Here is a 115343-nt window from a genome sequence, read left to right on the forward strand (position 1 = left end):
ACCGTAAATGGTATTGTCCATTATGTCGTGTATTTTTTCGATATTCATTGGATTTTTCCCGATTAGAACAGGAGCTAGCGTATGTTTTAAAGTATGGAAAGTACTTTCCCATGATTCACCTGTGACGTGATCATCAGCAACGCCTTCACCGTAACCGATAATGTCTTCGTCTGTTTCCATTTTGACGATAATAGAAGGCATATCAGAATAAGAACCATAACTAATAACAAACGGATTGCGAAGTGGTAAACGAATTGCGTAAAGATGAATAGCTGTAATTTTCATTGAATAGAAACCCCTTCCTGTTTACAATAGTTTTATACATTTGATATAGTTGACGTTAAATAGTCGTTAATTAATAATAAGGAGTTAGAGAAAATGATAATAAAAATTGCAGTTGTCGGTTCAAAGGAGTTTATGGAGAATCTTTTCCCTATTGCTCATAAATTAGAAGAAATAGAAATTGATCCATATGTTTACCTTCATCCGGCAGAATCTTCTGAACTATTGAAGCGTTTAAAGCCTTGTGATGTTATCTTTTTCTCAGGTGCCTTACCTTATTATATGGCAAAAGAAATAAGAGAACAATTACGAATTCCAAGTACGTACTTACAGCAAGATGAGACAACGGTTGCATCTTCACTTCTTTCTGTCATGTATCATCAAGGTATTCAACCGCATAAAATTTCAATCGATTTAGTAGACCGTTCGTTTATTACAAATGTATGCCGCGATATCGGTATAAAAGAAAAGCCACAAGTGTTGGATTATGAAAATATGTTGTGGAGTAAAGAGGAAATAAATAGAGTCATTGATTTTCATGTAGCTAAATATCAATCCGGAGAGGCTCATTTAGCTTTAACTAGTATTCACGCTGTTTACGATGAGCTTCAAAAAATAGGTGTTCCTTCAGAGCGTATGATTGATCCAACACAGTCCATTATACATGGGCTAAAAGATGCAAAAATAAAAGCTGAGTTAGCAAAAAGCTATTCAGCTACTGTTGGTGCTTGTATTATTTCTTCCTTAGAATTACGAACGAGTGTGCTTGAAAAACTAGATGTCATTTCAAAAGAACTACGTGGTTCATTTAAACAAGTGGATGAAATGACATGTATTTTGTATACAACTCGTGGTGATATCGAATCGATTATTAAAACAAATGCGATACATAACTTGTTTGCGAGCGTAGAAGGAACGATAGCTATTGGATTTGGTTATGGAAAAACCGTGAAAGAGGCGGAGCAAAATGCAAAAATTTCTCAAAGTTTTGCAAAGAATAATCCAATAGATCGTTGTTTTTATATACTAACAAGTGATAAAGATTTATTTGGTCCGTTCCCGAAAGAACAGAGAGTACAAAGTTTGAAAAATGATAATCCGGAACTAATGAAAATAGCGAAGGAAACGAAGCTTAGTCCGGCCAACTTGTCAAAAATCATTCAATTTAGTCAATCGCATCCGTCATTGAAGTTTACAGCAGCTGACCTTTCTGAGTACTTACAAGTGACCCGGCGATCGACAGAAAGATTGTTAAAAAAATTAGTTGATTACGGGTATGCTCATATTTGCGGCGAGGAAATGCCCTATCAACAAGGGCGACCTCGCGCACTATATGAACTGAATTTACCGCTATTTTTAAGCTTCTAGTTGCGCTTTTTGTTTCTTTAGTAGTTCTGCTTTTTCAATGTCTGATAGTTTTACAATTGTGAAGCCTGTTATACCATAAATGATTGAGATAATAGGTACGATGAAATTCAAAATAGCATAAGGGGCATATTCAAATGCACCTACGCCAAGTGTAGCGAGAATAAATACACCGCACGTATTCCAGGGAACGAAGACAGAAGTTAATGTTCCGCCATCTTCTAATGCTCTGGATAAATTTTTTGAATGTAGTCCTTTTTCTGTGTATGCATTTGCGTACATTCTTGAAGGAACAACAATTGAAATATATTGTTCAGAGCAAGTAAGGTTTGTTGCAAAACAAGATGCGATAGTAGAAGCGATAAGCCCTTTTGCTGATTTTGCTAACTTTAAAATTTGATTTACAATTGAGCGAAGAATACCTGTATGTTCTAATACTCCTCCGAAAGTCATAGCGACAATTGTCATAGAGACTGTATTCATCATCGAATCTAAGCCACCGCGGTTAAATAGTTCGTCTACTAGCTTGTTTCCAGTGTCTATAACAAATCCAGCTTGGAGTGCACCGACAGATGCTGAGACAGAACCACCTTGAATAAAGACTTGTGATAAGAATCCTAAAATAATACCGACGAGAATGGCTGGTATGGCAGGAACCTTTTTAGCGACCAATACCATAACGGCTACGGGTATGATTAATAGGAAAGGTGAAATAACAAAGTTTTGTTGTAAGACTTGTAATGTTTGATCGATGCTTTGCGCATCAATATTGTTATCACCGAAGCTTCTTCCTAAGAAAGCATAGACGATAAGAGTAATAATTAAACCTGGAATTGTAGTAAATAACATATGACGAATATGTGCGAATAAATCTGTATTTGTTAATCCTGCGGCTAAGTTTGTTGTGTCTGAAAGCGGTGACATTTTATCGCCAAAATAAGAGCCTGAAATAATGGCACCAGCAACCATTGGAGCTGGAATACCCATACTTAGACCAATGCCCATTCCGGCAACACCAATTGTTCCCATTGTAGACCAAGAGCTACCAATCGCTAATGCAACGATAGAACAGATAATGGTAATGGATACTAAAAATAGTGATGGAGTTAAAAGTTTTAAACCGTAATAAATCATTGTTGCGACGATTCCACCGCCAATCCAAGCACCGATTGTTAAGCCAACAAGAATAATAATGACGATAGCGGGTAATGCAAGACGAATCCCTTTATACATTGCTTCTTCAAGATCATTCCATTTGTAACCGTAACGCCAAGCGACGATAGAAGCAACGGTCGTACCGATAATAAGTGGAACGTGAGGGCTTTGTTTTAATACAACAATTGTAACCATCATAACTGCAACGGTAATGATAATAGGGATAATCGCTATTCCAAAAGGTATTTCTTTTTTCATAAATTTCCTCCTTGTTACGTATGTTTGTTTGTATTTTTTAGAATTGTCGTAAAATAGACGGTTATTAGGTTATGATAACTAAAAATATATGTAAGCGTCAACAAAAAAACAGAAAATAAGGAATATTCTAGTTGTTTATTCAGTTTGTAATATAGATACAGAGTAAGCTTTTAAAAAGTTTAAAAATAAACAATTGACTTTTTTCTTAAAATTCAATATGTTCATAAAAACATCTGTTTTTCATAAGTATAATTAACCTGAATGGTTTGTAATTTGGGAAGGAGAATGGAGCTTTGAAAACATTAGAACTACAAGAGCGTTTAACGGAAATTTTTCAGCATTTACATGAAAACCCTGAAGTAAGTTGGAAAGAGTATGAAACGACAGCTTATATTACTAACTTTTTAAAAGAAGAAGGAATTTCATATAAAACATTTGATGATTGCCCAGGCGTAATCGCTGAGATTGGAAATGGGAACCCGGTTATTGCGATTCGTGCTGATATGGATGCACTTTGGCAAGAAGTAGATGGAGAATTTAAAGCGAACCATTCGTGTGGTCATGATGCTCATATGACGATTGTAATGGGGCTTATTTTACAATTGAAAAATATGAGATGGGATAGTGGAACGGTTAGATTTATTTTTCAACCGGCAGAAGAGAAGGGAAATGGTGCTTTAAAGATGGTAGAGAAAGGTGCTGTAGATGATGCTGATTTCTTATTCGGTGTCCATTTACGACCAATCGAAGAATTATCTTTGAAACAAGCAGCCCCATCTATTCGTCACGGAGCAGCAAGATTTCTAGAGGGTATGATTCATGGGGAGGATGCACATGGGGCAAGACCACACCAAGGTGTGAATGCAATTGATGTCATTTCCATGATTAATATCGGTTTGAAAAATATATGGTTGCCGCCACAAAGTTCATATTCAGTGAAGATGACGCGGTGCCAAGCTGGTGGAGATAATTTAAATATCATTCCAGGTAACGGCCATTTTAGCTTAGATGTAAGAGCGGAGAATAATACATTATTAGAAGAATTAAAGAAAAAGATAGAGCATGTAATAGAATCAGCCGCATCAATGGGATCGAAAACTTCATACGAATGGATTGATCTTGCTCCAGGAGCAGAGGTGTCAGAAGAAGCGGAGCGTTACATGCGTAAAGGCATTCTCGAAGTGTATGGAGAAGAGCAATGCACAGGGCCGCTTTATACGACAGGAAGCGATGACTTCCATTACTACACAGTGAAGAGACCACATTTAAAAGCTGTCATGCTTGGACTAGGAGCAGATCTACAACCTGGATTACACCATCCGCATATGAGGTTTGATCATAGTTGTATTATGGATGGGGTAGAAATATTGAAGCAAACTGTATTGAAAGTGTTAGAAGACAGGGGCTAGAGAGCTCCTGTTTTTTTATCGTGAATTGACGGTAAATCGATATATTTGAAAAACCGTTGATATATTTTGAGTTATGATAGATATATTGAGAAAATCGTTGATATATTTGAAGTTACGATAGATATATTAAGAAAATCGTTGGTATAATTTCACGTACCTATTAATTTGATGAAAAATGAGCCTCCAGTACATGGTGTATAATAATAAGTACCATTTTTTAATAGGAGAAAACGAATGAACGAACAATATTACGATGCAGTTTTACATATAAAAACAGTCGGTGAGCAAAAAGGGTTTAACAAGTCTATGCATTATCACCGCTATGAACCGACGCCGTATAGCGGGTTAGATGAGTTATTGAATCAATATGAAATACGAAGTAGCGACCGAATTGTAGACTTTGGGTGCGGAAAAGGGCGATTAAACTTTTATATGCATCATAAATGTGGTGCTTCAGCAGTTGGAATTGAAATGAATGAAGAGTTTTATAAAGAAGCGATGGATAATAGAGATCGTTATGCACGAAAGGCACGAAACAGTAAGGGGAAAATTCAATTCCAATGTTGTTTAGCGCAGGAATATGAGATTGATCCACATGATAATAGGTTTTATTTCTTTAATCCGTTCTCTGTGCAAGTGTTTATGAATGTAGTCAATAACATTTTGCTTTCGGTAGAAGAAACGGGGAGAGAAGTGGATATTATTTTATATTATCCTTCTGAGGACTATATTTTCTTCTTAGAAAATCAGACTGCGTTTGAGCTGAAGAAAGAAGTTAGATTGCCAGGTGCTTATGAGAAGAATGGGAATGAGAGGTTTTTAGTGTATACGTTAGGATAATAAAAAAGCAGATGCTAAGGCACCTGCTTTTTTATTAGTTACGGATTAAGTAATCAAATGCGCCTAAAGCAGCGTTTGCACCTGAACCCATAGAGATGATGATTTGTTTGTACGGATTATTTGTACAGTCACCTGCAGCAAACACTCCTGGTACGTTTGTAGCGCCGTGCTTGTCTGTTACGATTTCACCGCGAGCGCGTTCAACTGTTTCGCCTAACCAGTCTGTGTTTGGCACAAGACCGATTTGAACGAATACACCTTGTAATTCAACGTGATGAACTTCTTCAGTTTCACGATCGATGTAAGAAATACCGTTTACTTTGTCAGTACCAGTGATTTCTTTCGTTTGAACGTTTTTCAGAACAGTTACGTTTGGTAAGCTGTTGAGACGCTCTTGTAATACAGCATCGGCTTTTAATTCTGGCATGAATTCAAGAACAGTTACGTGCTTAACAATACCTGCTAAGTCGATAGCTGCTTCAATACCAGAGTTACCTCCGCCAATAACTGCTACATCTTTTCCGATGAATAATGGGCCGTCACAGTGTGGGCAGTATGCTACACCTTTATTTTTGAACTCAGCTTCACCTGGTACGCCAACATTACGCCAGCGAGCACCTGTAGAAACGATTACGCTCTTACTTTTCAGAATAGCGCCGTTTTCAAGTTCCACTTCAATAAGTTCTTTTTTCTCTAAACGTTTCGCACGTTGTAGATTCATTACATCGATGTCGTATTCTTTTACGTGCTCTTCAAGGCTTGCTACTAGCTTAGGACCTTCAGTGCGTTTTACGCTGATGAAGTTCTCAATACCCATAGTATCCATTACTTGACCACCGAAGCGCTCAGCAACGATACCAGTGCGGATGCCTTTACGTGCTGCATAAATTGCTGCACTTGCACCAGCTGGGCCGCCACCAACAACAAGAACATCGTATGGATCTTTATCAGAAAGCTCTGATGCATCTGGACCGTTACCCATTTTAGCTAAAATTTCTTCAAGTGTCATACGACCGCTTCCGAAAGATTCGCCATTTAGGAAAACTGTTGGTACTGCCATGATGTCTTTGCTTTCTACTTCCTCTTTGAATGCAGCGCCATCAATCATAGTATGTGTAATACCAGAGTTAAGAACGCTCATTACGTTAAGAGCTTGTACAACATCAGGACAGTTATGACAACTTAGGCTGATATAAGATTCAAAATGATATTCGCCTTGAATGTTTTTAATTTGATCGATTAATTTTTTTTCAACTTTTGGAGCACGTCCACTAACTTGTAGTAAAGCTAACACTAATGAAGTAAATTCGTGTCCTAATGGAATACCAGCGAATACTACACCAGTGTCTTCATCAGGGCGATTTACACTAAAGCTTGGTGTTCTCTCTAGTTCAACTTTTTCTACTGTAATCTTTGATGACATAGTAGCTAATTCATCTACTAGAGATAACATATCTTTAGATACATTATCGTCTCCTGAGCTAACTTTAAGTAAAATATCGTTCTCCATTAACTGAAGGTATTGGGATAGTTGTGTTTTTATATCTGCATCTAGTATCATTTTGATCGAACTCCTTAGATTTTGCCTACAAGGTCAAGGCTTGGTTTAAGTGTTGCAGAACCCTCTTGCCATTTAGCTGGGCAAACTTCACCTGGGTTGTTACGTACGTATTGAGCTGCTTTAATTTTGTTAACAAGAATGCTTGCATCACGGCCGATACCGTCAGCGTTGATTTCCATAGATTGGATAACGCCGTCTGGATCGATGATGAATGTACCACGAGCAGCAAGACCTTCTTCTTCCATTAAAACGTTGAAGTTTGTAGTGATTGTGCGAGTTGGGTCACCAATCATAATGTATTCGATTTTACCGATAGTTTCTGAGCTATCATGCCATGCTTTGTGAGTGAAGTGAGTGTCTGTAGATACAGAGTATACTTCAACGCCTAAGTCTTTTAGAGTTGCATATTGGTTTTGTAAGTCTTCAAGTTCAGTTGGGCAAACGAATGTGAAGTCAGCTGGGTAGAAACAAACTACACTCCATTTTCCTTTTAAACTTTCGTCAGTAACTTGGATAAATTCTCCATTATGGTAAGCATTAGCTTTAAACGGTTTTACTTCTGTGCCGATTAATAACATATTAAATTTCCTCCTAAATGTTGGTTTTGAGCATCAAAAAATAGTTTGCTCATAAAATATATTTTTTAATTAACTATAATAATTCTAATTCGATATTAATTATCATATAGAAGTGGTTATTTTGTCAAGAGAATAAACCAACTTTATACCAATTTAATTAATATTTATTCTCAATTAAGGTTGTTAGGGAATGAAAAGGTAATTTTCATGTCATAAATTTTCAATGAGTGTTTGAAAGAGTAGTGTGTATGTTAGAGACATGGTGTAAGTATAAATTCTTAGGAAGGAGATATTTCTTAGAAGTTGTAGATTTGAAAAGGAACTGCTTATTTCTATTTTACAAAGAATTGTGCGATAAATAAAATAAAATGAATCGGAATCTTTTTGAACAATTTTTGTCCGCTCAAATATATAATTAGGAAGTATATTGCAATGATAATTAGAAACATTGACTCAAAGTGCTAACAAGATATAATAAAATCTAGATATATCTTTCAAAAAGAAGAATATATAATATAGGATGAAAAACATTCAACCTATTATTTTTTTATAGCCTTTAGAAAACGCTTACAATTAGTGTGGGAGGGGAAACCATGTCTAAGTTCACGAAGTATTTTTTAATGGAAGATAAAGATGTGATTGCATATGTGAAAGAGAAATTATCTAAGTTTGAACATGCAAAGGGGTTACAGTGTAAAGAAATAGGTGATGGTAATTTAAATTATGTGTTCCGCGTTTGGGATGAAAAAGAGACTATGTCTGTCATCGTAAAGCAGGCCGGGAATACAGCACGTATTTCAGATGAGTTTAAGTTGTCGACGAATCGTATTCGTATAGAATCAGATGTTTTGCAGTTAGAGGAGGAGTTAGCACCTGGGCTTGTTCCAAAAGTATATTTGTTTGATAGTGTGATGAATTGTTGCGTGATGGAAGACTTATCAGATCACACAATATTACGTACAGCACTTATAAATCATCAAATATTTCCGAGGCTTGCTGAAGATTTAACTACTTTTATGGTAAATACTCTTCTATTAACATCAGATGTTGTAATGAATCATAAAGAGAAGAAGGAACTTGTGAAGAATTATATAAATCCAGAGTTATGTGAGATTACAGAGGACCTCGTATACTCTGAACCATTTACAAATCATAATAAACGTAATGAGTTATTTCAATTAAATGAAGGATGGATTAGAGAGCATATTTATAGTGATAAAGAGCTTCGTATGGAAGTAGCGAAACTTAAGTTTTCTTTTATGACGAATGCGCAGGCGTTGCTTCACGGTGATTTACATACTGGTTCTGTTTTCGTAAAAAGTGATTCTACAAAAGTTATTGATCCTGAGTTTGCTTTTTATGGACCTATGGGATATGACATTGGGAATGTAATGGCGAATTTAATATTTGCTTGGGTGAATGCAGATGCAACGATGCTACCTGGAACTGAGAAAGATACGTATATGGATTGGCTAAAAACGACGATGGTAGAGGTAATTGATTTATTTAAGAAGAAGTTTTTAGTTGCTTGGGATATTCATGTGACAGAAATCATGGCGAAGGAAGAAGGCTTTAATGGCGTATATTTACAATCTGTGTTAGAGGATACAGCTGCAGTGACGGGTCTTGAGTTAATTCGTCGTATTGTTGGATTAGCAAAAGTAAAGGATATTACTTGTATTGAGAATGATGAAGCACGTGCTAGAGCGGAGCGAATTTGTCTTCAAGTAGCGAAGAAGTTTATTTTACGAGCGAATCAATATAAAACAGGTACGAGTTTTGTAGAAATGTTAAAAAAACAGTCCATTCATAGCGCGAAGTAAGGAGAGAAAATGATGAAAGAGCAATTAATACCAATTCAATGGAAAGATGATGCTTTAGTTTTATTAGATCAAACGTTATTACCGAACGAAGTTGTCTATGAATCTTTCAAAACAGCTGAAAGTGTGTGGGATGCAATTCAAGTCATGAAAGTGCGAGGTGCACCGGCGATTGGGGTTTCAGCAGCGTATGGTGTGTATTTAGGGGTAAAGGAATTTGCTGAAAGTACGGTAGAAGGATGTATTGAAGAAGTAAAAAGGGTATGTGCATATTTAGCAACATCAAGACCGACGGCAGTAAATTTATTTTGGGCGCTGGAAAGAATGGAAAGTGTAGCGATAGATAATGTTCACTTATCGATTGCACGGTTGAAAGATAGATTGTTAGAAGAGGCAAAAGAGATTCATAGAGAAGATGAAGAAATTAACCGTCAAATTGGAGAACATGCATTAACATTATTCCATGATGGCATGGGATTATTAACTCATTGTAATGCAGGTGCGTTAGCGACGACTAAGTATGGTACTGCGACAGCTCCAATGTATTTAGCGAAAGAAAAAGGATGGGACCTTAAAATCTACTCTGATGAAACACGACCTAGATTACAAGGTTCAACGTTAACAGCATTAGAACTACAGCGAGCGGGAATTGATGTAACAGTCATTACCGATAATATGGCAGCTATGGTCATGTCACAAGGGAAGATTGATGCGGTAATCGTCGGCTGTGACCGAGTAGCAGCAAATGGTGATGTAGCAAATAAAATTGGAACATTAGGCGTATCTATTTTAGCTAAATACTATAACATTCCGTTTTATGTAGCAGCACCAACACCGACAATTGATTTAAACACACCGACAGGAAACGAAATTCCGATCGAAGAAAGAGATGCTTCTGAAGTAATCAATCGTTTCGGACAATATTCAGCTCCGAAAGGAAGTAAAGTATACAATCCAGCATTTGATGTTACGCCACATGCAAATATAACAGCAATTATTACGGAAAAAGGGATTGTAAAGGCACCGTTTACGGAGAATTTAAAAAATCTATTTTAGTAAATAGGTATATAGTCAGTCATCATAAGCTTCATACTTAGGGGGATGTATATGTTATTACAAAAAGAAAGAGAAGAAATTGTAGCGTACGGAAGGAAAATGATTTCTAGCGGTTTAACAAAGGGGACCGGCGGAAATATTAGTATTTTCAATCGTGAACAAGGCCTAGTTGCAATTAGCCCAAGTGGTTTAGATTATTATGAAACAACGCCCGTGGATGTAGTTATATTAAACTTAGATGGTGAAGTAGTAGAAGGTGAGAGAAAACCGTCAAGTGAACTAGATATGCATCTTATTTATTATAGGAATCGTGAAGATATAAATGCGCTCGTGCATACACATTCACCTTATGCGAAGACGATTGCATCATTAGGGTGGGAGCTTCCTGCTGTTTCATATTTAATTGCTTTCGCAGGCCCGAATGTACGCTGTGCACCGTATGAAACATTTGGTACGAAGCAATTAGCAGAGGCTGCTTTTGAAGGCATGATTAATCGCCGTGCAGTATTACTTGCGAACCACGGTTTAATTGCAGGTGCAAATAATATAAAAATGGCATTTACTGTTGCGGAAGAAATTGAGTTTTGTGCGCAAATTTATTATCAAACGAAAAGCGTCGGAGAACCGAAGTTATTGCCAGAAGATGAGATGGAGAATTTAGCGAAGAAGTTTGAAGGATATGGGCAGCAGTAGAATGAAACGAAAACACCCTCAAGATTGCACTCTTGAGGGTGTTTTTTATGCTTTCTTAAGCAATAAATACATAAAGTAAGGAGCACCAATTAAAGCAACGACAATACCTGCCGGAATACCGTTAGGCTCAACGATGTTTCGTCCGATTGTGTCTGCTAATAGTAATAGCCATCCGCCGATTAAAAGGGCGATAGGCATGAAGATTTGATGTCTTGGGCCTACTAAAGATTTTGCGATATGAGGAGCCATCAGCCCGATAAAGCTAATTCCTCCTGTTACGGAAACTGCTGCAGCTGCAAGTGCAACGGCTGCAATTAATAAGTATCTGCGTTCTTTTTCAATTTCAATTCCAACGCCGATTGCGACTGGTTCGTTTAATGCTAAAATGTTTAATCGATTTGCTTTATAGAAAACAAATGGAATTAATACGATTAACCATGGGAGCATTGCGAAAATGAAGATCCAATCATCTCCCCAAATGTTTCCGGCAATCCATTTGGCGATAAAGTCGACTTTCATACGATCAGCAGATGAAATAAGGACAATCATTGCTCCAGATAGTGCAAATGAAAAACCGATACCGGTTAATGTTAATCGTATTGGCTGAAGCCCTGTTGATTGACTATATGAAAATACGTAAATTAAAACAGCTGTAAGAAAAGCCCCGATAAATCCAACGACTGGTAGTAAATAAAGAAATGAACCTACATCTATTGGAAAGTATAAAAAGAAAATAGAAACAGCAACACCAGCACCAGAGTTAATCCCGAGAATACCAGGTTCAGCTAAATCGTTACGTGTAATGCCTTGAAGGATAGCACCTGATAAAGCGAGTGCCATACCAGCTAATACTGTAATGATAATTCTAGGTAGTCTTAAAGAATATAAAACGAATTCTTCTTTAAATGAACCTTGTCCCATTAGCGTTGGGAGTAGTCGATCATAAGATAAAGATGCTGAACCGAGTCCCATTCCAATTACAATGGTTGTAATAGTTAGTATAAGTAATGCGAGTATAATAAGACGTTGTTTTCTTAAAATAGATGGCATCATGAGAATGTTTTTCCTCCTTTGCGAACAATGAATAGGAAGAATGGTAATCCTACAATTGCGACGATAGCAGCAACGGGTGTTTCATACGGAGCATTAATTGTACGTCCGATTGTGTCTGCAAGTAACATAAAGGAAGCACCAGCAATTGCTGACATCGGAATAATAAATCGGTAATCTGGACCAACAATAGGACGCACCATATGAGGTATCATTAAACCGATAAATGCCATATTTCCGACAAGCGCCACAGAAGCACCAGCAAGTAAGATAATAATGATAAACAAAATTGTTTTAATAACAATGATTTTTTGACCGAGTCCAACAGCAACTTCTTCACTGAAACTAAGGACTGTCAATTTTCTTGCAAATAAGATAGCGATAAAGATACTTATTGAAATGACTGGAATAATAATTTTCAATTGACTCCAAGTAGTTCCAATCACCCCTCCAGCAGTCCAAAGTGATACATCTTGTGAAATTTTGAAGTAAATGCCGACTCCTTCTGAAATTGCGAGTAGAAATGCTGAAACTGCAGCACCTGCTAATACAATTCGAAGAGGAGAAAGTCCGCCTTTTTTCACCATACCAATTCCAAATACCATAATTGCCCCAACCGCAGCCCCGATAAAGCAAGCTAATGTTAAGTACAGATAGCTTATGGAAGGGTTGAAAGCAAGTGTTAGTGCAAGTGCAGCATTTGCGCCACCCGTTAGCCCAAGTAAGCCAGGGTCTGCAAGGGGGTTTCGTGTTAAACCTTGCATAATTGCCCCAGAAACGGCTAGTCCAGCCCCTACAAAAATAGCAGCAACTTCACGTGGTAAACGTATTTCACGAATAATAGATATTTTGTCTCCTTGAGCCGAGGAAGTGAGTGCTAACCATACGTCTTTTATAGAAGTATCTGCAGCCCCTAATACCATTGCAACCATAAAAATTAGAAAGAATGCAATTATGCTCAAAATTAGTTTGTATGTAAAAGCTATAGAACGTGGATTGTCATGATCTTTTGTCATTCGTTTCACATCTTTTCTGTTCATAGAATAAAGGAAGAGGAATTCTTAAATTAAGAATTCCTCATTTTTGTATTATTTACCAAGAAAGCTTTTCTTGAAGAAGTCTAGTTGGAAATCTAATGTAAGTGGATCATTGAAATAGAATTCCATCATGTTTGCTTCGTATACGCGATTATTTTTTACTGCTGGAATGTTTTTGTATGATTCTGTCTCTTGGAAGGAGTTATCAGTATCTTTGTTTTTACTTACGATTAAGTAATCACCAGCAAACTCAGGTAATACCTCAGTAGATAATGCGTAGTAACCTTCTTTTAAAGCTTTTTCTTTTACTTTTTCAGGCATTTTTAATTTCATTTCTTGGTACAGAATTTCTGTTCCGCGGCCCCAGTTCTCCCCGTATACATAAAGCTGTTTATTGAAGTTTTCAACAACAGATACTGTTGCATCTTCACCAATTTTTGCTTTAATTTCTTTACCAGCTTCTTGTGCACGTTTCTTGAAATCATCAATCCAAGTTTTTGCTTCTTTTTCTTTGTTTAATAACTTACCGATTTCTAAATGTTGTGTTAAGTAATCAACTTTTCCGTAAGTGTATGTTACAGTAGGAGCAATTTTCTTTAACTTATCGACATTTTTAATATTTGATAAACCAATGATTAAATCAGGGTTTAGTTCAGCGATTTTTTCAACATTTTCATCTGATACTTCAGCAGCATCTTTAAGTTTACTATCAAAACGTGGGTTTTGTTTCGACCATGAATCTACCCCAACAACATTTACTCCTAATGACATTACGTTACCAGCGAATGCTGATAAAACAACAACGCGTTTTGGATTTGCAGGAACTTCTACTTTACCATTTTCAGATTGGTATGTAATTGTTTCTGATTTACTACCTTTTGCATCGTTCTTTTTGTCTGTAGAGCCGTTGCTACAAGCACTCATAACAAGAACGAAAAGAACTGTTAGTGAAATAAATAACTTTTTCATCGTCTTTCTCCTTTAACGTAGATGTATGTGTATACAATAATTTGTTTAACTGCAATCTTTTTGAAAGAGTAGTGGTAATGCAAAATAATTTATTAAAAATCTTGAATGTGAGATTTCACAATATAGTATTAACCATATTAATGAAAGAAGATGTAATCTCAATTTGCTAATTATTAACAAATTGATAATGATTATCACTATTGATTCTTTAAATAATATAATTTTATATAGGTGTATTGTCAATAGTAATTTTGATTGTAAATTTTGCGGAAACAGGTTATATTTTATTGAGAATGATAATCAATGATTGATAGCTGAGGAGTGAGCACGAATGAATCGAGAAGAATTGTTTGATGTAACTGTAATAGGCGGAGGACCTGCAGGGCTTTATTCAGCTTTTTATAGTGGACTTAGAGAGATGAAAACGAAAATAATAGAATTTCAACCACAGTTAGGTGGAAAAATACATGTTTATCCGGAGAAGATGATTTGGGATGTAGGAGGGCTATTGCCAGTTACAGGTGATAAATTAATTGAACAACTTGTACAGCAAGGGCTAACATTTAAGCCGGAAGTTGTATTAAATACAAAAGTAGAATCAATTATTCGTAATGAAGATGGAACTTTTACGTTAAAAACAAGTACTGGCGAAGAACATTTTTCAAAAACAATTATCGTCGCAACTGGAAGCGGTATATTGAAACCGCAAAAGTTATCGATTGAAGGTGCGGAGCGATTTGAAGTATCGAATTTAAATTATACAGTTAAATCTTTAATGCGTTTCAAAGATAAAACGATCATTATTTCTGGTGGAGGAAATTCTGCCGTTGATTGGGCGAACGAATTAGAACCAATCGCGAAAAAAGTGTATGTAACATATAGAAAAGAAGAATTATCTGGTCATGAAGCACAAGTAAAACAGCTAATGAACAGCTCAGCGAAGTGTTTTCTGAATACATCGATTACAAAATTAATTGCTGGTGATAATCATGAAGCGATTGAATATGTAGAATTAACGAATCATGAGACAGGTGAAGTTTCTCATTTACCTATTGATGAAGTTATTATTAATCATGGATATGAACGTGACATTACATTATTAGAAAATAGTGAGTTGGACGTTGCGATTATAGATAATTTTTATATTGCAGGTAATGCAAATAGTGAGTCTTCTGTAGATGGATTATATGCTGCGGGAGATATTTTGAAACATGATGGGAAATTGCATTTAATTGCGGGAGCATTCCAAGATGCTGGAAATGCTGTGAATAAAGCGAAACAATTTATTCAGCCAGATGCAAGTGAGTACGGAATGGTTTCTTCGCATAATGAAGTATTTAAAAAACGAAATCGAGAATTGATAAAGCAAATGATGAAATAATAAAGTGAAACTTTAATCAGTGGGGGCTATCCTGCACTGATTATTAACCTTCACCAATCGGGCTTTTACTACCCACAAATAGCCGGATAAAGGTACAAGTATACCCCCATTTACTTCTCTATTCAAATAGACGAGAGATGTAAATGGGGGTTTTCCTGTTTACTATATTTTCAATCATTATTATGACACCGGTTTCATCAGTTCATATGACATGAACATTTTATTTGTAAATCAGTCTAGAAAACAATGAATCTATGTTTTGTTTACGCTGTTCCTTTTGCTCGTTCATTAGGAAATGGCATATTTAGTATAGAAGCAATGTATTGTTTTCCATGTTTTCGAGCCAATGATTCTAATATTTGACGAACGCGTTTTGTAAGATGGCCTTGTTTTTTTATCGCTTCACAATATGCGTCGTAGAAAGCATATTTAGCCCATAGAAAATCATCTTGTTGGAATAAGAAATGATTTTTGTACCATTCACCAATTGTATGATAACAATTGTTTTCGTGTATTGCTACGCCTTGAGAAAGAATACGATCAGATAAAGATGTAGTTAAATGAGAAGTTGTATTTTCTGTTTCAACTTGTAATGTTTTTTCTAACATTGTAATGATGTGACGAGTAGCCATATGTTAACTCTCCTTTGTGTAAATGGGTGATACCATTCTATATTTAAAAAAATACTTACTATATTATTATACAATATATGGAATGGTTCTACCTGCTTTTTAAACTGCATTTACAAAATCTTTTTTATTTGTTTACAAAAATAAAGTAAGATACAGTATATATGAAAAAACAATAAAGGAATGAACGCATTGTATATAACAATAGAAGAAGCTGCGGAGTATTTGAATTTACCAAAATCGTATATTGAAGAGCTAATTCAGCAAAAGAAAGTTCGTGCGCTATTCGATGGAGAGCAATATTTATTAAATAAAGAACAATTCAACACGCATTTAGAACAAATGGAGAAATATAAACAATTAGTGGAAGAAATATTAAACGAACCAATTCCAGAAGATATGGACGTTAAAGACGAAGACTAAACTTTAGGAAATCCCGTATGAAGATATGCAGAAATGTATCTTCATACGGGATTTTTTTATCTAAAGACATCAAAATCCTAAGGAGCCCTCAGGATTTCTTAGAATTTTGATAGGTAGTAGTCTACCATGTTAAAAGCATATTTTTTTCGAGCTAGGACAAACATAGAGAACGTAACCTGTACAGATACATATACTATCAGTGCAAAAGCTTATAAATTAATGGAAGGGGTTTTCTCGTGAGTTTATTTCATTGGGATTTTTTGAAAGACTTAATTGGATCTTATGTAAGAGTGAACAGAGGTGGACCAGAATCTCAAAAAGGAACAATAGTATCATTAGGTGCGGACTACTTCGGATTAGAGAATGAAAAAGGAGAGAGCCATTACTACCAGCTTCGCCATCTGAAAAGCATTACCCAAAATACGAAAGATGGTGGAGTAGGTGATTTAGAATGGGTGGAAGAAGACATTGCAGAAGACTTTGAAACGCTACTTCAAAGCTTCAAATACCGCTGGGTGAAAATTAACCGTGGTGGACCAGAGAAAATTGAAGGTATTTTACAAGATGTTTCTGGCGGTTATGTAACATTGATTATTAAAGAAGAAGTTGTATTAATTGCACTATCTCATATTAAGAGTGTTAATTATAATGCACCAGTAAGTGGAGAGAGTAGTGATGAGAGTAGCGATGAGAAAAGTAATGAAAACAGCAATAATTCAGGTCGCGCTCGTGCACAAAGACAATCAAGTAGAGGAAGATAATAAGAAAGGAGGGTACAAAATTGGAGAGTGTATTATGCTGTGATCAAATCAAAGGTTTAGTTGGTGAGAATGTAAAAGTAAATCTTCGTGGACCGGAAAGTCGAGTAGGTGTACTGTCATTGTTAGGAAAAGATTACCTTACACTACAATTACCTCATGGAGAATTAGTGTATTATCAACTGAAACATGTGAAGAGTCTAGTCAGAAAAGTGAAAGAGGCACAAGGAGAATATGGTTCATGTTTTTATGCGGAAGAAGATACTTTTTTAGATGCATTAAATGACTTGAAGTATAAATGGATAAAGATTAATCGTGGTGGACCAGAGTGTGTGGAAGGTTTATTAAGTGATATACATGATGGAAATATTACACTAGTTAATGGTGATGAGGTCATTTATGTGATTAATTCCCATATTAAGAGTGTGAGTCAAATAGTTAAAAACAAAAAGAGTGAAGAAGAATAATGTTTAATAAATAAAAGGGGCATTATGATTGAAAATGAAGAATGATTTCATATTTCTCTGTAATTATTTTTGGATATATGAAAAAGGGTTTCTTACTATTAAAAAACAGAACATTGCCCCTGATTATTTTTAGAATAAAAGAAAGGGAAATTGTAATTTCATAGGAAGGAGGATATAGATGAATGAGTTACACAAAAGTATTGGAGAAAATATATATGTTAAATTAATTGGTGAAAAGAGATTTAAAGGCGTATTAATCGATGTAGGAAATGATATTGTTGTTCTTTACAATGGACAAGACTACGTATATATATCTTTATATCATATCCAATATTATAAGTTTTTAAGACCATATGATGAAGAAATATTAAAACCTGATGTAGATTCTGTAATTAAAAGGGAATCTCCTTCAATTTCTTTGAGGAAAGTATTAAGCACATCTAAAGGGATTTTCACAGAAATTTATGTAGCAGGTAATGCTCCAATACATGGATATGTTACAAGTGTAATGAACGATTATATTGTTTTTTATAGTCCAGTCTATAAAACTGTATATATATCTTTAAAGCACTTAAAATGGTTAATTCCGTATAAAGAAAACCAAGTGCCTTATTCCCTCAATAAAAATGAACTCCCCGTAAATCCATTAAATATTACGTTAGCTCGAACGTTTGAGGAGCAACTTATTAAAATGTATGGAAAGATTATGGTGTTCGATTTAGGTGAGGAATCCAATAAAATTGGAAAAATGGCGAAGATCGATGAAGGACATATTGAAATACTAAAAGCGCGTGATGCAAAAATGTATGTGAATATTCAACATGTAAAATCTGTCCATTGTCCGTAGGCTAGTTGAAAGGGCTGGCTTTTTCTTTTATATGCAGAAGGAAAGGTCGGGCCTGTTTGTTTAGTTCGATTTGGATATGAGGGGAAAAATGAATTGAATATAAATTATGTTAGTATGATTTTTGAAGAGGCAATCTTGTGCTAAATTATAAAAAATATGTACGAGCCACCTTTTGATGTATTCAATTTATTTTTTGAGGAAGAACTGCTCAACTAATTTACTAAAGGGGTTTTATTTGTGGAGCCGTTTCCAAATTCGTTATCGATTACATTACTTGGTAGTGCTGGTGGAGCAGCGAAGGCAGTTTTAGCAATTTTAAATCAAGCGATAGCAAATGAAAAAGATCCAATTTATGAAGTGATAAAGAATGTTACATTTCATTTGGTTGATATAAAACAAAAAGATAGGGCTTATTATGATGAGTTGTTTCCAAATTTGAAAGGTCATTTGTCATTATATGAAATAGACCTTCAAGATGTAGTGAAATTTAAACAGCATTTAACAGAAAAAAGTACGAGTGTTGTTATTGATGTTTCGGGTGCAGATACGATCAGGGTACTGAGCTGTTGTAATGAACTTGGAATCTTTTATATTAATTCAGCTTTGGAAAATGAGGCAGTAGATCAGGACGATAGTTTACTTGGATTTCAGCTTACGGAACGATATACGAGGTTTGAGAAAGAGAAAGAAAAATTTACAAATACAAAAGCGATTATAGGTTCAGGTATGAATCCAGGTGTTGTTCAATGGATGGTTGTTGAACTTATGAAAGAACGGCCGAATGAACAGCCACAAGCATGCTATATTGTAGAACATGATACGTCGTTTTTGAATGATACGGCACTTATAAAGCCGTATACACTTTATACGTCATGGGCAGTAGAGCGATTTCTAGACGAAGCGATATGGAGTTATCCGATGTATATGAGTCATCATCGTCCTCTTTATTTTTATGAGGATGTATATGCTTCAGAGTATAAAGTGAAGTTAGGAAAAAGAGAGTTTTATGGTTGCTTAATGCCACATGAGGAAGTTTTAATTTTAGGGAAAAATTTCAACATGGAAGTTGGTTTTCTTTACCGAATTAATGAGTATACAACAAATGTAATTAGACAGAACTTAGATAAGGTAGAAGATTTATGGAACTGGAATCGTAAAGTATTCAATCCAGCGGAAGAAGAGGTTGCAGGAGAGGATCTAGTAGGTGTATTACTCGTTTATGAAAATGGCGAGACGTATATGTATAACGTAATGAATAGTAGCCAAGTTTTTCATAAATATAAAACGAATGCAACTTACTTCCAAGTAGGGTGCGGAATTTATGCAGGTTTGTGTAGTTTACTTTTAGATCACTTTGGACAAGGTGCTTATTATGTCGAGGAATTATTATTAAATACAGAAAGTAAGTACGGTGAATATTTAAATTTATATATGAAGGATTTTGTAATAGGGCATAATGATTTTACGGATGGACTGCTACATGATAGGGTCAGATGGATATAAGTTGTGACTAGAAAGGAAGGAGAAGTCTCCTTCCTTTTTAGTATTATAAGGTTACGTATTGCCCTGAAAGCAATTTCATACTTATAATTTAAGGAGATAACGGTGGGGATTTTTTTTCGTATCGATCAAGGGGAGTTTTTATATGAACAAATACAAGAGCTTGATTTATGAAGAAAGAAAAGCTTTAAAGGTATTTATATTATTATTCTATATTATATTTTTTTCATATGACGCTATATATTATTTTGTATATCCTGCTATGAATATTAATGGAACAACGGTAGGATGGCCAGAAGGAAGCCTTGGGATAGGCGTATATATATTTGTAATAGCATTATTCCCTATTTCAATGTATCTTCAAAAAAGAGGTTATGTATATTCTATAAAATATTTATTTTTATTTGGCTACATGTTTATCAATCTTATAAATAATTTAATGATTTATTTGCGAACGGATAGAGCTTTTGAACATGGTAGTATGGTAGAAATGTTATTAATTTTATTTGCACCGGTTTTCGTGAACAGAAAATATTTTTATTTAGTTTCCTTTAGTGTAATTGGAAAGTACGTACTTTTTACATTGATACTACAAGATCTAAAAGTTGTGATTCCGCTTGTCTTATGTGTATTCTATTTCATTATTTCACATTCTTTGTTGAAACGATTTCAATCTTATGTAAGAACGGTTGTTGAAATGATGAACAATATGAAAGAGACGGAAAATTTAGCTGTAATTGGGACTATGTCTACAACAATTGCGCATGAGATCCGAAATCCATTAACGGCTTTGAAGGGGTTTACGCAAATGCAAAAAGAAAGAAACCCTGAAGATATGATGAGCTATGAAATAATGTTACAAGAAATTGAGAGAATTAACGGATTTGTTAGCGAATTGATGTTATTAGGAAAACCGAAACCAACAAATTATGAATGGTGTAACATACGGGAAATCCTTTTATATGTTGTGCAGTTAATGGAAAGTTATGCGAGTCAATATAAAGTGAAAGTTTATTTGCAAATAGATGGAAACTTACCCGTTATAAACGGTGATGATAAACAATTAAAACAAGTGTTGTTAAATATTATTAAAAACGGAATAGAATCAATGCCAGAAGGTGGGGATATTCATATTCGGGCATATGAAAAAACTAAGGGGTATTTGTGTATTGCTGTCGAGGATCAAGGATTTGGTATAGAGGCAGGAAAATTAGAGAAGATTGGAAAGGCTTTTTACACAACGAAGGAGAATGGTACAGGGCTTGGTTTAATGATTACATATAAAATTATTAAAGAACATCAAGGGAGTATCACGATTCAAAGTAGTATGGGTGTGGGAACGAAAGTGGAAATTTATTTACCGACGATGTAGCGAAGTAGAAGAAAATATTTTTCAGAAAAGTGTTCTTCTTGTGTAAATATAAACATTTAATAAAATGTTTCAAGAAGGGTTTTTTTTATAAAATACTTCGTTTATAATGGAGGAAAATATCGACATGAGATTGGTTACTCATGTAACGGTTCGGTAGTGTTATGAAAAGAAAAGAAGGGGTGCCCGCGCATCCTTTTTTCTATGCAGATATGATGAAAGAGGTGGTATTGATGGAATTAACATTAAATTCGACTGTATGCTTACACACGATTCAATTTCGAAAAGAGCAAAAGAATTATATTGTAAAAGATACAATTACAGGAGAAAAATATGAAATGCCGCCACTTTGGATTGATGCATTGGCAATGATGCGTGACGGTTTTTTATTGGGAGAAATTGAGGAGAAATTAAAAGAAGAGTATCCAGCAGAAGAAGTAAATATACTAGCATTCACGAGGCAACTGTTAGAGCTAGAACTTGTTGGAATGGTAGATGGGGAAGAGATAGCTTGTACAAAGAAGAAAGAGAAAGATTATTTAGCTTGGGTACGTCCCCGGTTGGAACAATTTTTCCTTAATGTAAATAAAAAATATAGAAGCAAAGGTCAGTGATGATCTTTGCTTTTTTGTAGTCCATATTTTAAAAAATAACAGCGAATGCCCTTGCGAAAGCACCGTCACTATTTTTAATTTTTAAAGGTGCTGCTGAGAAAAAGAAACGTTTCGCTTTAATAGCATCTAGATTTGTTAAGTTTTCAATTAAGAAAATATTATTGCCTAACAGTATGTGATGAATGGGTGATGTTTCTGTCGTTACCTCATCGGGAGAAATAAAATCTAAACCGACTGATTTTACTTTTAATTCAACTAGTTCTTCAGCTAATTCTTCGGAAAGATAAAATGCTTCTTTCTCATAAGCTTCTGTATTCCATTTATTAGATAGATTAGAATGGAAAATGACAATATCGTCTTTTTTTATGCCGGCATTATGCAATACTTCTTTAGGGAGTTTTCTCTCTTGAACATGAGTGACATCGATGAGAACTGCTTCACCTACAAACTGATCAAGGGGCAATTGATCAATCGTTGTTGCACCAGAAATAAAATGCGCAGGAGCGTCGCAATGTGTACCGACATGAACGACCGAATGGAAATCTGTAACTTGATATCCTGTTTCTTCAACGCTTGTAATGGCTTCTAGTTGGATTGTTGGTGTTCCGGGAAATTGAGACATATTATTTTCAAACGTTTGTGATAGATCAATTACTTTCATTTTAAATACCTCCAATATATGTTTTTCAAATAATAAAAAGCCCATCTTTCATGATCAAGAAAGATGGGCTTTACATACTAGTTGCGTTTTATCTTCCAAAATGCAATGCATTTTGCAGGAATTAGCACCTATTCAGTTCTTATAAACTGAGGTTGCTGGGCTTCAAAGGGCCGGTCCCTCTGCCTCTCTTGATAAAGGTTTATTCAGTTTCGGAATTCGAAATATTCATGATATTTAAATTGTAATTCATTTCCTTTTTTCATGCAATACAAATTAGGTGTTCACCCAAATAAAGTTGCTCGCATATTGTAGCTTATGTAAGTAGACTGTTGCGAAGGAGTGAGTGCAGTGACAGGGAATGTGTTAAATTATTATGCTGGTGGTAATACAGCTAGAGGATTTCATAATTTATACGAAGAGAATTTAAAAGGGCTAGATAGGTTGTTTATTTTAAAGGGTGGTCCAGGAACGGGAAAATCTTCTTTAATTAAGGCAATAGGTCGTGAATGGGTTGAAAAAGGATATGATATTGAGCTTTTGCATTGTTCTTCTGATAATAAGTCGGTTGATGGGGTGATTATTCCAAAATTAAAAGTAGGAATTGTTGATGGAACATCACCGCATGTTATTGAGCCGAAAATGCCAGGAGTTATTGAAGAGTATATAAATTTAGGAGTTGCTTGGGACTCAGGTAAATTAAGAAAGCAGAAGGTAGAAATTGAACGGTTTGTATCAGAAGCGAGCAAGGCTTTCAAATCTGCTTACGGATGTTTTAAAGAGGCATTAGTTATACATGATGAGTGGGAGAAAATATATATTAATAACATTGATTTTAATAAAGCAAATGAACTAACAGATCAGCTAATTCAGAAATTATTTGCAGATAAAAAGGGGCAACAATCGATTGTGAAACATCGTTTTTTAGGAGCTGCTACACCGAAAGGAGCAGTTGATTTTGTTCCTAATTTAACAGAAGGATTGCCACATCGTTATTTTATAAAAGGACGCCCGGGCTCTGGAAAATCAACAATGCTCAAAAAGTTATCGAAGGCAGCAGAAGAAAAAGGTTTTGACGTTGAAGTATATCATTGCGGATTTGACCCGAATAGTCTTGATATGGTTATTGTAAGAGAATTAGGATTTGCAATTTTTGATAGTACCGCACCACATGAATATTTTCCAAGTCGCGTGGGTGATGAGATTATAGATATGTATGCTCTTATTGTTAAACCGGGGACGGATGAGAAGTATGCTACAGAAATTCGTGACGTTTCCATTCAATATAAAGCAAAAATGAATGAGGCGATGTCTTTCTTAGCAAAAGCAAAATCAGTTCGTGATAAATTAGAACGAATTTATATTGCTGCCATGGATTTTTCAAAAGTGGATGCATATAAAGAGGAAATTCAAAAAGAGTTTGAACGAATTACCGCTACTGTAATTGAAAAGAAAAAATAGTCTTTGTTAAACTGTCAGAAAAATTCTGGCAGTTATTTTAGTGTGTAGTAAAATTAATAGTATATTTGTCGAATTTCCAAGGAAATAATCAAAAAATGGGGATGGTATGAAATGAGAGAAAAAATTGAATTAGAGTTAGAAAGAATTGAAGAAGAGAATGATGTGAAAATTTTATTTGCAGTGGAATCGGGGAGTCGTGCTTGGGGATTTCCATCGAAAGATAGCGATTATGATGTTAGGTTTGTTTATATACATCCGGTAGAATGGTATTTATCAATTCATGATAAACGTGATGTAATTGAATATCCAATTAGTGATGACTTAGATATAAGTGGCTGGGATATTAAAAAGGCATTACAACTGTTTGCGAAGTCAAATCCAGCTTTACTTGAGTGGATTCGATCACCAATTTTTTATTCGAAAAACTCTAACTTTCCAGAGCAGCTTCAGCAAATGAGTGAAAAGAATTTTGATCCAAAAGCAACGATATATCATTACTTACATATGGCTTCAAAAAATTATCGTGAATTTTTGCAAGGCGAGAATGTAAAGTTGAAAAAGTACTTTTATGTATTACGTCCTATTTTAGCTTGTCAGTGGCTAGAAGAGAAAGGGACATTACCTCCAGTAGAATTTAATCGTTTGATTACAGAACTATCTATAGAACGTAGTGTATTGAATGAGATTGAGAAGTTGTTAATAAAGAAAAAAGCGGGTACGGAATTAGATGTTGGATTGAAAATTCAAGTGTTAAATCAATTTTTAGAAGAACAAATTGATTATTATCAGCAATACGTGAAAGGGATTGAAAAGGGATTAGGGATTGATATTGAGAGTTTGAATACACTATTTAGAAATATGTTGTTTGAAGTAAATAAAAAAGAGCACAAGTAAATTTGTGCTCTTTTTTTATCCCGCTATTTGTGGGAGCCTTACTGCCCGTAAACGCCTGATTGGTGTGGACTAATAATCAGCTGGGGATGCACCTCAACACTGATTAAAGTTTCACTTTATTTTGTAGGAATAAAGAAAACAGATATAGCTGCGATAAGACCTGCAAAAGAGAATAAGTAAAAATTCCATGCTAAGTCATATTGCATTGTCATAATAATACCGACAAGAATAGGTCCAGCAATTGCACCAACTCGGCCAAGTCCAAGTCCCCAGCCTAAGGAGGTAGCTCGTATATGTGATGGGAAGTATTGTGTTACATAAGCATTTAATATTTGAGTAATACCGACTGATCCAATTCCAGCAAGACCAATTAAAAGATAAATGATTGTAACAGATGGTTTAATTGTTAGTAGTCCAATACATATGGCTGCCATAAGATAGGAGATGCTAATAACAATTTTTGCTCCTATACGATCGGCAATCGCCCCAGCAAATAATGCGCCGATAGCTGCAGTAATATTTAGCATAAGTAGAAATGATAAACTAGATCCAAGAGGATATCCTGCCTGACGCATCATCTGTGGTAACCAAGTATTTAAACCGTATATTAAAAACATTCCCATTATATAAGTGATCCAAAAAAGTAGCGTTGCTTTTATGTATTCTTTTGAGAATAACGTAAGAAATCCATTTTTCTTTTGTATATTAGATGGTGCTTCAGAAATTTCATCTTTTACATGGAATTCAATTTGAAAGCGATTAAGAATTTTGTTCACTTCTTCTTGTCGATTCCGCGATAATAAAAATTGAATGGACTCAGGTAAATAAAGAATAATGAAAGGAATGAGGAGTAGCGGAATCATTCCGATGCCAAACATAATTCTCCATCCGAAATCTTCTAACATAAACATGGATAAAATAGCACCTAACACGATACCTAAAGGATAGCCGGTAAACATAAGAGCATAAATAAAAGATTGCCGTTTTTTTGATGAATATTCAACAGTAAGTGCGGAAGCCGTTGGGATAACACCGCCTAATCCGATTCCTCCGATAAATCGAGATAGCCCAAATACTTCAGGAGAAGGAGCAATTGCAGCTAAGCCCATTGTGATAGAAAAAAGAGCTAAACAGCATATAAGTGTCCACTTTCGTCCAATTAAATCTGTAATGGTTCCGATTAGAATAGCGCCAATAAACATCCCAAATAGAGCATAGCTGGCAATTGTTCCAGCTTGAGCTGGTGATAGTGCCCAGCTGTTGTCTTCTAAAAGCTTTGGCAGAACGGCACCGTAAATACCTAAATCATATCCGTCAGCTAGAATGGCGAGCCAACAAATAAAAACAACAAGTTTTGTAATAGAGCTTGAAAAGATAGTTTCTGTAGATTCTAGATGAGGTGGAGCAGAAGGTTGCATAGTATTCACCCCTTTTATTTGTAGATGAATATATTATTTTATTTACTGTTAATATTCCCCTTCTTATGTCGAAATTTATATGAAAAGGTGTCATGAAAAACAAAGAAGTTCAACAGGATTCTTGTTGAACTTCTTTGTTTTTTTATTCGTTATCAACTCGTTTTAATGGTTGATCTGCTGGCCCTTCCATAACATCGCCATCAATTGAAAAACGAGAACCGTGGCAAGGACAATCCCAAGTACAATCACCGTTATTCCATTCAACTTCACAGCCGAGGTGTGTACAAGTCGTATCGACGATATGTAGTTTTCCTTCTTTATCTTTATAAGCACCTGCTCGTTTACCGTTGACATGTACAACGGATCCTTCGCCAACTTCAAGATCCTCTGGTTTACGTAATGCAGTTTCAAGTTTCCCTTCAATTAAATGTTTAGCAACATCAATGTTTTGAGAAAGGAATGTTTTTATATCTGGATTTGCATGAAAGCGTGATGGTGCAAACAGCTCTTTATATGGGCTGTGGACTTTTAGAATGGAATCCTTCAGTAAATGAGCTGCAGCAGTTCCTGTTGTCATTCCCCATTTGCGATATCCAGTTGCAACAAATATATTTGGATTGCTTTCGTTAATATGTCCGATATAAGGGAGCTTGTCTAGCGTAATCAAATCTTGCGCTGACCATCTATAGGGAACTTCATCTACTCCAAAAGTTGCTTCAGCAAAAGAATAGAGTGCTTCATAATGAAGCATCGTATTTATTCCCTGTCCCGTTTTATGGCTCTCTCCGCCAATCAAAATCAACTTTTCTCCATTGTTTGTTATATAGCGTAAGGAGCGTTTTGGATCATCAATACTTAAATACATGCCACCTGGATAATCTGTTTTTGCTTTTATTGCAAGAGCATAGGAGCGTTCTGCGTACATTCGCGTAAAGAAAAAGCTATTCGCATCATAAAAAGGAAAGTGAGAACAAGAGACGACATATTCACAAGTGATGCGATGCCCCTCTTTTGTAATTACTTGTGGATAATCTCCTTTTTCCACATCCATAGCTGTTGTTTGTTCATAGACCTTTCCTCCCATCTCCACAAACTTTTCTAAAAGTGTTTTCAAATAAAGGAGGGGGTGGAATTGCGCTTGATTTTTCATTACAAGTGCAGATTGTACTGGAATAGGAATCGATAGAGATTGAACATAGTCACAAGGTATATTTAATTTTTGATAAGCTTCATATTCTTTCGATAAATTTCTTAAACCGTTATCAGTAGTTGTATACAAGTATGAATCTTCATTTGAAAAATTACAGTCGATTTTATATGTTTGCACAGTGTCATTTATGAATTGTAGAGCATGATTATTTGATTCATAGTAAAGCCTGGCTTTTTCCACACCGAAATGATTTATTAATTCATCGTAAATAAGATCATGTTGTGCTGTTACTTTTGCTGTTGTATGCCCAGTCGTTCCGTTTAAAATACGACCAGAATCAATTAAAACAACATCGATGCCTTCTTTTGCAAGTAAATAGGCAGTAGTAATACCTGTAATACCAGCACCGATAATAGCAACTTTTGTCTTTATATTTTCGGATAAACGAGGGAAAGTAGGAAACTGAGTAGATTCAATCCAATAAGATAGCGGCAGTTGTGGAAATGTATCACTTGTCATTGCGGAAACCTCCTGATTTTAGAACAATTTTCCTTTTAATATTTCCATAATATATGAAATTCATGTGTGTTGTTTTAGAAGTAGTCTATTTTTATTAAAAGAGGTTATAAATTATTTTAATATAATTAATTAGATGGGGCATTATGAAGTGGTAGGATTTATATAAAACTAAATTCAAGTGATTCTGTTTGTTGATTACATAGGGAGTTATTGAATGAGATAGAGTCTATGGCGTTTAAGAAAATGTCTATATATAGTGGGTAAATCCTTATGGAATCTATACATTTTCTTTAGTGAAATAAAGTATGATTATAAAAATATAACCACCTTTTATTACTAGGTCATAAAAGGTGTTGACAATATAGAAATTCTATTGTTATGATTCATCATGTGGAAAGGTTGATAGAGAGTAAAAAGAGAAATGTTTTTCATTGATAATAAAAGCGAAAAATAAGTGACGATAGAGTGAGTATATTTTCCTTATAATAGATGCTTTTTGGATCATCTAGTAAAATCAATCTGGAAGCAAGAATTGATATATGTAAGTTGCGCAAGGCGCGGCATAAGAAAGGAGCAAAAGGATGAAGGAGCTTCATACGTTTGGGTGGTATGCAGCACGTGTATCACCACATTTGCCGAAAAAAGCATTTAAACCAGTGCCTACTCGTTTATTTGGTGGACTGGCTTATTTGCTTGTGGCATTGGCGGGGTTAATATCGATTGGTGTATTTGAATTGAATGTGTGGGCGAATCTAGGAATTGCGATTGTTCTTGGATTATGTTTTGCTTCACTTGGATTTTTAGGGCATGAAATTTTACATGGAACTGTTGTAAGAAAGGCATGGCTTCGTGATTTCTTAGGCGCGATTGCATTTATGCCATTATCAACAGGACCAAAACTTTGGAGAAAGTGGCATAATGCAACTCATCATGTTCATACACAGCATGAAGAGAATGATCCAGATGCATGGCCGACACTTGAGAAGCTTAAAAAAAGTAAGTTTTTAAGTTGGGTATATCGTATGCCTCTTCATGTACGTTCATTCTTTAGTTTCCTGTCACTAACAATTCAATTTACATTGCATTCAACTCGAATGTTCTTTCATTTTATAAAAGAATTTAAGTCATCGAATCAAAAATCTGTATGGCTTCAACTTCTTTTGCCTTGGACAGTTTGGATTAGTTTATTATTTATTATGGGACCTGGAAAATGGTTATTTGCATATGTGATTCCGTTGTTAATTGCTAACTTTATTGTAATGGCATATATCGCAACAAATCACCGCTTAAATCCAATTGTTCCAGTAAATGATCCGTTAGCAAACTGTTTATCAGTAACAGTGCCGCGCTGGGTAGACGTTTTACATTTCAATTTCTCGTATCATACAGAACATCATCTGTTCCCTGCTATGAGCTCTAAATACTATCCGTTAGTAAAAGAGAAGATTAAAGAAATGTGGCCGGAACGCTATCACGAAATGCCGATGACAAAAGCATTGGCAGCACTTTGGAATACACCACGTGTGTATTATCACGGAAGTGAATTAGTTGATCCGCATAGAGAACATTTCTACGGTTCTTTAGGAAATGGATTAGACCCTCATAATATTTCATATCGTGAGGAACATATAGAAGAAAAAGAGAGTATTAAAAAAGTAAATCAGTAAAATTTGATATATTTTGCAGTGAAAAAGCAAGCCATCTCAGGCTTGCTTTTTTTTATAAAGAAACTTCTTTTTTATTCTTTGTATGGACTTGGATAGAGTTTGTCTCTTTGCGCTGTAATCGTTTTTCTAAAAGGTTAACAAAATAAGTAAATAGGAGAACGAGTACGAGATAATATAAACCAACGATTACATATGTATCTAATTGTTGGAAGTTACTTGCGGCAATTGATAAACCCGATCCCCATAATTCGGACAGTCCTACGTAAGCAACAAGTGAGGAATCTTTCAATCCAATAATAAATTGATTACCTAGAGGAGGAAGAGATAGACGAAATGCTTGTGGTAATATAATTCGGCGCATCGCCAAAGGGTAAGGCATGCCTAAAGAGCGAGCAGCTTCTAATTGTCCACGGTCAACGGATTGAATGGATCCACGGAAAATTTCGGTAATATATGCACCGTTATGAATTGCTAAAGCAATTGCTCCTGCCCAAAAAGGGGTGAACACAACAACAGATGTAATACCAAAATAGAGAATTGCGATTTGAACAATTAAAGGTGTACCACGAATAATGGCGATGTAGACATGAGCGATACTATTTAGAACTTTATTGTTAGAGATTCGAAAGAAAGCGAATAGTAATCCAATTAATGAGCCGAGTACTAGGGAAGTTAATGTTAATTGTAATGTGACAATAGTAGCTTTTAAGAGTGTGGGGTAGGTAGAGATAAAAATTTCAAACATGCGTTTCACCTCATAGTGTATAGATTTTAGTAGGGAATGAAATACCCCACATAAAAAGTGGGGCATGATTTATGGAATCTTTGAATAGTTAACTTACTTCGTTTTTGCCTCTTCTCCAAGAATATTACGACCAAACCATTTTTTACTAATCTTTTCGTACGTACCATCTTTAATGATTTCATCTAAAGCTTTATTTACTTTTTTAACCATTTCTTTATCATCTTTGCGAATAGCAATTCCCATTTCATCAAGATTTAATGGTTTTCCAGCTTCTTTTATATTTGATTTACCTTCTTTAATCATTCGAAGACCAACCATTTGATCAGTGATTACTGCGTCCACACGCCCAGGCTCTAAGTCCATAAGAGCGGTAATATCACTATCGTATTCTGTAATTTGATCTGTATGTTTTGAAACAAGAGTTTTAAAGGTACTAGCTTTTACAACACCAATTTTCTTTCCTTTCAAATCTTCTGGAGAAGAGATAGACGTATTCTTTTTAGCTACGAAAATCTGGGCACCAGAGCGATAATATGGGTTTGAGAAACTAACAGCTTTTAATCGTTCTTCTGTAATGGCCATACTTCCTAATATCGCATCATATTTTTTTGATTGTAGACCTTGAATTAGCGTTTCCCACGGATTTGTAATAGGAGCGGGTTTCATTCCCATCTTTTTCGCGAGCGCCTCACCTATTTCTACATCAAATCCGGCAAGTTTTCCGTCATTTTCTTTATAGTTAAAAGGTTTGTATAATCCACTCATCGCATAACGAAATTCCTTTTCACCATTTGATGAAGTAGTCGAGCTTTCCTTACTACAGGCTCCCAGTATGAATGATGTACATAGTGTAATACTCGCAACAATGGTTAATAGTTTTCTTTTCATAAGACCCCTCCTATATATTGATCATACGGATGGTTTTAAGTATGTTATCGAGATATTTTATTTGGACAATTAGTTGTGCACCGTATGAATGTATTTCTTTACGTTTGAAATAGAAGTTACATTATAAAACGTTACGTAAAAACTGTTTTGCTCGTTCATGTGATGGAGCTGAAAAGAATTGCGCTGGCGGAGCATCCTCTACAATTTTTCCGTCATCCATAAAGATGACGCGATCAGCTACATCTCTTGCGAAATTCATTTCATGAGTAACAATCACCATTGTCATTCCTTCTTCAGCAAGTTCTTTCATAACTTGCAATACTTCTCCAACGAGTTCAGGGTCTAAGGCTGAGGTAGGTTCATCAAATAGCATAATTTTAGGATTCATAGCAAGAGCTCGTGCAATCGCAACGCGTTGTTTTTGACCACCTGAAAGTAGGTGAGGAGTTACATCCGCCTTATCTTGTAGGCCGACTTTTTGTAGGAGTTGATTCCCAACGTCCTTCGCGTCTGCTGTTTCCAATTTTTTTACGTGAATAGGTGCTTCTATGATGTTTTCTAGTGAGGTCATATGAGGAAAGAGGTTAAAGTGTTGAAAAACCATACCGACATTTTCACGGACTTTGTTTAAATTTGAATGCTTTGGATCAATTCGTTCACCTTGTAAGTGAATTTCACCTTCATCGTACATTTCTAAAAAGTTAAGACAACGAAGTAATGTACTTTTGCCGGAACCACTGGCACCGATTAAAACAACAACTTCTTTTTCTTTTACTTCTAAATCAATTCCTTTTAAAACATCAAGTGAGCCAAATGATTTTACTAGATTTCGAACTTGAATCATACAAAACCCCCAGTCAAAAATATATTTTACAAATGTTGCCCCTTATTTCTGTTATTAGTCATAAATTGTCAGAATCCTTTATTTTTTTCAGGGGATTTAATATTCAAAGAAATAATGATTTTTAAAATCACTATATCTTTCTATAACGAAAATATGGATAATAATATATAGGTAGTACTTATATTGCTTATAAGAAGGGGGAAAGAAGAGATGGGAAAAGAAAGAAAAACATTTTCCTTTGGCTTGCGTATACAGCTTATGTTATTTACTACAATTCTAGCTTTCATTACATATTCAACAAGTTTAATTTTCATTTACGTTATATATGATTATTTTCAAAGTTATGTAAGTCAAACTGTTTATAATATTATCGTTATGTTATTAGGTGTAGTATGGTCTGGAATTTTAGCGTATGGGGCAGCAATATTTTTAATTAAACCACTTCGAAAGTTGGAAGAAGCAGCAAGGAAAGCGGCTGAAGGTGATATTCGTGAAGATGTCCCATTGCCAAAGACCGATGATGAGATAAAATCTTTAAGTGTTGCATTTAATATGATGCTAGGGAACTTAAGGGGCATGGTAAAAAATATCGATACTACATTTTCGTATACAAATAATCAAGTTCAGCAAATTAGAAAACAAACAGGTGAAGCGACAAAGCAAGCACAAGGTGTGTCTGAAACCCTTGCGGAGATTTCTTCCGGTGCCGAGCAATCAGCAGCATCGATTCAAGCGATCGTTTCTACTGTTGATACAACGACTTCTATTGCAAATGAAGTAGAAGGAAAAGCAAAACAGTCTGACGAGTTGTCTTCAGAAATGGTTCAAGCTTTAGGACAAAGTACACGTGTCTTTACTTCTTTAATTCAAGGTATTCAAACATTGGCGAGAGAAAATGAAGATTCGATGGAAAATGTACAGAAATTAGAAGAGCGAATGAAACAAGTTGAACACATTGTTTCTGTTGTGAGTGAGATTGCTAGCCAAACAAATTTATTAGCACTCAACGCTTCTATTGAGGCAGCTCGTGCAGGAGAGCATGGAAGGGGCTTTGCGGTTGTAGCAGAAGAAGTACGTAAACTTGCTGATGAAAGTGATCATTCCGCAAGAAACATATCGCAGTTATTACGGAATATGCAAGATGAAGTACAGCAAGTCGCATTGAAAATGACAGAGCAGGTGAAGACAGCTAAAGAAGAGGCAAAACGCGGAGAAGCTACAGAATTAATTTTAAAAGAAATGTCATCAAGTGTTATGGAAGTAGCCGATGCAACTAAGCAAATTAGTAATTATATGAATGAACAAGTGAATCACATTTATCAAACAGGAGCACAAACAAAGGCTGTAGCAGCAATTGCGGAAGAAACGTCAGCTGGTTCACAAGAAGTGGCACGTGTGACGTTGCAACAGTCTAAAAATATGATAGCAATCGATCAATTATTAAAAGACTTAGAGAAGCAATCAGCGGATTTAAAACAAACAATTGAACGGTTTTCAATGTAAAAGGAAGAACAGAATGCTGTTCTTCTCTTTTTTATTTAGTTTGATTTAATATTTACAGTTAAACTATGAACGTTTCCGCAACATTCTTTTCTGTCCCTTTCGGATGAAAATTATAGCGAGCTATAATATTAAAAGGGGTGTCTTTTATGAAAAAAGAAAAAAGACAACGATTAATTAAACAATTTGTAAAGGAGTATGAAATAGAGAAGCAAGAAAGATTAGTAGAATTGTTAGCAAAAAAAGATGTATTAGTAACACAAGCTACAGTTTCTCGAGATATTCGTGAGTTAAATTTAACGAAGGTACCTTCTCAAGAAGGATTAATGATATATAAATTTTTCTCAGAAGAGCATTTACAAACTGATATAAAGTTAAAGAAAAAATTACGAGAGGTTGTTGTAAAAATTGATTGTGTAGATCAATTAATGGTTATTAAAACATTACCCGGTAATGCACATGTTATTGGTGTTTTGTTTGATGAGCTAGATTGGAAAGAAAAAATAGGATGTGTATGTGGAAATGATACATGCCTTATCATTTCTCAGTCAAAATCAGATAGGGAGATTTTAGAAGAAAGGTTAAATTTAATTATTTAGATGCAAAATCCTGTTTTTAATAAAAATTAAAAACAGGATTTTTGTTTAAATACGGAAGTTAAATATTCAACATATATGCGTAATATATGTGTTTTTTTATTGAAAAATCGGGATGAAGTGTTATAAAAATACAAATTCATATGATTTTAAAAAAATAACTTGTTTAATATTTCACAATGATAATGTGGATGCTTTCACAAAGATGAAGGCGCGTAGCATTTATTATGTACTTGTAAGACATCAAACATATTTAAAAGGAGGTACAACAAATGAAGCATCCGATACATGTTACTTCAGAGATTGGGGAATTACAAACAGTTTTATTAAAACGACCTGGTAAAGAAGTGGAAAACTTAACGCCAGATTATTTGCAACAATTATTATTTGACGATATTCCATACTTACCAATTATTCAAAAAGAGCATGATTATTTTGCACAAACATTACGCAATCGGGGTGTTGAAGTTCTTTATTTAGAAAAACTAGCTGCTGAGGCATTAGTAGATAAAAAACTTCGAGAAGAATTTGTTGATCGTATTTTAGAAGAAGGACAGGCTGACGTAAATGTTGCACATCAAACTTTAAAAGAATATTTACTTTCCTTTTCAAATGAAGAATTAATTCAAAAAATTATGGGTGGTGTACGGAAAAACGAGATTGAAACAAGTAAGAAGACACATTTATATGAATTAATGGAAGATCATTATCCGTTTTACTTAGACCCAATGCCTAATTTATATTTTACTCGTGATCCAGCAGCTAGCGTGGGCGATGGCTTAACGATAAATAAGATGAGAGAACCGGCGCGTAGACGTGAATCATTATTCATGGAGTACATCATTAAATATCATCCAAGATTTGCAAATCACAATGTACCAATTTGGCTAGATCGTGATTATAAGTTTCCAATTGAAGGTGGCGATGAGCTAATTTTAAATGAAGAAACAATTGCAATTGGAGTATCTGCCCGTACGTCAGCTAAAGCAATTGAACGTTTAGCTAAAAATCTTTTTAGTCGACAAAATAAAATTAAGAAAGTGTTAGCAATAGAAATTCCAAAATGCCGAGCATTTATGCATTTAGATACAGTGTTTACAATGGTTGATTATGACAAGTTTACAATTCACCCAGCCATTCAAGGGCCAAAAGGAAATATGAATATTTATATTTTAGAAAAAGGTCCAGATGTGGAAACTCTTAAAATTACACATCGCACTTCTTTAATGGAAGCATTAAAAGAGGTATTAGGTTTAAGTGAATTAGTTCTTATTCCTTGTGGAGGAGGAGATGCAATTGCTTCCGCTCGTGAACAATGGAATGATGGTTCTAATACATTAGCAATTGCGCCAGGTGTAGTTGTTACATATGATCGCAACTATGTATCCAATACGTTATTGCGGGAACATGGTATAGAAGTCATTGAGGTGCTAAGTTCGGAATTATCTCGTGGGCGTGGGGGTCCACGTTGCATGAGTATGCCAATTGTTCGTAAAGATATTTAGTATAAATAACGGAGAAAGTAGGGATGAAGTATGTTAATGACTAGACCAAATTTAAAAGGAAGAAGTTTTCTAGCTGAAAAAGATTTTACACAAGAAGAATTGCTATATTTTCTAGATTTAGCAGCAGAATTAAAAGAGAAAAAGAAAAACGGTGTCCCACATCATTATTTAGAAGGTAAAAATGTAGCGCTATTATTTGAAAAAACCTCTACTCGTACGCGATGTGCATTTACAGTAGCATGTACAGATTTAGGTGCGAACCCTGAATATTTAGGGAAAGGTGATATTCAGCTTGGAAAAAAAGAATCCGTTGAGGATACAGCAAAAGTGTTAGGACGTATGTTTGACGGAATTGAGTTTCGTGGATTTAATCATGAAACTGTAGAATCTTTAGCACAAAATTCTGGTGTACCGGTTTGGAATGGATTAACAGATATGTGGCATCCAACACAAACACTTGCAGATTTATTAACAATTAGAGAACATGTAGGGAAATTAAAAAATGTGAAGCTTGTTTACGTTGGAGATGGACGAAATAATGTTGCTAATAGTTTACTAGTTGGTGGAGCGATTGTTGGAATGGATGTACGTATTTGTACACCGGAATCTTTATGGCCAGAGCAAGAAGTAATTGATTTAGCAAAAAAATATAATGAACAGGTAATGATAACAAGTAATGTGGAAGAAGCTGTTGCAAATGCAGATGTAATTTATACAGATGTATGGGTGTCTATGGGAGAAGAAGAAAAATTTGCTGAACGTGTCGAGTTATTGAAACCTTATCAAGTAAATATGAAAATGATTAAAGAAACAGGGAATGAAAACGTGATTTTCTTACATTGTTTACCCGCATTCCATGATGTTGAAACGATGTATGGTGAGGAAGTTTATGAGAAATATGGGCTGAGAGAAATGGAGGTAACTGACGAAGTATTCCGCAGTAAACATTCAAAAGTATTTGATCAGGCTGAAAATAGAATGCATACAATTAAAGCGGTTATGGCAGCTACTTTAGGAAACATGGAGTAAAGAAGAAAGGGAGTCTTCCTTTCTTCTTTCTCCTCCTTTAGACACTATCATTCACTATTGCTTTCGTATTGTTATTGCAATTAAAGAGAGGTGAGTGGAATGGGTGAAGATAAGAAATTAGGGTTGTTTACATTAACGGCGCTTGTAGTGGGGTCTATGATTGGCGGTGGAGCATTTAATTTAGCAAGTGATATGGCAAAAGGTGCTGGTGCTGGAGCCATTATTATTGGTTGGGTTATAACAGGAATTGGGATGATTGCGCTTGGATTATCTTTTCAAAATCTAACTGTAAAACGGCCAGATTTAGATGGTGGTATTTTTAGTTATGCAAAAGCAGGATTTGGGAATTTTATGGGATTTAATAGTGCGTGGGGATATTGGCTATCTGCCTGGCTTGGTAATGTAGCTTACGGCACATTATTGTTTTCTTCATTAGGGTATTTCTTCCCAATCTTTGAGGGCGGTCAAAATGTAGCATCCATTATTGGTGCAAGCGTATTATTATGGTGTGTTCACATGTTAATTTTACGTGGAGTTCAATCAGCAGCACTTGTGAATTTAGTAACTACAATCGCAAAATTAGTACCTGTATTTGTATTTATTGTTATAGGAATCTTCGCGTTTCATATTGATACGTTCCTAGATGGATTTTGGGGACAAACTGGTTCTTTTTCATGGGGAGCAGTTGGCAGCCAAGTTAAAAGTACAATGCTTGTAACTTTATGGGTGTTCATTGGGGTAGAAGGGGCTGTTGTTTTATCAAGTCGAGCAAAAAATAGAAGTGATGTAGGGAAAGCAACGGTTATTGGCTTAATTGGTACACTCATCATTTACATTTTAATTACATTACTGTCTCTTGGACTTATGCAGCAAGCAGATATTGCTAATTTAAAAAATCCGTCTATGGCTTATTTATTTGAAAGTGTTGTTGGAAAATGGGGTGCTATCTTTATTAATTTAGGTTTAGTTATCTCTGTATTAGGTGCTTGGTTAGGTTGGACTTTACTCGCATCTGAAATTCCGTATTTGGCGGCTAAAGATGGAGTATTTCCAAAATGGTTTGCAAAAGAAAATAAAAATAAAGCTCCAATAAATTCATTATGGATAACAAATGGCTTAATTCAAATGTTCTTATTAACATTCGTCGTTTCCGATCAGGCGTATAACTTTGCATTCTCATTAGCATCTTCAGCTATTTTAATCCCATATGCTTTTTCAGCATTTTATCAACTGAAGCATAGCTTAAAGTCTGAAGAAGCGGATCGAAATAAAAATATAATAATTGGTTTGATAGCAAGTATGTACGGTGTGTGGTTAGTTTATGCAGCTGGTTTAGAGTATTTATTATTAACAATGACTTTATATGCGCCAGGTATTTTTATTTTTTACAATGTTCAAAGGCAAAAGAGTTCGAAGCAAATATTTACTCGAGTGGAATTAGCATCATCGGTAGCAATTGGTGCTTTAGCATTCTTTGCGATTTATGGATTAATTACAGGCAGTATTACTTTATAAAGCGTTGTGAAATCGAAATCAACTGGAGGGCTGAAATATGGCACGAAGAAAAATTGTAGTTGCACTAGGGGGAAATGCGATACAGTCTGGAAAAGCTACTGCGGGAGCACAGCAAGAAGCGTTAGAAAAAACAGCGGAACAACTTGTGAAAATAATGGAAAATGATGTAGATATAGTAATTGCGCATGGAAATGGTCCACAAGTGGGAAATATTTTATTACAGCAAAAAGCTGCAGAAACGGAAAAGACACCTGCAATGCCATTAGATACTTGTGGTGCAATGAGCCAAGGGATGATTGGATATTGGATGGAAAATGCGATTGAAAAGGCATTGAAAAAAAGGAATATAAAAAAAGACGTAGCAACGGTTATAACACGCGTTGTCGTGGATGAAAAAGATGAGGCATTTAAAAATCCAACTAAACCAATTGGTCCTTTTTATACAGAAGAAGAGGCCAGAAGATTAATGGAAGAAACAAAAGCAGTGTTTAAAGAAGATGCTGGCAGAGGGTGGAGACGTGTTGTTCCATCACCGAAGCCTGTAAGTATTCATGAACATAAAGTAATTAATTCTTTAGTTGAGGATGGAAATATAGTGATAGCTGTTGGTGGTGGTGGAATTCCAGTAATTGATTCTGAAGAAGGGTTAAAAGGAACTGAAGCGGTTATCGATAAAGATTTCGCTGCGCAGAAATTAGCTGAATTAGTAGAAGCCGATACGCTCGTAATTTTAACTGCAGTTGATCATGTGTATGTAAATTATAATCAACTGAATCAAAAGAAATTAGAGCATGTCACAGTGAATCAATTAGAAGAATACATGGAAGAACAACAATTTGCTGCGGGAAGTATGCTTCCAAAAATTGAAGCTGCTATTAATTTTGTTAATACAAATCCAAAAAGAAAAACAATTATTACGTCTTTAGAAAAAGTATATGAAGCACTAGAAGAAAAAGCTGGTACTATTATTTCTAAACAGAATGTATGCATGTATGTTTAAATAATTATGTACGCTATTTATTAGTAAAAAAGAATGGAGTTAGTAACTTCATTCTTTTTATGTATTAATATTTTTTGTACTCATTGTTCATAAAGTTTTCATGATGAAATCTGAATATATAAGTTAATTATGATAAAATTAAATCTGAATACGCTTTCTTGATTTTTCGCTCCAACATACAGCAAGAGAGAGGGAATCTTATGAATAGACGGAACGTAGTTAAAGATTTAAAGCAATTTGAATTATTTGCTCATTTAACAGAAAAGAAATTGAAAGGTTTGACGGAGTTTGTCTATTGGCGAACTTATAAAAAGGGTCAATTTTTATTTTTAGAAGGGGATTCAAGAGAAAGAATTTACTTCATGTTAGATGGTTTTGTAAAGTTAGAGCGGGTAAATCAAAGTGGAAATTTATTATATGATGACTATGTAAAGCGGTATTCTATTTTTCCTTATGGTGGTATGTTTACAGACAGAGGATATAACTATACGGCAGAAGCGATGACAGATGTAGAGGTATATTATATTCCGACAGTAATTTTTGAAGATATGGTGAAATCTAGTAGGACGCAATTAATGTACGTTGTTCAGCAATTATCATCAATATTAAAACTAAACGAAAATCGAGTGCAAAACATTACAATTCCTAATGCACAAGATCGAGTCATTCAAACATTAAATTATTTAATGCAAGATTTAGGAGAACAGAGTGGCGAAACGATTGTAATTTCATGCCCACTTACAACAATTGAAATATCGAAAATATCTGGTACGTCTCGAGAGACGGTTAGCGGCGTATTAAAACAATTAAAAAACGATAGTATTGTTACAATTCTGGATAAAAAAATTACAATACATAATCCAACATATTTTGAGGAAATCTCTATGTGAAAATTGCATATGGATTTTCTAATTCATACTGTATATTAATAAAGTTCTTTATATATTTATAAGGAGCTTTTTTACGTTATCCTCTATAAAAAGATTGTATAGCATGGTAATAATAGCTAAAATCGATAATAAAAAAGTAAGGGGAAGGAGAGAAAGAATGGTCCGAATTGAGTATGATCGATTAGTAGCTATTTGTTACAGTATAGGGGTTTTGTTATTATTAAAAATTCCAAACGATAATGAATTAATTGGGGAAAAACTATTCAATTTCTTTAATGTTCCGGTATATACATATACTTATATGGATTATAAAGTCTCAAATATAGTAATCGTTTCTTTCATACTACATGTAATCGCATTTATATTATTTGTAAAATGGTTAGTAAAAAAGAAAGCTAGTACATTTAGAACAATGAATAAGATAAAAGTAGTAGGCATTAGTATTTTGATTTTAATGATGCCTTTTATGCTAAATAACATCCTCCAGACATTGAATAAAACATGGTACTACGCAGGAAAAACAGGGGTAGAGGCGATAGAATATAAAAAAGAAGATAGTCAATGTAGAATGGAGAAAAATGGGGGGGATATTGAACAAAAGTGCATTGTTACTTTAAAAAATTATCGTAATCATTCACAAGCATTAAAAATTGTTTTATATGATAATGCAACAGAGACTTCCAAAAGTTATCCAGTACCGAAACCAGTCTATTTACAAAAACATGAGACAAAGCAATTCGAATTTCAAATTCCTGTTGCTTATAATACCGGTATTGAGAAAGATAAAGTACCAAATATAAAATTACATTCATTGCATAAAAATGATGAGAAATACAATTAATCCGTAATTGAAAGGTTATGAGTAGGAGCAATAATTTGAAACGATATAGAAAATCAACTTGAATCATCCAACATGCTGCGAGGTAACGGCATATTGGATGATTTTTTATTTTATCCCCTTTTTTACGTATGAAAGGGTGGGATACTTTGTTGAAAACGAAAAACATTGCAAGGATCATATATGGTTTTCACTTTACGTAATCTTTGAAAGTTAGAGCCATAATAACTAGTTTGCCAATTTTTAATGTCGATATCGGGCCAATTGACATAATCACCTAGCGTATAAGGATTTAAGTTTTCTCTTAAATCTTTAACCCAGTGTATATTTCGATTTTCTTCATCATCGCATTTCCAAGAAGTAATGTATTCTTGCGCAATAATTGCTTTGCGATGGAAATAAGCTGTTTCAGTAGGCGAAATATTTTCCACAGCACCTACGAGCGATTGGTGCCAAATACTCGCATCTTTATTTGGTGCATGAGAAAGAAAATATTGCATAATCTGAATGCCTTTAAGAGGGATAGGTTTATATACGTAGGAACCGGACCGTTTGAAGTTTTCAGGGATGTTGCCACTGTTAAAAAATTCAACAGCCTTTATATAAGGAACTTCATCTATAAAGAGAGAGGGGGTACCAGTTTCAAGAAGCGGTGATAATAAGGAATGGAGTTCAGAGGGAGAGCCAACAAACTCACCTTGTGCCTCAATTTTATTTTGTTGCTTTGCGAATAATTCAATTGATGAAGTGAGACGTTCGTCTATATAAGGCGCCCAGTTTTGCCAAGCTTGAAATGCAGCGATAAAATCTTCCCATTCCCATGTGATGGAGAAGATTGATACATTTTTTATAGGATGTACTCGAAAAGTTAAAGAAGTAACAATTCCGAAGTTTCCACCACCACCGCCGCGGCACGCCCAAAACAAGTTAGGGTTTTCTTGTTCGTTTGCACGAATGATTTTTGCGCTCAATTTACCGCATGCTTGTACCATTTCAACTTCTACTAATTGATCACATGTTAATCCAAATAAGCGTGAAAGCATACCGATACCACCACCAAGTGTTAATCCAACAATTCCAACACTTGCACTTGTACCAGCCGGTATTGTAACACCATAATTCCAAAGCTCTTTATAAACCGTGCCAAGATTTGCACCAGCTTCAATTGTTACTGTTAATTTATTTGTATTAACAGTAATGCGATGCATTTCACTCACATCAATAATAAGTCCTCTATTTAAAAGAGAAAAATTTTCATAGCTATGACGTCCGCTTCTTAAGCGAAATGGTATATGACGTTCACGTGCCCATTTTAAGGCATTACACACATCATTTTTATTTTGGCAAAAAACAATAATACAAGGGAGTTTTGGAATACTTAAATTTAAATTCATTCGGGCTACGTCATAGTCAGGATCTGAGGGAACAACGATACGACCTGTTAATTTTGTTTGTTTCAATTTATCACTCCTTTCTAAAATAAGCAGTGCTTTTTATTAATATATGAAAAGCGTATGTAACGTGCGTGGACAAGAGCAGGTAAGAATGAGATTTACCTTTGTGAGAAATAAATAAAGTGAAGGCTAATAATCAGTGGGAGTTTTGTTCCTCCCCCACTGATTATTAGCCTTCACCAATCGGACTTTAACGGGCAGCCCGATCCCCACCGAACTTCTTTGCTTTCGCTGAATTTTGAGGTGGGGTTCTTACTGCCCGGCCAATAGCGGGATAAAGCATAAGAATAAGGAATCTACATAGAGTTCAATGAAAACAGTTGCAAACTATTCATATTTTGTTATGATAGTGTTACGAAAACGTTTGCATAAAATTTCCGATGGGATGCAAAAGGAGAGAATGACTATGAATAAGACATGGTGGAAAGAAGCAGTTGCTTATCAAATTTATCCACGAAGCTTTATGGATTCAAATGGTGATGGTATTGGAGATTTACAAGGTATTATTGCAAAGCTGGATTATTTAAAAGATTTAGGTATAGATGTAATTTGGATTTGTCCAATGTATAAGTCTCCCAATGATGATAATGGTTATGATATTAGTGATTATCAAGATATTATGGATGAGTTTGGTACAATGGCGGATTTTGATGCTTTATTAGATGAAGTTCATAAGCGTGACATGAAGCTTATTATTGATTTAGTTATTAATCATACGAGTGATGAACATCCATGGTTTATTGAATCTCGTTCATCTAAAGACAATCCGAAGCGTGATTGGTACATTTGGCATGATGGTAAAGATGGTGCGGAACCAAACAACTGGGAAAGTATTTTTAATGGTTCGGCATGGGAATATGATGAAGTAACAGAACAATATTATTTACATTTATTCTCACGTAAACAACCAGATTTAAACTGGGAGAATAAAGAAGTTCGTGAAGTGTTATACAATACAGTTAATTGGTGGCTTGATAAGGGAATTGATGGTTTCCGTGTTGATGCAATTAGCCATATTAAAAAAGAAGATGGCTTCAACGATATGCCAAATCCAAAAGAATTAAAGTATGTACCATCTTTTGATAAACATATGAATGTGGATGGTATTCAACCTTTATTAGAAGAGTTAAAAGAAAATACATTTTCTAAGTACGATATTATGACTGTTGGTGAAGCGAATGGCGTTAAGATTGAAGATGCTGAGCTTTGGGTTGGAGAAGAGCAAGGTAAATTCAATATGGTATTCCAGTTTGAACATTTAAGCTTATGGGATGCAGAAAAGAAGAAAGATCTTGATGTTGTAGGATTGAAAAAGGTATTAACGAAATGGCAAAAAGGATTAGAGAATAAAGGATGGAATGCTTTATATATCGAGAATCACGATAAGCCACGTATCGTTTCAACGTGGGGAGATGATAAACAATATTGGCGTGAAAGTGCAACAGCGCTAGGAGCGATGTATTTCTTTATGCACGGTACACCGTTTATTTATCAAGGACAAGAAATTGGTATGACAAATGTTCAGTTACCAAATATTGAAGATTACGATGATGTAGCAATTAAAAATTTATATCGAGAGAAAATTGCAGAAGGCGTATCACATCAAGATATGATGGAAATTATATGGGCTTCTTGCCGTGATAATTCACGTACACCTATGCAGTGGAACGATGAGATGAATGCTGGTTTCACAACAAATGCACCTTGGTTTGGCATGAATCCAAATTACGAAGAAATTAATGTTGAAAAGCAAAAAAATGACGAAAAGTCTATTTTCAATTTCTATAAGACAATGATTGCCTTGAAAAAAGAGCACGATGTATTGAATTATGGTACGTACGATTTACTTTTAGAGGACGATCCACAAATTTATGCATATACACGTACGTTACAGGATGAAAAAGTCATTGTAATTAGTAATATCTCAAAAGAGGAAGCTGTGTATAATGAGCCTTTATTCGCACTAGAACGCAAACGTTTGCTTTTAAATAACTATGAAGTTGCGGAACATGAACAATTAACTACAATCACGTTAAAACCTTATGAAACAAGGGTTTATCGCATTTCATAATAAAAAAGGATGCTCCTTGAGCATCTTTTTTTATGAAAAAAAATAAATTTCTATTGCAATGTGAAAACGCTTTTATTAAAATAGATTTATGAAAACGGTTGCGTAACAAAAAAAGATAAAGCAATATGAGGAATCGTTTTCATAAGAGAAACAGAAATTATAATTTAAATCATTATGTTGTTATAAATAAAGGGGAGGAAGAACAGATGAAAATTACGTCTTTTGATTTTTGGCAAAAGTTCGGGAAAGCATTATTAGTTGTTGTAGCTGTAATGCCAGCAGCTGGTTTAATGATTTCCATCGGTAAGCTAATTGGAATGTCTGCTGGGGATATTAACGCAGTTCATACTATTGCTCGTGTAATGGAAGACATCGGTTGGGCAATTATTACAAATTTACACATTTTATTTGCAGTAGCAATTGGGGGATCTTGGGCGAAGGATCGCGCAGGTGGTGCATTTGCAGCACTATTAGCATTCGTCTTAACAAATCGAATTACAGGAGCAATATTTGGCGTAAACGCTCAAATGTTAGCGGATTCAAAAGCGACAGTTTCTTCAGTATTAGCAGGAGATTTAGTTGTAAAAGATTACTTTACTTCTGTACTTGGTGCACCAGCATTAAACATGGGAGTTTTCGTAGGGATTATCACAGGTTTCTTAGGAGCTACTTTATATAACAAATACTATAACTATAATAAACTGCCACAGGCATTAGCATTCTTTAATGGAAAACGATTCGTACCATTCGTTGTAATTGTTTGGTCTACAGTCACTGCGATTGTATTATCACTTTTATGGCCATTTATCCAAAGTGGATTAAATGAATTTGGTCGCTGGATTGCAGCATCTAAAGATAGTGCGCCAGTTGTTGCGCCATTTGTATATGGAACGTTAGAACGTTTATTATTACCATTCGGATTACATCATATGTTAACGATTCCGATGAATTACACAGAGCTAGGCGGAACATATACGATGTTAACTGGCTCAAAAGTTGGACAAATTGTAGCAGGACAAGATCCATTATGGCTTGCATGGATTACAGACTTAAATAATTTATTAGCAAGTGGAGATACGAAAGCATATAACGATTTATTAAATAACGTTGTACCAGCTCGTTTCAAAGCTGGACAAGTTATCGGCTCAACAGCAGCGTTAATGGGGATTGCTTTTGCGATGTTCCGTAATGTTGATAAAGAAAAACGTGCAAAATATAAACCAATGTTCTTATCAGCAGCATTAGCAGTATTTTTAACAGGTGTAACAGAACCAATTGAATTCATGTTCATGTTTATTGCACCAGTACTATATGTTGTATATGCTATTACAACAGGACTTGCATTTGCATTAGCAGATTTAATCAACTTACGTGTTCACGCATTTGGATTTATTGAGTTAATTACTCGTACACCGATGATGGTTAATGCAGGACTAACAAGAGATTTAATCAATTTCGTTATCGTTTCATTAGTATTCTTCGGTCTTAACTTTACATTATTCAATTTCTTAATTAAAAAGTTCAATTTACCAACACCAGGACGTGCAGGTAACTATATTGATAATGAAGATGAGTCATCAGAAGGAACAGGAAATGTACAAGATGGTTCATTAGCAACAAAAGTTATTGATTTATTAGGTGGAAAAGAAAATATTGCTGACGTAGATGCTTGTATGACGCGTTTACGTGTAACAGTAAAAGATTTAGATGTTGTTGCACCAGAAGCGCAGTGGAAACAAAATGGTGCTTTAGGACTAATCGTAAAAGATAAAGGTGTACAAGCAGTATATGGTCCGAAAGCTGACGTATTAAAGTCAGACATTCAAGATATGTTAGGTGCGTAATAATATGAAATTGCTAACTTTAAACTGTCACTCTTGGCAAGAAGAGAATCAAATGGAAAAGATAAAATATCTTGCTAAAGTCATTCAAGAAGAAGAATACGATGTCATCGCATTGCAAGAAGTCAGTCAGTCGATACAAGCTGAAAATGTATGCGGTAACAAGAAAAAAGATAATTTTGGACTTTTACTATTAGAAGAGTTAAAAGCGTTACATGTAAAAGATTACAATATTACTTGGGATTTCTCTCATATTGGTTATGATGTGTACGAAGAAGGATTAGCGATTATAACAAAGCATACTATTATAAAAGAAGATACGTTCTTTATATCAGAAAATAAAGATACAACGTATTGGAAAACACGTAAAATTGTAAGTGCAACAATTGCTTATAATGGTAAGGATATAACGTTTTATTCTTGCCATCTAGGTTGGTGGAATGATGAAGAAGAATCATTCCAAGGTCAAGTCGATCGTTTGATGGAGCGTGTAGATAGCAATGAGCTTTCCTTCTTAATGGGGGATTTTAATAATAATGCTCGTTTGCAGGGTGAAGGTTATGAATATTTGATGCAAAAAGGTTTGTACGACACATACGAACTAGCGATAGAGAAGGATGAAGGAACAACTGTCCAAGGCGAGATTGCTGGTTGGGATGAAAATAAACATAATTTGCGAATCGATTTAATAGTGTGTAACCAAAGTAAAAGAGTTCGTTCTTCAAAAGTTATTTTTAATGGTACAAACCGAAATGTAATTTCAGATCATTTCGGTGTAGAGGTTCAATTAGATATATAATAGAAGAAATCCTCACAGGTAATAAAAGCTGTGAGGATTTTTTTTAGGAATACAAGTATTTCCAAGAGAAAATACTTGTATTTTTTATGACATTTCCTATATATTTGTTATTATTGAATGTAAAACTAATTTGGTCATTTTGTATGCATACTTTTTTTACTTCGTTATATAATGAAGTAAGTGAAATATTTAATGGAAAAAATAGTGTGTTTTCGTTTAATCCACGATGTAGAAAGTGATATAATTGCAAAATGTATGTATCATTTTCTAAAGAAGGAAAAATATATAATTAGGTGATAACTTCTATGAAACAAATTTGGCGTATTTATAAGACAGATTTACGGAATGTAGCTAAACATTGGGCTGCAATTGTTATTGTTTTAGGGTTAATGATTTTACCATCGTTATATGCATGGTTTAACATTAAAGCTTCTTGGGATCCATATGGAAATACAAAAGAAGTTCCCATTGCAGTTTCTAACCAAGATGCAGGCTCTAATTTAAGAGGGAAAGATATCAATATCGGGGACGAGATTGTAGATTCTCTTAAGAAAAACAAAAATCTTGGCTGGAAATTTGTAGATGAAAAACAAGCAATTTACGGAGTTGAGCGTGGGGATTATTATGCGAGCATTACGATTCCGAAAGACTTCTCTGAAAAAATTGCAACTGTTCTGGATGAAAATCCAAAGAAACCAGAACTGGATTACTATGTGAATGAAAAAGTAAATGCGATTGCACCGAAAATTACAGCAAAAGGTGCATCAGGTATTACAGAAGAAATTAGTAAAAACTTTGTTAAAACAGCAAACGGTGAGATTTTTAAAATTTTCAATGACCTTGGAATCGATTTAGAAACAAACTTACCAAGCATCGAGAAAGTAAAAGATCTTGTATTTAAGTTAGAAGCGCAGTTCCCAGAAATGAATACACTTATGGATAAGGCGTTAGATGATGCGACTCGAGCAGAAGATGTTGTGAAAGTAGCACAAAAAGAGTTACCGGTTGTAGAAAGTGTTATTAATGATGGGCAAGAAGCGTTAGGGAATTTAGATAAGTTCTTTGCAAACAACGATCAAACATTGCAAAATGCTCCTGGGACGATACGAAATCATTTAACAACGGCTAAAGATGTAATGGACAAAGCAAATACGTTTACGAACTTTTTAATGAATCCAGGGATAGACCTTTCTGGTATGAAGGGATTACCTGAGTTTCCAGCGCGTCCGGACCTTTCAAAGTTGAATGATGAAGGTTATAAAAATATTGCAAGAAATATTAATCAAACAGTGAATAATGTTTTGAACTCGGCACGTGCAGGAACAACATACGGGAAAAGTGTTGTAAACGGATTGCAAAATGGTCAGTTTGATCCAGAAAAGGCAAAGCAAGATCTTAATGCGGTTTCTGAAAATCTTCAAGGTCGTACAGATAGTGTTGCATACCTTATTAATGTATTTACTGAACTTCAAAAATCGGCTACGACTGATTTTGGTCAAAGCTTTTTCCAAGGGCGAGTGGATCGCTTAACTAAGCTGAAAAGCGGTATGGAAAATGCAAACAACGGTATTAAAGATATTGTAAATGTTATTGGTACAGGACAAGAAGTAAAGAAAGATGTAACAGATGCAGCAAATCAAAAATTAGATGCAGCAAATGGATTAATTGATCAAGCGGAAAAAGATTATAATGAAACATTTGTAGCAGATTATAAAAAAGCAGTTAGCACAGTTGATCAAGCGAAAGCTGATGCAAATGGAGCATACGATACTGTGAAAAATGAATATGATAAGGCAAAAAATACTTTTGAAGGTATTATAGCAGACGTAAATAATAGAGGTGTTAATGGATTAGATAGCACAAAAGTATATTTAAACGATTTAAATGGTCAATTACAAGCTACTAAGAATCTAATTGGTGATGCGATTCCGGTTCTAGAAAGCACAAATAAGGTATTAGCAGATGTAAATAGTGACAAAAACCTTAATAATGGAATTGCAAAATTGAATAAAGCACAAAATGCTGTTCAAAAAGGTATAGATGCAACAAATAAGGCAACTACATTAATTAACAATGGACAGAAGCCTACAAAAGAGGTTGTAGAAAGTATTAATGAAGCAACTAAAAATGCCTCAGCTCAATTAGGAGATTTCTTAGCAACATATGATTCAGAAATCGTTCCAAACTTTAATACAGCAATTGAACGTACGAAACGTATGTCTAAAAACACAACTCAAATTTTAAGCGAAGCAGACAAAAAGCTTCCAGATGTTAAAAAATTACTAGAAGATTCATCAAAAGGCTTAGTAGACGGTAGAAAGAAATTAGCAGACATTAAAGCCGAAATGCCGGAGACTGAGAAAAAGATTAAAGAATTAGCAGATAAAATTCGTGATTTTGAATCTGAAGAAGATTTAAAAGACATCATACGCCTATTGAAAAATGATGTTGAAAAGCAAAGTGATTACTTTGCAAATCCAGTAAATTTAAAAGAGAATAAATTATTTGCGATGCCGAACTACGGTTCAGCGATGTCACCATTCTATACAGTGCTTGCATTATGGGTAGGCGCATTATTAATGGTTTCATTATTAACAGTAGAAGTACATGAAGAGGGCGCAAATTATAAGAGCCATGAAGTTTACTTCGGACGTTTATTAACATTCTTAACGATAGGTCTTTCACAAGCGTTTATCGTATCAATGGGAGATATATTCTTACTCGGTACGTACGTAGTCGATAAATTCTGGTTTGTGTTATTTAGTTTATTTATTGGTGGAGTCTTCGTTTGTATCGTATACTCACTCGTTTCTATTTTCGGAAACGTTGGGAAATCGATGGCGATCATTTTACTTGTACTGCAAGTAGCAGGGTCGGGCGGAACATTCCCAATTCAAATGACACCGGCGTTCTTCCAAGCACTTTATCCGTTCTTACCATTCACGTATGCAATTAGTGCAATTCGTGAAACAGTGGGTGGAATGCTTTGGGATATCGTAACGAGAGATTTACTTGTACTAAGTGCTTTCGTAGTAGTTATGATTGTTGCTGCATTATTACTGAAAACACCAATTAATAAATCAAGTGAAAAATTCGTTGAGAATGCAAAAGGAAGTAAAATCATTCACTAAAAAAAGGTTCCTACCTCCGGTAGGAACCTTTTTGTTTAATCAAATTTTAATTTCTTTAATGCTTCTGCGAACGGGTTATTTAATGGTTCTTCTTCTTTGTTCTGTTGTTTCATATATTTTTGAACGTCACGCTTATCAGCTTTGTTTCCAGATTCTTTTTTACGTCGCTCCTGGAATGTCGATAATTTTTCGCGATAGCCACATTTACATGCAAAGATTTGACCTTCACCCTCACCACGTAGTTCTAGTTTCTTCTTACATTGTGGACAACGAGCGTTTGTTGTACGAGATACATTTTTACGATGACCACATTCACGGTCTTGGCAAACGAGCATTTTTCCTTTTTTGCCGTTTACTTCTAGCATTGGTTTACCACAGTCTGGACAAGACTTCGTTGAAATGTTGTCATGTTTATATTTTTTATCACTTGATTTAATTTCAGAAACAATTTCTTTCGTATAGTTCTTCATTTCAGAAATGAAGACTTCTTTTTTCAGTTTACCCTTTGCGATAGCCTCAAGTTTTTGTTCCCATTCACCAGTTAGTGTAGGAGATTTTAACTCTTCTGGTACTAAATCAAGTAACTGACGGCCTTTTGATGTAATGTGAATATCTTTACCACGCTTTTCAAGTAAAAATGAATTGAAGAGTTTGTCGATAATATCTGCACGTGTCGCTACAGTGCCTAATCCACCAGTCGATTTTAACGTATCAGCAAGTTGTTTATTTTGCGTATCCATATATTTTGTAGGATTCTCCATTGCTGAAAGTAAAGTCGCTTCATTAAATCGTGCAGGAGGCTTTGTTTGACCTGATGTTTGCATAATTAACTTTACAGCTAATGTATCACCTTTTTCAATGTGAGGTAGAAGCTGCTCTTTTACGTCATCAGTTACATCATCGTCTTCAAAGCGATTTTCGTATACTTCTTTCCAACCAGCGTGTAAAACCGTTTTTCCGCGTGCAATGAATGTTTCATTACCAACTTTTGTGCGTAACGTTAGTTGCTCGTATTCGAATGCAGGGAATAAAACAGCTAAGAAACGTTTCACAACTAAATCATAAATTTTACGCTCTTTATCTGTAAAGGATGAGAAGTTAACGTATCCTTCTGTTGGAATAATTGCGTGATGATCGCTTACTTTACTATCATCAACAAATGATTTATTAGGCTTAATTGGCTTTTGTAGTACTTTATGTGCTAACGGACGATATTCCCCGACACCGCACGCTTTTAGACGTTCTGGAAGTGTTCCAACGATATCAGATGAAATGTAGCGTGAATCTGTACGAGGATACGTTAACACTTTATGTTGTTCATATAATTTCTGCATAATGTTTAATGTTTCTTTAGCAGAGTAACCAAACTTTTTATTTGCATCACGTTGTAATTCAGTTAAATCGTAAAGACCAGGAGAGAATGACTTCTTCTGTTTTTTATCAATTTCCACAACAGTGGTATTTTGTTTATCTAGATTTTTTACAATACCATCAATTTTTTCTTTATTAAAACTACGGCTATTACCGTTTGCATCTTGCCAAGTTAGTTTTAACTTATCAGTTGTTTGAGCTTCGATACCGTAGTAAGTTTGAGCTTTGAAGTTTTTTATTTCATCTTCACGACTAGCGATCATAGCAACAGTAGGCGTTTGTACACGACCGCAATTTAGTTGAGCGTTAAAGCGAGTTGTTAAAGCTCGAGTCGCGTTAAGGCCGATATACCAGTCAGCTTCTGAACGTGCAACTGCTGAAGCGTATAAATTGTCATATGCCTTACCTGGTTTTAAATTTGCAAAACCATCTTTAATTGCTTTATCGGTTACAGAAGAAATCCATAAACGTTTAATTGGTTTATTCAACTTAACTTTATCGATAATCCAGCGTGCGACTAATTCGCCTTCACGACCTGCGTCTGTAGCGACAATAATTTCATTTACATCTTTTCTAAGTAGCTGGCTTTTCACAGCATTAAACTGTTTACCAGTTTGTTTAATAACCGTTAATTTCAAACGCTCCGGTAGCATCGGTAAGTCTTCTAAATTCCACTTTTTATATTTCACATCATAGCTTTCTGGATCTGCTAATGTAACGAGATGACCTAAAGCCCAAGTTACAATATATTTACTACCTTCAAGATAACCGTTTCCTTTTTTATCACACTTCAGTACACGAGCAATATCTCGCGCAACGGAAGGTTTTTCAGCGATTACAACGCTTTTTGACATATTAAAAACATCCTTTCAAATTTCCATAAGTTAAATATAGCATACATTTTCTTGAGATTCAGTTTCGCTCGAGGTTTGAGCTGTTTTAGTGGAATGAACAAAACTCCCACTGATTAAAGTTTCACTTTATACGGAAAAGTAAAGAACTTGTTATTTTACTAGAATAAGAGTAGACTTTGAAGTAGATGAATAAGAAACACATGGGAGTTTGTGGATGCAAACTGAGAGTATGACTAATCCGTCATTGACCATTTGAACCTGTTGGATAATGCCAGCGTAGGGAGAGTGTAAAAGCACATGTTCAGGCACTTTGCATACGCGCAAAGTGCCTTTTTGTGTATCTCCCATCATTATAGTTAGGAGATGAAAAGGATGAATATGAAAGAAATTAGTAAAGTAGTGGATTTAGTGAGGGAATCTAATCCGCTCGTTCATAATATTACAAATGTTGTTGTAACAAACTTTACAGCGAACGGTTTGTTAGCACTAGGGGCATCGCCTGTAATGGCGTATGCAAAAGAAGAAGTAGCAGAAATGGCTAGCATTGCGGGAGCGTTAGTATTAAATATGGGAACACTTCGTCCCGAGGAAGTAGAAGCGATGTTACTTGCTGGTAAGTCGGCTAATACGAATGATGTACCAGTATTGTTTGATCCTGTTGGCGCAGGAGCAACATCGTATCGAACAGAAGTTGCGAGACATATTCCAGCTGAAATAGATCTAGCGATAATTCGTGGGAATGCAGCTGAAGTAGCTAACGTTATTAATGAGAGATGGGAAATTAAAGGGGTAGATGCTGGTACTGGAAATGGCAATGTTGTAAATATTGCAAAACAGACAGCAGAGGAATTGAATACAGTTGCGGTCATTACTGGAAAAGAAGATGTCGTTACAGATGGAGAGCGAACGATTCTTATTCGAAACGGTCACTCTATTTTAACAAAGGTTACTGGAACGGGTTGTTTACTAACTTCTGTAATAGGAGCATTTATTGCGGTAGAAAAAGATTATGTAAAGGCAGCAGTAGCAGCAGTAACATTTTATGGTGTAGCTGCGGAACTAGCAGCTGCTAAGACGGTAGAAAAAGGGCCTGGTAGTTTCCAAATTGAATTTTTAAATCAATTAGCGAATACAACTTCCGGTGATATTGAGAAGTATGGGAAGATTGAGGAGTTAGAGTAAGGGGATGAAACACATGATGCGCATTGAAACCAAGAAAATGTCTAACCTATTACAAGTGTATTTTATTATGGGAAGCAATAATTGCATGAAGGATCCGTTAGCTATATTGAAAGAAGCGTTAGACGGTGGAGTGACACTTTTTCAATTTCGTGAAAAGGGAGAAGGGACTTTAACTGGAGAGGATAGAGTGCGTTTTGCAAAGAAATTGCAGGCGCTTTGCAAGGAATATGGTGTTCCTTTCATTGTAAATGATGATGTAGAATTGGCTGTTGAATTAGATGCAGATGGTGTTCATGTAGGACAAGATGATGAAGGGATTACATCTGTTCGTGAAAAGATGGGAGATAAAATTATCGGTGTATCTACACATACAATTGAAGAAGCAAAATGGGCGATTGAAAACGGAGCTGATTATTTAGGAGTTGGCCCTATTTTCCCAACGAGTACGAAAAAAGATACGAAAGCTGTTCAAGGAACGAAAGGTTTAGCTCATTTTAGAGAACAAGGAATTACAGTGCCGATTGTTGGTATCGGTGGGATTACAATTGAAAATACTGCTGCCGTTATAGAAGCGGGTGCGGATGGTGTTTCAGTTATTTCTGCAATTAGTCTAGCGGATTCTGCGTATGAAAGTACGAAGCGATTAGCTGGGGAAGTAAATAAGTGTTTGTAGATAAAAGACCATGTAGTATGAAAATACTACGTGGTCTTTTGTCGTATAAAACAAAATATGCCGCCTAAACTAGTATGTATAAATATATATTGTTTCGGAGGCGAAGGCATGATTGTATTTCAGGATATTATAGCTGCTTATGAGAAAATGAAGGGCATTGTACATATGACCCCATTAGATTATTCAAGTACATTTAGTGAGTTGTCACAGAATGAAGTGTATTTAAAGCTGGAGAATTTACAAAAGACAGGCTCTTTTAAAGTACGTGGTTCTTATAATAAAATGGTTTCTCTTGAGAAAGGTGATTTAGAAAATGGTGTTGTTGCAGCATCTGCTGGAAATCATGCGCAAGGAGTCGCTTATTCTAGTAATATGCTTAGTATTCCTTGTACGATTGTGATGCCAAAAGGTGCTCCGTTAAGTAAGGTGCTTGCGACAAAAAAGTACGGTGCACATGTAGAATTACAAGGTGATGTATTTGATGATGCATTAGCTTATGCACTAGATTTAAAAAAGAAGACAGGAGCGAAATTTGTACATCCATTTGATGATGAAGCAGTAATTGCTGGTCAAGGTACAGTCGGTCTGGAAATATTACAACAGCTGGAAGATGTAGAGGCTGTTATTTGTCCTATTGGAGGTGGAGGATTAATTGCAGGAGTTGCGATGGCAATTAAAGAACAAAAGCCATCAGTGAAAATATACGGGGTGCAGACACTTGCTTGTCCGGGAATGAAACAGTCACTTGAGGAAAAGAAGGTAATAACAGTAGAGTCGACGCCAACTATGGCGGATGGAATCGCGGTTAAAAGGCCAGGTGATTTGACTTTTGAACTTGTACAACGTTATGTGGATGATGTGTTTTGTGTAGATGAAATGGAAATTGCACAAACGATGTTAATGCTTCTTGAACGGAACAAATTGTTGGTTGAAGGGTCTGGTGCGAGCTCATTAGCTTCTTTGCTTTATCGCAAAATCCCAATAAAAGAAAAAAAGGTCGTATCCGTACTAAGTGGTGGAAATGTCGATGTAAACTTTATTTCGCGTATTATTGAGCATGGAATGGTTGAAGCAGGACGCTTCATTCACATCGCGACAATGATTAAAGATAAGCCAGGCTATTTGCATCATTTGCTCCAGATTGTAACAAATTTTGAAGCGAATGTATTAAATATACATTTAGAACGGATTGGTACAAAGGTATTTCCAGGATATGCGCAATTGCACTTGTCATTAGAAACGAAAGATAGAAATCATATTGAAGAAATATTGAGTGGTTTAAAAAAGAAAGGGTATGTTGTAGAAGTTATTGATTGAAAAAATTAAACAAACGTTTAATTAAAAAAGCACAAACCCTTTTAAATTATAGGTTTGTGCTTTTTATTTAAAACATAATTGAAATTAAGAGCATTCCAATTCCGATAGAAGTAAAGGTTGCGATTAAGCCGGGAATCATGAAGCTATGATTTAAAACGTATTTACCGATACCTGTTGTACCAGTGCGGTCGAAGTTAATGGCAGCAACGATTGTTCCATAGTTTGGAATGAAGAAGTATCCGTTTACTGCAGGGAACATAGCAATCAGTAATGCTGGCGGAATACCAAGAGACAGTCCAAGTGGCATTAAGGCACGAACTGTTGCTGCTTGGCTGTACAGTAAAATAGATAGAATGAATAATGCAATAGCAAATAGCCATGGTGCACTTGTAACTAAGTGCTGAATTGATCCTTGAATCATATTTAAGTTTCCGTTAAAGAAAGTATCTCCCATCCAAGCGATACCGAAAATAGCAACAACCGCTGTTGCTCCAGCTTTAAAGACGTTACCAGACACAATGCTTTCTACATTTGGTTTACAGAAAATAATAATAAGAGCTGCGATGGTTAACATAACCATTTCAATTGTGTTTGGCATGGAAAGACGAACTAGCTTCCCGTCAACCATCCATCCTGGACGAAGTGCTTCAAATGAACCAAGAAGTACGACAAGGAAAGTTCCTACTAGGAAAAGAATAACTGATAATTTAGCGCCTTTTACACCTACAAATTCTTTTTTCTCTTCAAGCTTAGGAATCATACCTTCTTTTAATCGTTTTAAGTATTCAGGGTCTTCATTTAGTTCTTTCCCCATTTTACTAGCAACGAATGCAGCTACCATACAAGCGATGAAAGTAGAAGGGATACTTACTTTTAAAATATCTAATAAAGTAATTTTATAGTCAGCTAACATTGCTAAAAGGGCAACTGTAGCAGCTGAAATGGGACTAGCTGTAATTGCTTGTTGAGAAGCAATTACGGCAATTGACATTGGTCGTTCTGGTCTAATTCCTGATTCACGAGAGACTTCTGCGATAACAGGAAGTACAGAATAGGCAACGTGACCAGTGCCAGCACATAGTGTGAATAAATAAGTAACAATTGGAGCGAAAAATGTAATGCGCTTTGGATTTTTTCGTAAAGCTTTCTCAGCTAGATGCACAAGATAGTCCATTCCTCCAGCGGCTTGTAAAGCACCAGCAGCAGTAATTACTGCTAAAATCATAAGCATTACATCGATAGGAGGAGCGGTTGGTTGCAAGTGGAAGACAAAAACGAGTATTGCCATACCAACTCCGCCCATTACTCCTAAGCCAACTCCGCCCATTACTCCTAAGCCAACTCCGCCTAGGCGTGCACCAATAAAAATGCAGAGTAATAAGGTAAGAAATTGTAGCCAAAACATGATAAATTACCTCCGAAATTCATAAGTTAAGATATATTCGAATAATTTAATTTAAATGAAAATTAGTGAAATATCCGAAGGGATCTTTGATTTATATACGTTTTTTATTATATAACATAAAAAAAGTAACATTCACGTATTTTGTTAAATTATTTCGAAAAAATAATACATTAGAATTTTATATTTATATCTCTAAATAAGTAGACATTTTAATTTAAATGTTGTAACCTTGGAAAGAGAATAATTTAATTCTCATAGAACTCCCATATCGTTCAACTCGTTCAGCGAGAAAGGCAAACTGATGGAAACATGAGGGCGCAAAACTATAGGGGCTAAGGTCGAGAGGCTATGCTAGCCAGTTACCGGACGGATAGGGTTGGTCTTGACCAATGCTTTTTACATTGGTCTTTTTTTATTCTCGAACATATTGAGAATCATTTCAAACAAAATATTCATATATTTTGTTTTTTTGTTTTAAGTAATTAAGGAAGGTGAATATTGATGAAAAAGTATTGGCATAAGTTATCGTTTCTTCAAAAGAACGTCTTATTAACTGTATTAGTTATTTTGACGCTTGTTGGAAGTATGGGCGCGTTAAGTTTCAATTTGTTTCAAAATAGTATGATGTCTTTATTTGAAAGGCAGTCTATTGAAACAGGAGAGATAGTAGTACATGACTTGGATACAGAATTAGTTAAAGATATGGCGAAAGATCCTACAACTGAAAGAGTAAAAAAAGAAAAGTTAACAGAGCAATTAGATGAAGTGACAAAAGGTTTAAAAAGTGTGGGACAAACGTATGTTACAGGGGCAAAGCCGAATGAAAAACGAGAATTACAAATCGTTGGTTTGACTACAGAGTTAGCAAATGCGGTGCCTGTAAAGTCGGGAGATTATTATGAACAACCGACTCATTGGATGAATGCATATGATAAAGTGATGGATACGAAAAAGGCCCAAATGACAGAAGTATATGAAGATGAATTAGGTTCGTGGGTGACAATATTAGAACCAATTAAAGATGGAGAAAACAATATTGTTGCAATTGTTGCGGCTGATTTAGATGCTTCTATCGTTCCTAGTACAAAGAAGAATTTTTTGATACAGGGTTTACTCTTTATTATTATTTCATTAGCAATCGCGACTATTGCTCAATTCTTTATCGTACGTAACTCGTTAGCTCCATTAAAAGATTTACGAGAGGGATTACGTAAGATTGGTGAAGGTGACTTAAGTATTAAATTAAAAGAAAGACCAGATGATATTGGAATTATTAATGTTTATTTCAATGATACGATTGAGAAATTTAAAGGGATTATAGATAAAGTTAGGCAGACCGCTGAGCAAGTTTCTTCTTCTTCACATGAATTGTCGGCAAGCACCGAGGAAAATAGCATGGCAGTTCAAGAGATTGCAAGTTCTATTGAAGGTTTAAGAGTGGGGGCACAGTCTCAAGAAACTTCAGTCCAACAATGCTTAGGAATTGTGCATGGAATGGAAGATAAGGTAGAAGAGATAACTGGAGCTGCGGAACAAGTTGCGGTTGCCTCAGAAGGTATGGAGCAACATTCAATTGAAGGTAATGAAGTGATTGGACAAATTATTAATCAAATGAGTTTAATCCAAAATGCAGTGAAAGATTTATCTTCTATTATTTATTCATTAGAAACAAGATCAAAAGAAATTAGTGATATTGTAACTGTAATTACAGGTATTTCAAATCAAACAAATTTATTAGCTTTAAATGCTTCTATTGAAGCTTCGCGTGCTGGAGCAGCTGGAAGAGGATTTGCAGTTGTTGCTGATGAAGTACGTAAATTAGCAGAACAAACTGAAACGTCAGCGAAAGATATAGCAAAATTAATTAGTGAAACACAAGCTGAAACAGAAGAGGCTGTAGTTTCAATGCAAAAAGGTTCAAAAGAAGTAGAATCTGGAATTTCACTTGTTCAAAGTAGTGGTGCTTTCTTTGAAAAAATCTCGAAATCAGCACAATCTGTTAAAAATCAAGTGAAAGCTGTTTCTGGCAATTCGAGTGATATTTTACAAAATAGCCAGAATATCGTTCAAGTCGTAAATGAATTATCACATATTGCAAATACTTATGCGAATAGTAGTAGTAATGTTGAAGAAAGCATGAAGGAGCAAGAAATATCAGTACAAGATATTGCAGAATTAGCGACTTCTTTAAGTTGGCTTTCTCAGGAATTACAAGAGCTAATTGGTGAGTTTAAAAGCGAATAAGGAAAAGTGAAACTTTAATCAGGGGGGCAGCCCCCTTTGATTGTGAGTTGAACAAATCTGCCCGTTAATACGGGATAATAAAGGTGTGAATTTTCACACCTTTATTATATTTAGGAGAGGAATTTACATAAATATGAAATTAGCGATTTCTTATAATGAGATGGTAAAAGAATTTTTAGGGAAAGTAGAAGGGAGTATTCAAATACCTAAAGATGCGCAAAAGATAGAGTTTGGAATACAAAGAAAAACTATACCATTTCCAAAATTGACTCATATTGTAGATTTAATAGGAGCAACTGCAACGTGGTTGTATCATATTTCTAAAGAACAGCACATTATCGTGCTTTACCATACAAGAGGAAGTTTATTTCCTATTACTATTCAAGTTTCTAATTATCTTTCCTATGAAAGTTTGAACTTTCAGATTGTAGAGCAAGTGGAACAGATCCAAAAAATGAACGAGGGAGAAATAGTAGCGTTTCAAAATAGTAATGATTCATCTGAAATGTCACCTATTATTATTGGTGAAACGTATTATGAGCTACAAGACAAGAATACGTTACAATTTGTATTCAATAAAAATATGCAAAGTGTAGAAATGATATTTAATAGTGTTAATTGGAAAGAGACAACGATTACTCGTTATGCACAACAAATACAAGGTGTTTTAATTTATACATCACAAAATGCTAATAAATGTATAAAACATTTTAATGTTGTTACAGAGGCCGAGATGGCACTTTATAGTCAAGTGAATGATACGACAGCAGTATATCCTGAGAAAAGTATCGTCGATATGTTCTATAATACTGTTACTCAATTTCCAAATCGTATAGCTTTATCTTCAAGGGAAGGTACTTTAACTTATGAGGAGCTAAATAAAAAAAGTAATCAAATAGCTCATATGTTAATGAAAAACGGCGTCCAATTAGGAGACTATGTTGGAATATTTATGAAACGTAGCATAGACACAGTAGTAAGTATGGTAGCTATATTAAAAGCTGGTGCAGCGTATGTTCCGATTGATCCAGATTATCCGGAAAGTAGAATACAGTACATTATTCAAGATAGCCAAGCGAAAGTTATATTGATGAAAGAGACGCCTATAACATGTGATGGGGTTCAAACAGTTTCAATGTATGATAGTGAAACTTATGAAGATATAGATGTAAAGTTGTCTATTCATTGTGATGATGTAGCTTATATGATTTATACATCTGGTTCAACAGGGAATCCAAAGGGAACGATGTTAGCACATAGAGGCGTTGTTAATCTGTACACTTGGATGCAAAAGCAATATGAATTGACAGAAGAGGATGTATTTGCCCAATTTCCTTCCTTTAGTTTCGATGCTTCTGTATGGGAGTCATTTGCTTCTTTATTCTGCGGAGGAAACTTGTATGTATTATTAGAGGAAGAGCGATTGTCTGTAGAAGCATTTGCAAATGCAATCTATAAAGTGAAAGCAACTTCGATCTTGGCATTAGCGACAATTTTTGTTCGACAAGTAGCAACTTATTTAGCAGAAGAAAATATATATAAGCTAGCTTCCCTGAAAAGAATTGCGATTGGCGGTGAAATGTTGCCTGTAGAGGTTATTAAATTGTGGAGAGAAAGAATAAGTACAAATGTTGAAATTCATAATGTATACGGACCGACAGAATGTACTGTAGTGACGACAACCTATAAAATACCTAATCAGTTAAATGAGGATGTTGCGAGTATTCCCATTGGTAAACCATGTGCTAATTATCAAGTTATGATTTTGGATGAGAATATGAATCTTTGTCCAATTGGTGTACCTGGTGAATTATATATAGATTCAGTAGGATTAGCAAAAGGGTATTTTAATAAGCCTAATAAAACAATTGAAGCTTTTATTCCGAACCCCTTTAATCCTATAGTTAATATATATAAAACTGGTGATATCGTTAAGTTGCTAGAGGATGGAAATATAGAGTTTTTACATCGGAAAGATGATCAAGTAAAAATTAGAGGACATCGTATTGAACTAGGAGAAATCCAAAGTAAAATTTCTCAAAATCATAATATAAAAGAAAATGCTGTTTTTGCTAAGAAGAGCAAGGAAGGTAGCCAATATTTAATCGCATTCTATACAACTTTGAACAAAAAGGAAATACCAGAATTAGTTTATCAGTTACAAGAGCAGTTACCGGATTATATGGTACCATCTAAATTAATTTATATTAATGAACTACCACTTACACCAAATAAAAAGGTTGATGTTAAAAAGTTAGCTCAATTAGAAGAAAAGTACGAGCCGGTTCGTCTACAGGAATATGTCGCGCCTTCTATTAAAGCGGAGAAACAGATAGCGAAAGCTTGGGCAGAGGTATTAGGAATTTCAAAAATTGGAGTGCATGATGATTTCTTTACAATTGGTGGACATTCGTTGAAAGTATTGAGAGTCTTAACATTGTTAAAAGAAGATTTTTCACATTTAACAATTCAAGATTTCTTTAAAGAAAGAACGATATATGGATTAGCTAGAATTGAGAGAGAAGTAAAAGTAGAGACAGAAGAAGTATTTCGTGAATATAAGGTGATTCACGAACCGAATACTATTACTTATTCGAATGTTTTAGAAGACACTGACATCTCAAATGTCTTTTTAACTGGAGCTACTGGTTATTTGGGGTCGCACATATTATATGAATTATTGAGAGATACATCTGCTACCATTTATTATTTAGTAAGACCGACAAAAGATGTGCAACAAAGAATTATCGATACATTAACAAGCTACTTTAATGATATATGTGAAGAGTGGTTACAGCGTATACAGGCTGTACCTGGTGATTTGGGAGAAGAGTATCTTGGGATGAGCGAAGAGGAATTTATTTTAATTAGTTCTAAGGTCGATACGGTAATTCATTGCGGTGCAGATGTAAGACATTTTGGAGATGTAAAACAATTTAAAAATGTGAACGTCCAAGGCACGAGTCGTATGCTAGCGTTAGCCGAGAATGGTGCTACATTCCACTTTATCTCTACAATTGGTATTCCGATAGAATTAGCGGTAGAGCAATGGGATACATATATGGAAACAGGTGATTTCAATTATAATGTAGAGTTAGAGAATGTGTATTCCGATAGTAAACTACAGGCGGAAAATCTTGTTCGTGAAGCTTTGAAGAGCGGTATACGAGGGAACATTTATCGTGCAGGTAACCTAGCATGTCATTCAGAAACGGGTTCGTTCCAACAAAACATTGAAGGAAATGCATTTTATCGTCTTATTAAAACGATGCTTCTAATTGGAAAGGCACCAAATGTGAAGTGGAAAGTTGATTTTACACCAATTGACTTTGCCAGTAAGTCGATTGTATCGTATTTACAAGATCCAAAAATTGTAGGAGAGACGTTACATATTTGTCATCCACATCAAGTTGAATTTGAACATTTTATAAAGCTAATTGAGGGATGTGGATACAATCTTGAAATGGTTCCACTTTCGGAATATGTAAATATCGGGCTTGAATTAGCAAAAGGAAATGAAGAAATAGCAGAGTTAATTGCTTCTCAAGTTGCAGGAGATGGAGCACAGCAATCTGAAATTGTCATGGGTACTCGTAGAACAAATGAATGGATTAAGAAAAAAGAGCTGATAGTGCCAGCGATTAATAAAGAATTTATTCAGCTGTTATTAGCTCATGGTGAAAAAGTTGGATATTTTCCAAAAGTAATGAAATGATTATGTACGCTTTTGTTTGTTCAATAAAATAAATCATGCTACAATGAGAACGAATTAAGAACCGGGGAGCCAATTGGCTGAGAGGATGTAAGTATACATCGACCCTCAACCTGATCTGGATAATGCCAGCGTAGGGAGTTACTTTAAAGTGATGTAGCATAAGTTATTATAGAATAACTTGTATACAAGGCTTTCCTACATGGTAGGAAAGCCTTTTCTTTTTTGGGAAACATATTTTATAAGGGGGATTTTATTATGTCACAACAAGTTACAATGTCATTTTCAGTAGTACCGCAAGCAAAAACAAAAGATGTATATTCTGTTGTTGATAGAGCAATTGAAGTTATACAACAATCGGGAGTTCGTTATGAAGTAGGAGCAATGGAAACAACGTTGGAAGGAGAATTAGATGTACTTCTTGATGTCGTGAAACGTGCGCAGCAAGCTTGCGTCGATGCTGGAGCTGAAGAAGTGATTACTTCTATTAAAATCCATTATCGTCCAAGCACTGGTGTAACGATAGATGAAAAGGTTTGGAAGTACCGTGATGAATATGCAAAACCAGAAGCAATCTAAACTTATTACAACAATTTGGCTTATCCTTCTCATTGCGATATGGGAAGGATCTGTTTCATTATTTAAAATCGAACCGTGGATTTTACCAAAGCCTTCTGCCATTGTTCAAGAATTAATTGGAATGAAGGATTTACTATTACCAAATACGATGCAAACACTGCAGGAAGTTATAATCGGACTATTTTTTGCGATTTTACTTGGGACGAGTATTGCAATTATTATGGACGTGATACCTTTATTTCGTATTTTAATAAATCCGTTGCTCGTTATTTCGCAAACGATTCCAATCGTTGTACTTGCACCGTTATTTATTATTTGGTTTGGATATGGGATGTTGCCGAAAGTAATGGTCGTCATACTCGTTTGTTTCTTCCCAATTGCGCTTAGTATTTTAGAAGGTTTTCAAACTGTAGATAAAAATATGTTGAAATTGTTGCAAACAATGAAAGCAACGAAATGGCAAGTTTACCAGAAAGTAAAGTTTCCGGCAGTGCTCCCATACTTTTTCTCGGGTTTAAAAATTGCAGTTACATATAGCGTGATGGGGGCAATTATCGGAGAATGGCTCGGTGCAAGTGAAGGGTTAGGGGTTATGCTTACGAGAGCTACAAAATCCTTTTTAACTGCTCGAGTATTTGGTGTTGCAGCAATTATCGTCATGGTGACATTATGCCTGTATTTTATCGTGGAGTTTATGGCAAGAATAACAGCACCATGGATATATAGAAAGGACGGCAGAAAATGAAAAAAGGTTTAAAAATTATGTTAGCTGCTTTATTAGCAGTAAGTGTGGCTGGGTGTAATCCGGCGAAGAAAGAAGAAAGTGCAAGTAAAGATAAAAAAGTAAAAGTTGTTTTAGATTGGTTTCCAAATACGAATCATACTGGCTTATATGTAGCGAAAACGAAAGACTATTACAAAAAACAAGGGCTTGATGTAGAAATTATCCAGCCTGGTGATAATGTCACAGCAGAGCAGATGATTGCTTCTGGGAAAGCAGATTTTGCGATAAGCGCACAGGAAAATGTAACATTAGCTCGTGTTGAAGGAATCCCAGTTGTTTCTGTTGGTGCAATTATTCAGCATAATACCTCTGCTTTTGCATCACTAAAAAAAGATAATATGACGTCACCGAAAGACTTTGAAGGTAAACGTTATGGTGGCTGGGGAGGACCAGCAGAAGAAGCAACGTTAAAAACAATTATGGAGAAACATCAAGCTGATTTTAATAAAGTCGAAAAAATTATCTTAGGACAAACAGACTTCTTCAAATCAATCGGTCGTGATGCGGACTTTGAATGGATTTATTATGGATGGGATGGCATTGAAGCGAAGCGTCAAGGAAAAGAGTTAAATACGATTATGGTGAAAGACTTAGATCCAGCGCTTGATTTCTATAGTCCTGTTATTATTACGAGTGAAAAACATACGAAGCAAGATAAAGACTTCGTGAAAAAGTTTATGACTGCAACGACAGAAGGTTATAATTTTGCAATTAAAGAGCCGAAAGAAGCTGCTGATATTTTAATTAAAGCTGTTCCAGATGTGAATAAGGAATTAGTACAAGAAAGTCAAAAGTGGTTAAGTACGAAGTATCAAGATGATGCAAAAGCGTGGGGAGTACAGAAGGAAGAAGTTTGGACGAATTACATGAATTTCTTATACGACAACAAAGTTATTAAAAAGAAAATTGATGTAAAAGATGCTTTTACAAATGAATTCCTTCCAAGTGAAAAATGAGCGGATTACAAATAAAAGATATTGTGAAATCTTTCGATGGAAAGAATGTATTAGCAAATATTAGTGCCTCTATACAGGAGGGAGAGTTTGTCTCTTTTGTCGGTCCAAGTGGTTGTGGGAAAAGCACATTGTTAAATATGATTGCGAGTGTTGAAGAGCCAACGAGTGGAGAGGTATTTTATAATGAGGAACATGTGAGAAAACAAGATGTTGTAAGCTATATGCCACAACAAGATTTATTATTACCGTGGCGATCGGCTTTACAAAATATTGTTCTTCCATTAGAAATTGAGGGGAAATCTAAAAAACAAAGGTTAACAGAAGGAATGGAAGCATTAAAGCAGTTTGAGTTAGATGAATATGCGGATCATTATCCTGATGCATTATCTGGTGGTATGCGCCAAAGAATTAGCTTTCTTCGTACATACTTATGTGAGAAGCCAATTATGCTACTTGATGAGCCTTTTGGAAAATTAGATGCATTTACAAAAATGGAAGTACACAGTTGGCTTTTAAATTCTTGGCATCAAGAAAAGCAAACAATTGTTATGGTTACACACGACTTAGATGAAGCAATTTTACTTTCTGATCGCGTATTTATTTTATCTCAAAGACCAGCATCAATAGTTGGTGAAGTGCAAGTGAAATTACCTCGTCCTCGAACGATGGATATGTTAACATCATTGGAGTTAAAGAAGGGTAAGGAAGAAATTTTAAGTGTATTAGCTCCTTATATGAAAAAATAGAAAAAGTCTTTTAACAGTTTTAATCGTTTCACATGAGCTTCTTTCTATGAAACGTGGATAACGAAAGTATGGAATATCGAAGAATGGAACGTTTAAAAATAATCACAAAGAAAAGGCCGTAGCTTATATAAGCTACGGCCTTTTCTTTGTGATTAACATGATTTTCGAGAACTCTTACATGAGAATTGTATGAAGAAGCACTCTTATGGTGCGCTTATAAGCGTGCTTTTTCTGCGATTATGTTTATATTTATAATAATATTAGACGCCTTTCCCTAATAGGCAACTATCTTTTTGTATATATAGATAGCTTGAAATGGAATGAAAATTATTCCTATATATAAAGAATAAGGTGATTAGTATGGGAAGACAATAGAAATTAAAGGAAATTCATGTAAAATTCAGATGAACTTCACGCAAACTTCATATTGAAAACTAAATATAATTATAATAGGTTATAGTAATTTCGATTTGTGATTTTTCGCAAAATTAAAAGTTTGAATTTAGGAAAGATTATTCAAACCTAAATTCAAACTTTAGTGAAACAATTAAAGAATGTTACGTCTAGTTTTCGCTAATAACGGCATTTAAAAGTTCGGCAGGGTTACCTGTTCCTGCACCTCCTATTGTAATGGATCCACCAGGAGGAATTTCACCGTTCCATCCGGCATTTGTAATTACATAATGATTGTTTGTTTTACTACTAATTTTAGAATCCCAAACTTGTGTTAAATTGCCGTTATAATCAAATTCTAACTTCCAGTTTTTAATAGGGCTTGTGCCGTTATTTTTAATTACAATTGAGAAGTTATAGCCACTTCCCCAATTTGAAGTAACTGAAAATGTAGCCTTACCATTACCATCAGGAGGTGTTGTGTTAGCATCATCAGTTTTTACAATAATAGAATTAGGTTGTGATTTATTCCCGGTAGCGTCCTTTGCTAGTATTGAAAAAGTGTATTCCGTATTAGGTTTCAAATTTTTAATTGTAATGCTATTTGATGTTGTACTCCATTTTTCTTCCCCAGCAGTAACTTCATACTCAGTAACTCCTACATTATCAGTAGATGCAGTCCAGCTTAATTGGACTGAGCTTGAGGTTTTATTAGTAACCACAATGTTTTTTACGTTCGTTGGTGATTCAGTATCTTTTTGACTGATAGGTCCACCAAGTAATTCGGTTACTAACGTATCAAGCAATTTTGGACCACTACAGCTATATTTTGGACTTGTGCGACAGTCACCACTAAGTTCCCAAAACATTGCCCCACTTAAACCTTTCGTTTTTATATAATCTGTTTTATATTTCATAGATTCATTGTCATCGTAGCTAATAAATGTGCCTGTAGTAGCATTGTATAAATAAGGTACTTTAGCTGTATCATTCCAATAGCGTACAAAACCATTTTTGTTTACGTAATTCGCTGCTAAATCACCGTAATCATAAACACCCGTATCACCAGTAGAATAATCATCCCAAGTACCTTTAGATGCTAGTTTGCCATCACTACCTGGTTTACATGGTTGATATTGCCCATTATTATCTTTTCCACAACTTTTCCAACCACGTCCGTAAAATGGTACGCCTAATACGAGTTTATCAGCTGGTACACCTTCATTTTTATAAACGTCAATAGCTCCATCTACGTAAAATTTCGTATCAGCTGCTGGATCATTCGGATCTTTATATAATGCGGCATTATGGTTAGAAGTTGCTTCCCAACCGCCGTGGAAATCATATGTCATAATATTAATCCAATCGAGTATTTGAGAGATTTTCTTTAACTCTGTATGATCGGCATAACGTTGACTTGCCCCTGAAGCAATTGTTAATAAATATTGTTTTCCATCTTCAGTACCGGCTTTATTTAAAGCATTTCGGACATCTTGAAGAAGGAGCGTGAAATTTTGTTTATCTTCAGGACGGTAACTACCACCAGGAATCGTTTCAACACCTGGATATTCCCAGTCTAAATCGACGCCGTCAAATCCGTATGCACGTAGGAAATCGACTGTTGATTCTGCGAATACTTTTCTAGTTTTTTCATCAGCTGCCATATCAGAAAATCGATTAGACCAAGTCCAGCCTCCGACGGAAATAATGGTTTTTAAATGAGGGTATTTAGCTTTTAGTCGTTTTAATTCTCCGAAGTTGCCACAACGGGCATATTTATCACAATCTTCCCAAGTTGTACCTGATCCTGGATAAGATTTTGTGACATCAGCCCAGGGCTCACCTAATACGAGAGTACCATTAGGAACTTCTTTATTTTGCAACGGTACACCAGATTCTTTACAGTTCCATGTTTGTTTATTTGGATTATCGGGATGTGTAGAAGGATTTCCATGTTTTCCATTCCAGCAAATATCAGCAAACGCATAGTTTAAATGAGTGAGCTTTGATGCATCGATGTCTGCAACTTGATAATTACGTCCGTAGATGCCCCACGAAGGAAAGTACCCAATAATTTTTTGGTTTTGCGTTGGTGAATTTGCTGATGCGAGATTTGGAGTAATAAAATTTGCGAGAAAAAGAGGTAAGAAGAGTAGTAGAGATAGCAATAGTAATGTGAATTTTTTTGACCTCATAGTCATTTCCCCTTTCAAGGTAAAAGATATATTTAAAGGCATTTGCCGATAAATCAAAGTGAATCTAGACGTATGAAACGTCTAGATAAAAATGATCAGACATCACGAAGTCTATACAAGGGAGCTGGGGTGATTAAATCGTAACAAATGTAAGATTTAGTGTAAACGCTTTATTGTATGAAGAAAGACTTTCTCAATACAAAAAGGCTTTAATACAAACTGCATATGAAAATGAAAGACCGGTGAGGAAGAAAATAGCTTATTATAAATAAATTTGAGAAAAAATTGTATGAAGTCAACTTGTAATGGTGTGGTAAGATGGTGAAATTTCATATAAAATAATAGTAAAAATATGTAAGTGAGAGGATAGTGTGGATGTGTTTTTGAACATTGCTGAAGAAAAGGTTCGACAAGCAATCTGGAATGGTGATCTGGATTATATTTCGAGAAAAGGAAAACCACTACAATTAGAAGATCTTTTAATGGTACCTCTAGAGTTAAGGATGAGCTATAAAATTTAAAAAATGCGGGAATGATTCCAGCAGAAATGGAATTACAAAAGATATATTAAAAATAGAAGATTTAATTGCTTGCTGTTATGATGAAGTAGAGAGGAAAAAATTACAAGAAGGGTTAACAGCAAAAACGTTGTGTTTTCAGCAGGTAATGGAAAAGAGAAAGATAGTTCAGCATTTCTTAAATTAAGTTAAGAGGGATAAGATGAATACATTTGAAACGATAGAAGAATTAGCAACATATATTGAAGAACAGCAATTAGTACTTCTATTTATTAAAACAGAAAATTGTGGTGTTTGTGATGTCATGTTAAGGAAAGTAAATTACGTATTAGAGAATTATGATTACGTAGAGAAAATAGAGATATTACTACAAGACATGCAAGAAGTTGCGGGGCGATATGCAGTATTTACAGGGCCGACAATTTTGTTATTTCATAATGGAAAAGAGATCCTTCGTGAATCGCGCTTTATTTCACTTGAAAATTTAGAGAGAACCATTCAATTATTCGAGAATTAGGGAGGTTTTTATATGGAATTTATTATTGTCATACTATTATTTGTTGTCATTGGAATAATTGTAATAGCTGTTCGATCAAACAAAAAGAAAGTAAACCTTACGAAACAAAATAACATACATAATTCGTCTAATAACTCATCACCGCTTTTTTTCTTTGCTGGATCTGATAATAATGACAGCTCACATGATAGCAGTTCACATGACTGTGGAGGGTCTTTTGGAGGAGATAGTGGAGGTAGTTGCGGTGGTGGCGGTGATTGATAAGAATACGCCTTATATAGGCGTATTTCTTTTTTAAACAAACGTTTGATTAGTTGGCTTACATACGCACACTAACAGTTAAATAAACGTTTGTTTAATATTTTTAACATGATAAGGAGAATGGAAATGGGAAGGGAACCGAAAGTGAAAAATAAAGGGAAAGTAGCATTGTTTTTATTAGTTGCTGGAGGTGTATTTCTTGTTAAACTTGGATTTAAATTTGGAACAATACATATGATCCGAACTTGGTTTGAAAGTACGTTTTCGTAAATAAGGAATATAGCCTCTTGCGAAAGAGGTTTTTCATTTGTTATCATTAGACTGAACGGTCGGTTTAAAGAGGTGTGAGTATGAGAAAAAGCGCAGAAGAGATAAAGAAGGAAATTGCATACAAAGCAGAAAATCTGTTTTCACAAAAAGGCTATGCAGCCACATCTATGGAAGATATTTGTGAAATTACAGAGCGAAGTAAAGGGAGTATTTATTACCATTTTAAAAGTAAAGAAGAATTATTTTTATTTGTAGTAAAACAGCATACGTATGATTGGCTTGAAAAATGGAATGAAAAAGAGAAGTTGTATAGTACTAGTATTGAAAAATTATATGGTCTCGCAGAATATTATGTAGAGGATATACAACAACCTATTTCGAGTGCAATAGAGGAATTTTCTATGAGCCAAGTTGTGAGCAAAGAGGTTCTAGATGAATTATTAGCTTTAACTAGAGAATCATATGTTATGTTTGAGAGATTAATCGAAACAGGTATACAGTCTGGAGAGTTTCGTGAAGAAAATGCGCGCGATTTGATGTATATTGTACATGGCTTATTATCAGGGCTTGGAGTGCTTTACTATGAGCTAGATTATAACGAGTTAAAGCGAGTTTATAAAAAGGCAATAGATGTATTGTTAAAAGGGATGGCAGCTGAATAATAAGTCAGCGGCTTTTCTTTTAAAACGAATTAGACCGAATGGTCGGTTTATAAAAGGAGGAGCGGAAATGAAAGCTTTATTTAAAAATCGAGCATTTATGCTCGTTATGGCATCCGATATTTTACAACAATTTGCGATTTGGATCAGAAATATGGCCCTATTGTATTTCATAATGGAGCGGACGAATAATGATCCAGTTTCAGTGTCACTATTATCGGTCATGGAATATGCACCTATTTTTATTTTTTCTTTCATTGGTGGCGCGTTAGCAGATCGCTGGAACCCGAAAAGAACAATGGTTGCTGGGGATGTGTTAAGTGTACTGTCTATTATAGGGATTGTTTTATTGTTAAAGATTGATTACTGGCAGGCAATATTTTTTGCGACACTCGTTTCCGCAATTGTAGGTCAGTTTTCTCAGCCTTCATCTTCACGCATATTTAAGCGCTATGTAAAGGAAGAACAGGTAGCAAATGCGATTGCATTTAACCAAACATTACAGTCATTGTTTATGATTTTCGGACCAGTTGTAGGATCGCTTGTGTATACACAACTTGGTTTATTTACGTCACTATATAGTTTAATCATTTTATTTTTATTATCTGCTATCGCCCTTTCATTTTTACCGAAATGGATTGAACAAGAGCAAGCAGTGAAGGAATCATTAAAAAATGATATAAAAGAAGGATGGAAATACGTTCTTCATACGAAAAATTTACGTATGATTACGATCACTTTCACAATTATGGGCTTAGCTGTTGGATTAACGAATCCATTAGAGGTGTTTCTTGTAATAGAACGTCTTGGAATGGAAAAGGAAGCAGTTCAATATTTAGCAGCGGCGGATGGAATAGGTATGCTAATCGGTGGTATTGTTGCTGCGGTTTTCGCTTCAAAAGTAAATCCGAAAAAGATGTTTGTATTTGGTATGAGTATATTAGCAATCTCATTTTTAGTCGAAGGGTTGTCCACATCATTTTGGATTACTAGTTTGATGCGATTTGGAACAGGTATTTGTTTAGCTTGTGTTAATATCGTTGTCGGTACGCTTATGATTCAACTTGTACCAGAAAATATGATTGGAAGAGTGAATGGAACCATTTTACCAATGTTTATGGGGGCAATGTTAATTGGAACATCACTAGCTGGAGGATTGAAGGAAATGACTTCATTAGTTATTGTATTTTGTATAGCGATGTCACTTATTTTATTAGCGATAGGGCCGGTTTTACGTATGCAACTAGATAAAGAAGATGTTGCTAATAAAGAGGAACTAACGAATTCATTCGCTTCGAAATAGCTATTGTAAGGGAGCAGAACTGCTCCCTTTTCCTATGGGAATCTTTTGACAATGAAATGTACCAACTATATACTGATGTTGTAAAAATAATTTTACAGGTTAGGAGAAACGATGTGAAAAATCAAATCTATGAATTGCGCACTGAAAATAATATTTCACAAGGTGCATTAGCTGATAAGTGTAGCGTATCAAGACAGACGATAAATGCAATTGAGAATAATAAATATGATCCAAGCTTAGCGTTAGCTTTTCGTTTAGCGGAAGTATTGGGAACAACTGTTGATAAACTATTTTTGTATAAGCTGTAGGGGAAAGAGAAAATAAGTCTTTTAGTTACGACATTAGTAGTTATAAGTATGCTAGCATTTGCACTTTACTATTGGTTAATTGAACTTCAAGTAAACTGGTATGCACTATTTATTTGTAGCATCGCATAATGTTGAAGGGCAAATGAGGAGAAGAAAGATTTAGAAAAACATGTATGAAAAACAAGTGCAAATGTTACATATTATGTACGCATTGTATTTATTTTTTGGTTTTTTTTTCGCATCGGTAGGTTTTAATAAATGGATAGATTTTCATGATGTACCGCTTTTACTTACGTTATGTGCCGCTAGAGTTGTAAAGCCAGCTGTAGAGTTTTTACTTGTAAAGCGTTATCGTTAAAAATAAAGAAAGATCCTCTTCTTGTGTGAAGGGGATCTTCTTTTTATAGCGTTTTAGTTTTCGGATTAGGTGGTGTAACGGGTGTATCATTTTCAGGAACTCTAGTTAATAAGAATCCACCTATAATAAACAATACGATAATACTAAGGACACCAGCGTTTGTTTTTCCCGTTAATTGCGTTGTAACACCGACTAATACTGGACCCATGATCGCGGCAAACTTGCCAAATATATTATAAAATCCGAAGAATTCATTTGCCGATTCTTTAGGTACTAGTTTTGCAAAATAGGAACGACTAAGTGCTTGAATACCACCTTGAGAAGTGGCAACTAACATTGCTAAAATCCAGAAATCGAGTGTCGTTTTTAAGAAATAAGCATATGTGCAAATGATGATATAAATAATAATACCAACATATAGCATTTTTTTCCCTGTAAATGTTTCTGATAATTTTCCGTATAATAAAGCGAATGGACAAGCTACAATTTGTGTGACAAATAAGATGATTAATAGATTCGTTGCACTAATACCGAGATCTGTTCCGTAAGCGGTAGACATAGTAATAATTGTATCGACCCCGTCAATGTAGAAGAAATAGGCGATTAGGAACATAAAGACTGTTTTATATTCTTTAATATTTTTAAAAGTACTAGCAAGGCGCTTGAAGCTCATTGCAATTGGTCTTGGATGGCGTTCAATATAATGTGTTTGCTCTACGTTTTTTAGCATTGGAATTGTAAATAATCCCCACCAAAGAGCTGTTATTGCGAATGAAATTTGACTGGCAATGCCGACTGATAAAGGGATAGTGCCTTTTTGAGCAAGAATAATAAGAGCGATACAACCGATAAAAGGAATTGTGCTCCCAATATAGCCTAATGCAAAGCCTCGTGTAGAAATTCGATCCATTCTATCTTTAGAGGTAACATCTACTAAAAATGCATCATAAAAAATGTTTGCTCCAGCAAAACCGACTAGTGCTAGCATATAGCAACCTAGTAATAAGTACCACTGGGATGTTGGGACGACTGCTAGCATACTTGTAAATACGATGCCGAGTCCAAAGAAGAATGTGAAAAATCGTTTTTTAAACCCTTTATAATCAGCAACTGTGCCGAGAATAGGAGCAAGTATAGAAATTAAAAGTGTAGCGAATGAGTTTGCATATCCCCAATATGCTGTTGAAGTTGCACCAGATAGTCCAGCTTCTTTTGCAGCTGCTTTAAAGTAAATTGGGAATAGTGCAGTTGTAATGACGAGCGAATATACCGAATTCGCCCAATCATATAATATCCAGCTTTTTTCTTGTCTGGACATTTTTTTCATATAATGTTCCCCCTTAAATTGTTCTACTAACAGTGTACAAAAATAAAAATTATAAAAAGAGAAACAGTGATGATTTTTACATAACTTTTACATATATACACAGTTCTTTACAATTGTAGTAAATCCTCTATAATGGATCCGTCTGTTTCGCCTAAGTGCAAACCGAGTAATCTTGCGATAGTCGGACCTTCATCAATAAGTCTCATATACGGGATTGTAACGCCACTTTGAATACCTTTTCCAGCAGCGATAAAAATTGTTTCATAGTTAGGCTTTGTTGGGGAGTAACCATGAGTTCCAAATGTATATTTTTTACTAGAAGTAACATCTTTTTTAGTAATTTCTTTTATAAAATCACCGGTATAATTTTCAGTGAAATAATACCCCTCTTGTGCTTCCAACATAAATAAACAATTACCATCTGCACCGGATTCTTTCGCCGCTTCATCATGAAGTAGAAATTCAATGCCATTTTGTTTATTTTGAAGCAGTTCTTCAAGAAGTAGTTGTACTTCCCGAATGGTATCCGTATCGTTTTTGTCTTTCACATATACATAGGCAGAACCGTCGCAACTTTGACAGTAGGCCTTCCAGTCTACTAATTTACCTTCTTTATTTAGAGATATAAGCTCTTTTTGATGGAATAGCACATTTAATTGAATTGATTTGTTTTCACTTAAAGCGCTATGATCACCAAGGGCAATAATTGTACTTTCTTCGTATATTCCACTTTCTTTTAATGCATGAATAATTTTTCCTAGACGTTCGTCGTGCCTATGGATAGCTGCTATTGTTTCGTTAGATTCAAAGCCATGATAGTGTCTTTGTGTGTCTAAATCAGTGAAATGCACAAACATGACATTAGGCCTTTTTGTAAGGATTGTATGTACAGCAGAAGCAAGAACGAAATCATCGAGTTCAGGTTGTGATAATCCATTTCGTATATGACCGAACCGTCGATTTAAATCTAATTGGTATAGCGGGCTACCGCTAAATAATGAAACTAAAATTTGATTTTGCCACGGTCTATTTGGAAAGATTTCCGGTAAATTGTAATCAATGTTTGCTCTTCCAGTAACAGGCCAAAGAAGGGCTGCTGTCGTTAAATTTGCTTTGCGTGCTTCATCATATAATGTTGTTCCTTTTATCGATTTTCGGTACCAATGCCAATCTGGTGATTCACGTCCTGGTTGAAGTAAAGTATTGGTAACAACACCATGTTTATTAGGGTAGTTTCCAGTAACGATTGTTGAGTGGCTTGGATATGTTACAGAAGGATAAATTGGTTCTACTTTTTCTACAACCGCGCCCTTTTTTATTAGAGATTGGAAGTTAGGTAATTTTTGTAGTATAGGAAAATCTAAAGCTGATAAACAGTCGAATGATAAAATAATGACACGATTAGTTAATGCTTTATCCATAAAGTAATCCTCCTAATTATATAAAACCTATTCTTATATATTACTATTAATACCTAGTAATAAAAATATGTTTCTGAATAAAATTTATTATTTATTTTCAGAAAAATTAAACATATAATAAGTATAAGGGATTGAATGAAAGGAGGGAATACTATGGACTGGCTAGATGGATTTGGTATTTTTTACATCATTGGTGGAATCACGATTCTCCTAGTATTTGCTATTTCATATTTACTAAAGAAACGTTTTCCAGACAAACAGTTTGATATTATATTTTCACTTAGTTTAGTACTTCTTTGTTTAGCTTTCTTTCCTGTAACAATGATAGCTATTGGTGGGTGGGAAGGAATGGGATATGGATTTATTTGTTTCTTCGTTCTACTTGGTACACTTATCGGTATGGTTGCACATCAACTTGTGAAAATCGTTCGAAAGAGCTACGTATAAAACTACAAAAAATGAAAAGAATATATAAAAATAAGAAAATTAGCTATTGTTTTAAAAAAGAATTTGTATTATGATAATCAACAAATTTATTTCGTTATAACGCTGAAAAAGGACTAGTACATGTCCAACCTTTTTTGCAGAGAGAGAATCCGTTTGGCTGAAAGATTCTTAAAGGGCGATATGGAACCTACCTTTGAGTTCTGCATATGCAGCGGGAAATTCCCGTTATCAAAAAGAGAGCATATACAATTTTTGTGTATGAATCAGGGTGGTAACGCCGGCAAAGCTCGGTCCCTATTTAGGGGCGCGGGCTTTTTTGTATTTTCTAAAAGGAGGAAGACTGACTATGGCAAAAGAACAAGTGCAAGCCATTACGAAGATGGAAGAGGACTTTGCGCAGTGGTATACCGATATTGTAAAAAAAGCTGAACTTGTTGACTATTCAAGTGTAAAAGGGTGTATGATTCTGCGTCCGTACGGTTATGCCTTATGGGAGAATATGCAGAAAGTGATGGATGAAAAGTTAAAGGAAACTGGTCATGAGAATGTGTATATGCCAATGTTTATCCCAGAGAGTTTATTGCAAAAAGAGAAGGATCATGTTGAAGGATTTGCTCCTGAAGTAGCATGGGTTACGCATGGCGGGGATGAAAAGTTAGCGGAAAGACTTTGTGTACGTCCTACATCGGAAACTTTATTCTGTGAGCATTTCTCAAAGATTGTTCAATCATATAATGATTTACCAAAGTTATATAATCAGTGGTGTTCAGTAGTTCGTTGGGAAAAGACAACGAGACCATTCCTTCGTACAACTGAATTTTTATGGCAAGAAGGCCATACGATTCATGAAACGGCAGAAGAATCGCAAGCTGAAACGTTAAATATTTTAAATCTGTATGCCTCTTTCTGCGAGGAATACTTAGCGATACCAGTCATTAAAGGACAAAAAACAGAAAAAGAAAAGTTTGCGGGAGCGAAGGCAACTTATACGATTGAAAGTTTAATGCATGATGGAAAAGCACTTCAAACAGGAACATCTCATAACTTTGGAACGAATTTCTCTGAAGCATTTGATATTAAGTTTTTAGATCGTAACGGTAAGTGGCAATATGTACACCAAACTTCGTGGGGTGTATCAACGAGAATGATAGGTGGACTTATTATGGTCCATAGTGATAATAACGGACTTGTAATGCCGCCAAAAGTCGCTCCAGTACAAGTTGTTATTGTACCTATTGCTCAGCATAAAGAAGGTGTGTTAGAAAAAGCAACAGAGTTACAAGGACGTATTCAGAAGGTTGCGCGTGTAAAAATAGATGCTAGCACTAAAACACCAGGCTGGAAATTTAATGAGTATGAAATGAAGGGAATTCCAATTCGATTAGAAGTGGGTCCAAAGGATATTGAAAAGAATCAAGTTGTACTTGTAAGAAGAGATACGAAAGAAAAAGAATGTATATCAATGGATCAATTAGAAGAACGCATTCTATCATTACTGGAGGAAATTCATCATTCTTTATTTAATAAAGCAAAAGTATTTCGCGATGAGAATACGTATAGTGTGACGAATTTCGAAGAGATGAAAAAAGCAGCTGATGAAAAGCAAGGGTTTATTAAGGCGATGTGGTGTGGAGAACTAGCTTGTGAAGAGAAATTAAAAGAAGAAGTTGGAGTATCTTCACGTTGTATGCCTTTTGAGCAAGAACATTTAGCTGACGAATGTATTTGCTGTAGTAAAGAAGCAAAGCACATGGTCTATTGGGGAAAAGCATATTAATACGCTTTCTGATAGATGCCAAAAGGACTTTGGGTTGCATAATAAACTGCAATCCAAAGCCCTTTTTAGTTTTATATTGGTTTCATGTATTTTTTAGATGGAAGGATGTTGGTCTTTATTTTGCATTTTTACGGCGAATAAACAATAACATACCAATTAGGAATGTTGAAAGTCCTATTAAAATAGATGCAGGATAATGTGCTGCAGTATTAGGTAACTTATCACCTTGTTTTGTCGCATTATCTTTTACGTTACCACCTTGTGAACTGCTATCGCCCTTAACTCGATTGCCACCAGAACCGTTGCCACCAGAATCGTTGCTACCAGAGCCGCTGCCACCAGAACCGTTGCCACCAGAACCACTGCCACCAGAACCACTGCCATCAGAGCCACTGCCACCAGAACCGTTGCCACCAGAACCGTTGCCACCAGAACCGTTGCCACCAGAATCGTTGCTACCAGAGCCGCTGCCACCAGAACCGCTACCGCCAGAACCGTTGCCACCAGAACCATTACCATCAGAGCCGCTGCCACCAGAACCGTTGCCACCAGAACCACTGCCACCAGAACCGTTGCCACCAGAACCGTTGCCACCAGAACCACTGCCACCAGAACCGTTGCCACCGGAACCACTGCCATCAGAACCGTTGCCACCGGAACCATTGCCATCAGAACCGTTGTCACCAGAACCGCTACCGCCAGAACCGTTGCCATCAGAGCCGCTGCCACCAGAACCGTTACCACCAGAACCACTGCCACCAGAACCACTGCCATCAGAGCCGCTGTCACCAGAGCCGCTACCACCAGAACCGTTGCTACCAGAGCCGCTGCCACCAGAACCACTGCCATCAGAGCCGCTGCCACCAGAACCGTTACCACCAGAACCACTGCCATCAGAGCCGCTGCCACCAGAACCGTTACCACCAGAACCACTGCCACCAGAACCGCTGTCATCAGAACCGCTACCACCAGAACCGTTGCTTCCTGGAGGTTTATTATTATCTTTTGAGTTTCCTTCTGCTAAATGATCGCTGTTTTGTACAATAGCGTTTGTTGGAGAGAAGTTTTCCGTGGCTGCATTACCGATATTCAAGCCGCTAAAAAAAGATAAAGAAAGTGTTGATGCTAAAATGAAGATTTTCGTCATTGTTTTCCTCCTGAAAAATTAATATTCCATCTAAAATACATCCCTTTGTAATATTTCATAGGAGATATAGTTTTATGCAAAAAACTATATAGATAAGATGTTCACAAATTTTATGGCTATATTTAGATATTCAAAATAAATATTTCGGAATGATATGTTAAGATTAATAGTAAGAAGAATAAAAAAGGGAGGGCTGAAGAATATAGGATTTCTTATATTCTTATAAAAAATTATGAAACAAACAACAAAACAAATAATAACAGGTACATTTCTAGCGACAGCAACATCTTTTATTTCGACGCATGCCTTTGCAGAAAGTGATAATTTAGCGACAGTAAATGCAACAAATTTAAATATACGTGAACAACCTACAACTCAAGGGAAAGTTATAGGAACAGTAAAAAAGGGAACAAATGTACAAGTTTTAAGTAAGGAAAAAGAATGGGCTAAAATTTCTCATGATGGAAAAGAGGGGTATGTCACATTACAATTTTTAGGATTTTCGAATGGAAATCCAAACGTTGAACAAAAACAACAATTAACGATTAATAATGGACAAAAAGAAAATTGTTACGGCAACTCGTTTGAATGTACGTAATAGTCCAACTCTAGGTAGTTCAATGATTGGCTATGTTCAAAAAAATGAAAAAGTAACGGTATTAGGAAAAGCGAACGGCTGGGCAAAGATTGAATATAAAGGAAAAGAGGGATATGTATCTTTAGAGTTTTTAAAATTTGGAGATGCAATTCAAACACCTGACACTTCTGGCCAAAAGCAACTGCAACCAATAATCAAAAATGGAGCACAAGAAGTAGGAACAATCAATGCAACAAGCTTACGAGTAAGAAGCGCAGCGAATACAAGTAGCTCGGTTTTGAACCTAAAAAATGGTGAAAAAGTAACAGTACTAGGAAAAGCGAATGGTTGGGCAAAAAAAGCTATCAAGGAAAAAAGTATGTATCGTTAGAGTTTGTGAAAATTGATGGCAACACAGAAGAGATAAAAAAGCCGGAACAACCGAAAACATCAGATGCAACGATTAAAAATGGAACGCAAGAAGTAGGAACGATCAATGCGACAAATAAGAAGCGCGGCGAATACAAGTAGCTCGGTTCTAGGAAACTTAAAAAATGGTGAAAAAGTAACAGTACTAGGAAAAGCAAATGGCTGGGCGAAAATCAATTACCAAGGAAAAGAAGGGTATGTGTCGTTAGAGTTTTTTAGAAGCAGGAAAACAAGAAGAAAAGCCAGCGGAAAACATTACGAATTGGACGATTAATGCGACAAGCAAGTGCGGCAAATACAAAGCTCAGTTCTAGGAAACTTGAAAAATGGTGAAAAAGTAACAGTACTAGGGAAAGCAAATGGCTGGGCGAAAATCAATTACCTTCGTTAGAGTTTGTGAAGTTAGAAGCAGGAAAACAAGAAGAAAAGCCAGCGGAAAACATTACGAAAAGCAACGATTAATGCAAGTGCGGCAAGCAAATAACAAGTGCGGCAAATACAAGTAGAAGTGCGGCAAATACAAGTCTCAGTTCTAGGAAACTTGAAAAATGGTGAAAAAGTAACAGTACTAGGAAAAGCAAATGGCTGGGCGAAAATCAATTACCAAGGAAAAGAGGGTATGTGTCGTTAGAGTTTGTGAAGTTAGAAGCAGGAAAACAAGAAGAAAAGCCAGCGGAAAACATTACGAATGGAACGCAAGAAGTAGGAACGATTAATGCGACAAGTCTCCGAGTAAGAAGTGCGGCAAATACAAGTAGCTCAGTTCTAGGAAACTTGAAAAATGGTGAAAAAGTAACAGTACTAGGAAAAGCAAATGGCTGGGCGAAAATCAATTACCAAGGAAAAGAAGGGTATGTGTCGTTAGAGTTTGTGAAAAGTTAGAAGCAGGAAAACAAGAAGAAAAGCTTGAAAAATGGTGAAAAAGCGGAAAACATTACGAATGGAACGCAAGAAGTAGGAACGATTAATGCGACAAGTCTCCGAGTAAGAAGTGCGGCAAATACAAGTAGCTCAGTTCTAGGAAACTTGAAAAATGGTGAAAAAGTAACAGTACTAGAGAAAGCAAATGGCTGGGCGAAAATCAATTACCAAGGAAAAGAAGGGTATGTGTCGTTAGAGTTTGTGAAGTTAGAAGCAGGAAAACAAGAAGAAAAGCCAGCGGAAGACATTACGAATGGAACGCAAGAAGTAGGAACGATCAATGCGACAAGTCTCCGAGTAAGAAGTGCGGCGAATACAAGTAGCTCGGTTCTAGGAAACTTAAAAAATGGTGAAAAAGTAACAGTACTAGGAAAAGCAAACGGCTGGGCGAAAATCAATTACCAAGGAAAAGAAGGGTATGTGTCGTTAGAGTTTGTGAAGTTAGAAGCAGGAAAACAAGAAGAAAAGCCAGCGGAAGACATTACGAATGGAACGCAAGAAGTAGGAACGATCAATGCGACAAGTCTCCGAGTAAAAGTGCGGCGAATACAAGTAGCTCGGTTCTAGGAAACTTAAAAAATGGTGAAAAAGTAACAGTACTAGGAAAAGTAAATGGCTGGGCGAAAATCAATTACCAAGGAAAAGAAGGGTATGTGTCGTTAGAGTTTATAACGATTGGTAAAGATTCCATAGATCCAACAAACCCAACAAACCCTGGACAGGTAACAGAAGAACGAGCAGTTGTAAATGCGTCTTTATTAAATGTACGTAAAGGTCCATCAACAGGTGCGGCAGCTGTCGGTCATTTGAAAAATGGAGAGACTGTTACGATCATAGGAAAAGAAAATGGCTGGGCAAAAATCCGTTTTAATGGCGGAGAGGGGTATGTTTCGTTACAGTTCTTAAAAGTTAAACAAGGTTCGTCTTCTTATGAAATTGTTACCTCATCACAAAAGGTTCAAAAACCAAATGAAGCGGAAGCAACACAAATTATGCAGAATATGAAAGAAGATGCTTACATTAAAAGTGACGGTAAAGTTGTAAATATGAAGCAAGGTTTCGTTCGTGCAAATGGCGTTATTAATATTTATGATATTACGACGGGTAAAAAGCTCACATATGTAAAGGGTGGAGCTGACCTGAAATTTGTAAAAGCTGTTGATGATCGTATTCATGTCCAAATTGATGGTATGACAGGTTATGTGAATATAAATGATGTTACATTACATCCGACAATGACTGGTGAGAAAACGTCGTATTATGCAACTAAAAATGGCAAGTTATATCATTATGTATACAATCCGGAAAATGGTAAACATGCAACGTATCAAATTGGTAATGCTCCGAAACATTTAAAAGAAGGAGAGCGTTACGAGGCTTTTGATAAGAAGCAAATTGGAGGACAAGATAGTTATCAATACTTTGAGTATATGCCACTTCGTGCAACATCTACTTATACAGGAGATGAAATTGATAATTTCTTACGTAAATCGAATGCAAAGAGTCCACTTATTGGATTAGGAAAATATTTTGTAAGTGCAGCAGAGAAATATAAGATGAATGCCGGTTACTTAGTGTCACATGCAATTTTAGAATCAGGATGGGGAACAAGTCGTATCGCGCAAGATAAGAAAAATTTATTTGGCTTTAGAGCGGTAGATTCAGATCCATATAATGGTGCAACTGGATTCAAAACATGGGAAGAAGGTATTGATTTTTGTGCGGCATATATAGATAAGCATTACTTAAATCCAAGTGGAAATACATATAATGGTGGAAACTTAGGAGATAAGGCACAAGGAATGAACGTCATGTATGCAAGTGATGAAAATTGGGGACAGCAAATTGCCTCGCTTATGTATAGAATTGATGCAATGAATGGAAGTAAAGATTTAAATAAATATCGACTTGGAACGTTAACGGCAGGTTCTCCGATATTCAAAAGTATGGCTGAAGGTCAGACTGGAATGACATCTCGCAACATTATGGTAGCCATTAAGAAAACAGTTAATACACCACAAGGATCGTATTATGAAATTGTTTCGGATAATAAAGAATACAACAGTGTCTACGTAAAAGCTGGATCTGTAAATCTTGTGAACTCTTATTAAAGGAAAACATCATCATTTCAATGCAGAAAAGTGAAGTTCATAATGTTAGAGGAAGTGACAGTGTGAAAAAATATATCGCATTTGATATTGGTGGTACACAGATTAAATATGGGATTATTTCAAAATCTGGGATATTACTAAATCACGAAACTACATTAACAGAGGCCCATTTAGGTGGGGAACAAATCGTTCAAAAGATTATTAGCTTGGCGGAGCAATTAATGAATGAACATGTTGTTTCTGGAATCGGTATTAGTACAGCCGGAATTGTAGATATTCATAGAGGAATCATAACTGGCGGCGTGGATCATATTCCACGCTATGCTGGTATTCCTATTATTGATAGATTACAAGCTGTATTAAAAGTTCCTATATCCATTGAAAATGATGTCAATTGTGCTTTGTTTGGAGAGATGTGGCAAGGTGTTGGAAGAAATGAAAATAATTGCATTATGCTTACCCTTGGAACGGGAATAGGGGGAGCTATTGTTATTAATAAAAAACTGTACAGAGGTCATTCATTTAGTGCTGGTGAATGGGGCAATATGTTGATCGAAGGGAAACAATTTGAAGAGGTTGCCTCGATTTCAGGGTTAATTTCTCTTGTGCGGAAGTATAAAGGTAGCGGGAATTGGAACGGTGAAAAAATTTTTGAATTATATGATCAGAAGGATAAAGAAGTTATACATGCCGTTCAAATATTCTTTAAACATTTAGCCATTGGAATTAGTAATCTTGCTTATATCTTCAATCCAAAAGTAATTATTATTGGTGGAGGGATTACTAATAGAGGTAATCGATTTTTAGAAGAAGTAAAGGAAGAGGTACGAAAATATTTAAATCCTGAGATTTATAGTAATTGCGAGATTAAAATCGCACAAAATCGTAATCACGCAGGAGTGATTGGTTCGATTTACCACTTCTTACATCAATATAAATAAATGATATAGGTGTTTTCATATAATTGAGAATTTATTCTTTTTCTCAATAGATAAATAATGCTACAATATAAGAGAAGAATACAATATTTTCCGATTAGGAAAATGCTTTGTAGAAAGGAAGAAACTTCATGCCTATTATTTTAGAAAAAGGACAAAAGATCGATTTAACGAAAGGACAACCGAGAGTAGCAAAACTACAGGTTGGCTTAGGCTGGGATCCAATTGGGCAATCAGGTGGGTTTCTGTCTTCATTATTTGGAAGTAAACCAAATGTAGATTGTGATGCATCAGTTGTTATGTTAGAAGGAGAGCGTTTTTTAAATAAAAATGATTTAGTTTACTTTGGAAACAAACTTTCTACTTGTGGTAGTATTATTCATTCAGGAGATAATTTAACAGGTGAAGGCGCTGGTGACGACGAAACAATTTTCGTAGAATTACATAAAGTTCCGAGCCGTATTAATCGTTTAGTATTCGTTGTAAATATTTATGACTGTGTAAATCGTCGTCAAGATTTTGGGATGATTCGTAATGCATATATTCGTATTCAAAACCCGCAAACAGGTGAAGAATTAGCACGTTATAACTTGTCAGATAACTATGCTGGCAAAACGACTCTAATTGCAGGAGAAATGTACCGACACGGAAGTGAGTGGAAGTTTTCAGCGGTTGGAGAAGGAACACAAGATAAAAATTTAAGTGAGATTGTATCACGTTATCAATAAAATAAACCGAGGAGGAATTGTATATGGCATCAATTTCGTTGAAAAAGGGACAAAAGGTAGATTTAACAAAAACGAATCCAGGTCTTTCAAAAGTTCTTGTAGGACTTGGTTGGGATACGAATCGTTATGACGGACAAAACGATTTCGATTTAGATGTTAGTATTTTCTTAGTAGGTGCGAATGGTAAAGTTTCAGGCGCAGAGGATTTCGTCTTCTACAATAATCCAAAAGGTGCGAATGGTGCTGTAGAGCATTTAGGAGATAACCGCACAGGCGAAGGTGAAGGCGATGACGAATCAATTAAAGTAGATTTGAAAAATGTTCCTGCTCACATCGAACGTATTTGTTTCACAATTACAATTTATGATGGAGAAGGCCGTAGCCAAAACTTTGGACAAGTTTCTAACGCTTTCGTACGTATTCTAGATGAAGAGAAAAATGCAGAATTAATTCGTTACGATTTAGGAGAAGACTTCTCTATTGAAACAGCGGTAGTAGTGGGTGAATTATACCGTCATGCAGGTGAATGGAAGTTCAATGCAATTGGAAGTGGATTCCAAGGTGGATTAGGTTCTCTATGTAATAACTTTGGTTTAGATGTAGAGTAATAGATTTATATATCCATCGGTGAAACGCATGTTTACTGATGGATATATTTTAAAAGATTAAAATATAGAGGTGAATATAAATGGTTATTCAGTTACAAAAAGGACAGAAGATCGATTTAGGTAAGACAAGCCCTGGTTTAACAAAAGCGGTAATTGGTCTTGGGTGGGATATTAAATCTTATGATGGTGGATCTGATTTCGATTTAGATGCATCGGCATTTCTATTAGATGCGAACGGAAAATGTACGAAGGAAACTGATTTTATTTTCTATAACAATTTACAGTCTCCTTGTGAATCTGTTCTGCATACAGGAGATAACCGTACAGGTGAAGGTGAAGGCGATGATGAGCAACTTGTTGTCGATTTGAAGAAAGTTCCAGCAGATGTACATAAAATTGCAATCACAGTTACAATTTATGATGGTGAAGGCCGTAAGCAAAACTTTGGACAAGTCGGAAACGCATTCGTTCGTTTAGCGAATGAGGAAACAAACGAAGAAGTTCTTCGTTTTGATTTAGGGGAAGATTTCTCCATTGAAACAGCAGTTGTCTTTTGTGAATTATACCGTCATAATGGACAGTGGAAGTTTAATGCAGTAGGAAGCGGTTTCCAAGGTGGATTAGGTGCGCTTGTAAGAGCGTATGGCTTGGATGCATAAGAAGGGAAACGACATTCGTTTCCTTTTTTTGACCTTTCTATAAATCTAGCAAAGAATAGGGGATAAAGGTAAGATGAGCATTTTGCAAGAAATCATTAATACGTATGCTCAGTTTTTCGACTTAGATATGTGGATTAAAGTGTTGCAAGATCCAGTATCTTGGGGATTAATTGGTACACTTGTTGTACTTGAAGGGTTACTATCTGCTGATAACGCACTTGTGTTAGCGGTAATGGTAAAACATCTTCCGGAAGAGAAACGTAAAAAAGCATTATTCTACGGACTTATTGGAGCTTATGTGTTCCGCTTTATTGCGATTGGAATTGGAATGTTCTTAATTAAATTATGGTGGGTAAAACTTCTTGGTGCGCTTTACCTTGCTTGGTTATCAGTGAAATACTTTATTGATAAGCGTAAAGGTGCAAGTGAAGAAGAGGAAGCTCATGGTATGAATCAAAATAGTATTCTCTTTAGAATGTTCGGTGTCTTCTGGGGAACGGTTGCGATGGTTGAATTAATGGATATCGCGTTCTCTGTAGATAGCGTACTTGCTGCATTTGGTGTATCAAATGAAGTTTGGATTTTACTATTAGGCGGAATGCTCGGTATTTTAATGATGCGTGGTATTGCTGGCGTATTTTTAAAATTGTTAGAGCGTATTCCAGAATTAGAAACAACAGCGTATATTTTAATTCTAATTATTGCAGCGAAAATGTTATTGTCTCTAATTGATATTCACATTAGTCATACACTGTTCTTTATTATTTTACTTGTAGCATTTGGAGCAACATTTATAATTCACTACATGAAGAATTCTGGACAGGCTAAAGAAGAAGTTGCAGCTACTAAAAATAATCATAAATAATTGAAATGGGTTTGCTCGTTATGCGAGCGCCCATTTTTTATAACTAAAAATAGTTTATAATAGAAGAGAGACTTTATAAAAACGTAAATGTTTTTGGAGGTGAACTGTTGTGTTTTCACGTTTTACACTTCAACCATGTGCATTAAAAGAAGAATCAGATTTAAAACAATTTGAAGCGCTTTTAGAAAAACGCCCACAATATGAACTGACAGAGAATGAAATGAAATTTAGTTATATAGCAACGCGTATTCTTGGTGTTCCTAATGATGTAGATGAATATTTCAATGATTTATTTGATTATAGTGAAGCAAAAGGGATTGAGGTTTTGCATGAACAAAATTTAAATAAGGTGATTGATTCCGAAAAACTGCGTCATATTCAAGAGGTTTTTGCGTTACATCAAGAAGCACCAAATGGACTTACAGTAAATAGGCTTGTAGCCCATTTGTCTGGAAAGCAACTATTACCGCAAGTAGACAATCCTGATTTGCAACATTATATACATACGACGTTTATTTCTGTATTGAAATTGTATGAGAAACAACATAATCAATCTTTAAAGACAGAAGGATTCCGTCGTTTCTTAATCGATATGATTAAGTTAAGTGAGAATTATGTAACGAAGTGGTTTTCTACGATTAATTATAAGAAACAAATGCCGCGTATCATTTGGTATGGTGATGCACAGGAAAGTCGTATATATTTCTTATACTTTCTTATTATGCTCGGCTGTGATGTACTTTATTATCACCCGGAAGGAAAAGATGGCTTTGAGAATATCGATGAAGCGGGAAGAACTTTTGTTGTGTCTCATTCAAGCCGTATTTCTCTTGAACCATTTCCCGATCGTCGTCGCGAACGCGTCGCAACAGTAGCGTACCAAGCTTCAAAGGAAATTGAGCAAGTACTTCACCATGATAATTCACTACTGTATAAGCCGTGGCAATTCCGTTCGTATACACCTGTAGCACGTACATTAAAAACGACATATGATGAACTCTTTTTAATTACGAAAGAAAAGTCGTTTGTACGCCCAACATTCTTTGTTGAAAATAAACACATCTATATCCCTTCTTTATTTGCAAAAATATCAGGCGTTTCAAAGAACGATAAAGAATATTTTCAACGATTAAAGGCAGTTACATCATTCGATAACAGTTTATTAATTAATACATTCCCGTTTACGAAAGAACAAAAAGCGAATTTCCAATATCATTACCGAGATGCATTGGACCGCGGAGGAAAGTTACACCCGGATTTAATTATGAATAGCCATTGGTGGCCGCATAAGCGTTTACCGGAAGGTTTACAGCATGGTATTGCAGAGGCAATCATCCATACGTGTGAAAGTGAAATGTGTAAACCAGTTGGGAAAGAGATGAAACAAGAGGTAGCACTATATGTTTTCGCGCAGCTCTCTCAAATACCACCGAATATTTTAGAACAGCTTGAGAAATTTGATTATTCACAAGATGTACCGAAAATTGTTATATTTAATAATGAGAAGAGTGGAGAATTAACTCGTTCCGATGCTGTTTTACTACTATTTTTAAATCAAATTGGAGTAGATGTATTCCATTTCAATCCAACGGGGAGAAACGATATTGAACCGTATATTAAAGCAGGCGCATTTGATTCACATTGGCTTGAGGAAGTTAATTTTGATCTTGAGTTTCATGGTTCATCAGCCTATAAAAATTTATCACAAACAATAAAAGGACTATTTCGTCCATTTTTATAAGGAAAGGGAGAATACCATATGAATAACCCAGTCGTACTAGATTCAAAAACAGAATTAAATGAGCAAACCGCACAAGATGTCCGTTTACAACTTAGACAAGATGCGGAAGTACAACGTATTTATAATGCGGTAGATATTAAAGATCAGTTAGAATTAATCGAGCTTGGAAAAGAACCGTCTATGGAAATTTCACGTTTCGCTGATCAAATTTTACATACAATGTCTTTATCAAAAATAGAAGACTCTGGTGAATTATTAAAACAGCTTGGTAAAATTATGGACAGGTTTGATAGTAAAGATTTTGCGGAAGAGAAAAGTGGTTTCTTCTCACGTATGTTCAAAAAAGCAGATAAAATGATTGAACAAATCTTTAGTAAGTATCAGACAATGGGTCGCGAAATGGATAAAGTATACGTAGAAATTACGAAGTATCAAGATGAAATGAAAAAATCAATTGGTACGTTAGATGGCTTGTATGAGCAAAACTTAAAGTATTATTTAGATTTAGAAAAGTACGTAGTGGCAGGAGAAATGTTATTAGAGCGTTTAAATACAGAGTTAGTCCCGATGTATGAAGAGCGCGTACGTAATAATGATCAACTAGCAGGTATTGAATTAGAATCACTTAAAAACTCTGTTGAAATTTTAGAGCAACGTATTGATGATTTAGAAAAGGCACGTATGGTTGCTCTACTTACAGCACCACAAATTCGTATGATTCAACGTGGTAACAATAAATTAATCGGTAAGATTAATACAGCATTTATTACAACGATTCCTATCTTTAAAAATGGTATCATTCAAGCGGTAAATGCGAAACGTCAAAAGCTTGTTGCAGATTCTATGGCTGAACTTGATCGTCGTACAAATGAGTTACTGAAGAAAAATGCACAAAATATCGCAACTCAAAGTGTGGAAGTAGCGAGATTATCAGGTTCTTCTAGTATTAAGATGGAAACACTTGAAGAAACTTGGAACATTATTTCAAGAGGTATGCAAGAAACACAACAAATTGAAGAGCAAAATAAACGTGAGCGTGAAGAAAGTCGTAAGCGCATGGCTACACTAACAGAAAACATCAAAAAAGAATTACAAGGATAAAGTGAAACTTTAATCAGTGGGTTTTTGTTCATCCTCACTGATTGTTAACCTTCACCAATTGGGCGTTTATGGGCAGTTGATCTCCCACCTCAAGCTGAATTTTGAGGTGGGAGTTTTACTACCGGGAAAATAGTGGGATAAAGAAAAGGCAATGAGGAACAGTCCTCATTGCCTTTTAGTTTCTCTTAACTAATTTAATGATTTCATTCACAACGAGCGGAATGATACTTAACAAGAGAACAAATCCCCAATCGCGTAATGTTAATGCATGTACACCGAATATATTCGCTAGAGGAGGGATGGAGATGATACATACTTGCATAAGAACACCAATAAGAAGTGAGAAGACTAAGTATTTATTTGTAAATATCCCAATTGAGAAAATCGATTTCGTTCTTGAACGCAAGTTAAATGAATGAACGAGCTGAGAAAAACTAAGAACGACAAATGCCATCGTTTGAGCATGTAATAGAGCATCTTCATCAATTTGCTCTGGGAAAAGTGGAAATAAGTTTGTATCTCCAGCATAGAGTTTCGCCCCAACGATAAAGGCTGCTAACGTTAAAAATCCAATTACAACACCATTGAAAATAAGAAAAGGGACGCTCCCACTAAATAGACTTTCTTTCGCACGTCGTGGTTTTTCTTTCATCACATCTGAATCTTCAGGATCAACACCGAGTGACAATGCAGGAAGTGTGTCGGTAATTAAATTAACCCACAAAATGTGGATTGGGCGTAATGGTGTCGCCCAGCCAAGTAAAATAGCTAAAAATAAAGCGATAATTTCTCCGAAGTTACAAGAGAGTAGGAAGAGAATCGATTTTTTTATGTTACGGTAAATATTTCTGCCTTCTTCAACGGCTTTAACGATAGATGAGAAGTTATCGTCTGTTAAAACGACATCTGCTGCGCCTTTTGCAACATCTGTCCCTGTAATGCCCATTGCTACGCCAACATCTGCTTGTTTTAAAGATGGAGCATCATTGACGCCATCACCAGTCATAGAAACGATATTTCCTTTCGCACGTAATGCTTTTACAATCTTCACTTTATGTTCTGGAGAGACCCTAGCGAATACATGTAAGTGATTAATTTTGTTTGCTAGTTCTGTATCTGAAATGTTATCTAGTTCAGTTCCAATCATAATTTCAGATTTTTCTTCAGCAATACCAAGTTCTTTGGCAATTGTAAAGGCGGTATCCTTATGATCACCAGTAATCATAACTGTACGAATACCAGCTTTTTTACACTCTGTAATGGAATCTTTTACTTCTGTGCGTGGTGGATCAATCATACCGACAAGACCGATAAAGATGAGATTTTCTTCGAGATGATTAATATCCACATCATTCGCATTATATTGTTTAAATGCGAATGAAAGTACTCTTAAAGCTTCTTGAGACATTGCCCCGGCAGCTTCTAATATTTGATTTTTATCAGAATTTGTGAAGACCTCAACTTTGTCATTTATAAAGATATGGGTCCAGTGAGGTAAAAGTTTATCAATAGCACCTTTCGTCATACTATAGTAGCTTTCATCGTATGTATGCACTGTTGACATCATTTTACGATCAGAATCAAAAGGTAGCTCGTTAACACGTTCATGTTTATTTTCTAAATGATCTTTTTGCATGTTAAAAGTGCTTCCAGCAACGAGAAGGGCAATTTCAGTAGGGTCCCCAGTTTGGGATTCACTACTATAAGACGCATCATTACATAACACCATATTTTCTAACAATAGACGGTGTACATCATTATTTACATTCAAATTTTCTAACTGAGCGTATGTGTTATCACTATAAAAGTGAGTAACGGTCATTTTATTTTGCGTTAATGTACCTGTTTTATCTGAACAAATAATTGTGACAGACCCGAGAGCTTCAACAGCTGGTAGTTTACGAATGATAACGTTTTGTTTAATCATACGCTGCACGCCAATTGCAAGAACGATGGAAACGATAGCTGGTAGTCCTTCAGGAATAGCCGCTACAGCTAAACTAATTGCAGTCATAAACATTTCTAACGTATCGCGTCCTTGTAAAAAACCGATGAGAAACATAATAGCGCAAATGGCTACAGCGACAAAGCCTAAATATTTTCCTACTTGTGCTAAGCTTTTTTGAAGTGGTGTCATATCATCATCTGATTCATGTAAAAGGGTAGCAATCTTACCAATTTGTGAGTTCATACCAGTTTCAACAGCAACACCAACGCCACGTCCGTATGTTACTAGCGTCGACATAAAGGCCATGTTTTTTTGATCGCCCAGTGGCACTTGTTCATCAGTTTGCATAGAAGGATGATAAAGTGCATCCTTATCAACAGGGACGGACTCACCAGTTAGAGCAGATTCTTCAACTTTTAAATTTGCTGTTTCGATAAGTCGTAAATCACATGGTATATAACGTCCAGCATCGAGCATGACGATATCACCTGGAACGACTTGTTCAGATGGAATTTCTTTTAGTTCGCCGTCTCGTTTTACGATAGCTTTAGGTGTTGCCATTTTTTTTAGTGCTTCCAAAGCTTGCTCAGCCTTTGACTCTTGGATGACACCAATAACTGCATTTAATATGACAACGAGCGCGATAATGCTTGCATCTGCCCATTCACCTACAAAGGCAGAAATAAGGGCAGCTATAAGAAGAACATATACGAGGACATCATTAATTTGGGAAAAAATCCGCTGCCATAAAGTACGTTTTTGTTTTACTGTTAATTCATTTGAACCAAATTTTTTTAAGCGTTCATTTACACCGTCAGCGGTTAAACCACTTTGTTCATTTGTTTTAAGATCCGTTAATATTTGATCTTTCGTCTTACTGTACCATTTGCTCATAAGTAAGCACCTCCAGTAAAAACAGTTAGCAATGGTAGTGTTGCTATTATTTGTGAGTAGTATGTACGGAGAAAAAATCTAAGATGAGCTTCTACTTCTATTGTACAATATTTTACAGTTGGTTGAGGAAAAGAGAAGAGTTGTCATGAATTTGTTGGAAATAAAAAAGAGCCTCATATAAGAGAGGCTTTTTTACTTTTTAATTAATGTACCTAATTCTTCTGTAATAGCTTGCATTTCACTAATGCTGAATGTTTCACGTTTCATAACATGCTCATAGATGTCACGTAAGTCCTCGTACATTTCTTCGTTAAAGCTAGCAGCTCTCATCGCTCCAGCATTAACCATACGTAATTTTTCTTTAATAGCTTCGACCATATATTCAACGTTTTCTTCTGACTTTACGGATAAATCCACCGAAGTGTCCCCCTTTAAAATAACATAAGGCTATCTTAACATTTTTTTATCATTTTCGTTAATGAATCTTTTCAATCCTATTAAATTAGTAGGGATTTCCTTTATATTTAATAATTGGTTGTTTATACTATAAGTATATATTAAGAAATGCACCAAGAAAGGAAGAAACAAAAATATGGTTCAAGTATTATTTGTTTGTCTTGGGAACATTTGCCGTTCTCCAATGGCAGAAGCGATTTTTCGAGATCTTGTCGTAAAAGAGGGACTTGAAGAGAAAATTGTCATTGATTCTGCAGGAACTGGAGATTGGCACATTGGTCATCCGCCACATAAAGGAACACAAAAAATTTTAAAAGAAAATGAAGTCGTTTTTGAAGGAATTAAAGCAAGGCAAGTAGAAAAAGAAGACTTAACAAAGTTTGATTATATTATTGCCATGGACAACAAGAATATAGCAGATTTAAAAAGTTTAGGTAAAACTGGAGGCTATATTGGTAGGCTGTCCGACTTTGTTCCAGACGGTGGCTGGACAGACGTTCCTGACCCTTACTATACAGGGAACTTTCAAGAAGTGTATGACCTTGTAACAGAAGGGTGTGCAAAGCTATTAGCTTTCATTCGAAATGAACAAGGAATATGAGGAAGCTTAGAAAGAAATACTTTCTAACATAAGAAATGAAAGGGTGAAGGAATATGGCAAAGAAAAATAATATTGCTCGAAACATTGCGCTTGGTGTAGCGGCAGGTGTAGCTGTATCCATGTTAAAGAAAGAAAACCGTGAAAAGGTAAAAAACACTGCTGAAAAAGCAAAAACAAAGATGATTGAAATTGGTGAAAATGCAAAGATTAAAGAAAAAGTGCAAACTGTTACAGATAAAGGACGCGAACTTGCTGATTTCAATGTAGTGAAAGCGAAAGTAGCAGAAATTAAAAAATTGACGCCGTCAGTTGTAGAGACGTTAAAAGAAACGAAAGAAATTTTTAGTAAGAAAAAAATTGAGCGAGAAGAAAAGCCAGAAACGATTGAAATTCAAGCTGTATCTCCAAAGGTAGATGAGCTTAAAGCAGAAGAAGAGCCAGTAGTTGCTGAAGATGGTGGTATGAAAGAAGCACGTGAATTATTTATGAAAGACTCACATGCAGAGGAAAAAAAAACTGAAGCGTACATTGAGTTAAAGCAAGATAAAGAAGAGAAGAAAAGCGTTTAAACATATATGAGAAAAATTTTAGAAAAGGTAAGAAGAAATCGCACTTATTCGTTCGGTAAAGATTTATACGATCGGACGATGCGTGATGATGTAGCGGGCTTGGCAGCACAGCTCGCTTATTTCTTCTTACTTGCTATTTTTCCTGGGCTTGTTTTCTTAATTACGCTTCTTGGATTTATTGACCTTCAAACAGAAAGTGTGCTCAATTTATTAGAACCGTACGTACCTGAAGATGCAATGTACTTAATTGAAGTAAACGTAGATAAAGTTGTAAATGAGCAAAATGGTGGTTTATTATCATTTGGTTTACTGTCGATGCTATGGTTTGCTTCAAATGGAGTAAATGCGGTTATGAATGCTTTTAACCGTGCGTATGATGTAACCGAAACACGTTCCTTTATTAAAACAAGAGCTTTATCAATTGTGTTTACATTAGCCATCATTTTTATGATTGTGTTTGCTCTAATTGTCCCAGTGTTCGGACAAGTGATTGGGGCAGCGGTATTTAAAGCAATTGGTTTATCGGATAGTTTTTCTTACGTATGGAGTATTACACGATTAGTAGCGAGTTTCTTCGTACTATTTGCCTTGTTTAGTTTTTTATATACATTTGCACCAGATCGAAAGTTAAAAAGAAGAGAAGTCATTTCAGGAGCAATATTTGCTACTGTAGGGTGGATTGTGGTATCGTACTCATTTGCTTATTATGTAGATAAGTTTGCGAATTACGCCAATACATATGGTGGTCTCGGTGGAATTATTATTTTAATGTTATGGTTTTACTTAACTGGATGGGTAATTTTACTTGGCGGTGAAATTAATGGTCTACTCCATCACTATAGAACGGGTGACAATAATTCCCGTAATGAATAATGAGCTCTTGTTCCATAATAAAAAGGAACAGGGGGGATATTTCATGAGTAATAATAAAAAGAACCACAATAATAAAAACAACAATAAACAAAAGAGCAGTTCGCATCCGAAGCATAAAACAAGTAGTAGTGCGAACGGGCATAATAGCTACCATTAAAAAAAGCGGGTCCTCTATGAGGGACCCGTTTTTATTTGTTTCCTTTTAATAATCGTAACCCGTTTAAAATGACAAGAATTGTACTTCCCTCATGCCCAATAACACCAAATGGAAGAGCTAAAAATTGCAAGAAGTTTGAACAGATTAGCAGTGCAATTACAGCTAGAGAAAATACTACATTTTGCTTTACAATACGGTTCATTCGTTTTGATAAACGGATGGCTTGGGAAAGTCGAGACAATTCGTTCTTCATAAGTACAACGTCTGCAGTTTCTAAAGCTACGTCTGTTCCTTCACCCATTGCAACACCAATGCTAGCAGTAGCGAGCGCGGGTGCATCATTTATACCATCTCCGACCATTGCTACTGTACCGTATTTTTCTTTTAACTTTTTAATCGTTTCAACTTTTGTTTCTGGTAAACAGGATGCATAATATTCTTTTATATTGCTTTCAGCAGCAATGGCTTTTGCGGTTTCTTCATTATCGCCAGTAATCATGATTGCTTCCACACCAATGCTTTGTAAATCGCGAATAGCAGCAATGGTTTCTTGGCGGAGTGTATCTTTTAAAGCGATAAGTCCAAGGATACCATCTTCATCACTTATATAAACGACAGTTTTCCCTTCTTTTTCAAGGGAGGTAGAAATACCATTATGAAATGTCTTTGTTTCTTCCCCGATAAAATCAGCTTTACCAATTTTATAAGCTTTATTTTCTAATGTTCCTTTTAATCCAAAACCAGTTACATCTTCAACGTTTTCGGGTTTTTTTATCGAAATATCATAAGCATGTTTTGCATATTTAACAATGGATTCAGCTAAAGGATGTGTAGAGTGACTTTCAATTGATGCTGTAATAGAAAGTACTTCACTTTCTGCTATACCTTCTCGAACATATACATCTGTTACAGTAGGTCTTCCTTGTGTTAATGTTCCTGTTTTATCAAAGGCAATCGCCTTTACTGAAGCTAGACGTTCTAAATGAATGCCGCCTTTAAAGAGAATACCGTTTCTCGCTCCGTTAGAAATTGCAGATAAAGTTGCGGGTGTAATAGCTGCAACTAGTGCACAAGGAGAAGCGACTACAAGTAAAATCATAGCGCGATAAAATGTTTCATTCCAACTCCAATCCAGTAAGAAGTGAGGAACGAACATCATAAGCGCAACAACGAGTAGTACACCTTTTACGTATGTTCCTTCAAATTTTTCGATGAATAGTTGTGATGGTGATTTTTCACTTTGTGCACTTTGAACGAGACGAATAATCTTTTGGAATAATGTTTGATCGCTCGGCTTTGTAATTGTAATTTCAATAGCACCACGTAAATTCACAGTTCCAGCAAACACTTCATCGCCGAATTTTTTCTCATTCGGAATAGGTTCTCCTGTAATAGCAGCTTCATCAATATTTGTTTCACCATTATGAATTGTGCCATCAGCAGGAACACGTTCACCGGGTTTAATTAAAATAATGTCGTTAATTTGTAATTCTCCAACAGGAACACGTTCCTCGGTTCCATTTGAAATACGTAATGCTTCTTCAGGCTGTAAATCAAGAAGTGCTGAAATTTCTTTTTGACTTTTACTTAACGTATAAGATTCCATTGCACCACTTAGCGCAAAGATGAAGATTAAAATAGCACCCTCTGCCCAATAGCCAATCATGGCAGCACCGATAGCAGCAAAGAGCATGAGCATTTCAACATTTAGCTCTTTCTCTTCAATTGTGTCTGCAATGCCTTCTTTCGCTTTTGCAAATCCTCCAATTACATAAGCGAGGATATAGAAAGTAATACCTACACTTATCGCCTCATTTTTTGTGAATAACCAGCCAGCTAAAATGAAAATACCAGATAAGATTGCAAATATAAGTTCATAGTGCTTTTTTAGTGTTTGAATCCAAGATGGATTAGGTACGTTCTGTTTTGATGGTAATGTTTTTACTTCCGAGTTCATTATTACTCGCCCCTTTCAAATTCTTATTGAGAAAAAGAATCAAAATCGAAACCCCTATAAAACGACGAAAGCTGCCATCCGTAACGGATAGCAGCATTTCTGTTAAATCTGATTTTAATAGTTATTATATTGTAATTATTCTATAGTATAGCATATGTTTTTGAGAGATGATATGTTTTTGTTTCAAGTATAAACCGAAAACTTGTGTTTTTACAGTTCCTTTGGTATATATGAATATTGTTCATAAAAAGATCGGAAAGGAAGACAACAAGTGAAGACAGAGAAATTTTTTACTCATCCGATTGGTGTATTTATTGCTGCGATAGTAGCAACCTTTTTATGGGGAAGCGCATTTCCCTTTATTAAATTAAGCTATGCTGAACTTGGGATTCGGCCACAAGAAGTCGGAGAACAAATATTATTTGCTGGTTATCGCTTTTTCTTATCTGGTATAATGCTCTTATTATTTTTTAAAGCGCTAGGAAAAGATATGCAGTTCAAAAAAGGAACAGGGAAGCAGTTAGTTCAAATTGGTTTGTTCCAAACTTTTCTTCAATATATATGTTTTTATATTGGAATGAGTTATAGCTCAGGAATTGAAGGAGCGATTATTTCAGGAACATCATCATTCTTTCAAATTTTACTCGCACACTTTTTATATAAAGATGATGCTCTCAATATGAGAAAAATAATGGGCGTATCAATCGGATTTTGTGGTGTCATTTTAGTGAATGTACCGAGTGATGGAAGTTTATCATTCCATTTTGGAATAGGTAGCTTATTACTTCTTGGGGCAGCGATGATGTATTCGTATGGAAATATATTAGCAAAAGAGGGTAGTAAAACGTTAGATATTGGGTATATGACAGCATACCAAATGATTTTTGGATCAGTTGGGTTACTATGTATAGGTGCATTACAAGTTGGAGCGATGCCATTTACTTTTAACCTATATACGATACTTATGCTCATATATTTATCGTTCTTATCGGCAGCGGGATTTTGTATATGGAATACAATTATGAAGTATAACAAAGTAGGAAAAGTCTCGATGTATATGTTCTTCATACCTGTCTTTGGTGTGTTATTATCGAGCATGATTTTAGGAGAAGCAATTCATTCATTTGTATTATTCGGTCTAGCATGTGTAGCAGTGGGAATCATTGTCGTAAATCGTACCCCGGCTAAGCAGAAAATGGAGCAAAAAAAACAAGTAGCGTAGAGAACAAAAAAGCGATTAAAATGGAAGAACAGTATTGTTCTTCTTTTTTTATGTAGAAAAAGGAGAACAGACTATATATAACGAAAAAAGATACATTAAAGCATTTATTGAGGAGAACATATTATGAATGTACTTTACATTGTGTTAATCGGACAAATAATTATTTTTTTAACAGGAGCAATTTATGCAATAGGACAGACAAAAAGAACAAGAGAAAATATGCCGTTACCTTTAGCAGTTCGTCTTATTCTTAGTTTTTCTTTAACAGGTAGTGCGATTTGGATATGGCTACAAGATCCATCGATAGAGTATAGCAGCTGGGTTGCATTAGGAATGACTTTATCGACTTTAGGAGATTTATTTATGGCAGGTTTGATTCCCTTTGGCCATCGATTAATTGGAGGGATGGTTACTTTTGCTCTTGCCCATTGTTTTTATGTAAAAGCATTTTTGCAAACAGGTATTTCATGGAATGGTTTTTGGATTGGTTTACTCGTATACGGACTCTTTCTAATTATAGGGTGGTTCTTTTTTATTCGAAATGAAAAACAGGACAAACTGTTTACGATAGGAGCCCTAATTTACGGCTTGTGGGTTGGGGGAATGGCTTGCTTTGCATTCGCCTTATACTATGAGAATACAGGAATATGGTGGATACCAGCGCTTGGTGGTTTGCTGTTTGTGATTTCTGATTTTATTATTGGTGTGACAGATATTGGTGGCCGCAAGCTGAAGTATGAACCACTTTGGATTTGGTTTACATATGTCGCTGCTCAGATGTGTATTGTATATGTAGGACTATAAAAAGATGCTCTCAAAAATAGTAGATAGACTATTTTGAGAGTATCTTTTTCTTTGATATTCTAATATATTTGTTTAATTAGTTTTAGTATTTGTTAAGTGTAAAATTCATAGGGAAATTTCTGCTTAATAAATATAAAATATGATATATCAAAATAATAAACTTGTAAGGAATAGCGTTTTAAAATTGTAATATCATAATTATATAATTTATAATTTTATGGAAAACAACTATCTGAAGTATTTATAATATAAATAAAAAGACAATGAGATGGTGGAATGATGCAAAAGAAAAAACGTTTGCGTGAGTTCTTTGGAATAATTGCAAGTGCATGTTTATTAGCGTTTTTGGCAAAAATCTTTTTGTTTTTCCCTACAACTGTAAAAGGAGCATCTATGAGGCCAACGTTACAAGATGGGGATAAGATAATTGTTAATAAGTTGGCAAAGCAATTTGAAAGTTATGGTAGAGAAGACATTATTGTTGTGAAGACGGATAATTTTTATGTGAAAAGAGTGATTGGGTTACCGGGTGATGTAATTGAGATGAGAAATGACCAATTATATGTGAATCATGAGGTGAAAAATGAGGAGTATTTGCATAGTAATAAAAAACAAGCTGAAAAAAAACTGATGAATTTAACAGAGGACTTTGGACCTATTACAATCCCTAAAAATAAGATTTTTGTTATGGGAGATAATCGCTTAATCAGTAGGGATAGTAGAAATGGTTTAGGACTTATTGATAGAGCAGATGTATTAGGAAAGTTAGCGGCAATTTATTATCCATTTGAACATGTGAAAATAATAAATTAAAGTAAAAAACCAAGCAAATTTCAGTTTGCTTGGTTTTTTATGTTAAACAGTAGGAGACTCGTTAGATACAAAGACGTCTTCATTGTTTTGGTTAGTACTTATAACAAATTTGTGTTGCAATAGTTGTAGTTTAAATAATGCTAAAGGATCATGATAAGTTTCTGGGTTGCTTCTTAGCGTTGCTAATGTTTGTTCGTCTTCTTGTATTTCAAGTTGAGCGGCTTCTACATTTTGTTTCAATACGCTAAGTGGATCTTTAAAGAACATCATGATATCACGCTCTAGTGCACCTTCAAATACTTCAAATTGAAGGAAGAATTGTTTTGAAATTGTTTGGGCAATTTCTGTATAGTCTTCCGTTTCAATATATTGTTTATATTTGTTTGCGAGCATAGATTGGTTTTTTTGCATATTACCAAATAATTTTCCGGCACTCTTTAAGAAAAATTGTGTCGGTGTGAAGCGTAATAAAATGTTGATGTTCGTTACTGTAATTCTATTTGTCATTCGTACGACATCTCGATGCCAATCATCTAGTAATTTGAAATCGCAAGGAAGTTTCATACGTTCTTCTTTATATAATTTATTGAACGTTTCACTCATTTCATCTAAATAAGCTTGAGCTTGAATAAATTCATTATGTGCTGTTTCAATCCAGTCTTGAATAGACCCAGTAAATTTAGGAAGAAGCACTTGTTGTACATGTTTGTCAATTCGTTCGTTCATCGCAGCATTTAATTCTTCATGAACTAATTTGAAATCACTATCTTCTTGAACAAGGTCAGAACAGCTCTGTAATAATTCAGGAATTTGAGAATGTATATCTTGTGTAATTTCTTCTTTCGTTAAAAGATAAGATTCTGTAATAGAACGGATTTTGTCTTTTTCAAGAGCGGTAAGATTGTTAATAAATCCATTAAGTTTTACAGATATATGTTTATTCCAGCGTACTGATTTCACTAATGTATGTTCTAATTCTACACGTTCATTTACAAGGTAAGCGATTGTCTTTTGAGTAAACCATATTAGCTTTTCTATACGTTCTTTCTCTATGTCACGTTCTGCAAGATTAGAGAGAATGGACTCTGTTACATCCCCAAGTTGCTGGCTACTCTCTTGGGAAGGAGAGTACGGGAAGAATTTTGCATTTGGGAAATGGACTGTAAGTTTACTAATTAGATTTTCATTGGTAGTCGTATTATTTGTGTGTAATACGAAATGAATTTGTAAGTTTGGCACTTGTTCACGTAAATAAAGTAATGTATCAAGTTCTTCGCCATGTAATGGTGAGGCAGAATTTAATATGTAAATAAGGCTCTCTGCTGCCTGTAAGTATTCAAAGTATGAGCTGTTTTTATCCAATTGTCCTTGAACAGATGGTGTAACAAGAAATGCAAACTTATTTTTTCTTAAAAATCTACTTGGTAACTTAATTTCTATACATTTTTTCTCAAGTTCTGACTGGGAAGATGTATCCATTATTTGATGGACTTCATCAAAGTTCGAGATGTTTTTTACATCTAGATCATTGAATTCCGTTATTGCAGTTTGACTATCGTCTTTAAATAGAATAGGAGCTGTTAAAGTCTCAGTTAAGATGTTCTCTCCTAATATTGAATTAACGAATGACGCTTTATCATGGTCACTTGTTCCAGCTATTAGTAGTTTATTAACATGTAAATCACATAGTTCATGGACGAGTAGCGTAAATTGATGACTTAAATCTACATCATTTTTCTCGGCCCATTCAGCAATTGTTTCGAATAGATGAGAAACGGTTTCCATATCTACATTTGTTTCAGCTGATGAATTAGAAAGTAAGGCTCCAGCACTTTTTACGAGTAATGATTCTAAAGTTGTAGGTGCAACTTCATTCCATGCTAATACGGCGGCAGAAACAAGTAAGGAATCCTTTGCTTTTGTTAAACTAAACCAATTTGTTAATAAATCAGGAACAAGACCGTTTAATTCATGCATAAAATGATCGCCAGTAATTAATGCAAAGTATGTTTCTTGGTAGCGGATAGAAATTTCATTCCAATTGTCATTGTTATCTGTTTCAATATGTAAAAATAAATGATTCATGCTTTGGATCCAAGAAAGGTATAATGGTTCATTTTGATAGCTGTTCCAAAGGGCAATAACAAACTCTTTAAATTGGACTTGGTCAATTGCATATAAAGCTTTTAAAGAATCATAGAAATATTCTGGTTTGATTTGTTTAGTAAATCCTTGGTTTACGTAATGGATTAAAGTATCGAACCAATGTAATGACTTTGTTCGAATTCCCTCTTGAACTGCAAGTTCGATAGCGTTGTTCCAATCTTCTTGTTTTTCATAGAAAGAACGTGCGATTGCAGTAATATTCGGATAGTCTGGTTGAAATGCCACAGCTTCACTAATCGTCTTAAAAGCTAATCCTAAACGATCTTGCTCGATATAAAGAGAAAGAAGTTGCAAGGAAACTTCCATCGTAAGAGTTGTACCTTCAGTTTGAATAGATTGATAAATTTCTTCTGCTTTTGGTAAGAATCCGAGTTCAAAATAGGCATCAGCAATATTTTTGGTTGCCCAAAGTTCAAGGTCGTTATTTACTTTCTCCCACTTAAATATGGCTGCTTCAAAATCTTTATTTTGATAATAAAATTCACCTTGAGCAAAGCGAATATTAGAAATGTTGGAGAATTCATTTTTAGATTCATTTATGTATGCTTCACCGAGTACTTCCGATACTGGAGTAGAAATTTCTTCTGTTAAAAATGTTTTATAGTAAACTTTTTGGATAAATTGATTTTCAATGGTCATGTTCGTTCCCCCCTGTATAATTTAGAAAAATGATGTTGTATGTAAAAGGGTACATGTTTTTTAATAGATAGAAGTTGTATTATATAGACCAAACTATGTTTTTGCTAGATGTATCATTTTTCTTGAGAGTTAAACCGTTGCGAAAAGTAGCTTTCCTTTATTGTAACAAAAAAACAAGCATATGAATTTTTATTTTTTAATCCTGATTGGTGTGGGCTAATAATCAGTGGAGATAGACAAAATACCCACTGATTAAAGTTTCACTTGATCGCTGTTAAAAGAATGGGTAGAAGTAGAGTTCATTATAAAAACAATGTATAGTGAATATGTATACCATGTTTGTCTTAAAGAGAGAACGGGCAAAATGTGGAATAACGATCGTGCATAGGATGTGTCTTCCGAATGGAACAACATATTGGCGAGTTAATCGCGCATTATGGGTATTTTGGAATTATTATAGCATTGGCTGGTGGGATTGTCGGATTACCGATACCAGACGAGTTTTTATTGACCTTTGTTGGTTATAATGTTTCAAAAGGCGTTATGTCAGGAACTGCTGCTTTTTCAAGTGGGATGGCGGGTGCGATGTTAGGTATTACATTAAGTTACATATTAGGTTTAAAACTCGGTCTGCCTGTTTTAAAAAAATATGGGCCGAAAGTTAGAATTAAAGAACATCACATTGAAAAAACACATGTTTTATTTGAAAAATACGGTCCATTTCTTTTAATGATTGGTTACTTTATACCAGGAGTACGTCATTTAACAGCATATTTTGCTGGGGTTTCGAATTTAACACTTTGGCGTTTTTGCTTGTACGCTTACGGTGGTGCGCTCATTTGGATAAGTGTTTTTATCGGACTTGGCTGGAAGTTAGGAGAGAAGTGGCGATTTGTCGAGTATAGTTTACATCATTATGGAATATGGATTTTAATCATTTCAGCAGTTGTTACATGCATTGTATGGTTTTACATAAAGAAAAAGAAAAACCGCTAATAGCGGTTTTTTTAGCTGAAAGCAATAAATAGTACACCAGCTGTAATAAAGACTACACCGATACCAGTCATAAAGTTTAACTTTTCACCGAGTATAATCATCGCAAGAATAATAGAAAACACTACACTTAATTTATCGATAGGGGCTACTTGAGAGACCTTTCCTGTTTTTAAGGCAAGAAAATAAAATAGCCATGACGAAGCACCTGCAACCCCACTTAATGTGATAAATAGCAGTGCTTTTTTATTTAGCAGTACGTCGCCGATATTTTGAAATTTACCTTGTATAATAATAACGCCTATCATAAATAATGCCATAATAATAGAACGAACTGTCGTAGCAACATTGGCATCGATTCCATCTAAACCAATCTTTCCAAAAATAGATACAAGGGCAGCAGCAATTGCTGATAATAGTGCGAATAATAGCCATGAGCTCATAGTAAAATTCCTCCAATCTTACATTATTATACATGAAAATCATTCTCATGTATTAATAACGAAATAATCCCCACCTTATATTTTTAATAAGGTGGGGATTATTATACTACTCTGCAATTTCCTCATATAAAAAGTAAGTTACATTATAAATATGTTCTACTTCATCGTCTGTCATAAACAATAATTCGTCACGCTCAATTCCTTTTTTCTTTTCAATAAACTCAATCATGTTTTTACGTTCTTCTCTTTTCATCAATTTTATTTCTCCTCTCAGTCTGTTTTAATACAGTTTATTTAAGTTACTGCTATTATATAACAGAATCTTTAGAAAGTTCCACCTATTTTATTGTTTTTTTCAGAAGAACTTTTCGACAAAACAAGCCCACCTAAGGGGGGCTTGTTTTATTTTATAGTCGTAAAAACTCGGGCTCCGTCGTACCTGCACCATCGATGTAATAAATTGTGTCAGGATTGATTTTTATTAATACGTAATTAGGGTCTTCAGGACCAAGTAACCAGCGTTTTAAGCTATTATTCCAAAACTTGTTTTTTAATGTTGAGTCTTCCTCGATTGAAGCTAAGCCTTCAACTTCTATATAATCTTCATCTAATTTTTTTCCTTCTCGTCCAAGCAGTACATGTACATTTGGATTGTTTTCGATATCTGTTATCTTTTTTGATTGTCGATCTGTTGCAACGTATAGTACAAAATCTTCATGGAAAAACATCATAAAAGCGCTGTGTGGCTTCTCATTACGTACAGTAGATAACACACCTGTTCTTTGTCCTTGAATAATCGTTGCAATTTTTTCTTTTAAGTGCATACTTTTAACCTCTTTTCATAATTTATAATTTTCTCCGTTTAAACAAGATAAATTAAATATCTTTCATACTGTTTTCTTCAATCTGATTTTTTAAACGTAATTGTGATGAAATCGGACAAGTTAGGAGAAGAATAATATTAATGATGAGGAGAAATACATACGATGGAAGGATGGAAAGCATGTTTAATAAAATATTTCTTATAGTAGCGCTTATAGGTGTACCACTTTCTGTACTCGGAAAAACAATGCATTGGCCTCAAACGATTATGTTTGCTGTATATTGCATTACAATTATCGCATTAGCGGGGTTTATGGGGAGAGCAACAGAAAGTTTGGCAATTGTTTCTGGACCTCGAATAGGTGGATTATTAAATGCAACTTTCGGTAATGCCGTTGAACTTATCATTTCAATTTTCGCACTTCAGGCAGGATTAATTGAAGTTGTGTTAGCTTCGTTAACGGGTTCTGTACTTGGAAATTTACTATTAGTAGGAGGGCTGTCCTTTTTTATAGGTGGATTAAAATATAAAAGACAAAGCTTTAATGTTTACGACGCAAGACATAATTCAGCTTTATTAATTTTTGCTGTTGTCGTAGCCTTTGTTATTCCAGAAATTTTTTCAATGAAGATGGATGCGGGAAAGACGTATCAATTAAGTATTGGCGTATCTATTATTATGATTATTATGTACCTTGCTGCATTGCTATTTAAGTTAGTTACGCACCGTGGTGTATATCAACATAAAAGTGACGAAGTAGCGCATGAAGAAGAGCCAGAGTGGTCGAAAGGTAAAGCACTCCTTATTTTAGCGATAGCGACGATTGCAGTAGCTTATGTGTCGGAGGCTCTCGTGCATACATTTGAGACGGTTGCGAAGTCATTTGGCTGGTCAGAGTTATTTATAGGGGTTATTATCGTTGCAATTGTTGGAAATGCAGCGGAACATGCATCTGCAATTATTATGGCTTATAAAAATAAAGTAAATATTGCAGTTGAAATTGCAGTAGGTTCTACATTACAAATTGCGATGTTTGTTGCTCCTGTATTAGTATTGCTTTCTATGTTTTTTGTACAAAGGATGCCTTTAGTGTTTACAATACCAGAACTTGTGTCCATGATTACAGCTGTTTTCTTAACGATTGCAATCTCCAATGATGGGGATACAAACTGGTTTGAAGGAGGCACTTTATTAGCTGCGTACGTCATTATGGGAATTGGTTTTTATTTATTATGAAAAATAGGCATAACAATTGTGCTCAGAGAAAACAATAAACAAAGTAGTATATATACCTTTATGTAGGAAGGAGCCAGACAGGTGAAACGAGTATACAGCATATGTCTTTCAGCCATGGTCTCGTTTATTTTATTATTTCCTAACAGTAGTTTTGCAAAGACAACGGTAGAAACAAAAATGCCTTCATCTGTTTTAAATATTTCAAAAGACAATACGTTTCCAAACGATGCGCAAGATTTGCCGCGCTTGCAGCCTAGTAAATTTGCTCAAGAACTATTGAAAACAGCAAATATTAAAATTGAAAATCCGGACTTAATTCGGATGTTTAATGAAACGACAATTTCAAATGCACCGCTTGCAGTAGGGTACCGCGCGAAAATTTATTTAGGTCAATGGGCTTTAAATTATGAATCGGTAGATACATCGATTAATTGGGAATATAAACAAGTGAATCGTAATGTGTACGATAATCGAGGAGGAGATCGCTTATATCCACTTCGTTATAAGCAAGAAACTCAAAAGACGATTGAAGGCGATTTAACAGCAGATATGAAAGATGCTACAGACGTGAAAAAAATGATGCTGCTAAAAGCGCTTGAAAAAGTACAGTTGCCACTTTCATTTAAAACGATCATTGGTTATGGTACAGGACATGAGCGTGTGTATAATATTAGTCCGAGTCAACTTGGATATTTATATGCTTATACGCCAGCAGTAAATGAAAAAGGAAAAGTAACGTTTGGAGAAGTGTACCTTGTTTTAAAAGGAAATCAAAAAAGACTTGTTGTAAAAAATGTTACCTCTCAAGGAATTGGAGCAGCTATTCCAATTCATGATCATTTGTTTTTTAAATTTATTTCCTCGTCGCATGCGCAATGAAATAAAAAAACGTCAGCCCATATAAGCTGACGTTTTTATTTATAACATAAGGTTTGATTTTTTTGATAAGAAATTTTCTGTTGGATAGTAGCTGTTCTTTACAAGAACATTCGGTCCAAGACATTTCACCGCAGGGCAATGACAGCTTAATGATTTTGCTGTTTTTGAAGCGCTCCATTTCTCATATGCTTCTTGTAATGTGTTTGTTTGTATGTTTCCTAGAAGCGGAACATCACCAAAGTCCGTCACAATAATATTTCCATCGAAAATGTTTACATTTAAACGAGAACGGCCATCTGGATCATTACGTACAGTTACATTTTTACTTTCATGTAATTTCTTAAATGTAGCTAAATCGCGTTCATCATCACTACATGCATAGAAAGGTAATGTTCCAAATAACATCCATACATTTTCGTCACGAATTTCTAATAAATGTTCAATAGCTTTTCGAATTTCGTCTTTTGTTAAAATTTCAAGTGTGCTAGCGAAGTCACTTGGATACATCGGATGCACTTCATGACGTTTACAACCCATTTCCTCAACGATTTGACGATGAATATGTTCAATGTGTGGTAGAGTTCTTTTGTTTAACATCGTTTCGGCTGATACGAGTACACCTGCATCGGATAGAGCTTTACTATTGGTAATCATTCGTTCGAATAATTTTGCACGTTGTTCATAAGTAGGTTTACGCTCCATCATTGCAAATCCGCCTTCAACGAAGTCATCAATTGTTCCCCAGTTATGAGAAATATGCAGCACATCTAAATAAGGAATAATTTGTTCGTAACGTGCTAAATCTATAGTTAAGTTTGAGTTGATTTGAGTGCGAACGCCTCGTTCATGAGCGTATTTTAAGAGTGGTGTTACATAGTTGTCGACGGATTTCTTTGAAAGCATAGGTTCTCCGCCAGTAATACTTAAAGAACGTAAATGAGGAATCTCATCTAATCGTTGTAATAAAAGCTCCATCGGAAGCGGATTTGGATCTTTCGGCTGTAATGTGTAACCAACAGCACAATGCTCGCAACGCATATTGCATAACGTTGTCGTTGTAAACTCAACGTTTGTTAATAGTAGTTTGCCGTACTCTTCAAGGTCCATATACGCTTCCCATGGATCGTAAGAAGGAGTAATCGGCTTCATTTTTTGTGATATCGTCATATGAAATACTCCTTTGACTATTGAAATAACAATTTGTCCATTCTCTATAATAGAAGAATATGTACTTTTTATAAAGTGAAACTTTTTAGCGGAAAAAGAGAGAGGGCTTACATTATAGCGGATAATCGTGACAAAATTGATGAAATTTCATGCCCATAGCAATCATTTTTGCGGTATAATAAAAGCAACTCGAATTAAAAGGAGAGTGCCTTCATGGGAAAAGCAATTCAAGATAAAGATACACAATTAGTATATTTAAAAGAGCGTTTAAATATGTTCATTGAAGTAATTGATACAATTGAACCTGAAGAAGTAGAGTTAGAAGATGTAGATCGTCTTCTTGCGATGTTAGATGAATTAGAATTAAAATGTGAGCAATTTAAAAAAGACGAATAATATATTAAAAAGGCTGCCAATACAAAATTGGTAGCCTTTTTCTGTACGGATAATAGAAGGAATATAGAAAAAAAGGTATAATCAAGTTGTGAAAAATCTCATTTATACTTTAATAGCATGAAATAAAGTGAAACTTTAATCAGTGGGGAAGTTTATTCCCCACTGATTATTAGCCTTCACCAATCGGGCGTTTACGGGCAGCAGGGCTCCAACCTAACTTCTTTGCTCTAGTCAAATTTCGAGGTGGGAGTGTTACTGCCCGTTCATGCGGGATAAATAAAGGGCTGAAGAGTATAACGATGGAATTTTCATCTCGTAACGTTTTGGTAGCGTTCACAATTGAGGGGGAAGTAACAATGGAAAAGCTTCAAGAAAGCATGTATCAACTAGTTGTTGAAACGTCAACGAACTTACCGAAAGATGTTCGTCGTGCGATTCAACAAGCGAAAGAGCGAGAAAACGCAGGGACTCGTTCAGCGATGGCACTTGGCACAATTACGAATAACATTAAAATGGCAGATGATAACATCTCGCCGATTTGCCAAGATACAGGGATGCCAACTTTTAAAATTTATACACCAGTTGGTGTGAATCAATTAAAACTGAAGGAAGCTATCTATAGTGCGCTTGAGCGGGCGACAAAAGATGGTAAACTTCGTCCCAACTCTGTTGATTCTCTTTTTGGAGACAATAGTGGAAACAATTTAGGACCAGGTACACCAGTTATTAAGTTTGAGCAATGGGAAAAAGATTATATTGATGCACGTTTAATTTTAAAGGGCGGCGGTTGTGAGAATAAAAATATTCAATATAGCTTACCGTGTGAATTAGAAGGACTTGGACGCGCAGGCCGTGATTTAGAAGGAATTCGTAAATGCCTTCTTCATGCTGTATATCAAGCACAAGGTCAAGGATGTAGTGCAGGTGTAATTGGTGTTGGTATCGGGGGAGACCGAACATCAGGTTACGAATTAGCGAAAAATCAATTATTCCGTACATTAGATGACATCAATCCTGTACCAGAGTTACAAAAACTTGAAGAATATGTATTAGAAAATGCGAATAAGCTTGGCATTGGTACGATGGGATTCGGCGGAGAAACAACTTTACTTGGTTGTAAAATTGGCGTATATAATCGCCTGCCAGCTAGCTTCTACGTATCTGTTGCGTATAATTGTTGGGCATATCGCCGCCTTGGTGTAAAAATCCATCCTGAAACAGGAGAAATTATGGATTGGCTATATCAAGAAGGCGACGATACACTGGAGCAAGAAGTGCAAGAAAAAACAGAGCAACGTGAAATTGTATTGCAAGCACCAATTACAGAAGAGCAAATTCGTGAACTTCGCGTTGGTGATGTTGTAACAATTAATGGCATGATGTATACAGGTCGTGATGCAATCCATAAACATTTAATGGATAACGATTGTCCAGTAGACTTAAATGGACAAGTTATTTATCACTGTGGTCCAGTTGTAGTGAAAGACGAGAATGACAATTGGCAAATTAAAGCAGCAGGACCAACGACAAGTATTCGTGAAGAGCCATACCAAGGGGATATTATGAAGAAATTTGGTATTCGTGCTGTAATTGGTAAAGGCGGCATGGGTGCAAAAACATTAGCAGCATTAGAAGAACACGGCGGCGTGTACTTAAACGCAATTGGTGGTGCGGCGCAATATTATGCGGAATGTATTAAAGAAGTGAAAGATGTTGATTTCTTACAATTTGGTATTCCAGAAGCAATGTGGCATTTACGTATTGAAGGTTTTAAAGCAGTTGTAACGATGGACTCTCATGGTAATAGTTTACATGCTGATGTTGATAAAACATCGCTTGAAAAATTAGCGAGCTTTAAAGAGCCAGTATTTAAGTAAACAAAAATGCACCTCGAATGATTCGAGGTGCATTTTTTTGGTATATATAGAAAAACATGTTCAGCATGAAAGAAAGCAGAGAAACAGAAACTACAGGTACGATTATATATGGAAAGGAGACTATTTATGAAATATAAATGGTTATATATAGGTCTCATTTTTTCAATTATGATGGCACTTGTTCCAGTTTCAACATTGGCTTATACAAACACTCCACATAACTGGGGAATTCCGCGTCCTAAAAATGAAATAGTACCAGATGCAGGGAAACTTTATACAGAATTGCTACAAAAAAATGGCGGATTTTATTTAGGGGATACGAAGAAAAAAGATATTTATTTAACATTTGATAATGGATATGAAAATGGTTATACAGGCCAGATTTTAGATGTATTAAAAGAGAAGAAGGTACCAGCCACTTTCTTTGTAACAGGGCATTATATTAAAACCCAAAAAGATTTGTTGTTACGAATGAAAAATGAAGGGCATATTATTGGGAATCATTCTTGGAGTCACCCAGATTTTACAGCAGTAAACGATGCAAAACTTCGTGAAGAATTAACGAGTGTAACAGAGGAAATAAAAAAAGTAACAGGGCAAAAAGAAGTGAAATATGTACGTCCTCCGCGCGGCGTATTTAGTGAAAGAACATTAGCTCTTACGAAAGAAATGGGCTACTATAATGTATTTTGGTCACTTGCATTTCTTGATTGGAAAGTGGATCAGCAAAGAGGGTGGCAATATGCGCATAACAATGTAATGACGATGATTCATCCAGGATCTGTTTTATTACTTCATGCAATATCAAAAGATAATGCAGAAGCACTTGCGAAAATCATTGATGATTTGCGCGAGAAAGGGTATCATTTTAAAAGTCTAGATGACTTAGTGAAAAGCAATCAACCGTAAGCATGTATGCTTGCGGTTTTCTCATGCTATAATGATGTGTAAAAAGGATGGGGAAACGTATGTGGAGCGAACATGTTACGTTAGAGTATCCGTATCATTTTGAAGAAGTATTAAAACGTTTATCTTTTGATCCTCTCAACGTCATTCAATTAGATGAGAAAGTCATTTATGTCCCGCTTTGTATAGACGAGGAACAGGTTGTTGTTCGCTTGCAAGGGATTGGTACTGTTCAAAATCCACAGTTTTGGATTTCTAGTCAGACAGGAGATCCGGAGAAAGTCATGAAACGAATGAGGGCCATTTTTCATTGGAATGAACCGTTTCAAGATATACAAAATCATTTTTTAAACACATCATTACGTCCACTATTTGAAACATATGCTTATACTCCAATTATTTTAGAATTTGATTATTTTGCTTGTCTTCTTCGCTGTATCATTCACCAACAAATAAATTTGAAATTTGCTACTGTGCTAACAGAACAATTTGTGAAACGGTATGGAACAGAGAAGAACGGTGTATTCTTTTTCCCTACTCCGGAAATAGTAGCAAATATTTCAATAGAAGAATTGAGAGAGCAGAAGTTTAGTCAGCGAAAGGCTGAATATATAGTAGGATTAGCAGAACGTATTGCCCGTGGTACATTAGATTTAGCGAGTATAGAAACTGGGACGGAAGAAGAAGTTTCAGCACAATTGTTGCCAATTAGGGGAATTGGTGCATGGACAGTGCAAAACTTTTTAATGTTTGGGCTTGGGCGGAAAAATATGTTTCCGAAAGCGGACATTGGGATTCAGCGTGCAGTGCAAGGTGTATTTCAATTAGATGATAAACCTGATGATGCATTTTTAGAAAACGTGAAACAAGAGTGTGAACCATACTGCAGTTATGCAGCGTTATATTTATGGAAAAGTATAGAGTAGAGGTGTAATCATGATACAAAAGCAACATGAGAGTAAGTTGGAAGTTGGTCAAACGTTTCCTGTGACAATTAAACGTCTTGGGATTAACGGAGAAGGCGTTGGTTATTTTAAGAGACAAGTTGTTTTCATTCCAGGGGCATTACCAGGAGAAGAAGTCGTTGCTGAGACAACGAAAATTCAGCGTGGCTTCGCTGAAGCGAAAGTGAAAAAGGTTCGTAAAGCTTCACCACATCGTGTGAAAGCGCCATGTCCAGTATATGAGGAGTGCGGTGGCTGTCAGCTACAACATTTAGATTATAAAGAACAATTAAATCAAAAACGTGATATCGTTGTACAAGCATTTGAGAAGTACATGAATAACACTTTGGAAGAGAAAATTCGTCCGACGCTTGGTATGGAAAATCCATGGCATTATCGTAATAAGAGTCAATTACAAGTGGGGCGTAAAGACGAGAAAGTTATTACAGGGTTATATAAACAAAACTCACATCAGTTAATTGATATTGCCCATTGTATGATTCAACATAAAGCAACGAATGAAGCGACAAAAGTTGTAAGACGTATATTAGAAAAACTAAATGTTTCTATTTACAATGAGAAAAAACAAAAAGGTTTAGTACGCACAATTGTAACACGTACTGCAGTTCAAACAGGGGAAGTACAAGTTACACTTATTACAACAAAAGAAGAACTGCCAAATAAAGAACAATTTATTGCAGAAGTACAAAAACAGATGCCAGCTGTTAAATCAATTATGCAAAACGTAAACTGGCGTAAAACATCTGTTATTTTTGGCGACAAAACATTTAAATTAGCTGGAAAAGAAGTAATTCAAGAAACACTTGGTGATTTATCATTTGAATTATCAGCACGTGCATTCTTCCAACTGAATCCAGAGCAAACGGTTGTTTTATATGATGAAGCGAAAAAAGCAGCTGCTTTAACAGGGAATGAGAAAATTGTAGATGCGTACTGTGGTGTTGGTACAATTGGTCTTTGGCTTGCGAATGATGCGGCGGAAGTACGTGGTATGGATGTAATTCCAGAAGCGATTGCAGATGCAAGAAAAAATGCGAAACGTCACGGATTTACAAACACGAAGTATGAAGCAGGCAAAGCTGAACAATGGTTACCAAAGTGGGTAAAAGAAGGATGGCGTCCAGATGTAATTGTTGTCGATCCACCACGTACAGGTTGCGATGATAAATTATTGGAAACAATTTTAAAAGTACAGCCGAAACGAGTTGTGTACGTATCTTGTAATCCTTCATCGTTAGCACGTGATGTGAATGCATTAATGAAGAGTTATGAAGTGGAATATGTGCAGCCAGTTGATATGTTCCCACATACAGCTCATGTAGAAAATGTAGTAAGACTTGTTAAAAAGTAAAGTTTATTCATATTCCCTCACGATATGAGGGAATATTTTCTATGAAGGAGAATACTATGCACAATTATAAATTAACGATTCAGTATGACGGTGCGCGTTATAAAGGGTGGCAACGTCTCGGTAATAATGATAATACGATTCAAGGGAAAATTGAGAGTGTCATATCTGAAATGGTCGGGAAAGAAATTGAAATTATCGGCTGTAGTAGAACGGATGCTGGTGTACACGCTTTGAATCAAGTGGCTAACTTTAAGAGTGATGAGAAGTTAGTGGAACATAAAGTGAAAAAGTATTTAAATCAATATTTACCAAATGATATTAGTATTACAAGTGTGGAAGAAGTGCCAGATCGTTTCCATGCTCGTTACAACTCTAAGGCGAAAACATATCTTTATAAGATTTGGAATGAAGAGCATACGAACCCATTCATGCGTAAACACAGCATGCACGTGAATAAAAAATTAAATGTGGAAAGCATGAAAAAAGCTGCGAAACATTTAGTTGGTTCACATGATTTTACTGCTTTTTCAAATGCAAAATCTAAGAAAAAGTCTATGGTTCGAGAAGTATATACGCTTGAGGTTTCTGAAGAGGCAGGATTTGTACAAATTAGAGTAAGTGGTAACGGCTTCCTTCATAATATGGTGCGAAAAATTGTTGGAGCATTAATTGAAGTTGGATTAGGACAATTAGATGCTGAAGCAATTCCGAACATTTTAGAGGAAAAACAGCGCAATCAAATTAATTGTCTTGCTGAGGCAAGTGGTTTGTATTTGGAGAGTGTTGAGTTTTAATCAGTAAAAAATCGAGCTGTGTAGGCTCGATTTTTTTATGTTTTGCTGTTAAGAAGATTTCTCTTTCTTCATACGTATTTTCAAATTCCAAAAAGCAGCAAGCATAATAGCTGCAAAGGAGCCGAAAATTGTTCCTAATAGCTTTGCATAAGGAGAGCTGCTTACATCGGCATTAATGAATAACATCATACAGAGAATAGTAGGGAAAAAGTATAAGTATTGTATTAACTTTAATTTTTTATCATTACTCATATATATCGCCCCTTTCTAGCATGTTATATGTTTAGTTTAACACATTTTACCAATTTTTCTACGATTGGAGAAAGGTTCATTTCATATTTGTAAATGAAGTTTTTTAATTCGATATTGTAAGTTTTGTCTACTCAATCCTAAAAATTTTGCTGCTTGTGAGATATTACCATTATTCTCTTTAAGAATTTGAGTGATGTAGTTTTTTTCTATTTCTTCTATCGTGTGCTTTAAAGTTTTAGGTGTATCAGCATTGTAATTAGTTAGTGAAGGTTGCATATTGAATTCT

At 35.3% G+C, this 115343-nt stretch carries 108 protein-coding genes, 3 pseudogenes, 4 riboswitches and 1 other annotated feature (2 of these 116 cut by a window edge); of the genes and pseudogenes, 80 read left to right on the plus strand and 31 right to left on the minus strand.

The features are described from left to right. Positions 1–285, minus strand: the 5' portion of a protein-coding gene (locus MHB70_RS01040) for a mandelate racemase/muconate lactonizing enzyme family protein (protein ID WP_061529445.1). Its footprint begins 825 nt before the window's first position; the window shows 285 of its 1110 coding nt (coding positions 1–285); the start codon lies at positions 283–285; its stop codon lies off the left edge, out of view. 93 nt (positions 286–378) lie between these two features. Between MHB70_RS01040 and MHB70_RS01045 the strand changes: the two genes are divergently transcribed. Next, positions 379–1650 (plus strand): hypothetical protein, encoded by a 1272-nt coding sequence (locus MHB70_RS01045; RefSeq protein ID WP_061529444.1) that lies wholly within the window; start codon positions 379–381, stop codon positions 1648–1650. Here MHB70_RS01045 and nhaC read toward each other — a convergent pair. Then, positions 1639–3060: a Na+/H+ antiporter NhaC gene (nhaC, locus tag MHB70_RS01050; protein WP_000711508.1), complete on the minus strand. Its 1422-nt coding sequence runs from the start codon at positions 3058–3060 to the stop codon at positions 1639–1641. The two genes, MHB70_RS01045 and nhaC, sit on opposite strands and share 12 nt — an antisense overlap. A gap of 293 nt (positions 3061–3353) precedes the next feature. Here nhaC and MHB70_RS01055 point away from each other — a divergent pair, with 293 nt between their 5' ends. Together MHB70_RS01055 and MHB70_RS01060 are read left to right on the plus strand one after the other, a co-directional pair. Then, positions 3354–4469, plus strand: a complete 1116-nt coding sequence (locus tag MHB70_RS01055; protein WP_000853538.1) for a M20 peptidase aminoacylase family protein — start codon at positions 3354–3356, stop codon at positions 4467–4469. 234 nt (positions 4470–4703) lie between these two features. Continuing rightward, positions 4704–5309 carry an SAM-dependent methyltransferase gene (locus MHB70_RS01060; protein WP_001005626.1) on the plus strand — a complete coding sequence of 202 codons (606 nt, stop codon included), beginning with the start codon at positions 4704–4706 and terminating at the stop codon, positions 5307–5309. A gap of 34 nt (positions 5310–5343) precedes the next feature. Here MHB70_RS01060 and ahpF read toward each other — a convergent pair whose 3' ends face one another. Together ahpF and ahpC are read right to left on the minus strand one after the other, a co-directional pair. After that, complete coding sequence (gene ahpF / locus MHB70_RS01065) at positions 5344–6870, minus strand: alkyl hydroperoxide reductase subunit F (protein ID WP_000599519.1); 1527 nt, start codon at positions 6868–6870, stop codon at positions 5344–5346. Positions 6871–6884: 14 nt separating this feature from the next. Then, entirely contained in the window at positions 6885–7448 is a 564-nt protein-coding gene (ahpC, locus tag MHB70_RS01070) for an alkyl hydroperoxide reductase subunit C (protein WP_000924420.1), read from the minus strand. 593 nt (positions 7449–8041) lie between these two features. Here ahpC and mtnK point away from each other — a divergent pair. Genes mtnK through MHB70_RS01085 form a run of 3 tightly spaced genes read left to right on the plus strand, consistent with a single transcriptional unit; the run spans position 8042 to position 11017 of the window. Next, on the plus strand, positions 8042–9271 hold the full coding sequence (gene mtnK, locus MHB70_RS01075) for an S-methyl-5-thioribose kinase (RefSeq protein WP_000033270.1): 1230 nt from the start codon (positions 8042–8044) through the stop codon (positions 9269–9271). Between the two features lie 9 nt (positions 9272–9280). Beyond that, entirely contained in the window at positions 9281–10324 is a 1044-nt protein-coding gene (gene mtnA, locus MHB70_RS01080; protein WP_002047071.1) for an S-methyl-5-thioribose-1-phosphate isomerase, read from the plus strand. A gap of 51 nt (positions 10325–10375) precedes the next feature. Further along, positions 10376–11017: an L-fuculose-phosphate aldolase gene (locus tag MHB70_RS01085; RefSeq protein WP_000926572.1), complete on the plus strand. Its 642-nt coding sequence runs from the start codon at positions 10376–10378 to the stop codon at positions 11015–11017. 45 nt (positions 11018–11062) lie between these two features. On the opposite strand, the gene MHB70_RS01090 is transcribed toward MHB70_RS01085, so the two are convergent. The 3 genes from MHB70_RS01090 to MHB70_RS01100 are packed head-to-tail and all read right to left on the minus strand — an operon-like array spanning position 11063 to position 14073. After that, positions 11063–12070, minus strand: a complete 1008-nt coding sequence (locus MHB70_RS01090) for a FecCD family ABC transporter permease (RefSeq protein WP_000982878.1) — start codon at positions 12068–12070, stop codon at positions 11063–11065. Continuing rightward, positions 12067–13107 carry a FecCD family ABC transporter permease gene (locus MHB70_RS01095; protein ID WP_002105669.1) on the minus strand — a complete coding sequence of 347 codons (1041 nt, stop codon included), beginning with the start codon at positions 13105–13107 and terminating at the stop codon, positions 12067–12069. Before MHB70_RS01095 ends, MHB70_RS01090 begins: the two co-directional genes overlap by 4 nt. A gap of 48 nt (positions 13108–13155) precedes the next feature. Continuing rightward, positions 13156–14073, minus strand: coding sequence for an iron-hydroxamate ABC transporter substrate-binding protein (locus MHB70_RS01100; protein WP_000732566.1), 918 nt, complete (start codon positions 14071–14073; stop codon positions 13156–13158). Positions 14074–14404: 331 nt separating this feature from the next. Here MHB70_RS01100 and MHB70_RS01105 point away from each other — a divergent pair, with 331 nt between their 5' ends. Next, positions 14405–15454 (plus strand): NAD(P)/FAD-dependent oxidoreductase, encoded by a 1050-nt coding sequence (locus tag MHB70_RS01105; protein WP_001078288.1) that lies wholly within the window; start codon positions 14405–14407, stop codon positions 15452–15454. A gap of 263 nt (positions 15455–15717) precedes the next feature. On the opposite strand, the gene MHB70_RS01110 is transcribed toward MHB70_RS01105, so the two are convergent. Next, complete coding sequence (locus tag MHB70_RS01110; protein WP_000235486.1) at positions 15718–16086, minus strand: hypothetical protein; 369 nt, start codon at positions 16084–16086, stop codon at positions 15718–15720. Between the two features lie 180 nt (positions 16087–16266). On the opposite strand from MHB70_RS01110, the gene MHB70_RS01115 reads away from it, so the two are divergent. From MHB70_RS01115 to MHB70_RS01145, 7 genes are all read left to right on the plus strand, one after another. Continuing rightward, positions 16267–16506, plus strand: coding sequence for a helix-turn-helix domain-containing protein (locus MHB70_RS01115; protein WP_002037874.1), 240 nt, complete (start codon positions 16267–16269; stop codon positions 16504–16506). A gap of 236 nt (positions 16507–16742) precedes the next feature. Next, on the plus strand, positions 16743–17267 hold the full coding sequence (locus MHB70_RS01120) for a hypothetical protein (protein ID WP_000051642.1): 525 nt from the start codon (positions 16743–16745) through the stop codon (positions 17265–17267). Positions 17268–17287: 20 nt separating this feature from the next. After that, positions 17288–17731 carry a hypothetical protein gene (locus MHB70_RS01125; RefSeq protein ID WP_061529443.1) on the plus strand — a complete coding sequence of 148 codons (444 nt, stop codon included), beginning with the start codon at positions 17288–17290 and terminating at the stop codon, positions 17729–17731. A gap of 178 nt (positions 17732–17909) precedes the next feature. Further along, positions 17910–18578 carry a hypothetical protein gene (locus MHB70_RS01130; protein ID WP_001003899.1) on the plus strand — a complete coding sequence of 223 codons (669 nt, stop codon included), beginning with the start codon at positions 17910–17912 and terminating at the stop codon, positions 18576–18578. 237 nt (positions 18579–18815) lie between these two features. Next, entirely contained in the window at positions 18816–20081 is a 1266-nt protein-coding gene (locus MHB70_RS01135; protein ID WP_000433167.1) for a hypothetical protein, read from the plus strand. A gap of 142 nt (positions 20082–20223) precedes the next feature. Beyond that, the gene (locus tag MHB70_RS01140; protein WP_001046090.1) at positions 20224–21450 is read left to right on the plus strand and encodes an ATP-binding protein; all 1227 of its coding nucleotides are present in this window, start codon (positions 20224–20226) and stop codon (positions 21448–21450) included. A 230-nt stretch (positions 21451–21680) separates the two neighbouring features. Further along, on the plus strand, positions 21681–22061 hold the full coding sequence (locus MHB70_RS01145; RefSeq protein WP_000424106.1) for a hypothetical protein: 381 nt from the start codon (positions 21681–21683) through the stop codon (positions 22059–22061). Between the two features lie 28 nt (positions 22062–22089). On the opposite strand, the gene MHB70_RS01150 is transcribed toward MHB70_RS01145, so the two are convergent. Further along, complete coding sequence (locus MHB70_RS01150; protein ID WP_061529442.1) at positions 22090–22722, minus strand: cyclase family protein; 633 nt, start codon at positions 22720–22722, stop codon at positions 22090–22092. Between the two features lie 85 nt (positions 22723–22807). After that, positions 22808–22920, minus strand: a riboswitch (SAM riboswitch). Positions 22921–23070: 150 nt separating this feature from the next. On the opposite strand from MHB70_RS01150, the gene MHB70_RS01155 reads away from it, so the two are divergent. Both MHB70_RS01155 and MHB70_RS01160 read left to right on the plus strand, forming a co-directional pair. Continuing rightward, entirely contained in the window at positions 23071–24180 is a 1110-nt protein-coding gene (locus MHB70_RS01155) for a PRK06851 family protein (protein ID WP_000147480.1), read from the plus strand. A gap of 111 nt (positions 24181–24291) precedes the next feature. Then, the gene (locus tag MHB70_RS01160; RefSeq protein ID WP_001208227.1) at positions 24292–25074 is read left to right on the plus strand and encodes a nucleotidyltransferase domain-containing protein; all 783 of its coding nucleotides are present in this window, start codon (positions 24292–24294) and stop codon (positions 25072–25074) included. Between the two features lie 116 nt (positions 25075–25190). Here the strand turns inward: MHB70_RS01160 and MHB70_RS01165 are convergent, their stop codons facing one another. Beyond that, a complete protein-coding gene (locus tag MHB70_RS01165; RefSeq protein ID WP_001183103.1) occupies positions 25191–26492 on the minus strand; it encodes an MFS transporter in 1302 nt (433 codons plus the stop codon). Positions 26493–26634: 142 nt separating this feature from the next. Further along, the gene (locus tag MHB70_RS01170) at positions 26635–28161 is read right to left on the minus strand and encodes an FAD-dependent oxidoreductase (protein ID WP_000199982.1); all 1527 of its coding nucleotides are present in this window, start codon (positions 28159–28161) and stop codon (positions 26635–26637) included. Between the two features lie 581 nt (positions 28162–28742). Here MHB70_RS01170 and MHB70_RS01175 point away from each other — a divergent pair. Beyond that, positions 28743–29828 (plus strand): fatty acid desaturase family protein, encoded by a 1086-nt coding sequence (locus MHB70_RS01175; protein ID WP_000661221.1) that lies wholly within the window; start codon positions 28743–28745, stop codon positions 29826–29828. A 52-nt stretch (positions 29829–29880) separates the two neighbouring features. Here the strand turns inward: MHB70_RS01175 and MHB70_RS01180 are convergent, their stop codons facing one another. From MHB70_RS01180 to MHB70_RS01190, 3 genes are all read right to left on the minus strand, one after another. Beyond that, positions 29881–30573, minus strand: a complete 693-nt coding sequence (locus MHB70_RS01180; RefSeq protein ID WP_000461553.1) for an amino acid ABC transporter permease — start codon at positions 30571–30573, stop codon at positions 29881–29883. A 93-nt stretch (positions 30574–30666) separates the two neighbouring features. Beyond that, positions 30667–31461: an ABC transporter substrate-binding protein gene (locus MHB70_RS01185; protein WP_000823745.1), complete on the minus strand. Its 795-nt coding sequence runs from the start codon at positions 31459–31461 to the stop codon at positions 30667–30669. 121 nt (positions 31462–31582) lie between these two features. Then, positions 31583–32305, minus strand: coding sequence for an amino acid ABC transporter ATP-binding protein (locus MHB70_RS01190; RefSeq protein ID WP_000616929.1), 723 nt, complete (start codon positions 32303–32305; stop codon positions 31583–31585). A 375-nt stretch (positions 32306–32680) separates the two neighbouring features. Here MHB70_RS01190 and MHB70_RS31070 point away from each other — a divergent pair. The 9 genes and pseudogenes from MHB70_RS31070 to MHB70_RS01230 form a co-directional block, all read left to right on the plus strand. Continuing rightward, positions 32681–32866, plus strand: a pseudogene (locus tag MHB70_RS31070) (HAMP domain-containing protein); the annotation flags it as partial. Positions 32867–32881: 15 nt separating this feature from the next. Then, positions 32882–33808, plus strand: coding sequence for a methyl-accepting chemotaxis protein (locus tag MHB70_RS01195; RefSeq protein ID WP_406565772.1), 927 nt, complete (start codon positions 32882–32884; stop codon positions 33806–33808). A gap of 146 nt (positions 33809–33954) precedes the next feature. Beyond that, on the plus strand, positions 33955–34404 hold the full coding sequence (gene argR / locus MHB70_RS01200) for an arginine repressor (RefSeq protein WP_000711836.1): 450 nt from the start codon (positions 33955–33957) through the stop codon (positions 34402–34404). A 269-nt stretch (positions 34405–34673) separates the two neighbouring features. After that, complete coding sequence (gene arcA / locus MHB70_RS01205) at positions 34674–35906, plus strand: arginine deiminase (protein WP_000682324.1); 1233 nt, start codon at positions 34674–34676, stop codon at positions 35904–35906. 30 nt (positions 35907–35936) lie between these two features. Next, positions 35937–36935 (plus strand): ornithine carbamoyltransferase, encoded by a 999-nt coding sequence (argF, locus tag MHB70_RS01210; RefSeq protein WP_000930304.1) that lies wholly within the window; start codon positions 35937–35939, stop codon positions 36933–36935. 99 nt (positions 36936–37034) lie between these two features. Beyond that, positions 37035–38450 (plus strand): arginine-ornithine antiporter, encoded by a 1416-nt coding sequence (gene arcD, locus MHB70_RS01215; protein WP_000503405.1) that lies wholly within the window; start codon positions 37035–37037, stop codon positions 38448–38450. Positions 38451–38487: 37 nt separating this feature from the next. Continuing rightward, on the plus strand, positions 38488–39450 hold the full coding sequence (gene arcC, locus MHB70_RS01220) for a carbamate kinase (RefSeq protein ID WP_000113959.1): 963 nt from the start codon (positions 38488–38490) through the stop codon (positions 39448–39450). A gap of 200 nt (positions 39451–39650) precedes the next feature. Beyond that, positions 39651–40340: a Crp/Fnr family transcriptional regulator gene (locus MHB70_RS01225; protein ID WP_001081909.1), complete on the plus strand. Its 690-nt coding sequence runs from the start codon at positions 39651–39653 to the stop codon at positions 40338–40340. A gap of 157 nt (positions 40341–40497) precedes the next feature. Next, positions 40498–41181 carry a hypothetical protein gene (locus tag MHB70_RS01230; protein WP_000251621.1) on the plus strand — a complete coding sequence of 228 codons (684 nt, stop codon included), beginning with the start codon at positions 40498–40500 and terminating at the stop codon, positions 41179–41181. Positions 41182–41303: 122 nt separating this feature from the next. Here the strand turns inward: MHB70_RS01230 and MHB70_RS01235 are convergent, their stop codons facing one another. Next, entirely contained in the window at positions 41304–42638 is a 1335-nt protein-coding gene (locus MHB70_RS01235; RefSeq protein ID WP_061529441.1) for an FAD-binding oxidoreductase, read from the minus strand. Between the two features lie 400 nt (positions 42639–43038). On the opposite strand from MHB70_RS01235, the gene MHB70_RS01240 reads away from it, so the two are divergent. The 4 genes from MHB70_RS01240 to MHB70_RS01255 all read left to right on the plus strand — a co-directional run bounded on the left by MHB70_RS01240 (position 43039) and on the right by MHB70_RS01255 (position 50474). Next, positions 43039–44703 carry a glycoside hydrolase family 13 protein gene (locus tag MHB70_RS01240; RefSeq protein ID WP_001044719.1) on the plus strand — a complete coding sequence of 555 codons (1665 nt, stop codon included), beginning with the start codon at positions 43039–43041 and terminating at the stop codon, positions 44701–44703. Between the two features lie 206 nt (positions 44704–44909). Beyond that, entirely contained in the window at positions 44910–46547 is a 1638-nt protein-coding gene (locus tag MHB70_RS01245) for a PTS transporter subunit IIBC (protein ID WP_000705554.1), read from the plus strand. Positions 46548–46551: 4 nt separating this feature from the next. Next, the gene (locus MHB70_RS01250) at positions 46552–47343 is read left to right on the plus strand and encodes an endonuclease/exonuclease/phosphatase family protein (RefSeq protein ID WP_000772006.1); all 792 of its coding nucleotides are present in this window, start codon (positions 46552–46554) and stop codon (positions 47341–47343) included. A gap of 305 nt (positions 47344–47648) precedes the next feature. Further along, complete coding sequence (locus tag MHB70_RS01255; protein ID WP_000810063.1) at positions 47649–50474, plus strand: YhgE/Pip domain-containing protein; 2826 nt, start codon at positions 47649–47651, stop codon at positions 50472–50474. A 35-nt stretch (positions 50475–50509) separates the two neighbouring features. Here MHB70_RS01255 and topB read toward each other — a convergent pair whose 3' ends face one another. After that, entirely contained in the window at positions 50510–52699 is a 2190-nt protein-coding gene (gene topB, locus MHB70_RS01260; RefSeq protein WP_061529440.1) for a DNA topoisomerase III, read from the minus strand. Between the two features lie 190 nt (positions 52700–52889). After that, positions 52890–52999, plus strand: a riboswitch (TPP riboswitch). Between the two features lie 72 nt (positions 53000–53071). On the opposite strand from topB, the gene thiM reads away from it, so the two are divergent. From thiM to ilvA, 3 genes are all read left to right on the plus strand, one after another. Then, positions 53072–53881 carry a hydroxyethylthiazole kinase gene (thiM, locus tag MHB70_RS01265; protein WP_001056099.1) on the plus strand — a complete coding sequence of 270 codons (810 nt, stop codon included), beginning with the start codon at positions 53072–53074 and terminating at the stop codon, positions 53879–53881. Between the two features lie 13 nt (positions 53882–53894). After that, positions 53895–54554, plus strand: coding sequence for a thiamine phosphate synthase (gene thiE / locus MHB70_RS01270; protein ID WP_000984529.1), 660 nt, complete (start codon positions 53895–53897; stop codon positions 54552–54554). A 108-nt stretch (positions 54555–54662) separates the two neighbouring features. After that, complete coding sequence (gene ilvA, locus MHB70_RS01275) at positions 54663–55871, plus strand: threonine ammonia-lyase (protein WP_061529439.1); 1209 nt, start codon at positions 54663–54665, stop codon at positions 55869–55871. Between the two features lie 67 nt (positions 55872–55938). On the opposite strand, the gene MHB70_RS01280 is transcribed toward ilvA, so the two are convergent. Continuing rightward, on the minus strand, positions 55939–57276 hold the full coding sequence (locus MHB70_RS01280) for an anaerobic C4-dicarboxylate transporter (RefSeq protein WP_341343671.1): 1338 nt from the start codon (positions 57274–57276) through the stop codon (positions 55939–55941). Positions 57277–57558: 282 nt separating this feature from the next. Further along, positions 57559–57643: riboswitch (cyclic di-GMP riboswitch) on the plus strand. 134 nt (positions 57644–57777) lie between these two features. Between MHB70_RS01280 and MHB70_RS01285 the strand changes: the two genes are divergently transcribed. The 6 genes from MHB70_RS01285 to MHB70_RS01310 all read left to right on the plus strand — a co-directional run bounded on the left by MHB70_RS01285 (position 57778) and on the right by MHB70_RS01310 (position 66297). Beyond that, positions 57778–59520: a methyl-accepting chemotaxis protein gene (locus MHB70_RS01285; protein WP_000761068.1), complete on the plus strand. Its 1743-nt coding sequence runs from the start codon at positions 57778–57780 to the stop codon at positions 59518–59520. A gap of 133 nt (positions 59521–59653) precedes the next feature. Beyond that, on the plus strand, positions 59654–63235 hold the full coding sequence (locus MHB70_RS01290) for a non-ribosomal peptide synthetase family protein (RefSeq protein ID WP_061529438.1): 3582 nt from the start codon (positions 59654–59656) through the stop codon (positions 63233–63235). 52 nt (positions 63236–63287) lie between these two features. Next, positions 63288–63389, plus strand: a riboswitch (TPP riboswitch). A 101-nt stretch (positions 63390–63490) separates the two neighbouring features. Then, a complete protein-coding gene (locus MHB70_RS01295) occupies positions 63491–63811 on the plus strand; it encodes an MTH1187 family thiamine-binding protein (RefSeq protein ID WP_000082908.1) in 321 nt (106 codons plus the stop codon). Beyond that, positions 63783–64556, plus strand: coding sequence for an ABC transporter permease (locus MHB70_RS01300; protein ID WP_001057166.1), 774 nt, complete (start codon positions 63783–63785; stop codon positions 64554–64556). Before MHB70_RS01295 ends, MHB70_RS01300 begins: the two co-directional genes overlap by 29 nt. Further along, the gene (locus MHB70_RS01305) at positions 64553–65551 is read left to right on the plus strand and encodes an ABC transporter substrate-binding protein (RefSeq protein WP_000715544.1); all 999 of its coding nucleotides are present in this window, start codon (positions 64553–64555) and stop codon (positions 65549–65551) included. The genes MHB70_RS01300 and MHB70_RS01305 overlap by 4 nt, the downstream gene beginning before the upstream one ends. Continuing rightward, positions 65548–66297 carry an ABC transporter ATP-binding protein gene (locus tag MHB70_RS01310; protein ID WP_000016056.1) on the plus strand — a complete coding sequence of 250 codons (750 nt, stop codon included), beginning with the start codon at positions 65548–65550 and terminating at the stop codon, positions 66295–66297. The genes MHB70_RS01305 and MHB70_RS01310 overlap by 4 nt, the downstream gene beginning before the upstream one ends. A 563-nt stretch (positions 66298–66860) precedes the next feature. Here MHB70_RS01310 and MHB70_RS01315 read toward each other — a convergent pair. Next, the gene (locus tag MHB70_RS01315) at positions 66861–68885 is read right to left on the minus strand and encodes a glycosyl hydrolase family 18 protein (RefSeq protein ID WP_061529437.1); all 2025 of its coding nucleotides are present in this window, start codon (positions 68883–68885) and stop codon (positions 66861–66863) included. 371 nt (positions 68886–69256) lie between these two features. Here MHB70_RS01315 and MHB70_RS01320 point away from each other — a divergent pair. From MHB70_RS01320 to MHB70_RS01355, 8 genes and pseudogenes are all read left to right on the plus strand, one after another. Next, a pseudogene (locus MHB70_RS01320) lies at positions 69257–69590 on the plus strand (DnaJ family domain-containing protein). A gap of 15 nt (positions 69591–69605) precedes the next feature. Beyond that, on the plus strand, positions 69606–69920 hold the full coding sequence (locus MHB70_RS01325; RefSeq protein WP_001091216.1) for a thioredoxin family protein: 315 nt from the start codon (positions 69606–69608) through the stop codon (positions 69918–69920). 12 nt (positions 69921–69932) lie between these two features. After that, positions 69933–70181 carry a hypothetical protein gene (locus MHB70_RS01330; protein WP_000394360.1) on the plus strand — a complete coding sequence of 83 codons (249 nt, stop codon included), beginning with the start codon at positions 69933–69935 and terminating at the stop codon, positions 70179–70181. A 126-nt stretch (positions 70182–70307) separates the two neighbouring features. Further along, complete coding sequence (locus tag MHB70_RS01335; RefSeq protein WP_000532280.1) at positions 70308–70451, plus strand: hypothetical protein; 144 nt, start codon at positions 70308–70310, stop codon at positions 70449–70451. 80 nt (positions 70452–70531) lie between these two features. After that, positions 70532–71113, plus strand: coding sequence for a TetR/AcrR family transcriptional regulator (locus MHB70_RS01340; protein ID WP_001231936.1), 582 nt, complete (start codon positions 70532–70534; stop codon positions 71111–71113). A 67-nt stretch (positions 71114–71180) separates the two neighbouring features. Further along, entirely contained in the window at positions 71181–72413 is a 1233-nt protein-coding gene (locus tag MHB70_RS01345) for an MFS transporter (protein WP_000645354.1), read from the plus strand. 56 nt (positions 72414–72469) lie between these two features. Next, complete coding sequence (locus tag MHB70_RS01350; RefSeq protein ID WP_073990719.1) at positions 72470–72721, plus strand: helix-turn-helix transcriptional regulator; 252 nt, start codon at positions 72470–72472, stop codon at positions 72719–72721. A 48-nt stretch (positions 72722–72769) separates the two neighbouring features. Then, positions 72770–73079: pseudogene (locus tag MHB70_RS01355) on the plus strand (hypothetical protein). Between the two features lie 43 nt (positions 73080–73122). Here MHB70_RS01355 and MHB70_RS01360 read toward each other — a convergent pair. Together MHB70_RS01360 and MHB70_RS01365 are read right to left on the minus strand one after the other, a co-directional pair. After that, positions 73123–74406 carry an MFS transporter gene (locus MHB70_RS01360; RefSeq protein ID WP_061529436.1) on the minus strand — a complete coding sequence of 428 codons (1284 nt, stop codon included), beginning with the start codon at positions 74404–74406 and terminating at the stop codon, positions 73123–73125. Positions 74407–74513: 107 nt separating this feature from the next. Beyond that, positions 74514–75827 carry an alkaline phosphatase family protein gene (locus MHB70_RS01365; protein WP_061529435.1) on the minus strand — a complete coding sequence of 438 codons (1314 nt, stop codon included), beginning with the start codon at positions 75825–75827 and terminating at the stop codon, positions 74514–74516. A gap of 153 nt (positions 75828–75980) precedes the next feature. Here MHB70_RS01365 and MHB70_RS01370 point away from each other — a divergent pair, with 153 nt between their 5' ends. Together MHB70_RS01370 and proS are read left to right on the plus strand one after the other, a co-directional pair. Beyond that, positions 75981–76274 carry a YesK-like family protein gene (locus tag MHB70_RS01370; RefSeq protein ID WP_000383863.1) on the plus strand — a complete coding sequence of 98 codons (294 nt, stop codon included), beginning with the start codon at positions 75981–75983 and terminating at the stop codon, positions 76272–76274. A gap of 93 nt (positions 76275–76367) precedes the next feature. Then, positions 76368–76573, plus strand: a binding site (T-box leader). A 47-nt stretch (positions 76574–76620) separates the two neighbouring features. Further along, positions 76621–78051 (plus strand): proline--tRNA ligase, encoded by a 1431-nt coding sequence (gene proS, locus MHB70_RS01375; RefSeq protein ID WP_001040988.1) that lies wholly within the window; start codon positions 76621–76623, stop codon positions 78049–78051. A 115-nt stretch (positions 78052–78166) separates the two neighbouring features. Here the strand turns inward: proS and MHB70_RS01380 are convergent, their stop codons facing one another. Beyond that, a complete protein-coding gene (locus MHB70_RS01380; RefSeq protein WP_341343672.1) occupies positions 78167–79198 on the minus strand; it encodes an LPXTG cell wall anchor domain-containing protein in 1032 nt (343 codons plus the stop codon). Between the two features lie 232 nt (positions 79199–79430). Here MHB70_RS01380 and MHB70_RS01385 point away from each other — a divergent pair, with 232 nt between their 5' ends. From MHB70_RS01385 to MHB70_RS01460, 16 genes are all read left to right on the plus strand, one after another. Beyond that, positions 79431–79796 (plus strand): SH3 domain-containing protein, encoded by a 366-nt coding sequence (locus tag MHB70_RS01385; RefSeq protein WP_341343673.1) that lies wholly within the window; start codon positions 79431–79433, stop codon positions 79794–79796. Continuing rightward, positions 79750–80166 (plus strand): SH3 domain-containing protein, encoded by a 417-nt coding sequence (locus MHB70_RS01390; RefSeq protein ID WP_341343674.1) that lies wholly within the window; start codon positions 79750–79752, stop codon positions 80164–80166. The genes MHB70_RS01385 and MHB70_RS01390 overlap by 47 nt, the downstream gene beginning before the upstream one ends. Next, on the plus strand, positions 80124–80306 hold the full coding sequence (locus MHB70_RS01395) for a hypothetical protein (RefSeq protein WP_341343675.1): 183 nt from the start codon (positions 80124–80126) through the stop codon (positions 80304–80306). The genes MHB70_RS01390 and MHB70_RS01395 overlap by 43 nt, the downstream gene beginning before the upstream one ends. Beyond that, on the plus strand, positions 80272–80478 hold the full coding sequence (locus MHB70_RS01400; protein WP_341343676.1) for an SH3 domain-containing protein: 207 nt from the start codon (positions 80272–80274) through the stop codon (positions 80476–80478). The genes MHB70_RS01395 and MHB70_RS01400 overlap by 35 nt, the downstream gene beginning before the upstream one ends. A gap of 12 nt (positions 80479–80490) precedes the next feature. Next, entirely contained in the window at positions 80491–80595 is a 105-nt protein-coding gene (locus tag MHB70_RS01405) for an SH3 domain-containing protein (protein WP_341343677.1), read from the plus strand. Positions 80596–80712: 117 nt separating this feature from the next. After that, the gene (locus MHB70_RS01410; RefSeq protein ID WP_341343699.1) at positions 80713–80835 is read left to right on the plus strand and encodes an SH3 domain-containing protein; all 123 of its coding nucleotides are present in this window, start codon (positions 80713–80715) and stop codon (positions 80833–80835) included. Then, positions 80826–81086 (plus strand): SH3 domain-containing protein, encoded by a 261-nt coding sequence (locus MHB70_RS01415; RefSeq protein WP_341343678.1) that lies wholly within the window; start codon positions 80826–80828, stop codon positions 81084–81086. The genes MHB70_RS01410 and MHB70_RS01415 overlap by 10 nt, the downstream gene beginning before the upstream one ends. Before the next feature lie 24 nt (positions 81087–81110). Beyond that, a complete protein-coding gene (locus tag MHB70_RS01420) occupies positions 81111–81692 on the plus strand; it encodes an SH3 domain-containing protein (protein ID WP_341343679.1) in 582 nt (193 codons plus the stop codon). An 86-nt stretch (positions 81693–81778) separates the two neighbouring features. Continuing rightward, complete coding sequence (locus MHB70_RS01425; RefSeq protein ID WP_000050999.1) at positions 81779–83236, plus strand: glucosaminidase domain-containing protein; 1458 nt, start codon at positions 81779–81781, stop codon at positions 83234–83236. Positions 83237–83298: 62 nt separating this feature from the next. Beyond that, complete coding sequence (locus MHB70_RS01430; protein ID WP_000759854.1) at positions 83299–84177, plus strand: ROK family protein; 879 nt, start codon at positions 83299–83301, stop codon at positions 84175–84177. 128 nt (positions 84178–84305) lie between these two features. Then, positions 84306–84902 (plus strand): TerD family protein, encoded by a 597-nt coding sequence (locus MHB70_RS01435; protein ID WP_001121599.1) that lies wholly within the window; start codon positions 84306–84308, stop codon positions 84900–84902. Positions 84903–84925: 23 nt separating this feature from the next. Next, entirely contained in the window at positions 84926–85510 is a 585-nt protein-coding gene (locus tag MHB70_RS01440) for a TerD family protein (protein ID WP_000146728.1), read from the plus strand. Positions 85511–85590: 80 nt separating this feature from the next. Next, a complete protein-coding gene (locus MHB70_RS01445) occupies positions 85591–86169 on the plus strand; it encodes a TerD family protein (RefSeq protein WP_061529530.1) in 579 nt (192 codons plus the stop codon). Positions 86170–86242: 73 nt separating this feature from the next. Then, on the plus strand, positions 86243–87034 hold the full coding sequence (locus MHB70_RS01450; protein ID WP_000025680.1) for a TerC family protein: 792 nt from the start codon (positions 86243–86245) through the stop codon (positions 87032–87034). A 109-nt stretch (positions 87035–87143) separates the two neighbouring features. Beyond that, positions 87144–88775, plus strand: coding sequence for a YceG family protein (locus MHB70_RS01455; protein WP_061529531.1), 1632 nt, complete (start codon positions 87144–87146; stop codon positions 88773–88775). An 18-nt stretch (positions 88776–88793) separates the two neighbouring features. After that, entirely contained in the window at positions 88794–89876 is a 1083-nt protein-coding gene (locus MHB70_RS01460) for a toxic anion resistance protein (RefSeq protein ID WP_001064417.1), read from the plus strand. Between the two features lie 175 nt (positions 89877–90051). Here MHB70_RS01460 and MHB70_RS01465 read toward each other — a convergent pair whose 3' ends face one another. Together MHB70_RS01465 and MHB70_RS01470 are read right to left on the minus strand one after the other, a co-directional pair. After that, on the minus strand, positions 90052–92718 hold the full coding sequence (locus MHB70_RS01465) for a cation-translocating P-type ATPase (protein ID WP_061529532.1): 2667 nt from the start codon (positions 92716–92718) through the stop codon (positions 90052–90054). A 192-nt stretch (positions 92719–92910) separates the two neighbouring features. Next, on the minus strand, positions 92911–93135 hold the full coding sequence (locus tag MHB70_RS01470; protein ID WP_000366197.1) for a DUF1128 domain-containing protein: 225 nt from the start codon (positions 93133–93135) through the stop codon (positions 92911–92913). Between the two features lie 175 nt (positions 93136–93310). Between MHB70_RS01470 and MHB70_RS01475 the strand changes: the two genes are divergently transcribed. Genes MHB70_RS01475 through MHB70_RS01485 form a run of 3 tightly spaced genes read left to right on the plus strand, consistent with a single transcriptional unit; the run spans position 93311 to position 95217 of the window. Then, positions 93311–93775, plus strand: a complete 465-nt coding sequence (locus tag MHB70_RS01475) for a low molecular weight protein-tyrosine-phosphatase (RefSeq protein WP_000250904.1) — start codon at positions 93311–93313, stop codon at positions 93773–93775. Between the two features lie 53 nt (positions 93776–93828). Further along, complete coding sequence (locus MHB70_RS01480; protein WP_001085404.1) at positions 93829–94344, plus strand: DUF4075 domain-containing protein; 516 nt, start codon at positions 93829–93831, stop codon at positions 94342–94344. Between the two features lie 6 nt (positions 94345–94350). Then, on the plus strand, positions 94351–95217 hold the full coding sequence (locus MHB70_RS01485) for a YihY/virulence factor BrkB family protein (RefSeq protein WP_001226534.1): 867 nt from the start codon (positions 94351–94353) through the stop codon (positions 95215–95217). Positions 95218–95405: 188 nt separating this feature from the next. On the opposite strand, the gene MHB70_RS01490 is transcribed toward MHB70_RS01485, so the two are convergent. After that, entirely contained in the window at positions 95406–97331 is a 1926-nt protein-coding gene (locus tag MHB70_RS01490; RefSeq protein WP_001083762.1) for a heavy metal translocating P-type ATPase, read from the minus strand. A 271-nt stretch (positions 97332–97602) separates the two neighbouring features. Here MHB70_RS01490 and MHB70_RS01495 point away from each other — a divergent pair, with 271 nt between their 5' ends. The 3 genes from MHB70_RS01495 (at position 97603) to lepB (ending at position 100170) form a co-directional block, all read left to right on the plus strand. Further along, a complete protein-coding gene (locus MHB70_RS01495; RefSeq protein WP_016513797.1) occupies positions 97603–98553 on the plus strand; it encodes a DMT family transporter in 951 nt (316 codons plus the stop codon). A 123-nt stretch (positions 98554–98676) separates the two neighbouring features. Further along, positions 98677–99357 carry a lysoplasmalogenase gene (locus MHB70_RS01500; RefSeq protein WP_001102002.1) on the plus strand — a complete coding sequence of 227 codons (681 nt, stop codon included), beginning with the start codon at positions 98677–98679 and terminating at the stop codon, positions 99355–99357. A 276-nt stretch (positions 99358–99633) separates the two neighbouring features. Continuing rightward, positions 99634–100170 carry a signal peptidase I gene (gene lepB, locus MHB70_RS01505; protein WP_000983289.1) on the plus strand — a complete coding sequence of 179 codons (537 nt, stop codon included), beginning with the start codon at positions 99634–99636 and terminating at the stop codon, positions 100168–100170. 42 nt (positions 100171–100212) lie between these two features. Here the strand turns inward: lepB and MHB70_RS01510 are convergent, their stop codons facing one another. Further along, the gene (locus tag MHB70_RS01510; protein ID WP_000151398.1) at positions 100213–102975 is read right to left on the minus strand and encodes a tetratricopeptide repeat protein; all 2763 of its coding nucleotides are present in this window, start codon (positions 102973–102975) and stop codon (positions 100213–100215) included. 402 nt (positions 102976–103377) lie between these two features. On the opposite strand from MHB70_RS01510, the gene MHB70_RS01515 reads away from it, so the two are divergent. Next, complete coding sequence (locus MHB70_RS01515) at positions 103378–103971, plus strand: DedA family protein (protein WP_000434869.1); 594 nt, start codon at positions 103378–103380, stop codon at positions 103969–103971. Positions 103972–103982: 11 nt separating this feature from the next. On the opposite strand, the gene MHB70_RS01520 is transcribed toward MHB70_RS01515, so the two are convergent. From MHB70_RS01520 to MHB70_RS01530, 3 genes are all read right to left on the minus strand, one after another. Next, positions 103983–104411: an EamA family transporter gene (locus MHB70_RS01520; protein ID WP_000100302.1), complete on the minus strand. Its 429-nt coding sequence runs from the start codon at positions 104409–104411 to the stop codon at positions 103983–103985. A 106-nt stretch (positions 104412–104517) separates the two neighbouring features. Further along, positions 104518–104664, minus strand: coding sequence for a BH0509 family protein (locus MHB70_RS01525; protein WP_000817786.1), 147 nt, complete (start codon positions 104662–104664; stop codon positions 104518–104520). A 154-nt stretch (positions 104665–104818) separates the two neighbouring features. Continuing rightward, a complete protein-coding gene (locus tag MHB70_RS01530; RefSeq protein WP_000550219.1) occupies positions 104819–105235 on the minus strand; it encodes a pyridoxamine 5'-phosphate oxidase family protein in 417 nt (138 codons plus the stop codon). Between the two features lie 179 nt (positions 105236–105414). Here MHB70_RS01530 and cax point away from each other — a divergent pair, with 179 nt between their 5' ends. After that, a complete protein-coding gene (gene cax, locus MHB70_RS01535; protein WP_002093843.1) occupies positions 105415–106470 on the plus strand; it encodes a calcium/proton exchanger in 1056 nt (351 codons plus the stop codon). A gap of 81 nt (positions 106471–106551) precedes the next feature. Continuing rightward, positions 106552–107349 carry a YfkD famly protein gene (locus tag MHB70_RS01540; protein ID WP_061529533.1) on the plus strand — a complete coding sequence of 266 codons (798 nt, stop codon included), beginning with the start codon at positions 106552–106554 and terminating at the stop codon, positions 107347–107349. Between the two features lie 39 nt (positions 107350–107388). Here the strand turns inward: MHB70_RS01540 and yfkAB are convergent, their stop codons facing one another. Then, positions 107389–108516 carry a radical SAM/CxCxxxxC motif protein YfkAB gene (gene yfkAB, locus MHB70_RS01545; RefSeq protein ID WP_052943372.1) on the minus strand — a complete coding sequence of 376 codons (1128 nt, stop codon included), beginning with the start codon at positions 108514–108516 and terminating at the stop codon, positions 107389–107391. Positions 108517–108729: 213 nt separating this feature from the next. Here yfkAB and MHB70_RS01550 point away from each other — a divergent pair, with 213 nt between their 5' ends. The 6 genes from MHB70_RS01550 to truA all read left to right on the plus strand — a co-directional run bounded on the left by MHB70_RS01550 (position 108730) and on the right by truA (position 114805). Next, entirely contained in the window at positions 108730–108912 is a 183-nt protein-coding gene (locus tag MHB70_RS01550) for an SE1561 family protein (protein WP_000513558.1), read from the plus strand. 356 nt (positions 108913–109268) lie between these two features. Continuing rightward, positions 109269–110789 (plus strand): class I fumarate hydratase, encoded by a 1521-nt coding sequence (gene fumA / locus MHB70_RS01555; protein ID WP_000413539.1) that lies wholly within the window; start codon positions 109269–109271, stop codon positions 110787–110789. Between the two features lie 126 nt (positions 110790–110915). Continuing rightward, entirely contained in the window at positions 110916–111698 is a 783-nt protein-coding gene (gene pdaA / locus MHB70_RS01560; RefSeq protein ID WP_000875966.1) for a delta-lactam-biosynthetic de-N-acetylase, read from the plus strand. A 59-nt stretch (positions 111699–111757) separates the two neighbouring features. Next, positions 111758–112621 (plus strand): DNA-3-methyladenine glycosylase family protein, encoded by an 864-nt coding sequence (locus MHB70_RS01565; protein ID WP_000269448.1) that lies wholly within the window; start codon positions 111758–111760, stop codon positions 112619–112621. A gap of 10 nt (positions 112622–112631) precedes the next feature. Continuing rightward, a complete protein-coding gene (rlmD, locus tag MHB70_RS01570; protein ID WP_000615220.1) occupies positions 112632–114011 on the plus strand; it encodes a 23S rRNA (uracil(1939)-C(5))-methyltransferase RlmD in 1380 nt (459 codons plus the stop codon). A 56-nt stretch (positions 114012–114067) separates the two neighbouring features. Next, a complete protein-coding gene (gene truA / locus MHB70_RS01575) occupies positions 114068–114805 on the plus strand; it encodes a tRNA pseudouridine(38-40) synthase TruA (protein ID WP_000553129.1) in 738 nt (245 codons plus the stop codon). Positions 114806–114853: 48 nt separating this feature from the next. Here truA and MHB70_RS01580 read toward each other — a convergent pair whose 3' ends face one another. Next, positions 114854–115057 carry a hypothetical protein gene (locus MHB70_RS01580; protein ID WP_000063850.1) on the minus strand — a complete coding sequence of 68 codons (204 nt, stop codon included), beginning with the start codon at positions 115055–115057 and terminating at the stop codon, positions 114854–114856. 81 nt (positions 115058–115138) lie between these two features. Continuing rightward, positions 115139–115343: the 3' end of a sigma-54 interaction domain-containing protein gene (locus MHB70_RS01585; RefSeq protein ID WP_000556687.1), read on the minus strand. 1199 nt of this gene lie beyond the right edge of the window; only the last 205 of its 1404 coding nucleotides appear in the window; the start codon falls outside the window, past its right edge; the stop codon is at positions 115139–115141.

The sequence above is a fragment of the Bacillus sp. FSL M7-1020 genome (assembly GCF_038050415.1).
In the GTDB taxonomy this organism is placed as follows: Bacteria; Bacillota; Bacilli; order Bacillales; family Bacillaceae_G; genus Bacillus_A; species Bacillus_A toyonensis.

Bases quoted from the DNA above. Each gene is read 5' to 3' on its own strand.
- MHB70_RS01045 (WP_061529444.1), top strand. From the start codon at position 379: ATGATAATAAAAATTGCAGTTGTCGGTTCAAAGGAGTTTATGGAGAAT.
- nhaC (WP_000711508.1), bottom strand. From the start codon at position 3,060: ATGAAAAAAGAAATACCTTTTGGAATAGCGATTATCCCTATTATCATT.
- MHB70_RS01060 (WP_001005626.1), top strand. From the start codon at position 4,704: ATGAACGAACAATATTACGATGCAGTTTTACATATAAAAACAGTCGGT.
- ahpF (WP_000599519.1), bottom strand. From the start codon at position 6,870: ATGATACTAGATGCAGATATAAAAACACAACTATCCCAATACCTTCAG.
- ahpC (WP_000924420.1), bottom strand. From the start codon at position 7,448: ATGTTATTAATCGGCACAGAAGTAAAACCGTTTAAAGCTAATGCTTAC.
- mtnK (WP_000033270.1), top strand. From the start codon at position 8,042: ATGTCTAAGTTCACGAAGTATTTTTTAATGGAAGATAAAGATGTGATT.
- mtnA (WP_002047071.1), top strand. From the start codon at position 9,281: ATGATGAAAGAGCAATTAATACCAATTCAATGGAAAGATGATGCTTTA.
- MHB70_RS01085 (WP_000926572.1), top strand. From the start codon at position 10,376: ATGTTATTACAAAAAGAAAGAGAAGAAATTGTAGCGTACGGAAGGAAA.
- MHB70_RS01090 (WP_000982878.1), bottom strand. From the start codon at position 12,070: ATGATGCCATCTATTTTAAGAAAACAACGTCTTATTATACTCGCATTA.
- MHB70_RS01095 (WP_002105669.1), bottom strand. From the start codon at position 13,107: ATGAACAGAAAAGATGTGAAACGAATGACAAAAGATCATGACAATCCA.
- MHB70_RS01100 (WP_000732566.1), bottom strand. From the start codon at position 14,073: ATGAAAAAGTTATTTATTTCACTAACAGTTCTTTTCGTTCTTGTTATG.
- MHB70_RS01105 (WP_001078288.1), top strand. From the start codon at position 14,405: ATGAATCGAGAAGAATTGTTTGATGTAACTGTAATAGGCGGAGGACCT.
- MHB70_RS01110 (WP_000235486.1), bottom strand. From the start codon at position 16,086: ATGGCTACTCGTCACATCATTACAATGTTAGAAAAAACATTACAAGTT.
- MHB70_RS01115 (WP_002037874.1), top strand. From the start codon at position 16,267: ATGAACGCATTGTATATAACAATAGAAGAAGCTGCGGAGTATTTGAAT.
- MHB70_RS01130 (WP_001003899.1), top strand. From the start codon at position 17,910: ATGAATGAGTTACACAAAAGTATTGGAGAAAATATATATGTTAAATTA.
- MHB70_RS01140 (WP_001046090.1), top strand. From the start codon at position 20,224: ATGAACAAATACAAGAGCTTGATTTATGAAGAAAGAAAAGCTTTAAAG.
- MHB70_RS01145 (WP_000424106.1), top strand. From the start codon at position 21,681: ATGGAATTAACATTAAATTCGACTGTATGCTTACACACGATTCAATTT.
- MHB70_RS01150 (WP_061529442.1), bottom strand. From the start codon at position 22,722: ATGAAAGTAATTGATCTATCACAAACGTTTGAAAATAATATGTCTCAA.
- MHB70_RS01160 (WP_001208227.1), top strand. From the start codon at position 24,292: ATGAGAGAAAAAATTGAATTAGAGTTAGAAAGAATTGAAGAAGAGAAT.
- MHB70_RS01165 (WP_001183103.1), bottom strand. From the start codon at position 26,492: ATGCAACCTTCTGCTCCACCTCATCTAGAATCTACAGAAACTATCTTT.
- MHB70_RS01170 (WP_000199982.1), bottom strand. From the start codon at position 28,161: ATGACAAGTGATACATTTCCACAACTGCCGCTATCTTATTGGATTGAA.
- MHB70_RS01175 (WP_000661221.1), top strand. From the start codon at position 28,743: ATGAAGGAGCTTCATACGTTTGGGTGGTATGCAGCACGTGTATCACCA.
- MHB70_RS01180 (WP_000461553.1), bottom strand. From the start codon at position 30,573: ATGTTTGAAATTTTTATCTCTACCTACCCCACACTCTTAAAAGCTACT.
- MHB70_RS01185 (WP_000823745.1), bottom strand. From the start codon at position 31,461: ATGAAAAGAAAACTATTAACCATTGTTGCGAGTATTACACTATGTACA.
- MHB70_RS01190 (WP_000616929.1), bottom strand. From the start codon at position 32,305: ATGATTCAAGTTCGAAATCTAGTAAAATCATTTGGCTCACTTGATGTT.
- MHB70_RS01195 (WP_406565772.1), top strand. From the start codon at position 32,882: ATGGTAAAAAATATCGATACTACATTTTCGTATACAAATAATCAAGTT.
- argR (WP_000711836.1), top strand. From the start codon at position 33,955: ATGAAAAAAGAAAAAAGACAACGATTAATTAAACAATTTGTAAAGGAG.
- arcA (WP_000682324.1), top strand. From the start codon at position 34,674: ATGAAGCATCCGATACATGTTACTTCAGAGATTGGGGAATTACAAACA.
- argF (WP_000930304.1), top strand. From the start codon at position 35,937: ATGTTAATGACTAGACCAAATTTAAAAGGAAGAAGTTTTCTAGCTGAA.
- arcD (WP_000503405.1), top strand. From the start codon at position 37,035: ATGGGTGAAGATAAGAAATTAGGGTTGTTTACATTAACGGCGCTTGTA.
- arcC (WP_000113959.1), top strand. From the start codon at position 38,488: ATGGCACGAAGAAAAATTGTAGTTGCACTAGGGGGAAATGCGATACAG.
- MHB70_RS01225 (WP_001081909.1), top strand. From the start codon at position 39,651: ATGAATAGACGGAACGTAGTTAAAGATTTAAAGCAATTTGAATTATTT.
- MHB70_RS01230 (WP_000251621.1), top strand. From the start codon at position 40,498: ATGGTCCGAATTGAGTATGATCGATTAGTAGCTATTTGTTACAGTATA.
- MHB70_RS01240 (WP_001044719.1), top strand. From the start codon at position 43,039: ATGAATAAGACATGGTGGAAAGAAGCAGTTGCTTATCAAATTTATCCA.
- MHB70_RS01245 (WP_000705554.1), top strand. From the start codon at position 44,910: ATGAAAATTACGTCTTTTGATTTTTGGCAAAAGTTCGGGAAAGCATTA.
- MHB70_RS01250 (WP_000772006.1), top strand. From the start codon at position 46,552: ATGAAATTGCTAACTTTAAACTGTCACTCTTGGCAAGAAGAGAATCAA.
- MHB70_RS01255 (WP_000810063.1), top strand. From the start codon at position 47,649: ATGAAACAAATTTGGCGTATTTATAAGACAGATTTACGGAATGTAGCT.
- topB (WP_061529440.1), bottom strand. From the start codon at position 52,699: ATGTCAAAAAGCGTTGTAATCGCTGAAAAACCTTCCGTTGCGCGAGAT.
- thiM (WP_001056099.1), top strand. From the start codon at position 53,072: ATGAATATGAAAGAAATTAGTAAAGTAGTGGATTTAGTGAGGGAATCT.
- thiE (WP_000984529.1), top strand. From the start codon at position 53,895: ATGATGCGCATTGAAACCAAGAAAATGTCTAACCTATTACAAGTGTAT.
- ilvA (WP_061529439.1), top strand. From the start codon at position 54,663: ATGATTGTATTTCAGGATATTATAGCTGCTTATGAGAAAATGAAGGGC.
- MHB70_RS01280 (WP_341343671.1), bottom strand. From the start codon at position 57,276: ATGTTTTGGCTACAATTTCTTACCTTATTACTCTGCATTTTTATTGGT.
- MHB70_RS01285 (WP_000761068.1), top strand. From the start codon at position 57,778: ATGAAAAAGTATTGGCATAAGTTATCGTTTCTTCAAAAGAACGTCTTA.
- MHB70_RS01290 (WP_061529438.1), top strand. From the start codon at position 59,654: ATGAAATTAGCGATTTCTTATAATGAGATGGTAAAAGAATTTTTAGGG.
- MHB70_RS01295 (WP_000082908.1), top strand. From the start codon at position 63,491: ATGTCACAACAAGTTACAATGTCATTTTCAGTAGTACCGCAAGCAAAA.
- MHB70_RS01300 (WP_001057166.1), top strand. From the start codon at position 63,783: ATGAATATGCAAAACCAGAAGCAATCTAAACTTATTACAACAATTTGG.
- MHB70_RS01305 (WP_000715544.1), top strand. From the start codon at position 64,553: ATGAAAAAAGGTTTAAAAATTATGTTAGCTGCTTTATTAGCAGTAAGT.
- MHB70_RS01310 (WP_000016056.1), top strand. From the start codon at position 65,548: ATGAGCGGATTACAAATAAAAGATATTGTGAAATCTTTCGATGGAAAG.
- MHB70_RS01315 (WP_061529437.1), bottom strand. From the start codon at position 68,885: ATGAGGTCAAAAAAATTCACATTACTATTGCTATCTCTACTACTCTTC.
- MHB70_RS01325 (WP_001091216.1), top strand. From the start codon at position 69,606: ATGAATACATTTGAAACGATAGAAGAATTAGCAACATATATTGAAGAA.
- MHB70_RS01330 (WP_000394360.1), top strand. From the start codon at position 69,933: ATGGAATTTATTATTGTCATACTATTATTTGTTGTCATTGGAATAATT.
- MHB70_RS01335 (WP_000532280.1), top strand. From the start codon at position 70,308: ATGGGAAGGGAACCGAAAGTGAAAAATAAAGGGAAAGTAGCATTGTTT.
- MHB70_RS01340 (WP_001231936.1), top strand. From the start codon at position 70,532: ATGAGAAAAAGCGCAGAAGAGATAAAGAAGGAAATTGCATACAAAGCA.
- MHB70_RS01345 (WP_000645354.1), top strand. From the start codon at position 71,181: ATGAAAGCTTTATTTAAAAATCGAGCATTTATGCTCGTTATGGCATCC.
- MHB70_RS01350 (WP_073990719.1), top strand. From the start codon at position 72,470: ATGTACCAACTATATACTGATGTTGTAAAAATAATTTTACAGGTTAGG.
- MHB70_RS01360 (WP_061529436.1), bottom strand. From the start codon at position 74,406: ATGAAAAAAATGTCCAGACAAGAAAAAAGCTGGATATTATATGATTGG.
- MHB70_RS01365 (WP_061529435.1), bottom strand. From the start codon at position 75,827: ATGGATAAAGCATTAACTAATCGTGTCATTATTTTATCATTCGACTGT.
- MHB70_RS01370 (WP_000383863.1), top strand. From the start codon at position 75,981: ATGGACTGGCTAGATGGATTTGGTATTTTTTACATCATTGGTGGAATC.
- proS (WP_001040988.1), top strand. From the start codon at position 76,621: ATGGCAAAAGAACAAGTGCAAGCCATTACGAAGATGGAAGAGGACTTT.
- MHB70_RS01380 (WP_341343672.1), bottom strand. From the start codon at position 79,198: ATGACGAAAATCTTCATTTTAGCATCAACACTTTCTTTATCTTTTTTT.
- MHB70_RS01385 (WP_341343673.1), top strand. From the start codon at position 79,431: ATGAAACAAACAACAAAACAAATAATAACAGGTACATTTCTAGCGACA.
- MHB70_RS01390 (WP_341343674.1), top strand. From the start codon at position 79,750: ATGGACAAAAAGAAAATTGTTACGGCAACTCGTTTGAATGTACGTAAT.
- MHB70_RS01400 (WP_341343676.1), top strand. From the start codon at position 80,272: ATGCGACAAATAAGAAGCGCGGCGAATACAAGTAGCTCGGTTCTAGGA.
- MHB70_RS01435 (WP_001121599.1), top strand. From the start codon at position 84,306: ATGCCTATTATTTTAGAAAAAGGACAAAAGATCGATTTAACGAAAGGA.
- MHB70_RS01440 (WP_000146728.1), top strand. From the start codon at position 84,926: ATGGCATCAATTTCGTTGAAAAAGGGACAAAAGGTAGATTTAACAAAA.
- MHB70_RS01445 (WP_061529530.1), top strand. From the start codon at position 85,591: ATGGTTATTCAGTTACAAAAAGGACAGAAGATCGATTTAGGTAAGACA.
- MHB70_RS01450 (WP_000025680.1), top strand. From the start codon at position 86,243: ATGAGCATTTTGCAAGAAATCATTAATACGTATGCTCAGTTTTTCGAC.
- MHB70_RS01460 (WP_001064417.1), top strand. From the start codon at position 88,794: ATGAATAACCCAGTCGTACTAGATTCAAAAACAGAATTAAATGAGCAA.
- MHB70_RS01465 (WP_061529532.1), bottom strand. From the start codon at position 92,718: ATGAGCAAATGGTACAGTAAGACGAAAGATCAAATATTAACGGATCTT.
- MHB70_RS01475 (WP_000250904.1), top strand. From the start codon at position 93,311: ATGGTTCAAGTATTATTTGTTTGTCTTGGGAACATTTGCCGTTCTCCA.
- MHB70_RS01480 (WP_001085404.1), top strand. From the start codon at position 93,829: ATGGCAAAGAAAAATAATATTGCTCGAAACATTGCGCTTGGTGTAGCG.
- MHB70_RS01485 (WP_001226534.1), top strand. From the start codon at position 94,351: ATGAGAAAAATTTTAGAAAAGGTAAGAAGAAATCGCACTTATTCGTTC.
- MHB70_RS01490 (WP_001083762.1), bottom strand. From the start codon at position 97,331: ATGAACTCGGAAGTAAAAACATTACCATCAAAACAGAACGTACCTAAT.
- MHB70_RS01500 (WP_001102002.1), top strand. From the start codon at position 98,677: ATGAATGTACTTTACATTGTGTTAATCGGACAAATAATTATTTTTTTA.
- lepB (WP_000983289.1), top strand. From the start codon at position 99,634: ATGATGCAAAAGAAAAAACGTTTGCGTGAGTTCTTTGGAATAATTGCA.
- MHB70_RS01510 (WP_000151398.1), bottom strand. From the start codon at position 102,975: ATGACCATTGAAAATCAATTTATCCAAAAAGTTTACTATAAAACATTT.
- MHB70_RS01515 (WP_000434869.1), top strand. From the start codon at position 103,378: ATGGAACAACATATTGGCGAGTTAATCGCGCATTATGGGTATTTTGGA.
- MHB70_RS01520 (WP_000100302.1), bottom strand. From the start codon at position 104,411: ATGAGCTCATGGCTATTATTCGCACTATTATCAGCAATTGCTGCTGCC.
- MHB70_RS01525 (WP_000817786.1), bottom strand. From the start codon at position 104,664: ATGAAAAGAGAAGAACGTAAAAACATGATTGAGTTTATTGAAAAGAAA.
- MHB70_RS01530 (WP_000550219.1), bottom strand. From the start codon at position 105,235: ATGCACTTAAAAGAAAAAATTGCAACGATTATTCAAGGACAAAGAACA.
- cax (WP_002093843.1), top strand. From the start codon at position 105,415: ATGTTTAATAAAATATTTCTTATAGTAGCGCTTATAGGTGTACCACTT.
- yfkAB (WP_052943372.1), bottom strand. From the start codon at position 108,516: ATGACGATATCACAAAAAATGAAGCCGATTACTCCTTCTTACGATCCA.
- MHB70_RS01550 (WP_000513558.1), top strand. From the start codon at position 108,730: ATGGGAAAAGCAATTCAAGATAAAGATACACAATTAGTATATTTAAAA.
- fumA (WP_000413539.1), top strand. From the start codon at position 109,269: ATGGAAAAGCTTCAAGAAAGCATGTATCAACTAGTTGTTGAAACGTCA.
- pdaA (WP_000875966.1), top strand. From the start codon at position 110,916: ATGAAATATAAATGGTTATATATAGGTCTCATTTTTTCAATTATGATG.
- MHB70_RS01565 (WP_000269448.1), top strand. From the start codon at position 111,758: ATGTGGAGCGAACATGTTACGTTAGAGTATCCGTATCATTTTGAAGAA.
- rlmD (WP_000615220.1), top strand. From the start codon at position 112,632: ATGATACAAAAGCAACATGAGAGTAAGTTGGAAGTTGGTCAAACGTTT.
- truA (WP_000553129.1), top strand. From the start codon at position 114,068: ATGCACAATTATAAATTAACGATTCAGTATGACGGTGCGCGTTATAAA.
- MHB70_RS01580 (WP_000063850.1), bottom strand. From the start codon at position 115,057: ATGAGTAATGATAAAAAATTAAAGTTAATACAATACTTATACTTTTTC.